Below are 112446 nucleotides of genomic sequence, written 5' to 3'. Positions count from 1 at the left end.
GGCTCGGCCTCGTGCTCGCCGGAACGAGCCACCTCGAGCTGTCGCTGAGCCGCCTCGCACTCGGGCGACCGCAGGTGGTGGTGCGCGCCCAGGAGCTCGCGTTCGACCTCGCCGAGGTGCGTGCGAGCATCGACCGGCTCGGCCTGGACGTCGACCCGGAGGCGGTGTTCGCGGAGACGCAGGGGTGGCCGATCGCGGTGCGCCTCGTTCAGCTCGCGGGCGTGCACCCCGACGAGACGCTGATGCGGAAGTACGTCAGCGACCACCTGCTCTCCTCCGTGCCCGAGGATCTCGCACAGTTCGCGCTGACGACCTCGGTGTGCGACGCGCTGACCCCCGAGCTCGCGGCCGCTGTCACCGGCCGCGAGGACAGTGCGGAACTGCTGGAGCGCTGCGTACGGCTGGGCCTGTTCATCGATCGCTACGACGTACCCGACGGCTCGCTGTTCCGTTGGCACAGCGTGTTCGCACGCCAATGCAGGGCGATCCTGGTCGCCGAGGACCCCGATCGGCACCGAGCTGCCTGCGCCGCTGCCGCCGCGAGTGTCGAGCATCGGGATCCGATCGGCGCGGCCCATTACCTGCGCAGGGCCGGCGACACGGCGGGAGCCGTGCGGATGATGATGGCGCACTGGCTCGAGCTCTTCATCGGCGAGCGGGTGCACGCGCTGAACGAGTGGTGTGCGTCGCTGCCCTCACCGTTCGACGACGACCCTCGCGTGCTCCTCATCAAGGCCTGCGCACAGGATCTCATCGGCGCGCGCGACGTGGCGCAGATCGCGTTCGCCCGTGCCGACGCACGCGCAGAGCTTCTCGACGACCGCGCGGAGTACGACTCGGTGCGCGCCATCGCGGCGCTGCAGTTGACCGACGATCGCGACGAGCTCGCCGACGCGACTGCCCGCGTGCACATCGACCTCGCGGCGGAGCCGGGTGCGGCGGGTCGTTCGCGCGCCGCCGCAACGTACCTGCTCGGGTTCGCCGAGCTGAGGCACCGCCGTGCACCAGACAGGGCGGTCCAGCTGCTCACATGCGCGGCCGTCGAGGCCGACGCCGTGGGCGATCGCAGGATCGCCGATCGCGCCAGGGGGCAGCTCGCCTTCGCGCATGCCTGGACGGGCGACCTGCGTCGTGCTCGGTCGGTCCTCGCCAAGCACACGGGCACTGCCGACGACGAGGCCTGGACGGCCTACGCCGGTGCCGTCGCCGGCGTCGCCACGACGAAGGGCTCGCTCGCCTATTGGGGCGGCGACTTCGACGCCGGCATGACCGAGTTCGCGAAGGCGATCAGGGAGGGCAGCGCCCCCATCTCCTTCTCTGGCGTCGCCCGGATGATGATGGCGTACACGGCCGCGGCGTCCCGCGATTCGCAGGCATGCCAGCGCGCGGCGCGCGAACTGCAGGCGATCCCGCAGCGGATGATACAGGGCGTGGACTGGTCGGTGTTCCGGCACACGGCCGTCGCGGCGCTGCACGAGGCGGCGGGCAATCGGGCGCAGGCGCTCAAGATCGTCGACCGCTACGCGCGGGCCGAGGACCTGCCGCTCGCGATGGTGCTCCTGTCGGGCATCGCCGTTCGCGCCGGGAACTTCCCACTGGCGAGCGGCATGCTGGCGCGCCAGGAGCGTTACATGGGCATCTCGTACGTGAGCGCCGCCCGCCTATCGGTCGATGCGCAGCTGCACTGGCAACGAGGCAAGGAGCAGCAGGCGCACGATCTCGTGGAGCAGGCGCTCGACGTCGCGGCGCCCGAGGAGATCCGGCGCGTGTTCTCCGGCGCGGGGGTCCCGATGCGGCAGCTCCTGGCCGAACACCTCGCATGGGGCACGCGCCACGAATCGTTCACCTCCGAGTGCCTCGCGCCGCGCCGCGCATCCGGACCGTTCGACTCGCTCTCGGAGCGCGAGGGCGCCGTGTTCTCGCAACTGCGCACGACCAAGACGATGCAGGAGATCGCCGACGCGCTCGGCGTCTCGATCAACACCGTGAAGACGCATCAGCGGTCGATCTACCGCAAGCTCGGCGTCGCCAATCGCAGAGACGCGGTACGCCGGTTCTCGTGAACCGGCGTACCGCGCGAATCGGCGAGGAACTGGCCTGCGTCAGGCGTCACTTCCGAGCTCGACGGCGGTGTTGACCGCCGTTGCCGGGATGCGGACCGTGCTGACGAGCCTGCTGCCGCCTTCCGCGAGCTGTGCGGCGAGCGCACTCGCCCACGTCAGCTCGAGCGCGACGACGGCCCCGGCCGTTCCGGCCGGAACCGCCTTCGTCAGCTCGCGCAGGTCCTCTTCGGCCGCCAGCCCGTGGGCGAGCGGCGCGAGGTCGGCGAGGCTGAACTCGTCCAGGTCGATCTCGGTGACGCTCAGTGCGCCCGACTCCGACTTGGCGAACAGGACGAAGTCGAGCAGGCGGACGATTCCCGCGTCCACCTGCTCGACGAGCGCGTGGAGCAGCGAGGGCGACGGCGTCGCCCCTTCGAACGTCACGACGTTCAGCTCCACCGGGCCGTAACCGCGGCCCGACGCGAAGGCCCCCACCCCCAGCGCCTTCGGTCAGCCGGCGAGCGCGCGCGCCTTCAGCTGCTCGAACTCGGCCTGCGAGATCGAACCGCTGGCGAGCAGCTGCGACGCCTTCTCGATCTGCGTGGCGGGGTCGGTGTGCGCGACGTGGCGGATGTACTCGTCGGCCTGCTTCTTGCTCTCGGCATAGGCGGCGGCGCTGCGCTCACCCATGCCGTTGCCGCGAGCGATCAGGTACACGAGTGCCGTGAGGAAGGGGATGAAGATCAGGAAGATCACCCAGACCGCCTTGGCCCAGCCCTTCAGCGCCTTGTCACGGAAGATGTCCCCGAGGATCGAGAACAGCGCCATGAGGTAAGCCACGAAGATGGTGAACCAGAACATCCACCCGATGACCGACCAGAAAGTTTCCCAAAACGACATTGCTGTGTTCCCTTCGTTCGCGAATGTCTCTCCGGACAGCATGACCCCGGCCGAATCGACCGCGCGTCACTCCTCATCCGCAGGGGGTGAGTCGCCCCGCGCGAGCCGCTTCTTCTCGGCGATCGCGTAGGCGTCCTGCACGGCCGCGAGCACGCCCCCGGAATCGTCGACGATCGCCCCTTTCAGGCGATCCGCCACCCCGCTGCGATCGAGGTGCGTGCGTAGTTCGGCGGGCACGCCGGCGAGCACGACCTCGATGCCCGCCTCGTGCCAACGGGCGATGAGCTTGTCGAGCGACTCGAGGAAGGTCGTCGACGGGATCCCGGCGGAACCGCGCAGCGACACAACGAGACCGGCGTCGTGCGTGTTCCGCGTGAGCGGCCACTCCTCCTGGAGCCTGTTCACCTCGGCGAAGAATCCCGTGCCCGCGTAGTGCAGGACGGTCGTCCTGCCGCTCGGGAGTTCTTCAGGGGACGCCTCCATCGTGAAGTCGCCGTCGCCGGTCGGCACGAGCTCGAGAATGCGACCGCGCCGCGCGACCTGCACAGCGAACAGCACGATCGAGAGAGCGGCTCCGATGAAGATCGCCTGCTGCAGCGGAAGCTCGGTCGTCGCGGCGAACGTCACGACCATAGCCGCAGCCGACAGCCAGGACGTCCGGACGACGAGCCGGATGTCGTGCCAGCGGCCCATGATCAGCTCGCCGCCGATGACGAGCAGCAGCCCGCCGATCACGGGCATCGGGATGAAGCCGGCGATGGGCCCGACCGCGACGACGATGAGCATGAGCCACACGCCGCTGAAGATGCCCGCCCAGCGCGTGTTCGCGCCGCTGCTGGTCGCGACGCCCGTGCGCGAGAGCGAGCCGCCGACGGGCAGCGCGCCGAAGAAGCCGCCGGCGACGTTCGCGGCGCCCTGCGCGACGAAGTCCTTCGAGATGTCGGTGCGCGTGCCGTCGGGATTCGGCACGGCCGCGCCGATACCGGATGCCTGGGCGAGCGCGACGAGCGCGATCGCGAAGGAGCCGGCGACGAGGACAGGCAGCGACCCGAGGTCCGGCAGCGTGAAGGGCGGCAGGGAGCGCGGGATCGCGGCGATGTCGGCGACCGTCTCGACGGCGATGCCCGTGAGCGCGACGACGATCGTGACGAGCACGAGGCTCAGCAGCGTCGCGGCCCTGCGCAGCGGCTTGAACAGCATCATCACGGCCCAGGCGCCGACGGTGCCGAGCGCGACGAGCAGCGTCGCCGGATCCCATTCCGCGATGTGCGCGAACGACTCGATGAACTTGCCGATGGTGTTGTGCGCATCCGGTTCGTAGCCCGTGGCGTCCTTCAGCACGCCCGCAACGATCTGGACGGCGATGCCGGCCGTGAACCCCGTCATCACCGCCGTCGACACGAACGACATCACGGCGCCCATGCGCAGTAGGCCGAGCAGCGCCATCCACGCGCCCGTCAGCACCGTCATGGTCGCGATCGCGCCGAGATCCCCGGGGTCGAGCCCCGCGTCGGAGAGCACGCTGTTCGCGGTCAGGACGATGGCGCTCGTGAGGGTCGTCACCATCAGCACGGTGCGGGAGAAGAGCGACCCGATGACGGTGGGAACGGCGCCCGACCAGAGCCCGAGAGGGGCGGCGAAACCGCCGACGGTGGCATACGCCATGCCCTCGGGGATCGAGAACAGGCCCGTCACGAGCCCCGCGATCGCGTCGCGGACCGTCGGCCTGCCGAATCGCGGCTTGCCCGCGCGCCCGCCCCTGCCGGAGTTCATGCGCCGCCCCGCGCCTGCTCCGGCCCACGGCGAGTGCGCGACCCCGGCCCGGGTGCGTGCGCGAACGCGATCAGTGGGGCGATCATGCGGCCATGCTGGCACGTCGGTGAGGGGCGCGCCGCGGACGGCACCCGGAACGGGTGAGGCTCGCGGTGCCCGGATGCGCGGATGTGGTTCCGTGGGAGCCGTGGGGAACTCAGCTTCAGCGACGCCGACGACGAATGAGCTCCTGCGCGCCGTTCCCTTCGCGCTCGTGATCGGCGTGATCTGCGCCGTCACGCTGATGGCCCTGTCCTGGGTCGCCGAGCGGCTGCAGGTCGTGATCTGGGAGGTGCTGCCTGCGGCGTGGGGCCTCGAGACCCCGGATGGCGTCCCCTGGTGGTGGACGATCGGCATCCTGACGCTGACGGGCCTGCTCGTCGGCGCGACGGTGAGGTGGGCGCCCGGCCACGCGGGCCACGACCCCGCGACGACGGGGATGATCGCCCCTCCCCTGCCGCCGCGCGCCCTGCCGGGGCTCGCTCTCGCACTCGCACTGGGCCTGGCGGGCGGCGTGAGCCTCGGCCCAGAGAACCCCATCATCGCGCTCAACGTCGCGCTCGCCGTCTGGCTCCTCTCGAGCAGGGGCCGGCCGGAAGCCGAACCGAACGTCCCCGTCGTGCTCGCGACGTCCGGAACGATCGGAGCGCTCTTCGCGACGCCCGTGGCCGCCGCGATCCTCATCACCGAGGCCTTCGCGGAGCGCGGCGCGGACGGCCGCCGGCTGTTCGACCGCCTCTTCCTCCCCCTCGTCTCTGCCGGCGCCGGCTCCGTCACGATGTACGCGGTAGGGGCGCCGACCTTCGCCGTCGAGCTCGAGCCCTATGCCGATCCGTCGGCGTGGGACCTGCTGGCGGCGCCCGCCGTCGCGATCGTCGCGGTGCTGCTGGTCTCCCTCGGCGCGTACGCGCTGCCGCACGTGCATCGCGCGTTCCACGCGATCGGCAGCCCCGTGCTCGCGCTCGGCCTCGGCGGCCTCGTGCTCGGCGTGCTCGGCGTGCTGGGAGGGCCGCTCACCCTCTTCAAGGGCCTCGAGGAGATGAAGGAGCTCACGGCGTCGGCGGACGACCTGGCGTGGAGCCAGCTCCTCGTCGTCGGGGTCGTGAAGATCGCGGCGCTCCTCGTCGCGACCGCCGCCGGCTTCCGCGGTGGTCGCATCTTCCCCGCCGTGTTCATCGGCGTCGCGCTGGGGCTCGCCGCCGCGCAGCTGGTCCCCACCGTCCATCCGGCGGTCGCCGTTGCCGGCGGCGTCCTCGGCGCCGTCATCGCCGTCGACCGCGACGGCTGGATCGCGCTGTTCATGGCGGCGGTCGTCGTCGGGGACGTGGGCCTGCTCCCGCTGCTCTGCCTCTCCCTCGCCCCGCTGTGGCTCGTCGCCCGTGTGCTCCCCGAGATGCAGGCAGCCCCGCCCGCCGACGGTCGCCCGGAGTTCGCGGCCCTCGCCGGTCGCCGCTGAGCGGCGCCCGCGCTCCCGAGAACGGTTCTGATTCGCCGTCCCATCAGGGTTGTTCCGGCCCGACCGCGAACCCGGCGGCGATAGCCTCGAGGGGGCGGAGGGAGCCGAACGGATGGGCGCAGGGCACGATCACGGGTCGGTCGGTGACAGCCGGGCGCGGCTGTGGGTCGCGTTCGGGCTGACGTTCGCGGTGTTCTGCGCGCAGGTCGTCGGCACCGTGGTCACCGGCAGCATCGCGCTGCTGACCGACACCGCTCACATGCTCACCGACGCGGCGGGCCTCGCGATGGCCCTCATCGCCGCGACGCTCGTGCGCCGGCCGCCGAGCCCGAAGCGCACCTGGGGCTTCCGGCGGGCCGAGGTCATCGCCGCGTTCCTGCAGGCCTCCCTGCTGCTGGTCGTCGGCGCCTACAGCGCCGTCGAGGGCATCCGGAGGCTCGTCGACCCGCCGGACGTCCCCGGGCCCGAGCTGCTCGTCTTCGGTGCGGTCGGCCTCGCCGCGAACGTCGCGGCGATCGCGGTGCTGGCATCGGGGCGCCGCGCGAGCCTGAACATGCGCGCCGCGTTCCTCGAGGTGATGAACGACGCCCTCGGATCGCTCGCGGTGATCGTCGCGGCCGTCGTCATCGCGACGACCGGATTCCTGCGCGCCGACCCGATCGCGGGTCTCGTGATCGCGGCTCTGATCGCGCCCCGCGCCATCAAGCTGATCCGCGAGAGCGTCGCGGTTCTGATGGAGTTCACGCCGGCCGAGCTCGACCTCGACGACGTCCGCAGGCACATCCGGGGGCTCGACCACGTGCTCGACGTGCACGACCTGCACGCGTCGACGGTCGGCACCGGCATGCCGACGCTCACGGGCCACATCGTCGTGCGCGACGAGTGCTTCACCGACGGGCACGCCGCCGAGCTGCTCGACGAGGTGAAGGCGTGCGTCGCCGAGCACTTCGACGTGCGCGTCGACCATGCCACCTTCCAGATCGAGACGGAGCGCACCCGGGCAGCGGAGTCGTCGACGCACCATTGACCGGCTCCGCGCGACGCGACCGCGGAGCCGCGGCGCGGCGCGGTTGCGGGGCGGGTCAGGCCGAAGACGGGCGCGGTGCGGCCGCCGGGGTCACTCGGCGATCGTCAGCTCGCCGCCGGCCGCGTCGGAGGTCGCGGAGTACGAGTGGTAGGCGTCGCTGAGCGAGTACGTCACCACGATGTCGGCGATGTACTCCATGTGGTCCTCGCTGTCCGGGTCGTCCAGATACGTCCGGCTCACGGTGATCGAATCGCCGTCGCCGAGGCCGTCGATTCCGAGCTGGTCGGCAGCGCTCTCCGCCGTCGGCGCGAGGGCGTCCCACGCGACATCGGCGAGCGGGAACTGCTCGCGGGCGTCCTCCGGCTGCACGGCGGCAACGCCGTACTTCTCGAGCACGCCGCCGCGGTACCACCAGTCGTCGGCCTCGACGGCTCCGTCCGACACGGGGACCGTGAACCAGATCGTGTCGGCCATGATGCGGGCGTCGAAGACCTCGTCGGCCCCCGTCTGCGCGTCGAGCTGCTCCAGCGCATCGGCGATGATCTCGCCGTCGCGATAATCCGGATGCGGCTGACCGGCCATCAGCGCGTCGAACGTCTGGGCGACCGCGGTGCGGAACGGGAACATGACGGCCACCGCCGCGACCACGAGCGCGACCAGGTACAGCGGCACCCGCATCCAGCGCGTCGCCGGATCCATGCTGATGAGCGGCTTCCGGCGCGTGCCGTCGGCCTTCAGCTGGCCGGGCCCCGGGTTGCGCACCGGCAGGGCATCGGTGCTCCGCGGGAACGCAGCGCGGTCGAGGAGGCGGGCGTCGACGCCGTCGATCGGCGCGACATCCGGTTCGCCGTCGGCGAGGATCGCGACGGCGAACTCGACCCCCGGCTGGAACCGCGGCATCTCGGTCGCGGCCAGCAGCATCCGGCTGCGCGTGCGGTAGGCCGAGCCGCGCACCGGCGCGACGACGAGGTCGACGTCGCAGACACGGCGCTCGTTGATCGTCGTCCCGGTGCCCGTGATCGCCTCGACGCGGGCCCTGCCGACCCGTTGGGCGCTCTTCGCCGCGGTGATCAGGGCCGGGTCGGCGGTCTGGATCGTGCGCGTCGTGCGGCCGATGCTGATGAACGTGCCCGACAGGATCGTGACCATCAGACCGACGGGAAGCGTCCAAACCCCGGCGCCGGGAGGCCCGACGTACATCACCGCCGCCCCGCCTGCGAGGATTCCGAGACCGATGAAGAACGCGAAGCGGAGCACCAGATGATGCTATGCCACGGCATATCGGAAACCGCACCCGGCGGCGGCCTCAGCTCCGCGCGTGCCCAGCGAGCGGGCGTATGCTTGCCGCGTGAGTTTCCGAGAGCTGTACTCCCAGCGCCAGGAGGTCGTCGGCGAAGCACTCGCCGACGGTGAATGACCGCGCCGCTCCCGCCGTGCGCGCATCCGCGCGCGGCGGTTCCGACGACCCCTGAACTCGACTCACCTCCGAAACGGAGCGCGGTGCGCGCCGCTGTGCGTTCGCGCGCTCCCGAAAGGCTCTGCCATGCTTCCTCTGACCGAATCCTCGATCCGCTCGTCCTTCGTCAACGCTTCCCGCAAAGAGGTGAAGGACATGTCCGTCCCCGACGGCCTCGACGAGTACGGCGATGCCGCCTGGGATGCGCTCGACTTCCTGGGCTGGCGCGATGCCAAGTTCGCGCGCCGCGCCTACGTCGTTCTCCCGCGCATCGAGGGCGAGCCCGTGGGCGTCGCCCTGCGGCAGGCCGAAGGCTCGCCGCGCTCGCGCGCCATGTGCAACTGGTGCCGCGATGTGCGGCTGCCGAACGAGGTCGTCTTCTGGAGCGCCAAGCGCACGGGGGCGGCCGGCCGGCGCGGCGGCACGATCGGCATCCTGATCTGCCAGGACTTCCAGTGCTGCCGCAACGTGCGCAACGACCCGCCCAAGCCCTACGACGGCTATGACATGGCCGCCGCGCGCGAGCGCCGCATCGACGACCTGCGCATGCGGGTCGACGATTTCGCAGCCGACCTGCTCGGCGAGCGCTGAGCCAGCGTCTGACGATCCTCGGCGCCGCTCGGCAGCCGAGAATCGTCGGACACGACCGAGCTCGCCGCGGTCATGCCCCGGCGTAGAGTCAGGGCATGACCGCGGCGAGCGCACGAGCACATGGCTGACCGGCCGGACGACGCCCCGCGCGTCGTCGCGGACGCGGGCGCCCTCGCCTCGCGAGTCGGGCATCCGGATGAGATCGGTGCGGTCTGGAGCATCGCCGAGCCCGAGCGCGACCTCGACGCGAACGTCATCGCGCTGCCGCCGGGCGAGGCGATCGGCTCGCATCGGGGCCCCGCGCTCGACGTGCTCGTGCACGTGATCGCGGGGTCGGGCACCCTCGCGACGGCGCGCGGCGACATCGACCTGGCCCCGGGCCTGGTCGTCTGGCTCCCCCGCTTCTCGCGCCGCGGCTTCCGCGCGGGCGACGACGGCCTGCGTTACCTCACGGTGCACCAGCGCAAGTCCCCCGGCAGCTCGCCCATTCCGACTGTCGGGGTTCTCCCCGGCCCTAGGCATTCCCCGGCAGAATCCGCCTAGGCTCGCGGATTCTTCCTACGCTCGCGACATGATCCCGCTAGCGCGGCCACTCGGGGTCGGCCCACGGGGCGCCGGGGCGGTACAGCTCGCCTGGCCTGGCCATGCCCTGCCGCTCGCCGAGCAGGTCGCCGAACGCGAGCCAGTCGCCCGCGTCGCTGCGCATCTGCTCAGCGATCATCCGGGTGTCGTTGCGCGCCATCGCCTCGGTGATCCGGCCGGATGCGACGCCCTCGCGGATGCACCAGGCGAGCTCGACCGCGGCGAGCGCGCGGGCCTGCGGCGTCGGCGCGGTCGCGAAGTCGCTCTCGCGCGCGGATCGCGCCGACTGCCACGCCGCGGCTCCGCGCGGGCCGGGCGCCTCGTGCGCGTGCGGGCCGAGATCCCACCGGGTCGGGTCGATCCCCTCCTCGTACGCCGCCCGCGGCGCGGCGAAGCCGAGCAGCCACCGCTCCTCGGCTCCGAGAGCGCTCGGCTCGGCGGGCGGCTCCGGCGGGATGTACGGGTTCACCGGCGCATATCCGCGACCACCGCGATCGGGGTCGCGGCGCTTCCGACGCCTGTCCCACCAGAGGATGAGGAGGCACAGCACCAGAACGCCCAGCGCGACGAGGAAGGGCACGAGCGGGAAGTCGCCGCCCGTCCGCGGGATCCAGACCATGGTCAGCCGTCGCGCTCGGCGAGCTCACGCCGCCGAAGGGCCTCGTTGATGCGCCAGGACCAGTCGGGCTCGCCCTCGTCGCCGTACTCCTCCGGATCGAGCGCGCGCACGCCCAGATCCCACCAGGCGTCGACGAACAGCATGCGCGGTTCCGGGAGTTCCATGCCCCACGGCACGCGCGCCCACGGGCTCTCCGCTGACATCAGCGTCCGCTGCCTGTGGATGTCGTGCGCGTCGGTCTCGCGCTCGCCGTCACCGCCCTGCGAGTTCCAGTACCAGCGGCCGAGCCGGAACGACTCGCCCAGTTCCTCCCATGAGCCGTAGTGCTCGCGCAGCTCCGCCGCGGGCATGAGCAGGATGTCGGCGGCCTCCGCCTGGGAGAGATACCCGGCCGTCGCGCCGGAGCGGGCGAGCATGGCGAAGCGGACGTAATCCCACGCGAGGAAGTCGACCGACCGGATGCCGCGATCGTCGGCCCGTACGCGTCGCATCCGCCACAGGGCTTCGGCCGCGTCGTCCGAGTGCTCAGCGATGGGGCGGAGCCCCGCCTCGATCGAGTCCATCTCCGCACCGCTCGCCCCGCCCCACTGGGCGATCTCGGCCCCGAACCGCTCCCGGTGCCCCGACAGCAGCAGGTCGTACAGCGTCTGCAGCATGCTGCCGCGGTCGATCACGCCCCACGCCTCCGCGAGGATCTCGCGCTCCTCGGCCGCGTCGCGGAACCGGAGCCGGTCCTGTTCGGCGTGACGGCACAGGGCGAAGGGCGCGCCCAGCGCAATGCCCCAGTCGACGGGCCGCGACCCGAACGACGCGGCGTCGGCCGACCACACGATGCGATGGTGCTCGGCGAGCGACTGCGTCTGCGTCGCCTGATACTCGTGGCGCGCCTTCGCGATCCGGCGTCGGCCGCGGATGACGGTGACCAGGATGACGATCGCGAAGACGGCCGCGAGGGCGACCCACAGCACGTCTTCGGACAGCCCGGTCAATGCGCTCAGCTCAGCCACGTCGGTCCCTCCCCAGGGGTGATGCCGAAATTCTACGGGGAGCGCGCGTCGCCGTGCGCGTGGCCCGCGAGGAAGACGTCGAGCGCGCGGGCGACGTGGCGGCGCTGCTCCACCGGCGACGGGGCAGCATCTTCGCCGAGGAGCATCGCAGCGTTGACGGGCTCGCCCATGACCAACCAGTTCAACTGGGTCGCCGCGGCGGCCGGCTCGGGGACACGGAGCAGCCCGTTCGCGTCGAGCTCTCGCAGGATGCCCGCCAGCACGTCTATCGCGTGGCCGGGCCCGTTCTCGTACAGAGCTGCCGCCAGCTCGGGGAAGCGCCCCTGCTCCCCGATCACGAGGCGCCGCAGGCTGAGCAGCCCCGGCGCGAGCACGGTCGCGAGCTGTGTCTCCATCCGCTCCGTGAGCAGCGCCCGCACATCCGTCCGATCGTCGATGCGCGGCCGCTCGGCGTGCACGCGCGCCCCGGCCGCCGCCGTCTGCGTCGTCACGAGTTCCAGGAACAGCGCGCGCTTGCTGCCGAAGTGCCGGTACAGAGTCTGCTTCGCCACCTCCGATTCGGCCGCGATCGAGTCCATGGTCACGGCCTCGTAACCCTCGGCGAGGAACTGGCGTTCGGCCGCCGCGAGGATCGCTTCGCGCTTCCGCCGCGAACTCGGGCGCAGCGCATCATGCTCGCCACTCATCCGGATCCTTCCCTTGCCGAAATCATACCCATGGGTCTACTATCCGAGTAGTAAGACTCACCGGTCTCGAATCTGGCGTCCGGATGGGCACGCAGCCAACAGGAACGAGGCACCATGGCCGACAGCACGCAGCCGCTCGAGTTCGACGCGACGCTCCGAAAAGTGCCGGAGGTCGGCGGGTGGACGGTGTTCGATGTGCCTGACTCCGTCGCCTGGTTCGGTACGGGGAACCCCGTGAAGGTCGTGGGCAAGATCGACGACGCCGACGTGGCGATCACCCTGATGCCCACGGGTCAGGGCGGCCACATGGGCCCCGTGAAGGCGGCAACCCGCAAGGCGATCGGCAAGCAGGCAGACGACACCGTTCGCGTGAGCATCCGGGCGGCGTGATGAACGTCGTCGAGACGGTCGCGGGCGACCGCGTCGCGTTCGATCGGTACGGGCCCGTCGGCGCACCCGCCGTACTGTTCATCAGCGGCGCGGGTCCGACGCGGGCCGACGACGAGACGACGACGCGCACGGCGCAGCTGCTCGGCGAGCGCGGAGTGCAGGCGAGCGTGCACGATCGGGTCGGCCGCGGCGACTCGGCCACCGACGGGCCGATCGGCCTCGAGCGCGAGCTCGCCGCGATCGAGGCCATCTCCCGGGAGCTCGGCGGGCCCGTGACGCTGGTGGGCCACTCATCCGGATGCGCGATCGCGATGCGCGCCGCCTCCCACGTCGAGCGCCTCGCCGGCCTCGTGCTCTGGGAAGCGCCCATCGGCCTGTTCGACGGAGGCGCACCCGCGTGGTGGGGCACCGTCGCCGCGCACATCGCCGCCGGTCGCCTGGAGGACGCGGTCGCCGCCTACATGGTCGGGATGCCGCCGGAATGGCTCGAGCAGCTGCGCCGATCGCCCGACTACCCCGAGCTCGTCCTCAGTTGGATCCCGGACGGCGAAGCGCTGGCCCGCGTCGAGCGCGACGGGCTCGCTACGACTCTGCGCGACACGGATGCACCGGTGCTCGCGCTCGTCGGCACCGAGACGTTCCCCGGCATGAGCGAGACGGCGGCGGACATCGCGACAGCGGCGCCCCATGGCTCCCACGAGGAGCTCGCCGGCGCGTGGCATGAGTGGGATGCCGAAGCGATGGCCACCAGGCTGGCGCGGTTCGTCGGCTGCGGGTCGCTCGAGCGATAGCGGGCGTCATGGTCGTACCTCGGACTTTCCGGGAAGACCGATCATTGCTTGGCAAGATTTGCCAAGCAACGTACTCTCAAAGGATGACGACCATGAACGTGTCTCTTCCGGCCGAGCTCAAGCACTTCGTCGAATCGCAGGTCGGCGAAGGCGGATACGGCACGAGCAGCGAGTTCGTCCGCGATCTCATCCGGCGCGAACGGGCACGCATCCAGTTGCGTGAGCGCATCGTCGCCGGCATGGAGTCCGGCCCCGGCTCTGAGCTCGATGCGGGGTATTTCGAGCGCCTGCGCGCGCGGATCACGGACGAAGCGTGACGGCGCGTCGTGTCGTCACGACCAGACGCGCCGACGACGACATCGACGAAGCAGCCAAGCGATATCAGCTCGACGGTGGTATCGACGACGCGATGCGATACATCGAGGCACTCGAAGACGTCGTGCGGTTGATCTCCGAGTTCGCGTCAATCGGCTCGACACGATTCGCAACCGAGCTCGGAATCGATGACCTGCGCGCGCAAGCGCTGAACCGCTTCCCCTACCTCGTGTTCTACACCGATGATGCGGACGCCGTTCGGGTGCACCGGGTGCTGCACGAGAAGAGGGATGTCCCGGCCGAGCTGCGCAGCTGAGAACCACCTGGCGACTGTCGAGGCGAGTGACCGGACGCCCCGTCGGCGGTGGAGCGGGCCGCATCGGCCGGCGGTGACGGCACCGACGGCGTCAGTCGAACACGCTCCAGAACGCGTCGAACGCCCGTTCCGCCGCGGGAGTTCCGATCCCGACCTGGAAGCCGAGGGCGGCGGCACGGCCGGTCGCGGGGTCGGCGTAGCCGATCGTGCCGAGGCCGCCCGCCCAGCCGATGAGGCCGTTCGGCCTCACCTCGACGTGCAGGCCCCAGCCGGCCCCTTCGACCAGGAAGTCGCCGGCCACGGCGCGCTGCGCTTCCATGAGTGCGTCGGTCGTGAGCAGCCGCGCCGACGCCGGGCCGAGGAGCGCCGGGCCGACGCCGACGAGCGAGCCGAGGAACGTCGCATGATCCGGGATCGCCGAGACGATGCCGTTCGCGAGCGAGCACGTCTGCGGCGGCACCGTGCCGGCGCCTTCCGGCACGGGGTACGGCTCGAGCCGGGTGCCCGTACCGTCGTACACCGTCGCCATCCGATCGGCGACGCCGACGAACCCGGTGTCGGCGAGGCCGATCGGCGCGCAGACCTCGTCCGCGAGCACGCTCTCGATGGGAGCGCCGGCAGCGCGGGCCAGCAGCACCCCGAGCACCTCGCTCGACTGGTGGTATCGCCAGAGCCGCCCCGGCTGGTTCGCGAGCGGAAGCGAGCCGAGCCGAGCGACGTATTCGCTCGCGGGCATATTCGGCGGCCACGGCCCCGGCAGCACGCCCCGCTCCGCATACGCCGCGGCGAGCGCACACTCCTCGTCGATCCATCCGAAGCCGGGCGTCATGGCGAGCAGGTCGCGGACGGTGATCGCGCGCTCGGCCGGCTCGGTGTCGTCGAGAGCCGCCGTCGGTTCCCGCAGCACGCGCGGCTCTGCGAACTCGGGCAGCCAGCGATCGATCGGGTCGTCGAGCGCGAGCACGCCCCGCTCGGCGAAGCGCAGCGCGATCACGCCGGCGTACGGCTTGCTGCACGACGTCTGGAAGAACAGGGTGCCGGTCGTCATGGCGGGGCCGTCGAGCGCCCGCCGACCGCCGGCCCGCGATTCGAGGCCGTCCGCATCCGCGGCCGAAGCGACCCACCCGGCGATCGCGCGCTCCCCCACGAGCGCATCGAGAGCGTCCGCCAACCGGTCCAATCCCGCCGCCATCGCCATACGGCCATGCTCACACGATCGATCCGGATGCGCGAGAGGATGGGCGCAACGATGAACTACCGCGAGACAGCGCTCCGGCACCATCCGTACCGCCTACGCCCTGGCGCCGCCCCGGCGAGCGTGCTCGCGCCTCGCACGACGTTAAAACGCCGCCGCGGGCTGCGGGGGCCGCACACCCGCCGCCCGCTCGATGGTGTGGTCGAGCCGCGCATCGATGTTCGCCACCATGCGCACAACGAGTGCTTGCAGCTGATCGAAGTCCTCGTCGCTCCAGTCGTCGAAGATGACCTCGTACGCCCGGCTCGACACGCTGAGGATCCGTCGAGCCGCGTCTCTCCCGACTGCCGTCAGCGCGATCCGGCTCTGGCGCCCGTCGTCGGGATCAGGCATACGGCCGACGAGACCCGCGTCCTCGAGACGCCGGACGATCTTGCTCACGTTGGACCGCCCTGTACCGATCGCATCGGCCATATCCGTCGGACGCGCCGACGTGCGGTAGATCAGCTGGTTCACCAGGAGGAACGCGGGCATGTCGCCTGGCAGCGGAAAATCGCTCTGCTCGAGGATCGATTCCCTGACAGCCGTGGAGTTCATCGCCGTGACGAGTGCCTGGAGCGCAACAGAGAAGTCGGCGCCCCTACCGTGGAGCAACGGCGCAGAGCTGGCTTCGACGTCGCTCGGCTCAAGGCTCGCGTGCGGTCTCCTGGCCATGCATCAAGTATGCACACAGCTCGACACGACCTCATTTATTGTCTTGAGGACAATAGTTGGGTACAGTTCCCGAAGCGCATTCGTCTTTCGAGTGCTCATCTCGTCAGAGTGGTGGCGCTGTGTTCCACCGTCTTCAAAGGAGAAGCCCATGTCTCAGATCAGCTCAGCTCACAAGGTACGTCCGTGGTGGACGGCCGTGGTCTCCGGCATGGCGTCGTACATCGACGCGGCAGCGATCGTCAGCTTCGGCACAGCCATGGTCCTGTTCCAGGAAGCGCTCGGGATCACGCCGACCACTGTCGGCATGGCGTCCGGCTGCCTCACGCTCGGCATCGCCTTCGGCGCGCTCATCGGCGGACGCCTGGGCGATCGGTTCGGACGTCGCCCCATCTTCACGATCACGATGGTGCTCATCGTCGGCGCGGCTCTGGCGCTGACGTTCGCCGAATCCGCACCCGTGATCATCGGCGCGGCGCTCGTGCTGGGCTTCGCCACGGGCGCGGATCTCCCCGTGTCGCTGTCCACGATCTCCGAAGCGGCTTCCGACGACAATCGCGGTCGACTGCTCGGGTTCACACAGGTCCTGTGGTCCGCGGGGGTCATCGCATCCATGCTCCTCGGCGGCGGCATGGCGAGCCTCGGCCGCATGGGCGCGCAGATCCTATTCCTGCACATTGCAGGCGTCGCAATACTCGTGCTGATCGGTCGCCTGACCGTTCCCGAATCGAGCACCTGGCTCGCGGCACGCGACGAGCGCCGCCACGGCGTGATGACTGTTCGCGCGGACCGCACTTCCGTGCTCGACCTGCTCAGGGGCTCGTATCGTGCACCGTTCCTCGGGCTTCTCGGCTTCTACTCACTCACGAACATGGTCGCCAACACCGGCGGCCAGTTCGGTTCCTACATCCTCGTGAACGCTGGCGGCGTCGACCTGCAGACGGCGACGCTGATCGGCCTCCCCTTCATCCCGCTCGGCATCGTGGCCGCTCTGTGGTTCATGAAGATCGCAGACTCACCGAAGCGATTCACATACTTCACGGTCGGAGCGTTCAGCTGGGTCGCCGCCCAGCTCGTCTACGTGTTCTTCGGCATCAGCCTCGTCACCGCGATCGTCGCGGGGCTGATCGGGATCGTCGGCACCGCCTTCGCGTCGGAGGGGATCATGAAGATCTGGGCGCAGGAGCAGTTCCCCACACTGCTCCGCACGACCGCGCAGGGCGCGATCATCGCCGTAGCCCGCCTCTTCGCTGCACTGCTCGCCACGGTCACGCCTCTGCTCGTCGCCTACAGCCCGACGATCCTGTACCTCGTCCTGGCCGTGGCCGCCGGAATCGGCTGCCTCATCGGCTGGGCCGTGTTTCGCACCCGCGACCAGCACCACGAATTCGACACCGAGACCCAGAGCGAGAGCAGCACGAACGCATGACCACCACGCCGACATCATCGACGAACGGATCCATCGAACAGATCACGGGTCGGTTCATCGCGGCACCCGCCGGCCTCGGCAGCGGCGCGCCGTACTTCCGCCGCGAGTTCTCGGTAGCGGAAGGCCTCGTTCGAGCCACGCTCTCGTCGACCGCACTCGGCGTCCTCGAGCCCTCGCTCAACGGCAATCGGGTGGGCGATGAGGTTCTCGCGCCCGGATGGACCTCCTATCGCCACCGCGTGATGGTGACGACAACCGACGTGACAGACCTCATGCGCCGAGGCTCGAACGCAATCGGGGCGGTCGTCGGCGAAGGCTGGGCCGTCGGACGCCTCGGCTGGGAGAATCAGCGCGAACTCTACGCCGACCGCCCCGCCCTCTTCCTCCGCCTCGAGCTCGACTACGGAAACCGGGTCGAAGTCATCGGCACTGACGAGCAGTTCCGTGTCGGCACGGGCGCCGTGCTCGCCCACAGCATCTATGACGGCGAGACGTACGATGCGAGACGCGAACCGCTCGGATGGAGCGAGCCCGGCTTCGACGATTCCGCATGGCTCCCGGCGCAATCGTTCGAGTGGGATCTGAACACGCTTCAACGGCAGACCGCGCCTCCGATCCGACGGATCGAGGAGTTGGTGCCCGTCGAGATCCGTCCCTCCTCGTCCGGCGGCGCGATCGTGGACTTCGGCCAGAACATCTCCGGTTGGGTGCGCCTCACCGTCACAGGTGATGCCGGACAGGAACTCACGATCCGACACGCCGAGATCCTCACACCGGACGGCGAGCTGGAGACGGAGACGAACCGCACGGCAGCGGCCACCGACCGATACATCCTCCGGGGCGGCGAGGCCGAGACGTGGGAGCCGCGGTTCACGTTCCACGGCTTCCGGTACGCGCACATCGACGGGTGGCCCGGCGAGCTCGCGCCCGAGTCGCTCCGTGCCGTCGTCGTCCACTCCGACATGCGCCGCACCGGCTGGTTCGACACATCGCACCCGCTCGTCTCGCAGTTGCACAAGAACGTCGTCTGGTCAATGCGCGACAACTTCGTCGGGGTGCCGACCGACTGCCCGCAGCGCGACGAGCGCCTCGGCTGGACGGGCGATATCAACGCTTTCGCCCCCACAGCGTCATACCTCTACGACGTCCGCGGGGTCCTCGGCTCATGGTTGCAGGATCTGCGAGCGGAGCAGACGGAGAAGGGCACTGTCCCGTGGGTCGTTCCGGATGCGCTTTCGCAGCCGTCGTCGCCGACCGCGCTCTGGAGCGACGTCGCGATCAGCCTGCCGTGGGCCCTGTACCAGGAATACGGCGACCTCGACGTCCTGCGCGACGCCTACGCCTCAATGACGGCGCTCACCCGCCAGATCGCGGGCCTGCTCGACGACGCCGGGCTATGGAGCAGCGGCTTCCAGTTCGGCGACTGGCTCGACCCCGACGCGCCCGCAAGCAATCCCGCCGCTGCGAAGACGGACGCGCATCTCGTCGCGTCCGCGTTCCTCTGCAGGACCACACGCGAGATGGCGGATACCTCACGCCTGCTCGGCCATGACGCAGACGCGACGGAGTTCGCAGCGCTCGCCGACCGCGTACGCCGCGCATTCCGCCACGAGTACGTGACCGGGTCCGGTCGGCTCGTCACCGAGTCGGCGACGGCCTACGCTCTCGCGATCACGTTCGGCCTCCTGGAGCCGGATCAGCGCGAGAAGGCAGGCGCCCGCCTCGCGAGCATCGTCGCGAAGCGCGGGTTCCGCATCTCGACGGGATTCGCCGGAACGCCGCTCGTGACGGATGCCCTGAGCAGCACCGGGCACATCGACAGCGCCTATCGTCTGCTCCTCGAAGAGGAATGCCCCTCGTTCCTGTACCCCGTGACGATGGGAGCCACCACGATCTGGGAGCGCTGGGACTCCGTCCTGCCGGACGGCACCGTCAACGCAACGGGAATGACCTCCCTCAACCACTACGCGCTCGGCGCCGTTGCGGATTGGCTGCACCGGGTCGTCGGCGGGCTCGAGCGGACCGGGCCGGGGTACCGACGCGTCCGCGTCGCACCGCAGCCCGGCGGCGGGCTCACTTGGGCGCGCACGGCGCACGACACTGTCCGGGGGCGGATCGAGGTGTCATGGGCGATCGAGGACGGCGAATTCTCACTCGACGTCGTCGTGCCGGCCGGGATCGACGCCGACATCACGCTGCCATTCGGCAGCGGCAACCCGGCAATCACAGTAGGCGAAGGGGCTCACTCCTGGCGCTGCCCTGCTCCCGCTGGGTACGGCGCTGATGCACGGCTCACAATGGATTCCCCCATCCGGGACCTCGCTCAGGATGATCGTCTCTGGCAAGCCGCATCGGACGTCCTTCAGCGCTACTTTCCGGGTCTCCCGCTGGATCCGTCGGCGCCCGAAGCCGCCGCACTGTCGTTGAACGGCATGCTGCAACTCGTGCCGGGCGCTTCGGACGACCTCGAGCGGGATCTGATCGGAGCGCTGGCCACACCCTCGGAATGAGCGCGCGGGAGTGACGCAGCGGCAGGGTTGCGGCGTTCCCTTGGGTCAGAGCTCACGTGACGAACCCGCCGGATGCGCGAGAGGATGGGCGCATGCCGACCCTCGACAGCGACGCCGTCCTCTGGGCGGGTGACCCGACCGAGCGCCCGCTCGTCGTCCTCCTGCACGGATACGGCTCAGACGAGCGCGACCTCTTCGCGCTGCGCGAGCACCTGCCCGCGGCGTTCGCGTACGCGTCGGTGCGGGCGCCGCTCAGCCCGCCCTTCCCGATGGGCGGGCACTCCTGGTACCCGATCCACGACCTCTCCTCGCGCGACCCGACCGCCGTCACCGAGGGCGCCGCGGCGCTCCTGGCGTGGCTGGCGTCCGTCGGCGCCGAGCGGGTCGGGCTGATCGGCTTCTCGCAGGGCGGAGCGGTCGCGCTGCAGGCGCTCCGGACGGAGCCCGCGCGCATCGGCTTCGTCGCGAACCTGTCGGGGTACGCCGCGGGCGGCTCCGCTCCGGGCGACGCCGCCCTGCGCGAGAGCCGCCCTCCGGTGTTCTGGGGCCGCGGCACCGACGACACCGTCATCCCGGCCTCCGCAATCGAGCACACGCTCGAATGGCTCCCGGCCCACAGCTCGCTCAGCGGCGCCGCCTACCCCGGCCTCGCCCACGCCGTCTCGGCGCAGGAGCTCGACGACCTGAACCGCTTCCTCGAGCGGCAGATCCCGGGCTGATCCAGACCCCGTGCGAATGACGGAAGGACCCGATCGATCGGTCGAGTCCTTCTGTCGTCGGCGCACGGCGGCCGGGTCAGTGCCCGTCGCCGAGGCCGCCGGAGAGGCGCCGGTGGAGGTCGCCGGTCGCGTCGTCGATGCCCTCGATCACCGCGTACTTGCCGTGCTGGGAGTACTTGGTCGTGATGGCGTCGAGCGCGGCGACGGTCGAGGCGTCCCACACGTGCGACTGCGACATGTCGATGACGACGCGCTCCGGGTCGTCCGCGTACTCGAACTGCGTGGTGAGGTCGTTGCTCGACGCGAAGAACAGCTCGCCGACGACGGTGTAGCGCGCCGTCGGAACGCTCGCGTCCTCGTCCTCCGTCCGGGTGACGCTGACGAAGTGCGCCACGCGGCGCGCGAACAGCACCATCGCGGTGAGCGTACCGAGCACGACGCCGATCGCGAGGTTGTCGGTCCACACCGTCGCGATGACCGTGATGACCATGACCGCGGTCTCGCTCTTCGGCATCGTCTTCAGCGTCCGCAGCCGGATCGAGTGCCAGTCGAAGGTCATGATCGACACGACGATCATGACGGCGACGAGCGCGGCCATCGGGATGATCGCGAGCACGTCGCCGAGGACGACCACCAGGATCAGCAGGAACACACCGGCGAGGAAGGTGGAAATGCGGGTGCGGGCGCCCGACGCCTTCACGTTGATCATCGTCTGGCCGATCATGGCGCAGCCGCCCATACCGCCGAACAGGCCTGAGAGCACGTTCGCGATGCCCTGGCCCACGGCCTCGCGGGGCTTGCGGGAGTGCGTGTCGGTGATCTCGTCGACGAGCTTCGCCGTCATCAGCGACTCGAGCAGGCCGACGACCGCGACGCCGAGCGCATAGGGCGCGATGATCTGCAGCGTCTCGAAGCTGAGCGGGACATCCGGGATGAACAGCGCCGGGAAGCTGTCGGGCAGCTCGCCCTGGTCGCCCACCGTCGGCACGTTGAGGTGGAAGAACACGACGATCGCGGTCACCACGACGATCGCGATGAGCGGCGCGGGGATGACCTTGGTCAGCTTCGGCACCAGGAAGATGATGACGAGGCCGACGGCCACGAGCGGGTACACCAGCCACGGCACCCCGAGCCACTCCCAGCCGTGGGTGTCGAGGCCGAGCTGCGGAAGCTGGGCCAGGAAGATGAGGATCGCCAGCGCGTTGACGAAGCCCACCATGACGGAGCGCGGGATGAAGCGCATCAGCTTGGCGACGCCGAGCGATCCGAGCAGGACCTGCAGGAGGCCGCCGAGCATGACGGTCGCGATCAGGTAGTCGATCCCGTGCTCGCGCACGAGCGGGGCGACGACGAGCGCGATCGCTCCGGTCGCGGCCGTGATCATGGCGGGCCGGCCGCCGACGAACGCGATGGCGACCGCCATGATGAACGACGAGAACAGCCCGACCTGCGGGTCGACGCCCGCGATGATCGAGAATGCGATCGCCTCGGGGATGAGCGCGATCGCGACGACCAGGCCGGCGAGCGTCTCGCGCGTGAGCAGCCGAGGGCTCTTCAGCGCCTGCAGCACCGTGGGTTCGATGCGATACCGGGAGGCGGGATCCTTCGTGGGCGTGACCGCAGTCATGCGACTCCTTGCACTGGTGTCAGGGGAACAGGATTACTCCGAGCGCACCGTTGCGCAGATCGTCGACACAGGTCGACGCGGAAGAATAGGGGAAAGGGGAGGCGTTCGAGTGAACGCCGGCAAGCCTACCGTAACGTAAGGGTAGGGTTCAAACCTGCCCCGACCTTCCCGCCACCGAGGAGCACCGATGACGAACACCGCCGTGATGCACATCGGCGAGCTCGCGGAGCGCACGGGCCTCTCCCTGCGCACCATCCGCCACTACGACGAGGTCGGCCTCGTCAAGCCGTCGGGGCGCTCGGAGGGCGGGTTCCGCGAGTACGACGCGAGCGACCTCAGCCGCCTGATGCTCATCCGCCGGATGAAGCCGCTCGGGTACAGCCTGGAGCAGATGGCCGATCTGCTGCGCGTCATCGATGCGCGCGAAGCGGGCGACACCTCCCCCGAATCGGAGGAGGCGCTCCGACAGTTCCGCGAGGACGCGCACGAGCGCCGCACCAAGCTCGCCACCCAGCTGGCGATGGCCGACGAATTCCTCGGAGAGCTCGCCGCCCGCTGAGGCGGCCCCACGCTCGCGCACGATCGGCGCTGCGCAACGACGAGCCGCCGCGGCGGCGAGGGGACGAGGCGCGCCCGGCCCACGCGTCAGCGGTGCCGAACCCGGCCCCTGGCCCGGACCGCGAGGAGCGCACAGCCGACAACGGCGAGACCGCCGACGAGAGTGGGCCATCCGATCCGCTCGCCCAGCAACAGGCTGGCCCACAGGATGCTCATCACGGGCTGGGTGAGCTGCACCTGGCTGACCCGAGCCATCGGGCCGATGGCCAGGCCGCGGTACCAGGCGAAGAACCCCAGGAACATGCTCACCACGGCGAGATAGGCGAACGCCGCCCACTCGATCGGCGCGGCCGTCGGGGGATGCTGCGCGACCGAGATCATCATCAACACGATCATCAGCGGCGAGGCGAGCACGAGCGCCCACGAGATCGTCTGCCACGAGCCCAGCTCTCGCGAAAGCAGCCCGCCCTCGGCGTAGCCGATCGCGCAGGCGGCGACGGCCGCGAACAGCAGTGCATCGGAGAAGCGCAGACCGTCGAAGCCCCCACCCTCGATCACCGCGAACCCGACGGCCGCGACGGCGCCGACGGCCGCCGCGATCCAGAACGCGCGGGCCGGGCGTTCGCCGGTGCGCAGCACCGCGGCCACGGCGGTGGCGGCGGGCAGCAGCGCGATCACGACCGCCCCGTGGCTCGCCGATGCGGTCTCGAGCGCGAACGAGGTCAGCAGGGGGAAGCCGGCGACCACGCCGGCGGCGACCACGGCGACGCCGACCCATTGCCGACCGCGCGGGAACGGCTGGCGGGCGAGGAGCAGCGCGACCGCGGCCAGCAGCGCGGCGACCGCAGCTCGCCCGGCTCCGACGAACAGCGGCGACATGTGACCGCTCTCGACCGTGACTCGCGTGAGCGGCACTGTGAACGAGAAGGCGAGGACACCGAGCAGGCCCCACCAGAGGCCGATGCGAGATCTCAGTAGCGGCGTCGCAACGCCCAGAGTAGCGGTATCGTTCTGTCTCATGAACGAGAGTAGCAGTGACCGGATCGTCGCCGCACTCCGCGAGTGGGTCGCGTCCGCTCCCGCAGGTGCCCGACTTCCTTCGACCCGGTCACTCGTCGCGCAGTTCGAGGCAAGCCCCGTCACCGTGCAGAAGGCACTCAAGGCGCTCATCGACCAGGGCGCGATCGAGTCGCGCCCTGGTGTAGGCACTTTCGTCCGCGCGGCCCGCACCGCGCGGCCGAACGACTACGGGTGGCAGACCGCCGCCCTCGGGTCCCCGCAGCAGCACCTTCCCGCGGCATCCGTCGCGCTTCGAGCTGCCTCGAACGACGTGATCGCGCTGCACTCCGGCTACCCCGACAAGGAGCTGCTCCCCGAGCGCCTCGTGCGGGCCGCGTTCGCGCGGGCAGCGCGCAGCGAAGCCGCGCTGAACCGCCCGCCCGCCGCGGGGATGCCCGAGCTGCGGTCGTGGTTCGCGGCCGAGCTCGCGAATGCGACCCCCACCGGGCTGGCGGCGCCCACCGCGAGTGACGTGGTGATCGTGCCCGGAAGCCAGAGCGGCCTCGGCAGCCTGTTCCGCTCGCTCGTCGGCGCAGGGCGCCCTCTGCTCATCGAGTCGCCGACCTACTGGGGCGCGACGCTCGCCGCCGCGCAGGTCGGCGTTCAGCTCGTGCCGATCCCCAGCGGCCCGAACGGCCCCGACCCCGCTGACGTCGAGCGCGCGTTCGCCCAGACAGGCGCACGCGCGTTCTACGCGCAGCCGAACTTCGCGAACCCGAACGGGGCGCAGTGGGCGCCCGAGCTCGCGGACGCCGTGCTGCGCATCGTGAGGGAGAACGGGGCCTTTCTCATCGAAGACGACTGGGCGCACGACTTCGGCATCACGACCGATCCGGCACCGCTCGCCGCCCGCGACGACGGCGGACACGTCGTGTACATCCGGTCGCTCACGAAGAGCGTCGCGCCGTCTGTGCGCGTGGCCGGGCTGATCGCTCGCGGGCCCGCCCGCGAGCGCATCCTCGCGGACGCGCAGGCGCACGCCATGTACGTCAGCGGGGTGCTCCAGACCGTCGCGCTCGATGTCGTAACGCAGCCCGCTTGGCGAACGCACCTGCGATCGCTGCGCGGGCAGCTCGCGTCCCGCCGCGATCTGCTCGTCGACGCCATCGAAGAGCACGCTCCGACGACGCACCTCGAGTCGATCCCCAGCGGCGGGCTGAACCTCTGGCTCCGGCTCCCCGACGACACGGATGTCGCGCAGCTCGTGCGCGACTGCGAGGCGGAGGGCGTCAGGGTCGCCGCCGGCGACGACTGGTTCCCGGCGGAGCCGCCAGGGCGCTACCTCCGACTGAACTACTCCGGTGCCGACCCCGGCGCGTTCCCCGACGGCGCGCGCGTCATCGGCAAGCTGCTCGCGGGTTGACGCACGCGATGGCCCTGCGCCGTTCGAGGATGCACCCCCCGTCCGACAGGGCGCTCGCTACGCTCGGAGCATCCGCTTCGCACGGGAGGACGCACATGTCGGCCGTCATCGAGCTCGCAGGGCTCAGCAAGCAGTTCGGGAAGGTCAGGGCGCTCGACGGCCTGAACCTCGAGCTCGACGAGGGCGAGGTGCTGGGATTCCTAGGGCCGAATGGAGCGGGCAAGTCGACGACGATCCGGATCGTGCTCGGGCTGCTGAAGCGCACATCCGGAACCGCCCGGCTGTTCGGCCGGGACCCCTGGCGGCACGCCGTCGCGCTGCACTCGCGGCTGGCGTACGTGCCCGGCGAGGTCGAGCTGTGGCCCCGCCTGACGGGCGGGCAGTGCATCGACCTGCTGGCCTCGTCCGGGCCGCCGCTCGACGAGGAGCGGCTCGCCCAGCTGACCGAACGGTTCGACTTCAATCCGTCCAAGCGCGTGCGGGACGCGTCGAAGGGCAACAAGCAGAAGATCGCCCTGATCGCGGCCTTCGCCTCGCGCGCCGACCTGCTCATCCTCGACGAGCCGACGTCGGGCCTCGACCCCCTCATGGAGCAGGTGTTCCGCGAATGCGTGGCCGAGCGCGCCGCCGCCGGCACGTCGGTGCTGCTGTCGAGCCACATCCTCAGCGAGGTCGACGCGCTGTGCGAGCGCGTCACGATCATCCGGCACGGCCGCGTCGTGCAGTCAGGCAGCGTCGCGGAACTGCGGCGGATGTCGCGCACGACCGTGCATGCCGTGACGGACGCCCCGGCGCCGCCCCTCGACGACCCGGCGATCAGCGGCCTGACGGTGGCGCCGGCCGGCGACGGCAGCGAGCTGGAGTTCTCCGTCGACCCCGCGGCGCTCGACCGGGTGCTGCCGGGCATCCTCGCGCTCGGCGTCTCGGCGCTGACGGTGCGGCCGCCCAGCCTCGACGAGCTCTTCCTCGACGCCTACGAGGGCGCGCGATGACGAGCGGGGGCACGGGCTTCGGTGCGATCATCCGGATGCAGATCCGCACCGGATGGCTCGCGGCGGCGATCTGGATCGCGGCGCTGGGAGGCGGGTACGCGGCCACCGTCGCCGCCGTGAACGACCTCTACGACACCCCGGAGAAGCTCGCCGGCTACGAGGTGCTCACGGAGGACCCCGCGATGTCGGCGATCAACGGCACGGCGTACGGCGCCGACACGCTCGGCGGGGTCGCGGCGAACGAGTACGGGTTCGTGATCGCGCTGGCCGTGCCCCTGATGGGGCTGCTGCTCGTCAATCGGCACACGAGGGCGCAGGAGGAGCGAGGGCTGCTCGAGCTGCTGCGCTCCCGCAGGGTGGGCGCCAGGGCGCCCTGGTCGGCCGCCGTGCTCCTGACCGCGGCCGACCTGGCCGTCCTCGGGGCGATCCTGGCGGCGACGCTGATCGGCTTCGGCGAACCCGTCGACGCCGCCCTCGTCTACGGCGCAGGGGTCGCGCTCCTCGGCATCGTGTTCGCCGGCGTCGCGGCCTTCGTCGGGCAGCTCGTGCGCAGGGCATCGACCGTCACGGGCATCGGCATCGTGCTGCTCGGCGCGGCCTATGCGACGCGGGCGATCGGCGACGTGCGCGACACGGGGTGGAAGTGGCTGTCGCCCCTCGCGTGGCAGCAGGAGCCGCGACCGTTCACCGACGAGCTGCGGCTGTGGCCGCTGGGGCTGTCGCTGCTGGTCGCCGCCCTCCTGATCGGTGCGGGTCTCGTGCTCGCGGGCCGCCGAGACCTGGGGGCCGCCCTGTTCGGCTCCCGCCGAGGCCCCGTGCGCGCGGGTCGGATGCTGCGCACGACGCTCGGCGTCGCCGTGCAGGACGCCGCGGGATCCGGCGCGGCGTGGGTCGCCGGGACGTTCGCGGTCGCCGCGGTCTTCGGCGCCTTCACGGAGGACATCGCCGACGTGCTCGCGGGGAACCCCGACCTCGCCGGCTTCCTGGGCGGCGGCGACTCGGCCGAGCAGGCGTACCTGGCGTTCTGCCTCATCACGGCCGTGGTCATGGCGCTCGGATGCCTCGGGCAGGGGATCTCGAGGCTGCGCGCGGAGGAGACCGGGGGCAGGCTCGAGCCGACGCTCGCGCGGCAGGTGTCGCGAACCGGGTGGCTCGCCGCACACGCCGGCGTCGCGACCGCCGTCGCCGCGGTGGCCGTGATCGCGGGCGGCCTGGGCCTGTCGTGGACGGGCGGATCCGCCGGCGAAGGCCTGGTGTTCGCATCGACGGCGTACCTGCCGGTCGTGCTCGTCGTGGCCGCGTTCGGGGTCGCGCTGTTCGGGCTGCTGCCGAGGGCCGGCGTCGCGCTCTGGGCGGTGTTCGGCTACATCCTCCTGGTCGCGTTCCTCGGCGACGTGCTGTCACTGCCCGATTGGGCGATGAGCATCTCCCCGATGAGCGCCATCGGCCAGGTGCCTGTCGACGACGTGTCAGCGGCGGCCGAATGGACGCTCGTCGCCGTCGCCGCCGTGCTCGCCGCGGCGGGCTTCATCGGCTTCCGGAAGCGCGACATCCCGCGGTAAGCCGTCATCGCGCAGCGCAGGGCTGGCGGGGCCCCGCGTACCCCAGCAGGAACGGTCGAAGTCGCAACGCTCACGGCGTCCATGCGATTCGAACGCGTCGGAGCACCAAGCGGACGCCTCTGCGGACGCATCGGGAGCGACGGAAGGGGCGGTGCGCCGCACGCGATCTCTCCGAGGTGGGTGCCTCCGGCCGCGGCATTCGGCATACTTGCCACATGGAAAGTACAGGCGACACGGCAACCCTGGCGAACAGGCGGCTCCAAGAGCTCGCGCGGTTGGAGCGCAGCGCGAGTGAGCGCGCGCCGTCCCGCGCGTACTGGTGGCTGATGCTGTGGTCGGCGATTCTGATCTCGGTCTATGTCGCCGTCTTCCTCGCTACGTTCGGGGATTCCACGACCGAGGACGTCTCCGAACGATCCGGCGGCTATTCGGCGACCTGGGTGATGATGACGCCCGTGATCGCTTTCAGCGCTCTCCACAGCGGGGCGCGCGAGCGCTTCCGCATCCGCACCAGACCTTCGACCCTGTATTGGTGTCTCTACGGCCTCGCAGCGGCCGGCTTCATCGCGGCGGGCGTACTGGACATCGCGGGCATCGCATACCCGCGATGGCTGAACATGCTCGTCCCCGTTGTGCTCCTTCTCACGATGGCGGCATCGCCGGTTCGTCATCTCGTGACGTCCTCGCCCCGCTCCCCCGCTTCGTGGGGCGATTCGCCTCTCAGCGGAGCCGCCCGCCTCATGACCGTTCTCCTCGGAGCGGCGATCGGCCTGCTGCTCGCGAGTTCTGCGATCACGCTCGCCGCCGCCGTCTCCGGCGCCATCGCCATGGTGTTCTTGATCGTCGTCCTCGCCAGCTGGCGCTCCTCGTACGGGCTCCCTCGGGCGGGCTACCAGTGGCACCTCATCCACTGGGTGTCGTTCGGAACGAGCTCCGCGATCGTGTTCGTCTGCGTGCTCCTGACGACGTTCACCACCTGGTTCGGCACCGGGCACAACGCGGCGGCCGGCGCGCTCGTCTTCCTCGTCATGGGCGTCGCGGCATTCCTCCCCCGACGCAGTGACCAGCGAGAGCGCTGATGGCGCATCCTCGGCACGAGCTCGACGCCGCCTTCCAGACCCCGATGCGGCTCTCGGTGATGGCCGCTCTCGGGCGACGCACGGAGATCGACTTCAGCACCCTCCGCGATACGCTCGAGGCCGACGACTCGTCGCTCAGCAAAGCCGTCTCCCACCTGGAGAAGGCGGGTTACGTGAGAACGACCAAGGGGTACGTCGGCAATCGGCCCAGAACATGGATCCAGGCCACAGCCAAGGGCGAGCGCGCCTTCGCACGGCATCTCTCCGCGCTGCGCTCGATCGCCGCCGGGATGATCCCTGGGTGAGTGCTCTCCGCGACGTCCACTGACATTCCCGGTCCGCCGCGGATTTGTGTCGTTGTCGGCGTTTGCTCCGCCATTCGCCGACAACGACACAAATCCGGGTCGCAGGCTGAATCACAAACGCGAACGGCCCCTGCCCGGAGAGATCCGGATCAGGGGCCGTTCATTCGTGTGCGCGAGGGGGGACTTGAACCCCCACGTCCGTAAGGACACTGGCACCTGAAGCCAGCGCGTCTACCAATTCCGCCACTCGCGCGAGCCGAGCATTCCTGCTCGATCTCAACCTGAAGATCCTAACACGGCACCAGGTGTGCGCACGAATCAGGCCAGCACGTCGCCCGGTCCGGCGCGTCGCGGGCTCCGACCGCGGGTTCGTCGGGTGCCGAACCGCGGCAGGATCGGCCGGGCACGGCAGAACCGAGCCGGCTACGCCGCGGCTCGGAGGATCTGCCGCGGGCCGGAGCCCCCGTCGCCGGCCGTTCGCTTCCGCGCGCCTGACTTCCGCGCCTCTTCAGGCTCTCGGCACCGCGTCTGGCTACGATGGGCCACACACGAACGGACGGAGAACCCGCGTGGGACTACTGGACAGCTTTGAGAAGGGCCTCGAGCGCGCCGTCAACGGCGCGTTCGCGAAGACCTTCCGCAGCGGCGTTCAGCCCGTCGAGATCGCGTCCGCCCTGCGCGGGGAGCTCGACCGAGAGGCCGCCGTCGTCAGCCGCGACCGCATCCTCGCGCCGAACGACTTCACGGTGCTGCTGCACCCATCCGACTCCGATCAGATGGCGCGCATCGGGCCGAGCCTCAGCACCGAGCTGAACGAGGTCGTCGCGAAGCATGCCGCCAAGCAGGGCTACAGCTTCGCGGGTGCCGTGCGCATCCGCATCCGCCCCGACGACGAGGTGTCGGCCGGCACGATCCGGATCGAATCCGCGGCCGCCGAGGGCGCGCAGGTGTCGTGGCAGGCCGTCGTCAGCATCAACGGTCGCGAGCACACGCTCACGGCCGCACGCACCGTCATCGGTCGCGGCAGCGACGCCGACATCACGATCGCCGACACCGGCACGAGCCGCAAGCACGTCGAGATCCTGTGGGACGGCACCTCCGCGATGGTGCGCGACCTCGGCTCGACGAACGGCTCGAAGCTCGACGGTGCGCCCGTCAAGAAGGCGCCGCTCGCCTCCGGCTCCGTCATCCGGATCGGCAGAACCGATATCGTCTTCCGTGTGGTGCCGCGCGCCGCGGCCCCGCGCCGCGGCCCCCAGGACGCGGCGACCCAGATCTTCGACGCGGAGGACCCCCGCCGATGAGCGAACTCACCCTGCTGCTGCTCCGGGGCGGCTTCCTCCTCGTGATGTGGCTGTTCGTGCTCGCCGTGGTGTTCTCGCTGCGCGCCGACCTGTTCGGCTCCAGGGCGCGAAAGCTGCCGGAGCCCTCCCGGTCGAAGGCGCCGGCCGCCGCTCCCGCGGCCACCCCGGCGCCCGCGACGCCGCCGCGCCCGACCCCGCACGTCGCGGCGACCGGCCCCGCGACGACGTCGTCGGTGAGCCGCATCGTCATCACCTCGGGGCCGAAGGCGGGGCTCGAGGTCCCGCTGGGAGCCGAGCCCCTCACGATCGGGCGCTCGAGCGAGGCCGGCCTCGTCATCCGCGACGACTACACCTCCGGTCACCACGCCCGCCTCGTGCTGTGGGGCGACCAGTGGATGATCCAGGACCTCGACTCGACGAACGGCACGATGCTCGACGGCGAGAAGGTCTCGCCGTCGCAGCCAGCGGCCGTGCAGATCGGCACGCCGATCAAGGTCGGCGCGACGACGTTCGAGCTGAGGAAGTAACCCTCGCCCATGGTCTTCGAGGGCTCGAGCGCCGCGATCTCCCACACCGGGAAGGTCCGGTCGAACAACCAGGATTCCGGCTACGCCGGGTCGAACCTGTTCGTCGTCGCCGACGGCATGGGCGGCCACGCGGGCGGTGACGTCGCCTCGAGCGTCGCCGTGCACAAACTCGAACCTCTCGACCACGCCTACGAGTCACCGCAGGACGCGGAGAACACGCTGCGCGACACCGTCAGCTCGACGGCGCTCGACCTCATCGAGATCGCCAAGCGGCGACCCGAGCTCGCCGGCCTCGGCACCACCGTCAGCGCGATCGCGATGGTCGACGACTACGCCGTCATCGCGCACATCGGCGACTCGCGCATCTACCTCTGGCGCGACGGCGCGCTCGCGCAGGTCACGACCGACCACAGCTTCGTGCAGCGCCTCGTCGACTCCGGCCGCATCACCCCGGAGGAGGCGCGCTACCACCCGCGCCGCTCGGTGCTGATGCGCGTCCTCGGCGACATGGACGCGCACCCCGAGGTCGACACGATCATCATGCCGACCCAGCAGGGCGACCGCTTCATCCTGTGCTCCGACGGCCTCTCCGGCGTCGTCGACGAACCGCACCTGAAGCGAGCGCTCCGCCGCGACGAGACGCCCGGCCGCACGGCCGACGGCCTGCTGAAGCAGGCGCTCGACGGCGGCGCCCCCGACAACGTCACGATCGTCATCGTCGACGTCGGCGGCCGCCACCCCGTGCTCAGCGGGGCACCCGCCATCGTCGGGTCGGCCTCGAACCCGCAGGGCATCAACCTTCCCGCCGCGAAGCGCCCCCTCGGCACCGGATGGCTGCACCCGCGCAACCAGGCGGCGAACGAGCCGAGCCACTTCGAACCGGACACCGAGTACCTCGAAGAGCTGATCGCCGAGGACAAGCGCCGCGCGAAGCGCCGCCGCATCGTCGGCATCAGCACCGTCGTGCTGATCGTCGCGCTCGTCGTCGCGGCGTTCTGGGGCTTCACGAAATGGACCCAGACGCGCTACTTCGTCGGGGCCGACGAGGACAGCGTCGTGATCTACCAGGGCATCCAGGCCAACGCCGGCCCGATCTCGTTCGCGTCGGTGTACGACGACACCGACATCCCGCTGGACGACCTGACCCCGGCGAACCTGCGGCTCGTCGAGCAGACCATCTCGGCGCGCTCCCTCGAGCAGGCCGAGGAGATCGTCGGGCGGCTGGAGCAGAACCTCCCGGCGGACGACGAGACGGTCGAGCCGGAGCCCGACGAGACCGAGCAGTCGACCGACGGGGAGCCGACGCCGGAGGATTCCGATCCGCCCGCCGACGCACCGGATGACGGGGGTGACAGCTGATGACCACGGACGTCACCGCAGACACCGCGGTGCTCAAGGCGCTGCGCCGCGTGCGCAGGCCCGCGCCCCGGCGCAACCGCGAGCTGCTCCTGCTGCTGTTCGCGATCGGCCTGTCGCTCGTCGCCATGGCGCTCGTGCAGTTCGGCGCGATCGGGCACCTGGAGCAGACGGAGCTCGTCTATTCGGGTCTCCTCGCGCTCCTCGCGCTCGTGCTGCACGTCATGCTGCGCATCAAGGCGCCCAACGCCGACCCGCTGCTGCTGCCGATCGGCTATCTGCTCACGGGCCTCGGAACGGCCGAGATCTACCGCATCAGCCTCTCGGAGGCGCCGGGTACCGACCCCGGCGCGGGCACGAGCCAGATCATCTTCACCGCGATCTCGCTCGTCCTCGCCATCGCCCTCGTCTGGTTCCTGTCGAACTACCGCATCCTGTTCCGCTACACCTACGTCTTCGGCTTCGCGGGCATCGTCCTGCTCCTGCTGCCGTTCATCCCGTTCCTCAACGGCGGCGGAAACGCGAAGGTGTGGATCTCGATCGCGGGCTTCAGCTTCCAGCCGGGCGAGATCGCCAAGATCTGCCTCGCGATCTTCTTCGCCGGTTACCTCGTGCGCACGCGCGAGAGCCTCGCCACGACGGGCAAGCGCGTGCTGGGCTTCACGTTCCCGCGGGCCCGCGAGCTCGGCCCCGTGCTCGTCATCTGGCTCATCTCGCTCGGCATCATCGTCATCCAGCGCGACCTCGGCACCGGCATCCTGATCTTCGGCATGTTCGTCGCGACGCTGTACGTCGCGACCGGCAAGACCGGGTGGATGCTGATCGGTGTGTTCCTCGCGGTGGGCGGCGCGATCGTCGCCTCGCGCTTCATGGAGTACGTCGGTTGGCGCTTCGACAACTGGCTGCACGCCTTCGACCCCGAGATCTACAGCCGCGACGGCGGCAGCTACCAACTGGTGCAGGGCATCTTCGGCCTCGCCCACGGCGGCTTCTTCGGCACGGGCCTCGGCCAGGGCCGGCCGTGGATCACACCCGTCTCGCAGAGCGACTACATCATCCCGTCGCTCGGCGAGGAGCTCGGCCTCGTCGGCCTATTCGCCATCCTCGCCCTCTACCTCGTGCTCATCGGTCGAGGGCTCCGGATCGGTGTCGCAGGGCAGGACGACTTCGGCAAGCTGCTGGCGACGGCGCTGTCGTTCACGCTCGCCCTGCAGGTGTTCATCATGGTCGGCGGCGTCACCCGCGTGCTCCCGCTGACGGGCCTGACGACGCCGTTCCTGGCGGCGGGCGGCTCGTCCCTGCTCGCGAACTGGATCATCATCGCACTGCTCCTGCGCATCAGCGATGCCGTGCGCCAACAGCCGAGGGCGGTGATCGGATGACCAAGGAACTGCGCCGGCTCACGACCATCGTGATCCTGATGTTCATCACGCTGTTCGTCTCGACGAGCGTGATCCAGGTGGTCAGCGCCGATGAGCTGAACGCGAACCCCGAGAACACCCGCACCCTCTACGACAGCTTCGAGGTGCAGCGGGGCTCGATCATCGCGGGCGGCCAGGAGATCGCGACCTCGGTGCCGAGCGACGACATCTACGCGTGGCAGCGCCAGTACCCCGACTCCGAGATGTGGGCGGCCGCGACCGGCTACCTGAACCCGGTGCTGCGTTCGGCCACCGGCCTGGAAGCGGCCATGAGCCAGGAGCTCTCCGGCACGGGGTCCTCCGCGTTCTTCTCGCGGATGGAGCGGATCTTCACGGGTCAGGATCCGCAGGGCTCGTCGGTGCGGACGAGCCTCGATCCGGATGCCCAGAAGGCGGCGTACGACGCCATGACCGAGGCCGGGTACACGGGCGGCGTCGTCGCGATCGAGCCCGACACGGGGCGCATCCTCGCGATGGTCTCGACGCCCGATTACGACGCCAACGCGCTCGCGACGCACGACGCCGACGCGACGAACGCCGCCTACGACCAGCTGCTCGCCGACGAGTCCAAGCCGCTGTCGAACCGCGCCATCGCGGGCGACCTGAACCCGCCGGGGTCGACCTTCAAGCTCGTGACGGTCTCGGCCGCCCTGTCGTCGGGCGAGTTCACGCCGGAATCGAAGCTGCCCGACGTCGCCAGCTACACGCTGCCCGGCACCTCCACGCCGATCAGCAACGCCGGCGGCGGCAAGTGCGCCGGCGGCAAGGAGGTCACGATCGCGGATGCCCTGCGGCTGAGCTGCAACATCCCGATGGCGGAGCTCGCGGTGGAGCTCGGCGACCAGGCGCTCCGCGAGGAGGCCCAGAAGTACGGCTTCAACACGAGCTTCGAGACGCCGCTGCCGTCGACCGCGTCGAACTACCCCGTCGACGAACTCGACGACGCGCAGACCGCGCTGAGCGGCTTCGGCCAGGGCCAGGTCACGGCGACGCCGCTGCAGATCGCGATGGTGTCGGCGGGAATCGCCAACGGCGGCGACGTGATGAATCCGACGATGGTCGACGAGGTCGTCGGCCCGGATCTATCGGCCCAGCTCACGACGCAGCCCTCGGTCTTCGACCAGGCGCTCAGCGGCGACGATGCGGCTACGATGACCGATCTCATGGTGAACAACGTGAACGACGGGGTCGCCGGGAATGCAAGAATAGACGGGGTCGACGTCGGCGGGAAGACGGGCACCGCAGAGAACGGCGACGGCGAGCCGTACAGCCTGTGGTTCACCGGGTTCGCGCCCGCCGACGACCCGCAGGTAGCCGTCGCTGTGGTCGTCGAAGACGGCGGCGGCCAAGGACAATCGGGTTCCGGAGATACGATCGCGGCGCCCATCGCAAAACGGGTCATGGAGGCGGTGCTGGGCAGATGAGGCCATCACAGGGTGTGACGTTCGGCGGACGCTACGAACTGAGCTCGCGTGTCGCGATCGGCGGCATGGGCGAGGTCTGGGAGGCGACCGACCACGTCATCGGGCGCACGGTCGCGATCAAGATCCTCAAAGACGAGTACATGGGCGACCCCGGCTTCCTCGAGCGCTTCCGCGCCGAGGCCCGGCACGCCGCGCTCGTCAACCACGAGGGCATCGCCAGCGTGTTCGACTACGGCGAGGAGGACGGCTCCGCGTTCCTCGTCATGGAGCTCGTGCCGGGCGAGGCCCTGTCGACGATCCTCGAGCGCGAGAACGCGATCGACCCGAACCGCACGCTCGACATCATCGCGCAGACCGCCTCGGCGCTCCAGGCCGCCCACGCCGCGGGCCTCGTGCACCGCGACATCAAGCCGGGCAACCTGCTGATCACCCCCGACGGCCGCGTCAAGATCACCGACTTCGGCATCGCCCGCATCGCCGACCAGGTGCCGCTGACGGCGACCGGCCAGGTCATGGGCACCGTGCAGTACCTCTCGCCGGAGCAGGCCTCCGGCCACCCGGCGAGCCCCGCGACCGACATCTACTCGCTCGGCATCGTCGCGTACGAGTCCGTCGCGGGCAAGCGCCCCTTCACGGGAGAGTCGCAGGTCGCGATCGCGATGGCGCAGATCAACGACGCGCCGCCGCCGCTCTCGGCCGAGGTCCCGAAGCCGGTCCAGAACCTCATCATGGCGATGATCGCGAAGAAGCCGGAGGACCGCCCGACCTCGGCCGCCGCGGTCTCGCGCGCCTGCAACGCCCTCATCCGCGGCGACATCTCGGCCGCGGCCGCGGCCGTGCCCGCCATCGCCGATTCCTCGGCCCTCGCCGACGACAGCTTCACGCAGCTCCTCGACACCGACGACGCCGCGACGCAGATGCTGCCGGCGACGAACCCCCTCCCGACCTCCGACGAGGATGCGGCGGAGGCCGAGGAGGCGGGCGAGAAGAAGAAGAAGCGCAGCCCGTGGACGTGGCCGCTCATCGCGCTCATCGTCCTGCTCGTGATCGCCGTCGGCGGCACGCTGTGGTCTCTGTTGTCCGACGACAGCACCCCGACGCCGCACGCGACGCTCAAAACGGAGTCGCCGTCGCCGGAGCCCGAGCCCGACGGCGTCGACATCGACGCGCTCGGCCTCGTCGGAATGACGTGCGACGAGGCCCTCGCTGCCGTCGCGGAGAACGAGGACGCCGACATCCAGCTCAGCTGCGAGACAGGCGACGCGGCGCCGAGCGCCGACGACGTCGACAAGATCTACGAACTGTCGGTGCGCGGCACGGTCGAGCCCGGCTCCTCCGTCACGGCGCGGGTGTACGGCCAGCTCGCCGCTCTCGGGACCCCCGAGGATCCGACGTTCGGCGGAGAGCTGACGGCGGGCGAGCAGGGCGAGGTCCGCTGGGCCGCCTTCTCGTGCCCAGGCAGCGAAGTCAGCAGCTACCGCGTGACGCTGCAGGGCGGCGTGTTCGCCGAATCGTCCACGTCGGGCGACTTCGACGCCGGTACGACGAGCGCGCCCTTCACCGTCAATCAGAACGTCGATTCCGTCACCGCTCGGTACGTCGTGACGTGCGCAGACAACCGCACCGCCGAGTCCGGCGAAGCACAGGCGGACGTGACCCCGGCGGAGGAGCCGGAGCCCGACACCGACGGCGGTACGGACGGCACCACCGACAGCAACGTCGGCGACAACAGCGATGGCGGCGGGAACGGCAACGGAACCGACGGCAACGGCAGCGACGGGGGCACGGACGGCGTGCAGGGCACGCAGGACGGCACGAACGGCGACGGCACGGACGGCGAAGGCACCGGCGGCGACGCCACGGGCGACGACACGTCGACCGACAGCGGAAACCAGGGCTGAGCAGCATACGGCGCGAGGGGTGCGGATGTCCGAGGACGTCCGCACCCGTCGCGCATTACCGTTCCGTTACGCGCCACACTGCCCCTTCACAGGCCCGACGGCCCGCCTCGGCTAATCTGAGGAACGGTCATGAGTCTTCAGGGGGGTCCTGTGTCGTCTGAGCCGCGCATCCTCGCCGGCCGTTATCGGGTCGAGGGACTGATCGGCGAGGGCGGGATGACGCGTGTGCACCGCGGCACGGACGAGAAGCTCGGCCGCACCATCGCGATCAAACTGCTGAAGCAGGAGTACGCGCGCGACACCGTCTTCCGCAATCGCTTCCGCCTCGAGGCCCAGTCCGCCTCGCGCATGGCGCACCCCTCGATCGCGCGCGTCTACGACACCGGCGAGGTGGTCGAGAAGGTCGGCTCCCGCGACGTCACGACGCCGTTCATCGTCATGGAGCACGTCGAGGGCACGCGCCTGAGCGACAAGCTCGAGTACGGTCCCGTCGCGCCGCAGGAAGCCGTGCAGTACCTCGACGGGGTGCTCGATGCGCTCGCGTACGCGCACCGAGCCGGCGTGATCCACCGCGACCTGAAACCCGCCAACATCATGATCACCGACTCGGGCGTCAAGGTGCTCGACTTCGGCATCGCGCGCGCCGTCGCCGAGCACGCCTCGACGGTGGCCGAGGCCGCGGATGTCCTCGGCAGCGCCGACTACTTCTCGCCCGAGCAGGCCAAGGGCGAGCCCATCGACGCCCGCACCGACATCTACTCCGCCGGCATCGTGCTCTACGAGCTGCTCGCCGGCCGACCGCCGTTCCACGGCGACTCCGCCGTCGCGGTGGCGTACCAGCACGTCGCCGAGACGCCGACCGTCCCGAGCAGCATCAACTCCGAGTCGCCGGGCGGCCTCGACGCCGTCGTACTGCGCGCGCTCGCGAAGGACCCGTTCCAGCGCTTCCCCGACGCGACGACGTTCCGCGAGGAGCTCGACGCCGCCGCCACGGGGCGAGAGCCGTCGCGCCGGCAGATCTCGTCGCTCACCGACGCCCTGTACGGCCCCAACCCGCGCCAGGCGCTGGAGACGCAGCGCTCCCTTCGCCAGCTGTCGAGCGACACCACGATGGTCCGCACGCAGCAGGGCCCGCCCGTCGCGTGGATCTGGGCGGCCGTCGCCTTCATCGGCGTGATCGTGCTGTCGCTGCTGATCTGGGTCGTCACGCTGCAGCCGTTCTCGGCGGAGCCGACGAACGCCGTCGTCGTTCCGGATGTCATCGCGTCCGACCACGAGCAGGCGATCGAGGAGCTCCAGGGGCTGAGCCTGCTCGTCGCCGAGGTCGACGAGGCGAGCCGCGACGTGCCGGAGGGGCGGGTCATCCGGACCGACCCCGCTGTCGGGACCTCGATGAGCCCCGGCGGCAGCATCACGGTCGTGGTGTCGGAGGGCTTCGAGGGCGTCGAGGTGCCGGAGCTCGTCGGCGAGTCGCAGAAGGACGCCGCGGAGGCCCTGGATGAGGCTGGCCTCGGCGTCGGGATCGTGACCCCGCGGAACGACCCCGAGGCGGAGAAGGGCGTCGTGCTCTCCGCCAGCGCCGACGCGGGCGAAGAGGTCATGGCCGGAAGCGACGTGAACCTCGTCGTCGCGACGGGCGAGGTCGCGATCAGCGACTACACCGGGTTCACGGTTGCCGCGGCGGTCGAAGACCTCGAGGCGCTCGGCCTCACGGTCGAGACGGCGGAGGACGGCGAGTGCGAGGCGACGGACCCCGCCACCGTCTCCGACCAGTCGCTCGACGCGGGCGACGTCGAGGTCGGCTCGTCGATCGAGCTGACGACCTGCAGCGGCTGAGCGCGGGCACCCGCCGCAGGGCGCTGTGCGCTACCGCAGAGCGACGGCGGCGTCGATGACGCCGTCGTCCGGCACGAAATTCGTGGCGACCCACGGGAACACGTAGAAGAACAGCCCGTAGAGGGCCGCCGCGATCAGCACGAGCACGATCAGCAGCTTCACCGGCCACGGGCCGGGAAGGATGCGCCAGAGACCTGCGTACATCAGCTCACGCCCTCCGTCAGGGAATCCGGTTCGCCGTCCGCGCGCTCCTGGAACGACTCGAGCACACCGTAGGCCACGATGCGCTCCGCGAGGGAGTACATCGGCGAGCACGCCGTCAGCGTGATGTATCGGCCGCCGGCGGGAACGTCCGGCTTCTGCGGCACGTCGAGCAGCACGTCGGTCTGATCCGGCGTGACGTACTCGAGAGTGCGGAACCGGTAGGTGTACCAGCCGTCCTGCGTCTCGACGACGATCGCGTCGCCGACCTGCAGCTCCGCGATCTGGTTGAACGGCTTGCCGAACGTCGTGCGGTGGCCGGCGAGGGCGAAGTTGCCGACCTCTCCGGGCATCTCCGTGTCGCTGTAGTGGCCGATGCCGATCGGGTCGAGCGTGATCGGCTTCGTGATACCGCCCGCCATCGGCATGACGTAGTCGTCTCCCCAGCGGGGCACCCGCATGACGCCGAATCGCTCGCCGTCCACCGGCACGTCCATGTGCGGCGGCTCCCAGTCAGCCGGGATGTCGCCCTCCGCGATCGGGTCGGGCTCGTCGCTCGGCTCGGTCGGCTCCTGCTCGGCCTGCTCCGCCCATTCCTGCGAGAGCGCGGCGCCCTGCTCGTTTCGCTCGGCGCCGTAGATCATGTCGCCGATCCACAACTGCCAGGCCACGAACAGCAGCAGCACGACGCCCGCCGTGATGAACAGCTCACCGATGACGCCGAGCACCGTGGTGCGCGGCCGACGAGGCCTGCGCCCGTGGGCCGCGCGGGGCTTCGCGGGCGAGGCGGAAGTCATGGGGCCAGTCTAGGGACGCGGGCGGGCCTGAAGCGCACCGGAACCTGGGAGGCCGCTCAGTACGCGATAGCCTGGGGTCGACGGCGAGAGAGAGGCGCACCTGGCGTGAACAAGCGGATCCTGCTGGTCAACGGCCCCAACCTGAACCTGCTCGGTGTGCGGGAGCCCTCCACATACGGCACCGACACCCTCGACGACGTCGTCGCGCTCGCCGAGCGCACGGCGGCGGAGCGGGGCTTCGACGTGCGTCACGTGCAGAGCAATCACGAGGGCGTGCTGCTCGACGCGATCCACGCGGCGCGCCTCGAGTGCGACGCCGTCGTGATCAACCCCGGTGCGTTCACGCACACCTCCGTCGCCCTCCGCGATGCGCTCACGGGCATCGCCCTGCCGTTCGCCGAGGTGCACCTATCGAACGTGCACGCGCGCGAAGAGTTCCGACACCGCTCCTACCTCTCCGACGTCGCGTCGTTCGTGATCGTCGGCGCGGGCATCCGCGGCTACGAGTTCGCCGTCAGCCGCGTGATCGACCTCGTCGCGCCCTAGGCCGCCGCCCCGCCGGGCGCGCCCTGCCCGCCGGGCGGGGCGTCACAGCACGCTCACGGCCGGCGCCGGTTACGCGCACAGGGCGGGCTGGATACGCTCATCACATGAGCCGTCTGAACCCCGCTCGCAAGGTGATCGCGGGCGTCAAGCGCATCGTGGTGAACGACCCCGACAAACGCGCGATGACGCAGTCGATACCGATCATCGACGACGCGCTCGCTCAGCGCATCATCGACCTCGCCATGCGCGTCGCCGCGCTGATGCTCTCGGTCGGCTCCTCGTCGAAGGCGGTCGCCGAGGCGACCCTGCGCATCACCCGCGCATACGGCCTCAAGAAGGCCCACGTCGACGTCACGTTCACGTCGGTGACGGTCTCCGACCACCGCGATGGCGCGGGCCAGCCGATCACCCTCATGCAGGTGGTGCAGGCCGTCGGCGCCGACCATCAGAAGCTGCAGCGGCTGCAGGCCCTCGTCGCCGACATCGAGCAGGGCATGGAGCTGCACGACGCCATCGCCGAGTTCCACCGCATCCGGCGCAAGCCGTTCCTGTACCGCAACTCGATCGTCGTCGTCGTCTCCGCCCTGCTGTCTGTCTCGGTCGCCGTGATGTACCGCGCGACGTGGATCGAGCTGCTCGTCGTCGCCCTGAGCGCCCTCGGCGCGTCGCTGACGCTCTACCTGCTGGGCCGGATCCACGTGCCGGTGTTCTTCTCCCAGATCGGCGCCGCGATCGTGCTCACGGCGGTCGCCGCCGCCGCCGCGCTGCTGGCCCGGATGGGCATCGAGCCGTTCACCGACCTGCGCGCGGCGGTCATCATGTCGTCGGGCATCATCCTGATGCTCTCCGGCGTCGCTGTCGTCGGCGCGGCACAGGACGCGATCGACGGCTTCTCGCTGACGGCGACGGGCCGGATCCTCGACCTCACCCTGCTCACCTTCGGGCTCGTGATCGGCATCGTCGCCGGGCTCGAGTTCTCGCATGCGTTCGGCGCCGGGCTGCCGCTCCCGGATGAGGTGATCGCGTTCGGCCCGTGGCCCTTCCACCTCGCGGGGTCGATGATGATCGCGGCGGCGGTCGCCGTGGTGAACGGCGGCGGCGCGCGCATCGTCGTCGTCAGCGCCGGGCTCGGCGGGCTCGCGTGGCTCGGCTACGTCGGCATCGTCGAGGCCGGCCTCGAGGTCGCGACGGCGTCGTTCGGCGGCGCCATGATCGCCAGCTTCGTCGGCGGGGTGCTCGCGCCGCGCCTCCACGTTCCCGCCGTGGCCGTGACCACGGCCGCGATCATCCCCCTGGTGCCGGGCTCGCTGGTCTTCCGCGGGCTGCTCGGCATCGTGCAGGCCGAGGCCGACAGCGGCGATCTGATCACGGCCGTCAACACCCTCATCGGCGCGGCGCTGATCGGCGTCGGCCTCGCCGCCGGGGCGACACTGGGCGTATTCCTCGCCTCGCCCATCCGGGCGCGGTTCTCGACCCACAAGTACGCATTCCGGCCGGCCTCGCGCCTCTCGTCGGGCGCCGGAACGGCCCCGCTGCAGGTGATGGCCCCGGAACCCAGGGAGATCCCGACCGAACCCCTGCCCGACCCCGTCGCCGAGGCGCCGCACCGCGGCGAGGAGCCGCCGCCCATCACGCGTCCGTTCAACCTCTCCGACCTCGACGACGCGCGCTGAGCCGTGCGCCCGCCTACAGCGGATCGGTGATGTCGGCGACCGTCGCGCCGAGTGCGGCGATCAGAGCGTCGCCGTCGACGTAGAGCGCCTTGCCGTGTGCTCCGGCTCCCATCGACACCTCGCGGCCCTGCATGCGCTCATCGGCATATACGGGCCAGGCGGTCGTCGAGCCGAGGGGGACGATCGTGCCCCGCTCATACCCCGTCGCGGCCAGCGCGAGCTCGGCCTCGGGCAGGCGGAGCTTGTTCACCCCGATGAGGCCGCGCAGCTTGCCCCACGAGATCGAGCGGTCACCGGGCACGAGTGCGAAGTAGTAGCGGTCGCCGCGGCCCTTCACGACGAGCGACTTCACGATATCGGCCGGCGTGATGCCGCGCAGCCTGGCGGCCTCCTCGAGCGAGCCCGCGCGCGGCGAGTCCTCGATCCGGATGCTCAGCCCGAGCGCTTCGGCGGCATCGCGGACGCGGTGCGAGTGGTCGGTCATCAGTGCTCCGTTCTGCGGCGGCCGGGCGCGACGAACCCCGGCGGGGCGAACAAGCCCGCCGGGGTTCGTACGAGATCAGGCGTCGGGAGCCGACAGCGGGTCGTCGGCGACCCAGAGCTCGTCGTCGGCGCGAAGGGTCTGCCACGCGACGAAGGCGATGCCGACGGCGGCGCCGATGCCGAGGATGACGGCGAGCACGGGGCCCGCCTTGCGCTTCTTCTTCGGCGGCTCGACGACCTGGCGGCCTGCGGCCTGCCGGGCGGCGTCCCACGCGCCGGCGGCGCGGCCGACGATCGAGCCGACGGCCGGAACCACGCGGTTCTCGACGGCGCGCTTCGACGCCGCGTAGCCGCGGTCGGCGTAGGGGCGGGCGCGCTCGACGTACGGCGAGAGGTACGCGTCGTACTTCTCATGGGCGGCGGGAACCAGCTGCTCGCGCCCGAAGCGCTTCGCCTGCGTGCCCGCGACGCGCGCCAGGGCAGCGGCCTCGCCAGCAACGACCTGCTGCTTGTCCCACAGCTCCGCTGCCGACTTCTGGAGCTTGCGGAGCTCCTTCTTCTGCTTCTTGCTCGGGCTGAGGCTCACAGTGCCCTCCCTGATCGCTGACGGTACCGGTCGAGTCTCATCCTGCCACGTGTTCCGTTATCGGGACGAGACCGTGACGCATATTCTCGGCGATCCATAGAGAACGTCCCGGTTGCGCCCGACGCTTCTCCGAGCCGCCCGAGAGCTGAGACCTGGAAGAATGTGCCCATGGCTCTCCACACCGCAGTTGCAACTCTTCACACCAACCACGGCGACATCGTCGTCAACCTCTTCGGCGGCCACGCCCCCAAGACCGTCCAGAACTTCGTCGGCCTCGCCGACGGTTCGCAGGAATGGACCGACCCGCGCACGGGCGAGAAGGGCGAGGGCCCCCTGTACCAGGACGTCATCTTCCACCGCATCATCCCCGGTTTCATGATCCAGGGCGGCGACCCGCTCGGCCAGGGCATCGGCGGCCCCGGCTACAACTTCGACGACGAGATCCACCCGGAGCTCGGCTTCACCGAGCCCTACGTCCTCGCGATGGCGAACGCCGGCAAGCGCCCGGATGCCTTCGGCAAGCTGAGCGGCACGAACGGCTCGCAGTTCTTCATCACGACCGACCCGACGCCGTGGCTGATGGGCAAGCACACCGTGTTCGGCGCCGTCGCCGACGACGACTCGAAGCGCGTCGTCGACGCGATCGCCGGCGTCGCCACCGGCGCGCAGGACCGTCCGGTCGAGGACGTCGTCATCAGCTCGATCGACGTCGTCGCGGCGTAACGACACCACTGCTGCTCTCACGTGACATCCGGAGACTTCGCGTCGAACCGCGACAACTTCTGCTATCGGCACCCGAAGCGCCAGAGCTTCGTGCTGTGCCAGAGGTGCGCGCGCACGATCTGCGGTGAGTGCCAGACCGTCGCGTCGGTCGGGTTCATCTGCCCGGAGTGCATCAAGGAGCAGCGCAAGAACCGCACCCCCGCCGTCAAGCGCGCGCAGCGCCGCTGGCGGCGGGGCGGCGGTGCCTCGGGCGGCGTCGCCGCCGCCACGGGCTCGACGCCCGGCATGATGTGGATCTTCATCCTCACGGCCGTCGTGTTCCTGCTCGACTGGGCGGGCGGGGCGCTCGGCTTCTCGCTGAACCGATACCTGATGTTCTTCGCGCCAGACATCTACCCGGCGATGCCGTTCAGCGCGGCGCCCGAGCTCGGGCCCTTCCAGCCATGGCGCATCCTCACGGTCGCACTCACGCACTCCGGCTTCTTCCACGTGCTGCTGAACATGCTCGCGCTGTGGATGATCGGGCGACAGCTCGAACCGCTCCTGGGGACGGGCCGGTTCGTCGCGAGCTACCTCCTCAGCGTCGCCGGCGGCTCCCTCGCCGTCACGCTGCTGGCGTTCCAGACCCCCGTCGTCGGCGCATCCGGTGCGATCTTCGGCATGTTCGGCTGCCTGCTCGTGATCGGGCGGCACCTCGGTGCCAACATGATCGGGCTGATGATCGTGCTCGGCATCAACCTCGTGCTGGGCTTCCTGCCCGGTATGAACGTGTCGTGGCAGTCGCACGTCGGCGGGCTCATCGTCGGCGCGCTGTGCGGCTTCGTCTTCACCCGCACGCGCCGCCGCGAGCAGCGCACGAAGCAGAAGCTCCTGCTGGGCGCCGTCGGCCTCGCCCTGCTCGTCGGCTTCTGCCTCCCGCCCCTCTGGGGCTACATCCTCATCTGACGCGCGCCCGCACCCCGGCGGCCCGGCATCTCCCCGCGAGGAGCCGGGCCGCCGTCGTTCCCCTATGCCGCGACCGGGGCCAGCGACGCTTCTCCACAGGGCTGTGGAGAGCGTCTCGCCCGCCCTGGCGCCGATGTCGGCACCGCGCGGGGCGCGAAGCGGCCGCGCTCTCCACCATCCGTGCACAGGATCACGCGGTTCTCCACGGGTCCGTGCACCGCTCGTCCACCGATATCCAGGGGTTTTCCCCGGAGTTATCCACAGGTCTGTCCCCATGTGGGGAGAATCACACGGCTGTTATTCACCGCTGGGGAAACCCCTGTGGATGAATCACACCGGTGTAGTTCGCGCCGCGGAGGGTACGGAAAAGCCCCGCTCGACCGAGCGGGGCTCATCCGGATCACGCGGGCGTCAGCGCCAGCGGGTGGTCATCAGGAAGCCGATGAACGCGATGCCGAAGCCGATCAGCAGGTTCCACGCGCCGATGTCGGGGATCGGGTACTGGTTGCCCGAGAGGTAGAAGACGATGATCCACACCAGGCCCAGGAGCATGAAGCCGACCATGATCGGCTTGAACCATACGGGGTTGGGGCCGCCGGCGGGGCGCTCTGAGGTCTCGTCGGTGTCGCGTGCCATGCGCCCAGTTTAGGGCACGCCGCCCGCGGCGCACGCCCGCCCGGTCACCAGGTTCCGGCGTCGAGGAACCGCTCCAGCCGAGCGCGGTGCGGGGCGAGGTTGAACCCCTGGGCGGCGACCCACCCGTCGTCGTAGTAGGTGTCGGCGTAGCGCTCACCGCTGTCGCAGATCAGCGTGACGACGCTGCCCCGCTCGCCGCGCTCCCGCATGCCGGCGATGAGCTCGAAGGCGCCCACGAGGTTCGTCCCCGTCGAGCCGCCGGCCCAGTGCCTGGTGCGCTCGCGCAGCATCCGGATGGCCGCGATCGACGCGGCATCGGGCACCCGGATCATGTGGTCGATGACGCTGGGGATGAACGACGGCTCCATCCGGGGCCGCCCGATGCCCTCGATCCGGCTCGGCATGCCCGTGGCGTAGTCGGCGGCGCCCGTCTCCCAGCCGCCGTAGAACGCCGAGTTCTCCGGGTCGACGACCGCGATGCGCGTCGCGTGGCGGCGATAGCGCACGTAGCGGCCGAAGGTCGCCGACGTGCCGCCGGTGCCGGCGCCGACGACGACCCAGGCGGGCACCGGATGCCGCTCCAGCGAGAGCTGGGCGAAAACGCTCTCGGCGATGTTGTTGTGGCCGCGCCAGTCGGTCGCCCGCTCGGCGTACGTGAACTGGTCGAGGTAGTGCCCGCCGCACTCCCGGGCCAGGCGCTCGGCCTCCGGGTACATGTCGGCGGGCCGGTCGACGTACTGGCAGCGCCCGCCGTAGAACTCGATCAGCTGGATCTTCTCGGGGCTCGTCGAGCGGGGCACGACCGTGACGAACTCGAGCCCGAGCATCCGGGCGAAGTACGCCTCGCTGACGGCGGTCGACCCGCTCGAGGCCTCCGTCAGCGTCGTGCCCTCGCCGATGCGTCCGTTCACGAGGCCGTACATGATGAGCGAGCGGGCGAGGCGGTGCTTCAGCGACCCCGTCGGGTGCACCGACTCGTCCTTGAGGTAGAGGTCGATGCCCCACTCGGCCGGCAGGGGGAAGGTGTGCAGGTGCGTGTCGGCGCTGCGGTTGGCATCGGCCTCCAGCAGCCGCACGGCCTCGTCCGCCCAGGCGCTTCGCGTTCCCATGCGTCGAGCGTATCCGTTCGCATGTCTTCAGCAGGGGCGGTCTAGGCTCGTCACGGGTCGGGGAGCCACGCCGTGTTCACCGACCCGTCACCACGGCGGGCGACAATCACTCGCCGGCACATCAGGCGAGGGGGTGCGCGATGGACGAGGAGTTCGACGAACTCATCGAGCGGATGAACGAGGCGCTCCGAGAACGCTCGCTCACGATGATCCGCGACACCCTCACCGAGCAGGACCCGCACGACGTGGCGCGCCTGCTCGAGCGCGAGGACCCCGACGACCGCGCCATCATCTACCGGATGCTGTCGCGCTCGCGCGCGCTCGAGGTGTTCGAGCTGCTCGAGCCCGAGATGCGCGGCGAGCTGATCCAGGGCCTGCAGACGAGCGACGTGGCCCGCGTGTTCGAGGAGATCGACCCGGATGACCGCGCGCAGCTGCTCGACGAGCTGCCCGCGACGGTCGCGACCTCGCTCATGAAGGGGCTGTCGCCGGCCGAGCGCGCCCTGACGGCGCCCATGCTCGGGTTCGACGCCGACAGCATCGGCCGCTACATGAGCACGGAGTACGTGCGGCTGAACGACACCATGACGCTCGGCGACGCGCTCACGCACGTGCGGCACCGCGGGGCCGGCGCGGAGACGATCTATCAGCTGCCCGTCACGAGCCCCCACCGCACGCTGCTGGGCGTGATCAGCCTCCGCCGCCTCGTCATGGGCGACCCGCACGCCCTGGTCAAGGACCACATGCGCGACCCCGTGTACGTGCACGCGACGGACGACGCCGAGGTCGCGGCCCGCGAGCTCATCGACGCGCAGCTGCTGGCGGCGCCCGTGCTCGACGGGGAGGACCGCCTGCTCGGCCTCCTCACGAGCGACGACGCGCACGCCATCATCGAGCGCAGCGAAGACAGGCGCAACGCCCGCCAGGGCGGCGCCGAGCCGCTGCGCCGGCCGTACCTCGCGTCGCCGGTATGGGGCCTCGTGCGCTCGCGCGTCGTCTGGCTGCTCGTCCTGGCCGTATCCGCCGTGCTCACGGTGCAGGTGCTCAACTTCTTCCAGGCGACGCTCGATCAGGTCGTCACGCTCGCCCTGTTCGTGCCGCTCCTGACCGGCACCGCCGGGAACACGGGCTCGCAGGCGGCGGTCACCGTCACGCGCGCCCTCGCCCTCGGCGAGGTGAGACCGAGGGACATCCTGCTCGTGATGTGGCGCGAGGTGCGCGTGGGGGCCATGCTCGGCGGCCTGCTCGGCACCCTCGGCCTCATCGCATCCGGGCTCGTCTTCGGCTGGCAGTTCGGCGAGGTGATCGGCTTCACGCTGCTGTGCGTGTGCACGCTCGCTGCGACGGTCGGCGGTGCGATGCCGCTGATCGCGCGCGCCGTGAAGGCCGACCCCGCCGTCTTCTCGACGCCGTTCATCGCGACGTTCTGCGACGCCACGAGCCTCATCATCTACTTCCTGATGGCGACCTGGCTGCTCGGCCTCTGATTCCGGATGCCGCGGCATCCGGAGCGCTCATGCCCCGGTGATGAGGTCCCAGCTGATCTTCGCGATCAGCGCGGCGATCACGACGATGAAGACGACGCGCACGAAGCGGGACCCCTTCGACACCGCCATGCGCGCGCCGATGTAGCTGCCGATGAGGTTCGCGACGCCCATCGCGAGGCCGAGGCCCCAGATCACATAGCCGGCGGGGATGAAGAACATCAGCGCGCCCGCGTTGGTGCAGAGGTTCGCGATCTTCGCGAACGCGGATGCCGGCATGAAGCCGTAGCCGAGCACGCTGACGAACAGGATCACGAAGAACGAGCCGGTGCCGGGGCCGAGCGCGCCGTCGTAGAGGCCGACGGAGAGCCCGATCGCCGTCGCGGCGGCGACGTGCCGCCAACCGTGCCAGCGCTGCACCGTGTGCACGCCCATCTTCGGCTTCAGCACCGTGAACGCACCGACGCCGATCAGCACGACGAGGATGATCGGGTCGAATGCCTCTGCGGGGATGTACGAGGCGACGAGGGCCCCGCCGAGGGCTCCGATGAGGGCGGCGACCGCCGTCGGCACGGCCGTGGCCGCGTCGGGCTTCACCCGCCTCACGTAGGTGGTGGTCGACACCGCGGTGCCCATGATGCTGGCGACCTTGTTGGTCGCGAGCGCCTGCATCGGCGTCACGCCCGGCGCGAGCATCAGCACGGGGAGCTGGATCAGCCCGCCGCCTCCGACGACCGCGTCCACCCACCCCGCACCCAGCGCCGCGACGAGGAGGAGCACCAGGGTCAGGATGTCGAGATCGAGCACCAGTGGAGTCTAGGACGAGGCGCCGGAGCCGGCGCCTCGTCCGGCGGTCGGCGCGGCGAGTCCTCCAGCGCCGGAATCGCAGCCGCGACCCGTACCGGCGTCCGCCCCGCGCGGGTAGTCTCGATAAGACACCCCGGCCGATCGAAGAGGAGCCGACGATGCCGATCCTTGACTCCGAGCACCCCGTCGTCGCGGCGCCCATGGCGGGCGGCCCGTCGACCATCGCACTCGCCCGCGCGGCCGTCTCCGCCGGCGCGTTCCCATTCCTCGCCGGCGGTTACCAGAGCCCGGATGCCCTGGCCGCGCAGGTCGCCGAGGCGCGCGGCATCGGCGGCGCCTTCGGGGTCAACCTCTTCGCGGCCGAGCCGACCGACGTCGACGAGACCGCGTTCGAGGCTTTCGTCGACGAGATCTCGGGCGAAGCCAGGGAGTACGAGATCGTGCTCAGCCCCGAACCGATCGGCGATGACGATCACCTCGACGAGAAGGTGGCGCTGCTCACCGACGACCCCGTGCCCGTCGTGTCGTTCACCTTCGGGCTCCCCGGTGCCTCCGCCATCCGGGCCCTGCAGGCGGCCGGGTCCGTCGTACTGGCGACCGTGACGACGACCGAGGAGGCCCGCCGTGCCGTCGACTCCGGCGTGAACGGCCTCGTCGTGCAGGGCCCGGCCGCCGGCGGGCACAGCGCGACGTTCGACCCCGCGCGCGACCCCCGCCCCATCGAGACAGCGGAGCTCGTGCGCCGGGTGCGCCACGAGCTGGATGCGCCCGTGATCGCGGCGGGCGGCGTCGACGGCCCGCGCGCGGTGTCGGAGCTGATCGCTGCCGGCGCCGAGTCGGTGCAGGTCGGCACGGCGCTGCTGCGCACCGACGAGGCCGGGACCTCGGCCGCCCACCGCGCGGCGCTCGCCGACCCCGCCTTCACGGAGACCACCGTGACGCGCGTCTTCACGGGCCGCCCGGCGCGCGCCCTGCGGAACGGGTTCATCGACCGGCACCAGCACGCGCAGATCGACGCGTACCCTGCCGTGCATCACCTCACCCGCGCGCTGCGCAGGGCGGCGGCGGAGGCCGGGGACACCGATCGCCTGCACCTCTGGGCGGGCACGGGGTGGCGCGCGGCGCGCACCGGGCCAGCGGCCGACGTGCTCCGCTGGCTCGCCGACGCGTAGCTCCACGTCACATTTCGCACGACTTTCCCGCGCTCGGGTGGGCAGATCTGCCCATCGCACGTGGGACCAACCGGGATTCCCCGGCGGAATTACGCGGTTGTCATTCCCCTTCATCGACCGAGATCACGGCCAACGATCGGCTGAACCACCGCCCGACCAGGCGATTCATGGCTACCCGGGCAGACATGGGGAGCATTTTCAGATGCATTCACATGCATTCTTCTCGGGCTCCCCGCGTACCTGCCCATGCGATGTGGGCAGTTGGGCGATTCACAACGAATTGATATCGTGCTCGGGATTGTCCTTGTTCATGCACACCGACACACAGGAATCAGATACGTGAAATCTCACAACCGTACGTGGCTCAAGGCCGCGGCGGCGACGGTCGGCGCTGGCGCGCTGGCATTCGGTGGCGCGGTCCTTCCGGCCGCAGCCGACGAGTCGCCGGAAAAGAAGACAGCCAACATCGTCGATCTCGAGGGCGAGAAGTACGAGCTCGCCGCCGAGCGCCTCGGTATGACCGTCAACGAGGTCAAGGAGTCCGACGAGCTCGTCGTCTCCGACGGCGGCTTCGTGTTCCTCAAGGACCTCGCGAAGGACCACGAGAACCACGACGACCACGACCACAGCGAAGAGCTCGCGGAGGGGACCAACCTCCCGAAGGCTCCCGAGGGCGGCGCGCCGATCCCCGGCAACCCGACCGAGGGCTCGCGCCCGGGTGCCCCGGTCACGGTGTACCTCGACTTCGACGGCGAGACCCTCGAAGGCACGAACTGGAACGACCACTCCGGCAGCGAGACGCTCGACTTCGCCCCGCTGAAGGCGGACGACGCTGCGTTCCAGGAGCAGGTGTGGAAGGGCGTCGCGGAGGACTACGCGCCCTTCAACGTCAACGTGACGACGACGCGGCCGAGCGACGACGCACTGTACAAGACGAGTGAGGACGACAACGAGTACGCCTCGCACGTCATCATCACCAGCTCGTACTCCGAGACCCTCCCCGACGCCGCCAACACCTCGGGCCTCGCTTGGGTCGGCGGCACCGGCTCCGACTACCTGACCGGCGCACTCGTCTTCCCGACCGGCGCTTCGGAGACGGGCGACCCGGCCGACGCCGCGGCGAAGGATGTCGCGTTCACGGCCACGCACGAGTCCGGCCACAACTTCGGCCTCTCGCACCACGGCTTCGACGCCGAGGAGTACTACGTTCCCGAGGGCGGCCTCTGGGGCCCGATCATGGGCGCTCCCTACAACAACCCGATCTCGCAGTGGTCGGACGGCAGCTACGCCGGCGCGAGCAACCCCGAGCAGGACGACCTCGCCGTCATCAGCGACCGTTCGGCGGCCGAGTACCTCCTCCTCAGCGTCACGACGCAGGACGGCGAGCCCTACGACGGCAACGTCTGCTACGAGGGCGACGCCGACCCGAGCAACCCCAAGCCGGGTGACGTGTTCTACGAGGTCGACGCGGACGGCAACTGCACCGACCGTGAGCTCGTGCTGACGTTCACCTTCACGGACCGCGCTGACCGCGCCGCCGACCAGGTGGGCAACACGGCCGCCGACGCCGCGGAGCTCGACAACTCGGCCACGGCGTTCAGCCAGCCGGGCGTCATCGAGACGGGCGACGACGTCGACGTCTACAGCTTCACGACGATCGGTGGCCCGGTCACGCTGAACGCCGACGCCGCGGACGAGCAGGCGAACCTCGACGTCGAGCTGACGCTGACCGACGCCGACGGCAACGAGGTCGCCGCGAGCAACCCCGACGCCGCGGTGGAGTCGACCGAGGTCGCATCGGGCCTCGACGCCTCGATCACCGAGCCGGCCCTTGCGCCCGGCACCTACTACGTCTCGGTCGAGGGCGCCGGCTTCGGCGACCCGAGCACCGCGACGGCAGCGGATGCGGGCGGCTACAGCGCCTACGGCAGCCTCGGCAACTACACCCTCTCGGGTGAGGCCGCTCCGTTCGTCTTCGAGGACCTGGTCATCACGTCCCCCGAGGACGGGGCTGAGGTCACCGGCGGCGAGAACTTCGACGTCACCGGCACCGGCGAGCCCGGCGCCGACATCGCCCTCTCGGTCGGCGGCGACGTCGTCGCAGAGACGACGGTCGACGCGGAGGGCAACTGGACGGCGCAGGTCCCGGCCAACCAGTACGGCGAGACCGAGGTCACGGCCGCTCAGACGCTCGACGGCATCAAGGCCGGCACCGCGACCGTCACGGTCGTCGCCCCGGTCGACGCCCCGGTGATCACGTCGCCGGAGAACGAGAGCACGACTGAGGACACCACGCCCACCATCTCGGGCACCGGCATCGCCGGCGCCGAGGTCGAGCTGTCGATCGTGCTGCCTGACGGCGACGCGATCTCGGCGACCGTCACGGTCGACGCTGACGGCAACTGGGAGTACACCCCGGAGAGCGCCTGGGAGGCCGGCACCTACGGCGTCGCCGCAGCCCAGACGATCAACGGCACGATGTCCGACGTCTCCAACGCCGTCCAGTTCGCGATCGAGGTCGAGGACTCGACCGACGACAGCGGCACGGACGGCACGGACGGCACCTCCGACGGTGACACCGACGGCTCGACGGACGACAGCGGCACCGACGGCTCGTCGGACGACAGCTCGACCGACGACGCCGGCACCGACGGCTCGACGGACGACAGCTCGACCGACGGCGGCACGACCGACGGCGACGACAGCGGTACGGACGAAGACACCACCACGGGCACCGAGCTCGCGGTCACGGGTGCCGAGATCGAGACCGCCCCGATCGTGATGCTGGCCCTCGGCCTGCTCGTGGTCGGCGCCGGCACGGCAGCCTTCGCCATCCGCCAGCGCAAGCTGTCGGCGAAGGAGTGATCCGATCGTCGGCCGTGTGAGCGGCTGACGATCAGTGGGGGCGGGAAGCGCGCAAGCGCTCCCCGCCCCCACTCGTGTATTCGCGGGCTTCCGCGAGTACTATGAAGAGCCCATCCGGCACCCCTCCGGGAGCGCCGGGCGACCGAAGGGACACCGACATGTCCGAGAAGGCCGAGAACACGAACCGCGGCATGATCGCGACGCTCGTCGTCGTCGCGATCGCGGCCGTCGCCGTCATCATCTTCGCCGTCACGCAGCTGGGCGGCGCGGGGAACGACGACGTCTCCGCCCCCGCGGGGACGGAGACGAGCGCGCCGGCCGATGACGACGGAGCGGAAGGCACCGACGAGGCCGGCGACGCGTCAGAGGAGACGGGCGACGATATGAAGACGATCAAGACGACCACGTATCTGCCCGAGTCGCTGGGCGGGCAGGAGGCGATCGACGCGCTCGGCGACGACCTCGCCGCCGTCGCGGAGCTCAACAACAAGACGCCGGAGGAGCTCGAGGAGTTCCTCCTCAAGAACCCCAGCGCGAAGATCTCGCCCAACGGCACGATCCTCATCCCGTAGGCCCCACCCCGCGGCGAGAAGATGCCGCCAACTGCTCCTCCCGAAGCCCAGGAAGAGCAGTTGGCGGCATTTTTACGTGGGGGCCCAGGCCCACGCGCGGGCGGCGGTGCAGAGCGCGCTACAACGCCCCGGTGGCGCCTCTCCCCCCAGACAGGCGCTCAACCGGGGCGTTGGTCTGTGGGGCTACTCCTCGCCTTCGCCGGCGGGCAGCTGGTCGACCAGCACGTCGAAGTTGACGTCGCTGCCGTCGGCCGACGTCACGGTGATCGTCGCGTCGACCGTCGTGCCGTCGACGGTGATCTCGCACGTCATCTCGGCGCCCTCCTCACCGGGGAGGTCCTCAGGGCAGCTGACACCATCCGGCGCGTTGCCCGTCTCGCCCTCGATCACCTGCGAGATCTGGGCCTCGACGTCGGCGGCGGGGACGGCGCTCGCGGCGCAGCCCGCGAACAGCGGCGCCGCGAACAGGGCGGCTGCCGCCGCGATCGTCGCCCGCTTGGTGCGGATGCTGGCGGTACTCATGTGCGGCCTCCCGGTCGTGCTGTGAATATGAGTCAAGCACAGCGCATACAAAGATTCCAGGGAGCGGTGCCTCCGCGGAATGCCGCGGCCCGCACACCGGATGGGATGTGCGGGCCGCGACGCCGGCGGGCCGCGACGCCGGCGGGTCGTCAGTGTTCGACGGCCTTCTCCGCCCCGTGACCGGTCAGCGAGCGCACGTCCATCTCGGCCGCCAGCCTCGGGTCCTCCTTCTTCGGGCCGATGAGCGAGCCGAGCCAGCCGAGCAGGAAGCCGGCGGGGATCGAGATGATGCCGGGGTTCGACAGCGGGAACACCGCGATGTCGATCGTCGGGAACACGCTCGTCTCGGTGCCGGAGAACACCGGCGACAGCACGATCAGGATGATCGCGATGCCGAGGCCGCCGTACATGCTCAGGACGGCACCCGTGGTCGTGAACCGGCGCCAGAACAGCGAGTACAGGATCGTCGGGAGGTTCGCCGACGCGGCGACCGCGAACGCGAGCGCCACGAGGAACGCCACGTTCTGGCCCTGCACGCCGATCCCGCCGATGATGGCGAGCGCGCCGACGACGAGGGTCGTGATGCGCGCGACCTTCACCTCGCCGTTGCCCGTGACCTTGCCCTTCTTGATCACGTTCGCGTAGATGTCGTGCGCGAACGACGCCGAGGCGGTGATCGTCAGGCCGGCCACGACCGCGAGGATGGTCGCAAAGGCGACAGCCGAGATGAAGCCCATCAGCAGCGGGCCGCCCAGCGCGTTGGCCAGAAGCGGTGCCGCCGAGTTCACGCCGCCCGGCGCCCCGAGGATCTGCTCGGGGCCGACGAGGGCGCCGGCGCCGTAGCCGAGCACGAGGCTGAGCAGGTAGAACAGCCCGATGAGCCAGATCGCCCACACGACCGAGCGGCGGGCCTCCTTCGCCGTCGGCACCGTGTAGAAGCGCATCAGCACGTGCGGCAGGCCCGCCGTGCCGAGCACCAGCGCGAGGGCCAGCGAGAGGAAGTCGAGCGGGTTCGAGTACTTCAGGCCCGGCCCGAGGATGTCGTCCCCGTGCTCGGAGGCCGCGACGGCCGACTCCAGCAGCTGGTTCAGGCTGAAGCCGTTCATCGCCAGCACCCAGATCGCCATGACGAGCGCGCCGCCGATGAGCAGGAACGCCTTCACGATCTGCACCCAGGTCGTGCCCTTCATGCCGCCGATCAGCACGTACAGCACCATCACGATGCCGACGACGGCGATCACGAGCGACTGGCCGAGCTTTCCGTCGATGCCCATCAGCAGCGACACGAGGCCGCCGGCGCCCGCCATCTGCGCGAGCAGGTAGAAGAAGCACACCGCCAGCGTCGTGATCGCGGCGGCCATCCGGACCGGCGTCTGCTTCAGGCGGAACGAGAGCACGTCGGCCATCGTGAACTTGCCGGTGTTGCGCATCAGTTCGGCGACGAGCAGCAGCGCGACGAGCCAGGCGACCAGGAACCCGATCGAGTACAGGAACCCGTCGTAGCCGTTGACCGCGATCGCGCCGACGATTCCGAGGAACGACGCCGCCGAGAGGTAGTCGCCCGAGATGGCGAACCCGTTCTGCGGGCCGGAGAACGACCGACCGCCCGCGTAGTAGTCGGCGGCCGAGGAGTTGTTCCGGCTGGCCCGGATGACGATGAACATCGTCACCGCGACGAACAGCGCGAAGATCGACATGTTCAGGATCGGATTGGTCTCGATCTCCGCGACCGCCGCGCGGACGACCGATCCGGCCGAGGCGAACCATTCGCTCATGCGCCTGCCTCCTTCTTCTCGAGCTCGGCGCGGATGTCCGCGGCAACGGGGTCGAGCTTGCGGTTCGCGAACGAGACGTACGCCATCGTGATCACGAACGTCGTCACGAACTGGGCGAGGCCGAACAGCAGGCCGACCGTGATGTCGCCCCAGACCTTCTGCGCCATGAACTCGGGCGCCCAGCCGGCCAGCAGCACGTAGGCGAAGTACCAGACCAGGAACACGACCGCCATGGGGAAGACGAACGAGCGATGCCTGCGCTTCAGGCCGCGGAACTCCGCAGAGTTCTCCACTTCGATGTAGTCGACGGCACCCGTCTGGGTTCCGCCCGGAGCTTGCTCCGTCATGAGGCCTCCTCGCCGCATGTGATGGATCGGGCGCGTCGATCGACGCGCAACCGTCGGGCGCTCCTTCGCGCCCAGTGATACGTTTTGACGGTACGAACCGGACCGACCATGGTGATACCCCCTGAAGTCGGTACCACCCGGAACGAGCACGCAAGGGAGCGATCCGTGACGGAATCACGGCTGCTGACGGGCGCCGTCGCCGAGTTCGCGCGCCGCACCAGGTTCCCCGTCGTCTTCGGCGGCCTGATGGACCGCGAGGGCCTCACGCGGGTCACGGCGTTCCACGGCAACCGCACCGACGCGCTGCGCGGGCTCTCCGTGGCGCGCGACCGCGGTTTGGGCGGCAGGGCCGTCACCGAGCTGCGCCCGCGCATGGCGGGCGACTACGCGTCGGCGCGCCAGATCACGCACGACTACGACTCGTACATCCTGGGCGAGGGCATCGGCACCCTGATCGCCGTGCCCGTCGTCGTCGACCGCGTGCCCCGCGGCGTGCTGTACGGCGGCGTGCACGGCAACTGGAGCATCGGAGGGGTCTCGGCCGAACCCGCGGTGCGCGTGGCCGAGGAGTTCGCCAGGAAGCTCGCGGAGAACGACGAGCGCGGGCGCCGCGAGGCCGAGGCTGCCGCGCAGCCCAGCCTCTCGCCCGCGCAGCAGGAGGAGCTGCGCTCGACCTACACCGAGCTGCGCCTGATCGGGGCCGAGCTCGACGACGGGGCCCTCCGCGAGCGCCTGGCCGACATCGAACGCCGGCTGGCCGCGCTCTCGGCCGGCATGCCCGCGGCCTCGGCGGCGGGCGACGGCGACGCCGGCGGGGCCGATGCACCCGCCGTGCGCCTCTCCCCCCGCGAGACCGACGTACTCGCCTGCGCGGCACTCGGGTCGACGAACGCGGGCATCGCCGAGCAGCTCGGCCTGCGCGAGAGCACCGTCAAGGCGTACCTCGGCGCCGCGATGTCGAAGCTCGACGCCGCGACCCGCCACGCCGCCGTCGCCGCCGCCCGGCGCCGCGGCCTGCTGCCCTGAGGCCCCGCCAGCGCCGCTGCGCCTCGCGCGCCCGCTCAGATCCAGCCGCGCTTGGCGGCCAGGACCCCCGCCTGGAACCGGCTCGCCGCGCCGAGCTCGCCGACGAGGTCCGCGATCCGGCGCCTCACGGTCCGCTCCGAGAGGCCGAGGTGGCGCGCGACCGCTTCGTCCTTCAGGCCCGCGGCCAGCAGCCGGAGCATCTCGGCGTCCTCCCGCTCGACGGGCTCATCTGCGGCGGGGGCGGAGAAGAAGGGCGAGCTCAGGCGCCAGGTGAGTTCGAACAGGTCGATCAGGGCGTCGCAGAGGCGGGAGGGCCACACCAGCACCGCCGTCGTGCGCGTCGTCTCCTCGCGCGCCGTCATCGGCACGACGGCGACCCTGCGATCGATCAGCATCATCTTCAGCGGCACCTTGGCCGTGACGCGCGACTCCTCCCCGAGCGCGGTCAGGTGCCGGATGGCCTCGACACGGCCAGGGGCCTCGAACACGGACGACGAGTAGATGGCGCGCACCCTGACGCCGCGCGACAGCAGCGACTCCTCGATCTCGTTCTCCGAATGACGCGGGTCGCTCACGTACGGCGGCTCCTCGAACGCGAGGACCTCGTGCTCGGCGGCCCTCATCAGGGCATCGAGCCGCTCCGTGATGGTCGTCGGCCCGTCGAGCACTTCGACGAGCCGGCCCGGTTCCGTCTTGAGCAGCCGCTCGACGTACTCCGCGGCGAAGGTGCCGATCGCGGCCGACGTGCGCTCGAGCTCGCTCTGCCGTGCCCGGATGAGCGCCGGCAGCCCCGCACGCGGGTCGACGGGGGCGTAGCGCGCCGGCTTGCCCTCGTGCCTCACCGCGAGCCCCGCAGCGGTGAGCGCGTCGGCCGCCGAGCGGGCGGACGCGGGCGAGAGCTCCGCTTCATCCGCGAGCTCCGACGAGCTCAGGTCGGCGTGGCGCAGGAGCGCGCGATACGCGGCCTCCTCCGCCTCGGCGAGGCCGACGGCTTCGAGCATCCGGAACTCCACCCCACGACTCTGCTCCACTGGGCCGACCTGAACCGGCCATTGTCCGGATCCTGACCGGTACGGGGCCATCCTATTCGCGCGTCCGATCCGCGGGGCCGCGGTCGGCCGACAGGAGCCCGACGCCGCCGAAGCGGTGCCGGGCTCCGAGGACGCGCGGGCGCCTCAGCGCCGCTCGACGAGGATGCTCGTGTTCTGCGCCGTGCGGATGAGGGCGACGGCCGCCTCGAGCAGCACACGGTAGATCACCAGGGCGATGAACGGGCCGATCCACCCGAACAGGATCGCGAGCACCCCGACGATCGGGTCCACCGTGAAGCCCGCGGTGATCGCTGTCAGCCACCCCAGGATCGCGAGGACGATCAGGATGATGAAGATGACCTTCGCGAACTTCAGCGTCACGTAGTTGCGGAACGAGACGTCGAAGAGGGCCTTGAAGAAACCCGGGTCGCCGTTCGCGCCCTGCCCCTGCGGATAGCCGCCGTACGGCTGCTGGCCCGGCTGAGGCGCCGGAGGCTGCTGCCACGCGGCACCGGGCTGCGGCGGGTGCGCTCCCGGCTGGGGCGCAGGGCCACCGGGCTGCGGAGCCTGACCCCCTGGCTGCTGCGGCCGGTCGCCGTTCTGGTTGTCGTTGCTCATGGCTTCCTCTCTCTCGTTCGCGACGCCGCGGGCGGCATCGCCGTCACGGTACCAACACCGCGGCCGTGCGCGACAGACCCCGCGCACGGGGCTCACCCCTGGTGCGCGAGCCCCGGATGCCCGCTCCGCACGGGCCGCCGGCGCCCGGCGATTCCGGGGCGATTCAGCCGCAATCGCGTCGGATCGTCGGATTGTAAACATTTTGACACGCAGAGTGATCCGACATACGGTGCAGGGAACGAGCCGCGGCGTGCGCGGCATCCGGAAACGGAAGGAAAGGCCCTTCGTGACCATCAGCAAGCGCTTCACCACGACCGCGGCGATCGCGGGCTCCCTCGCTCTCGTCGGCGGGCTCGCCGGCTGCGGCAGTGATTCCGGGGGCGGCGAGGGCGGCGAAGAGGGCGGCATCGCCGACTCGTACACCGTCGTCACCGACACGGCATTCGTGCCGTTCGAGTTCCAGGAGGAAGAGGGCGGCGAGTACGTCGGCTTCGACATCGACATCATCTACGAGATCGCCGACCGCGTCGGCTTCGAGGTCGAGCACGAGAACACCAACTTCGACGGCATCATCCCCGGCCTGCAGACGGGCACCTTCGACATCGCGATCGCCGGCATGACGATCACGGAAGAGCGCGCCGAGGCCGTCGACTTCACCAGCCCGTACTACAAGTCGGGTCTGCGCGTCGGCGTGCCGATCGACAACGACACCATCCAGGGCGTCGACGACCTCGAAGGCCTCACGGTGGCCACCCGACTCGGTTCGACGAGCGCCGACTATATCCAGAACAACATCGAGGGCGCGACGGCGAACACGTACGAGCAGCTCGACCAGGCGTACCTCTCGGTCGAGGGCGGCGGCTCAGACGCCGTGCTCTACGACGCCCCGAACGTCGAGTACTACATCCTGACGGCCGGCCAGGACAGCATGAAGGCCGTCGGCGAGCTGATCGAGGCGCAGGACTACGGCATCGCCGTCGCCAAGGGCAACGACGAACTCGTCACCGCGATGAACGAGGCGCTCGCCGAGATGATCGACGACGGCACCTACGCCGAGATCTTCGCCGAGTGGTTCGGCGAGGAGCCCGAGTGGCTCGAGGACCTCGCCGCCGACCAGGTGGGCTGACCGGGTGCCCCATGACACCCCCTGCCGCCGGATGACGGAGCGGCCCGCATGAACATCATCACCGACTTCCGCTGGGGCAGCGTCATCGAGTTCCTGCCCCAGCTCGGCGTCGGCCTGCTGTACACGCTGCTGGTCTCGGTCGTCGGCCTGCTGATCGGCTTCGCGCTCGGCGCGCTCTTCGGTCTGTGGCGCCTGAGCCGCTTCCGCGTCCTCCGCGGCATCGCGGTCGTCTACATCGAGGTCATCCGGGGCACGCCCCTGCTCGTGCAGGCGATCTGGCTGTTCTTCGCCCTGCCGCTGCTCGTCGGCTTCACGCTGCCGTCGCTCGTCGCGGGCATCATCGTGATCGGCATCAACTCGGGCGCGTACATCGCCGAGATCGTGCGCGGCGCCGTGCAGTCGGTCGACAAGGGCCAGATGGAAGCGGGCCGCTCGCTCGGCATGAGCCACCACACGACGATGCTCCAGGTGATCTGGCCGCAGGCGTTCAAGCGGATGATCCCGCCGCTCGGCAACCAGTTCATCATCAGCCTCAAAGACACCTCGCTGCTGTCGGTCATCCTGGTGCCCGAGCTGCTGTACCAGGGCCGCGCGATCGTCTCGACCTACTACAACGCGGTCGAGATCTACACCACGGTCGCGGCGTTCTACCTCGCGATCACCCTCACACTGTCGCTCGTCCTGCGGCGAATCGAGAAGCGGATGGAGGCACGGTCATGATCATCTCCGTCTCCGGGCTGCGGAAGTCCTTCGGCGACAACGAAGTGCTCACGGGAATCGACCTCACGGTCGCCGAGGGCGAGGTCGTCTGCGTGATCGGCCCATCCGGGTCGGGCAAGAGCACGCTGCTGCGCTGCCTGAACCGCCTGGAGGACATCACGTCGGGCACCGTCGTGGTCGACGGCTACGACCTGACCGACAAGACCATCAAGATCGACGACGTCCGCGCCGAGATCGGCATGGTGTTCCAGCAGTTCAACCTGTTCCCGCACAAGACGGTGCTCGAGAACATCTGCCTCGCGCCGACCAAGGTGCGCGGGCTCTCGGCCGACGCCGCCCGCGATCGCGCCAGGGCCCTGCTGGAGAAGGTCGGGCTCTCGGGGAAGGAGAACGAGTACCCTCGGCGCCTCTCCGGCGGCCAGCAGCAGCGGGTGGCGATCGCCAGGGCTCTCGCCATGGAGCCCCGCATCATGCTGTTCGACGAGCCGACGAGCGCACTCGACCCCGAGCTGGTCGGCGAGGTTCTCGCCGTGATGAAGGACCTCGCGATCGAGGGCATGACGATGGTCGTCGTGACGCACGAGATGGGCTTCGCCCGCGAGGTCGCCGACCGCGTCATCTTCATGGACGGCGGCGCGGTCGTCGAGGAGGGCGCCCCCGAGCAGGTGTTCGGGGCACCGCGGCACAAGCGCACGAAGGGCTTCCTCGACAAGGTGCTGTAGCCCGGGCGCGCGTCGTCGCAATGGCTCTGGGCAGAAGCCCCGAGATGAGGCCGAACACGCCTAGCCTCGGTGATCGTGCCTGCGCTCGGCGCTCCTGTCGCACCCGATCCCCGTGCCGGACGACGATTCCTACGGGCGTCAGTCGGCCGAGCCCACCGCTTCGGCGGGGATCTCGTGCGGCCGATAGCCCGGCAGCCGCGACGCTGGCAGCGCGGCGAGCGCGCTGATGCCCGCGAGTATCAGGAAGCCGAGCTTCAGGGTGCGCAGCCGCTCCTGCTCGTTCAGTTCTACGGCCGCCTCGACCTGAGCCTCGTCGGCATCGGTGCCCTCGAGCAGTTGGCGCAGATCGTCGTTGCTGATGAAGTTGACGTTGTCGAGGTCGACCTGTTGCACCAGCTCGTCCGGGAGCTCCGGATGCTCCGCCGCGGCGTTCGTGATGCCGAAGCCGAGAGCCGTCACGAGGACGGCGCCCATGACGGCAGTCCCGACGGCCGATGCGAGGTTCTGGGTCGTGCCCCGGATCGACCCGACGTCGCCCGCGAGTTCCTTCGGCGCCGCGGTGACGAGCACGTTGAAGACGAGAGTGACGAGCGCCCCCTGGCCGATCCCGAAGACGATGAGCCCCAGGATGGTCGGCAGGGTCTCCCAGTTATTCGTGACGACGAGCGACAGCCAGAGCAGTGCGATCGTCGTCAGACCGAACGCCGTAAGGGCGATCACGCGAGGCGAGAACCGCGTGTAGAAGCGCACGATGAGCGTGGCCGTGACGAACACCGTGAGGTTGAACGGGAGCATCGCCAACGACGTATCGAACGGCGTGCGCCCCTGCACGACCTGGATGTAGGTCGGCACCGTGAAGTTCACGGCCGCCTCCATCGCCACGATGATGAACATCGCGTACACGGCAGCCCGCTCGGTCGGGTGCTTCAGCACGCTCAGGTCGACGAGCGGCACCTTGCCCTGCTTCGTGCGGCGCTTGGTCCAGATGAAGAAGGCCTGACCGAGCACCACGCCGAGGACGACGAACACGGGCGCCGGGGAGACTCCGGCGACTGCGAACGGTGCGGAAGGCTCGGCCCAGATGATGCCCCAGCCGTTGAGGTTGTTGAAACCGAGGGTGAGGAAGATGATCGCCGCGCCGATCAGCACCGAGGCGACGAGATCGATCCTGATCTCCGGGTTCCCCCTGTCCCGGCGGAGCCAGAAGCTGAACACGAAGACGAGCACGGCGAGGCCGAGCGTCACGAAGAAGATCGGCCGCCAACCGACGAAGGTGCCGAGCGCACCGCCGATGAGGAACGCGGTCATGCCCGAGAACGCGCGGGCGGACCCGAGGGATCCGACCGCGGTCGCCTGCTGCGCCCCCGAGTAGTTCTCGGCGATCAGGGCGACCAGAGCGGGAACGATGATCGCAGCAGCCGCGCCAGCGAGCACTTGGCCGAGAATCGCGAAGGTGACGGTCGGTCCGATGAGCATCAGAACGGATGAACCCGCGAATACGACCACCACGACCCGGAAGAGGATCACCCAGCCGATCCGCTGTCCGAGCTTTGCGCCCGTCATCACGAGGGCCGCAACGGCGAGGCCGTAGACGACGATCGTCGAACTCGCGACAGTCGGCGGCACGCCGAAGTCCTCGACCATGCCGCCCAGCGAGATCGGCAGCGCCGCGACGTTGAACGACATCAGCACCTGAGCGCAGAAGAAGCAGATCAGCGGCATCCACGACCGGCGGTCCGTCATATCTGCCTCAGGCGTCCGCTGCAGTGACTTCGACATCTCGACCCCCATCGGTGTACAGATATTCCGTCTGCACTCGGCAGAAACGTACCACCGGCGCGCGGCCCGCGACATCCCCGGCGCCGAGAGACCGAGATCAGTCTCCGGGTCGCAGGCACCGGATATCGAGGCGCGGGTCGTGTGCGCGGGCTTCGGAGACGAAGGCCGCGAGCAATCGCTCGGCCGCATAAGCCGTCCAGGTCACCCCGCGCAGATCGAGAAGGAGCGCAGTCGCGCCCGTCGCCTCGAGGCGCTCGACAGCCCGACTGATGAGCCGCTCGACGGCGACGAAGTCGAACTCGCCCCGGAGGCCGAGTGTCACGACGCCGCCGTCGAATGACTCGTCCATCGGCACGATCGGCACGGTGGGGTGGCCGAACGAGTGCAACCGGAACTCGTCGGACAGCTTCTGCAGAAGCGCGACGCCGCGGCTGCTGTTTCCCACCGAGTCGAGCGGCGGGCTGAACACCCCGACGCCGTACTCCCCGGGGCTGACCGCGACGATGCCGCCCCCGACGCCCGACTTGGCGGGCAGCCCGACGCGCATCAGCCATTCGCCCGAACGGTCGTACATGCCGCAGCTCGACATCAGCGAGAGCGTATGCCGGGCCACTCGGGCCTCGACGACCTCGACGCCTGTGAGCGGATTGACGCCGTTGTTCGCGATGGTCGCGGCCATCACGGCGAGGTCGCGGGCGTCGACCGCCAACGCGCACTGGCGGAAGTAGGGTTCAACGGCGTCGTCGACATCCGCGCGCAGTGCACCCGATGAACGGGCGAGCAGGGCGAGTGCCCGATTCCGATCGCCCGTCTCCGACTCCGATCGGTACACGACGTCATCCGGCTCGAGCGTCCGCCCGGCGAACGCCGACAGGCCCGCGCAGATGCGCTGGAACCGCTCGTCGCCGTCCGACGCCCCGATGAGCGAGGTCGTCACGATAGCCCCGGCATTGATCATCGGGTTGAACGGGCGTCCCTTTGCGTCGAAGCTGATCGCGTTGAACGCCTGTCCGCTCGGCTCCACGCCGACGTGCTCCAGAACCGCGTCGGTTCCATGCTCCGCGAGCGCGAGGGCGTACACGAAGGGCTTCGAGATCGACTGGATCGTGAATCGCGTCTTCAGGTCGCCCGCCCCGTATTGACGGCCCATGATGCTGGTCGCCGAGACCGCGAACCGGTCCGGATCGACAGCCGCCAGCTCGGGAATGTAGTCAGCGACGTCGCCGGAGTGCTCGCCCGCCGCCACTTCGGCGATCAACCGTTCGAGTGCGCGATCGACCGGGCTGATGCGCGTTGCGCGGGACTCGTCCGAGGTGTTCGCCGTCATCGCCTTCGTTCCTTCGCCGGTCAGTCGCCGACGAATCCGAAGCGTCAGCGGGTGCGGCAGCGCCGCATGTATCGCGAGCATACGCGGGGTGCTGCGGCTAGGCGTCTCCGGTGTCCGACCCGACCGCCCGAGGCGATCCCGGCATAGGCTGAGGGCGAGGAGGACACATGCCGACACCGCCTTCACCGGCCCGTTCCCACCGCCGCGCGCCGCGCACCCTCCGCATCGACCGGACGGCCGCGTGATCCGGCGCATCGGGCGGCGCGAGTTCGACTTCTCGCGCCAGGTCGCGGTGATGGCGGTCGTCAACCGCACGCCCGACTCGTTCTTCGACCAGGGCGCCACCTTCGCGCTCGACCGCGCCGTCGAGGCCGCCGTGCGCGCCGCGGAACTCGGGGCGGACTGGATCGACATCGGCGGAGTGCCGTTCGGCCGCGGGCCGGACGTCTCGGTCGAGGAGGAGATCGCGCGCGTCACCCCCGTGATCGAGCGGGTCGCCGCGACCAGTGACGTCGTCATCTCTGTCGACACCAACCGGGCGGACGTCGCGCGCGCCGCGATCGCCGCAGGGGCCGCGGTGGTCAACGACACCAGCGGGCTCGGCGACCCCGACATGGCGAGCGCGATCGCCTCGAGCGACGCGCACATCGTGATCACGCACAGCGTCGGACCGCCGCGGGTCGAGAAACCCGCGGCGCGCTTCGGCGACGTCGTGGGCGAGGTCCGCGAGTTCCTCGTCGAGCGCACCGAGCGCGCGATCGCGGCGGGCGTGCCGCGGGACCGGATCATCATCGACCCGGGCCACGACCTCGACAAGAACACGCTGCACTCGCTCGAGCTCACCAGGCGCCTGGGCGAGATCGCCGACATCGGCCTGCCCCTGCTCGTCGCCGTCTCGAACAAGGACTTCGTCGGCGAGGCGATCGACCGCGAGAAGGAGCAGCGGTTGGCGGGCTCGCTCGCCGCCATGACGAGCTGCCTCGAACGAGGCGCCCGCATCGTGCGGATGCACGACGTCGAGGCGTCGGTCGATGCCGCCCGCATGTTCGAAGCGACCATGGGCTGGCGGGAACCCGCGCGGCTCGAGCACAACACCCACCCCACGAGGAACGTATGACGGCGCGCATCGACAGGCTGTGGCCCGACCAGGCCGACGACCTGAACGACGACGACCTGCTCGACGACTACGCGTTCCCGCCGCACGGGCCGTGGCTCCGGATGAACTTCGTCACGAGCCTCGACGGCGCCGCGACGAGGGAGGGCCGCTCCGGCGGCCTCGGCGATGACGCCGACCGCCGCGTCTTCGAGCTCCTGCGCCGACCGGCCCACGCCGTGCTCGTCGCCGCGGGAACCGTGCGCACCGAGGGCTACGCCGCCATGCGCGTGGACCAGGGGGCGAGCGCCTGGCGCATGGACCGCGGTCTCAGCGCCCACCCGGTGTTCGCCCTCGTCACCCGCAGTCTGGACCTCGACCCGGCGTCGCCCGTGTTCGCCGACGCCCCCGTGCGGCCGATCGTCTACACGTGCGAGCGCGGGCCCGCCGAGCGCCGCGCCGCGCTCGCGCGGGTCGCCGACGTCGTCGCCTGCGGCGAGGACGAGGTCGACCTGCCGGCGGTGAAGGCGGACCTCGCGGGTCGCGGGCTCACGCGCGTCCACTCCGAGGGCGGACCTTCGCTGTTCGGCGCGATGCTCGCACAGGGCGCCGTCGACGAGCTGTGCCTGACCCTCGCCCCCACGCTCGAGAGCGGCGACGGCCCGCGCATCGCGTCATCCGGCCGCGCTTCCCCGACGGACATGCGCCTGGTCGGCGCACTCCGCGCGGGCGACGAGCTGCTGCTGCGGTACCGGCGCCGCTGACGGGCGCTCAACCCGGCGCATCACCGCTCAAGTGCCGCTTCCTGCGGGTTGCGCCGGGCGCGGGTTCTCGCGGTGTGCGCAACACCTGATGATGGGTGGGTGGATGCTGAGATGAAGTTCTCGCGGGCGGAGCTGCTGGGCCGCGATCACGGCAGCGCGAGGAAGTCGCGCAGCCAGCTGTCGACGTCGTGCATCGTGGCTGCGTCCACCGCCCCGGCCTCACCGACGAGGCGGTCGCGCGTGATGGTGCGCGGCAGTTCCGTCATCGCGAACGTCGGCTGCTCCAGCGCAAGGTGCCTGCCGCGCAGGAGGACGTGATTCGGCCACCCGCGATCGACGGTCGTGGCGGGCAGCACGATCGCGAGCGTGTCCGCCTGCTCGAGGTACAGATCGCTCGCGACGACGAGCGCCGGTCGCCGCCCCGCCTGCTCCCGGCCGCGAACGGGGTCGAACTCCGCCCAGACGACGTCGCCCCGTCGGAGATCAGTCACCGGGCGAACCGTCGTCGAGCGTCACGTCCCACGACCGGAACTCGTCCCAGTAGGCCGCGTCCGCCCCACGGAACGCCCGCCCGAACGCCTCCATGCGCTGACGTCGCTCATGCCCGTCGAGCAGACGCTCGATCAGGCTCGCCGCCGTGAGCCCGCGCTGCTGTGCGTCACGGTTGATCCGGTCGCGCAGCTCCTCGCTCACCTTGATCGTGGTCGCCATGGTCTGATTCTACCGGAGGGGATACCGTTCGGTATACCCGCATGCGCTCAACCGAAGCTGCCCGTCTCGGGCTCTCCGGGCAGCGGAGCGTAGCGCAGGCCGAGGGTGCCGCCGTCGCCCGCGATGACGGGATCGAGCAGGCGAAGGTGCGCGGGCTGCGCGCCGTCCGGGAACAGCTTCTTCCCCTCCCCCAGCACGATCGGGTACACCCAGAGGTGCAGCTCGTCGAAGAGCTGATCGGCGAGGAGCGTCTGCGCCAGGTCGGCGCTGCCGATCACATGCACGTCGCGATGCCGCTCCCTGAGCGCCGCGACTTCGGCGGCGAGATCGACGCCCACCCGCTTCGACCCGCTCCAGTCGAGCTCGAGGTGAGGGTTGCGGGAGGCGACGTACTTCGGCACGCGGTTGAAGAGCTGCCCGATCTCGCCCTCGGGGCCTGTCGTGTGCTCGGGCCAGTAGCCCGCGAAGATGTCGTACGTGCGCCGGCCGAGCAGCAGGGCGTCGAGCGTCGACATGCCCGCCATGACGCTCTCGCCCACGGCGTCGCTCGGGTGGCCGGCCTGCCAGCCGCCGAAGCGAAAGCCCCCGCTGGTGTCCTCGTCGGGCCCGCCCGGCGCCTGCACGACGCCGTCGAGCGTGATGAACAGGTCGATGATGATGCGTCCGCTCACGATGGCTCCCTGATCCGGTCGGCCCGTGCCGCGCAGCCCCGCCCGATGGCCGACACTCACACACTCGCAAGCATCGGCGGGTGCGTCAATGGCCCCCGTGAAGGTGCGGGCGAACGGTGCGGCGCTGGACGAGGACCGGTCGGGCGCCCGCCCGGCCGGCACCTGGCTCGGCAGGCGCGCTACACGAGGCCGAGCTCGGTAAACGCGTTCGAGACGCCGTCGTCGAGCACGGCCGTCGTGACGCGGCCAGCACGGGCCTGCACCTCAGGGTCGGCGTTGCCCATCGCGATGGGCGTGCCCACGACATCGAACATCTCCACGTCGTTCCAACTGTCGCCGATGCCGATCGCGTCGGCCGCGTCGAGGCCGAGCACCGCGAGCAGCTCGAGGATCGCCGCCCCCTTGTTCATGCCCAGCAGTGCGATCTCGCCGTTCGAGCCGCCGGGCATCGGCATGGATCCCGGGATCACGTGGAAGCGGTCGCCGAGCTCGGACTGCGCGCGGTCGAGGCTGTCGGAGGTCTCGCTGATGAACGTCGTCTTGGCGACGGCGTCGAGGTCGGCATCGGCGACCGGCGGGTAGTGGAAGTCCGGCGCGGGTCGCGAGATGCCGTCCTCGCCCGCGCGGTGCCCCTGCAGCGTCTTGACGAACTCGCCGAAGACGCGGCCGATGCCCTCGCTCGCGAAGACCGTCTCGTGGGTCTGCAGGAAGTAGTGGATGCCGTGCCGCGTGAAGTACTCGACGAGCCGGTCGGTGTCGGCGCGCGGCATCGGGTGCGAGATGATCAGCTCGTCGCCGCGCGTGATGAACGCACCGCCGTTGGTGATCGCTCCGTCGAAGCCGATCGCTTTCACATCCGGATGGATGTCGCCCTCGGCGCGACCGGTGCAGAGGTAGACGAGGTGCCCGTTCTCACGCGCCGCGCGCACCGCCGTCACCGTGGAAGGGGCGATCCGACTCCCGTGCTCGAGGATCGTGCCGTCGACGTCGAGGAAGGCGATGCGCTGAGCGGTCATGCCCCCACGCTATCGACCCCGGATGTGTCCGAGCAGACAGGTGTGCGCGGCACCGTCCGCTGGCACACTGGCCGTATCGGAGAGGAGCGCCGTGCTGGATCTCGCGCACCCGTTCACGGGTCGATGGCTGACGCAGAACAGCCCGTCGAACCGCGTGCCGAGCCACGGGACGGCGCGGTTCGCGAGCGCACAGGCGGTCGACTTCGTGCCGATCGATGCCGCGGGCCGCAGCGCGCGGGTCACCGCGGCAACGTGGTTCCGGACCGAGCCGCCCGAACGATTCGTGGGGTTCGGGCGCCCCATCCTCGCGCCCGTCGCCGGCACGATCGTCGCGGTGCACGACGGTGAGCCGGACCACGACGCGCATCGTGGGTTCCCGTCCGTCGGATACATGCTGACGCAGAACCGCCGGGCATCCCGCGGCTGGCCGCACCTGGCGGGCAACCACGTCATGATCGAGACACCGGATGCCGTCGTCGCGCTGTGCCACCTCCAGCGCGGCAGCATCGCCGCCGGGGTCGGCACGCGCGTCGAGACCGGCCGGCAGCTTGCGCTCTGCGGCAACTCGGGCAACAGTACGGAACCCCACCTCCACCTCCAAGCGATGAGCGGCCCGGACCCCGCCGCCGCCGAAGCGATCCCGTTCACCCTCAACGGCCGCGCGCTGCCGCGGAACGCGCAGGTCGTAGACACGGAGGAGTCATGACCCCGTCTGACGTTTCCATCGAGTTCGCGAGCGCGCAGCACGCCGACGTGCTCGCGCGGCTGCAGATCGAGTTCGGCGACGAGTTCGACGAGCCCGAGCCGCCGTTCGACGTCCTGCTGCCGCGCTTCCGGCGCTTCCTCGCCGATCCGGCCGCGTTCGCGCTGCTGGCGATCTCGCGCGGCGAACCCGTGGGGTACGCCGTTGTGGCACTGCGGCCCGCGATCTACAACGAGGGCGGCCGCGTCGCGACGCTCGACGAGCTCTACGTGCGCCCTGCCCGACGCTCGCAGGGCATCGGCGCGGAGCTGCTGGCCGTCGCTATCGCCGAGTCCCGACGCCGCGACGCGGGCGAGATGCACATCAACGTGGACTCGCCGGATGTCGGCGCGCGCCGCTTCTACGAACGGCACGGCTTCCGCAGCACCCTGCCGGGAACCGATGATCCGGTGCTCTGGTACTTCGCGGAGTGGGACTGACAGGCAGGTCAGCGCGGCCGGTGCCGACGCACCGTACACCGGAATCGCACCGTTGCGTCGGCACGACGGCGCAGGGCTGAGCCGCGCGAGGTCGGAGGCGTCCCATCACTCCCGGCGCGCGCGGATCGCGACCGGGGTGATCCCCCACCCCAGAACCGCGGCGGCGGCGAGCGTGCCCCCGGCGATCCATCCGGCGGGCTCCCCGACGACGACGTCGAAGACGAACCCCACGACTCCGGCCAGGAGGAGGGAGACGATCGCGAGGGCCACGATCAGGCAGACGTGCCCCGCCGTCACGATCGCCGCTTTCTCCCCCAGTCGGAACAGCATGCGGTGCGCGGCGACGGGCGCAAGTGCGATGACGGCGCTGAGACCGCTCAGCCCGATCAGCGCAAGATAAACGGCCTTCTGGCCGGGTTCGAGATCGGCGAACGCCGGCTGGAACGCGAGGGCGAGCAGGAAACCGGTCAGGATCTGCGTACCGGTCTGCAGCACGCGCAACTCCTGGAGCAGCTCGAGCCAATTGCGATCGGCGCGCTCGTCGGGTGTCTCCCGCCGGCGCGGATGCTCCCCCGGTTCGGGCTCCTCCGCCATGTTCCGACCGTACCGCTCACCTCGCGGCCTGTCTCGGCTCAGGCTGATCTGGAAGATTGGTCGCATGACGCGCGCCCAGAGCATCCTCGACTCGATCGCGCGGGCGATCGACGATGTCGGGTTCGCCGCCCACGGACTGCACGTACGGGCGGGGGCCGAGACGGCGTCGCACCGATGGACGCCCGAGACCCGCGAAGAGATCCACTCGCTCGCGAAGGGCGTCGCCGTGCTCGCCGCGGGCATCGCGCGGGACGAGGGCGTGCTCGACCCGGATGAGCCGGTCACGCGGATCCTGACCGATGCACCCGTCGGGCTCGGCGCGGACGCCGTCACGAGCAGGCACCTGCTCACCATGACGAGCGGCGTGGACTTCCCGTGGTCCCCCACGATGTTCGCCGACCACGACGACGTCGCGCACGCCTTCCTCGGCAGGCCGAGACGCGGGCATATGTTCCAATATGCGAATGCGAGTACGTATGTCGCGATGCGCGCGCTCCACGCGCGGGTCGGGGACGTCGTCGAGTGGCTCCGGCCTCGGCTCTTCGAACCGCTGGGCATCGATGGCGTCGTGTGGGAGCGCTGCCCGCGCGGGTATGTGCGCGGCGGCGACGGCATCGCCCTCACGACCTCGGAGATCGCCCGGATCGGGCGCCTCATCCGGGACCGCGGGGCGTGCGGCGGCCGGCGCATCGTGGCGGCGGATTGGGTCGACGGGATGCACGCCGACTGGATCGCGACGGGAGACGGGCCGGGCTACGACGGCTACGCGATGGGCGGCTGGCGCGGCCCCGGTGGCGCGTGGCGCCTGCACGGCTCCGGCGGGCAGCTGCTGCTGTTCGTCGACGACGACACCGTGATCACCCTCACGGGAGACGACCACTTCCGGGCCGACGCGGTCGCCGCGCGCGCCGTCGAGGCGGCGGGCTGAGCGCGTGCTCGCTGAGGATCACTCCGCGCGAGCGGCACCATAGAGCGCTTGATCCACCACCCGGGGAACCAGCTCCTCATCGAAGGGCACCCGGAGGACGAGCAACCGGTGGTAGCAGGCGCCCCAGAGCTGGTCGACGATCACGTCGAGGTCGGCGTCCCCGCGCAGCTGCCCCACGAGCTGCGCGGCGCGGAGCCGCTCGCGCGCGAGCTCGCGCCGCGGGCGCGCGTACTGCTCCGACCAGGCCGCAGCGACATCCGGATCGAGCTGCGCGGCGCCGATCAGTTCGGAGACGGGGCCGGCCACGCCCTCATCGGTCAGCCACCGCACGAACGACGTCAGCTGCGAGACGAGGTCGGCCCGGATGTCGCCCGTGTCCGCGAACTCCAGCACCCTCGAGGTCTGCGCGAAGTACGCCTCGGCCGCCATCGCCCCCGGCGATGGCCACCACTTGTACAGCGTGACCTTGCTCGACCCGGCTTCCTTGGCGATGCGGTCGAAGGTCACGGCCCGCAGGCCCTCGCTCAGGAAGACGCGACCGGCCGCGGCGAGGACGCCCGCGCGGACTTCGGCCGCCGGCCGGCGGCCCCTCCCGCGCCGTGCCGTCGTGGATTCTTCGATCATCGGCTCTCCCCTCGTCCACGACTATATGTGAACCCCTTGTACATTTACGCGTTCGCAACTAATGTACATCGTGTTCACATACGAGCGGAGGGACGGACATGGCCAGCACCATCGAACGCGTCGCGATCGTGACCGGGGGTTCCGGCGGCATCGGCAGGGCGAGCGCCCTCCGCCTGGCCGCCGACGGGATGGCGGTCGTCGTGCACTACAACGGCAACAGGGAGCGCGCCGACGAGACCGTTGCCGCCATCATCGACTCCGGCGGGCACGCGGTCGCGGCCGGCGGCGACGTGTCGGAGGAGGAGACCGCGGAGGCGCTGTTCGACGCGGCCGAGCGGGAGTTCGGCGGATCGGACGTGCTCGTCCATACGGCGGGGATCATGCCGCTGTCGCCGATCGCAGATCTCGATCTGGAGGTGTTCGACCGCGTCCAGCGCGTGAACGTGCGCGGCACCTTCGCCGTCGACAAGATCGCCGCCCGGCGCATCCGGCCCGGCGGCGCCATCATCAACTTCTCCACCTCGATCACGCGGCTGCAGACCCCGGCCTATGGCGCGTACGCGGCGTCGAAGGCCGCGGTCGAGGCGATCTCGCTGATCCTGGCGCGCGAGCTGCGCGGCCGCGACGTGACGGTCAACACCGTCGCCCCCGGCCCCACCGCCACCCCGCTGTTCCTGGACGGCAAGAGCCCGGAGCTGATCGAGCGCATCGCGGGCAGCAACCCGTTCGAGCGGCTGGGCACGCCGGACGACGTCGCCGAGACGGTGGCGTTCCTGGCCGGACCCGCCCGCTGGGTGAACGGGCAGACCCTCTTCGTCAACGGCGGCGCCGCGTAGCGGGCGCCGCGCACCCGCAAGGAGCATGATGCGAGCCCTCCCCTCGCCGACAGCAGGGCCGAACCGAAAGCGCACCGCCCGCGCGTCGGGCGGGATCACCAGGTCGGCAGCCCTCGGGTTGCTGGCCGTCGGCCTCGCCCTGGCCGGTTGCGCGATCTCGTCGTCGGATCCCTCGGGCCCGGCGACGACTCCGCCCACATCCGCCGAGCCGCTTCTCGCGCCCGATGCCGTGGCGACGCTGGGCGAGCCGGAGGAGCTGACGGCCGGCCTGGAGGCGCCGTGGGGCCTGACGTTCCTCCCCGACGGGACCGCGCTGGTCTCGGAGCGCATCAGCGGCCGCATCCTGCGCGTGCCTTCCGACGGCGGAGAGGCCCAGACGATCGGCATCGTGCCGGATGTGGACGTCACCTCCGAAGGCGGCCTGCTCGGCATCGCCGCCTCCCCCGACTTCGATGCGGACCGCACGGTCTACGCCTCCGTCTCGGGAGCGGACGAGAACCGGATCGTCGCCCTCACGATCGCCGACGACTTCGGCTCCCTGACGGTCGATCGGACGCTGCTCGACGGCATCCGGACCGCCGACCGCCACCACGGCGGGCGCCTCGCGATCGGCCCGGACGGGCACCTGTGGATCGGAACGGGAGACGCCTTCGAACCGGAGAATGCCGCGGACGACGCCTCCCTCAACGGGAAGGTCCTGCGCATCGCCACCGATGGCTCGATCCCCGCGGACAACCCCGGCGACTCGCCCATCTACTCCGGCGGGCACCGCAACGTCCAGGGCATCGCCTTCGGCCCGGACGGCACGGCGTACGCCTCCGAGCTCGGGCATCGCACCTGGGACGAGGTCAACGTCCTGCGCCCCGGCGAGGACTACGGCTGGCCCGAGACCGAGGGCATCGCCGGCGACACCGGCGTGGCGCCGATCGCGACGATCCACCCCGACGACGCCAGCCCCTCCGGCACGGCCTACGCCTCGGGGTCGCTGTGGATCGGGGCCCTGGGAGGGCAGCGTCTCTGGCAGCTCCCCGTCGACGGCGGCGCCGCCGCGGCAGAGCCGGTCGAGCACCTGGTCGGCACCTACGGCCGCATCCGCACCGTCGAGGTCGCGCCCGACGGGACCCTGTGGCTTGTCACCTCGAACACGGATGGAGCGACCTGGGGCGGCACGGAGGCCCGCCCCGGCGACGACCGCATCCTCCGCGTGGAGGTGGAGGCGCCGGCGCCGTGAGGCGGGCCTGGCATGGGCCTCGCCAGGTCCGACCAGCCGTCGTGGCGTCGGCAGCGGACCGATCCGATGATGTCCTCGTGGTCGCTTCCGCCAGCATCGACCAGGCGCAGCTCACATCTGACGATGTCCCGTGGGAGCGTCATGAGCTGACAACCACTTCCGAGCCGGCGAGGTCGCCGCGCTCACCGTCGAAGCCGCGACCTGAGCCGAAGCGCGGCTTCTGCTGACCTACCGCGCATCCGGCGACGAGACAGCCTCGGTTGCCGCGGTCGCGTCGTCGGCGAATGCCCGATACGCCGACGTCACCTCCCCGAGATAGCGATCGATCAGCTCTCGGTCCCTGGGCGGGATCTTGGCCGTGACATCGACGATCGATCGCACCAACGGGTCGAGCAGTTCGCGCACGCGATCGGTCGCGAACTTCGTCGGTTCCAACCGGAATCGGCGCCTGTCCCTTTCATCCCTGACTCTGTGGATGTACCCGGACTCGACCAATCGGTCGACGATCTCCGTCGCGGACGAGCGCGTGACCGCCAGCCGCGCTGCGAGCTCCCCCGGGCCCACAGCGCGGCTGGCAAGCGCGATGTGTTCGATCGCCGCGGCGTCCGTGACGCTCAGTTCCAATCGCTGCGCTACGGCGGAGGTCGCCCGGCCGATCGCGTCCTGGAGATTGCGGAATTGGGCGATCGAGGGCGCGTCATTCGTCGCTGCGGCTTCTCCCATCACCTCATCGTAAGGGGGAGATAGTAAGGTTGCCGTACTATTCCTTCACACCAGCGGAGCACATCCATGCCATCTCGCGTCGACCCGCCTCGGCGCTCTGCCCGGAGTGTCACCCCTGACGCGCCATCGGCAGCGCTCGACAGAGTGCGGCGTCCGCGGAGCCGTGCGAGGCGGGTGCTCCTCGTCGTACTGCTCGCGCTTCTCGCGATCCTCGCCGTGGCTGTGTCTGCCTTTCTCATCTGGACGCAGAAGACCTACGCCGCGGAACCGGAGGGAATCAGTGCGGTCGAAAGTGATCCGCGCGTTCACCTCGACGTGCAAGGCGACCTCACGGTGCTCGGGCCGTCTGCGGCGAGCAATGGCACGGGGCTCATCTTCTTCCCCGGAGCGAAAGTCGAGCCTGACGCATACGCGGCCAGCTTCACGGAGCTCGCGGCCAATGGGACCACGGTCATCATCGCCCAGCCCTCGCTCAATCTAGCTCTCCTCGAGCGCCGTTCGCTCGAGGAACTCGCATCCGCCGCACCCGACGTCGAATCATGGTCCGTGGGCGGCCACAGCATGGGCGGCGTCCGAGCCTGCATGTACGCCGAGTCAGACGAGGTCGACGCGCTATTGCTTCTGGCGTCCTACTGCTCGGGCGTCGATCTCAGCGAACACACGGACCTGGCCGTGCTGTCGGTCTTCGGTTCGGATGACGGGCTCATTCGAACCGAAGCCGTGGAGGAGTCGAAGGACATCCTGCCCTCAGACGCGGAATCAGTGACGCTCGAGGGCGTCTCGCACGCGCAATTCGGCGACTACGGGCCGCAGGGTGGCGACGGGACGCCGCACCTCTCGGACGACGAAGCCCGCCAGCACATCGAAGAGGCGCTCGCAGAGTTCTTCCAGCCGACGGATCGGTGAGCAAGAAAGGCGAACTGGCCGATCGAGACCTTTGCGCGCACAGCACCACGGTCGGTCGCTGGTCCCCGGCACGGATCGGCGAACCGTCAGTCGGTGGTTCGCATTGTTGTGGAGCCTAGGAGATTCGAACTCCTGACATCCTGCTTGCAAAGCAGGCGCTCTACCAACTGAGCTAAGGCCCCGTAACGGGTGTGAAGTTGAGTGGTGGGGCTACCAGGACTTGAACCTGGGACCTCTTCATTATCAGTGAAGCGCTCTAACCGCCTGAGCTATAGCCCCGTTTCGGGTGCCGACCGGGTCTCGCCCGATCAACCTTGAAGAGTTTACCCGATCGTCGCGCACCGTGCGAATCGAGCCGGATCCCGGCCGTGTCGCATCCTCGCTGCCAGGGGCATGCCCGCCGGGAACGCGAGAGCGCCCCCTCCCGAAGGAGGGGGCGCTCTCGTGAGGAACCGATCAGTTCGAGGTGAAGCCGACCAGCAGCCCGCCCGAGACCTTCACGGCCAGGTTGTAGATGCCGGCGAGCACGGCGCCGAGCACCGTCACGACGATCAGGTTGAGGATCGCGAGCACTCCCGCGAACGCCATCACCTGCGGCAGGCCCACGAACGACGAGATCTGGATGTCGGCGAAGCCCACGATGAACTCGTCGAGCTGAGCGATGATGCCCATCGTGTCGATCACCAGGTAGATCAGGAAGAACGACACGACCGTCACGACGGCCACGACGATCGCGGCGAGGAACGACAGCTTGATGGCTGACCAGAAGTCGATGTACACCAGGCGCAGGCGCACCTGCTTCGATCGGGGCTTGCGCGAGCTCTTCTGCGCGAGCTTGTCGGCTACGGTACTCATTCGTCGGTGCTCTCTCCGGTCGTGTCTGCGGGGGTCTCCGCGGCTTCGTCAGCCGGCTCCTCTTCCGCCTCATCATCCCCCAGGCCGCGCTCGCTGTTGCGGGCGATTCCCAGGATCTTGTCGTTCTTGTCGGGCCGTGCGAACAGCACTCCCATGGTGTCGCGGCCCTTGTCGGGCACTTCGGCGACGGCCGAGCGTACCACCTTGCCCTTGGCGAGGACCACGAGAACCTCGTCCGTCTCCTCCACGACCAGACCACCCGCGAGGAGGCCTCGGTCATCGTTCATCTTGAGCGCCTTGATGCCGATGCCGCCGCGGCCCTGGAGCCGGTACTCGTCGATATCGGTGCGCTTGGCATAGCCGCCGTCAGTGACGGTGAAGACGAAGGTGCCCGTGCGCGCCACCGACGCGGACAGCAGCGCGTCGCCCTCGCGGAACGAGATGCCCTTGACGCCGCTGGTCGCGCGGCCGAGGGGCCGGATGGACTCGTCGCTCGCGTCGAAGCGGAGCGACATGCCCTTCTCCGTGATGAGCAGGATGTGGTCGTCGCCGTTCACCGTCAGCGCATCGACGAGCTCGTCGCCCTCGCGCAGGTTGATCGCGATGATGCCGCCCTGGCGGTTCGAGTCGTACTCGCTGAGGCGCGTCTTCTTGACGAGGCCGTTGCGCGTCGCGAGCACGAGGTACTCGGTGTCGTCGTAGCCGCGCAGTTCGATGACCTCGGCGATCTGCTCATCCGGCTGCATCGCGAGCAGGTTCGCGACGTGCAGGCCCTTGGCGTCGCGGCCGGCCTCCGGCAGCTCGTACGCCTTCACGCGGTACACGCGGCCCGTGTTCGTGAAGAACAGGATCCAGTGGTGCGTCGTCGTCACGAAGAAGTGCTCGACGACGTCATCCGCCTTGAGCTGTGCCCCGCGCACGCCCTTGCCGCCGCGGTGCTGCGAGCGGTAGTTGTCGCTGCGGGTGCGCTTGACGTAGCCCTCGCGGGTGATCGTGACGACCACCTCTTCCTCGGCGATCAGGTCTTCGATCGAGACGTCGCCGTCGAAGCCGTGCAGGATCTGCGTGCGCCGCTCGTCGCCGAACTTGTCGGCGACAGCCGTCAGCTCGGTCTTGACGATGTCGCGCTGGCGCGCCTCGTCGGCGATGATGTCCTTGAAGTCGGCGATCTTCGCCTCGAGCTCCTCGGCCTCGTCGATGATCTTCTGCCGCTCCAGCGCCGCGAGGCGGCGCAGCTGCATCGACAGGATCGCATCGGCCTGGATGTCGTCGATGTCGAGCAGGCCCTTCAGGCCATCGCGCGCCTCGTCGACGGTCGGCGAGCGCCGGATGAGCGCGATCACCTCGTCGAGCGCATCGAGCGCCTTGAGGTATCCGCGCAGGATGTGCATCCGCTCCTCCGCCTTGCGCAGGCGGAACTGCGTGCGGCGGACGATGACCTCGAGCTGGTGCGTGATCCACAGCGAGATGAAGCGGTCGAGCGGCAGCGTGCGCGGCACGCCGTCGACGATCGCGAGCATGTTCGCCGAGAAGTTCGTCTGCAGGTCGGTGTGCTTGTACAGGTTGTTCAGCACGACCTTCGCGACCGCGTCGCGCTTGAGCACGATGACGAGGCGCTGGCCCGTGCGGCCCGAGGTCTCGTCGCGGATGTCGGCGATGCCCTGCACGCGGCCCTCGCGGGCGAGCTCGCTGATCCGGACCGCGAGGTTGTCGGGGTTGACCTGGTACGGCAGCTCCGTGACGACGAGGCAGGTGCGGCCCTGGACCTCTTCGACGTTGACGACGGCGCGCATCGGGATCGAGCCGCGGCCCGTCCGGTACGCGTCCTGGATGCCCTTCGTGCCCAGGATCTGCGCCTTGGTCGGGAAGTCCGGGCCGGGGATTCGCTGCATCAGGCCGCCGAGCAGCTCCTCGCGCGGGAGCTCCGGGTGGTCGAGCGCCCACAGCGCGCCGTCGGCGACCTCCCTCAGGTTGTGCGGCGGGATGTTCGTCGCCATGCCGACCGCGATGCCGACCGAGCCGTTCACGAGGAGGTTCGGGATGCGGGCGGGCAGAACCTTGGGCTCCTGCGTGCGGCCGTCGTAGTTGGGCTCGAAATCGACGGTGTCTTCCTCGATGTCGCGCACCATCTCGAGCGCGAGCGGGGCCATCTTCGTCTCGGTGTACCGAGGTGCCGCGGCCCCCTGGTTGCCCGGCGTGCCGAAGTTCCCCTGCCCGAGGGCCATCGGGTACCGCATCGACCACGGCTGCACGAGGCGCACGAGGGTGTCGTAGATCGCCGTGTCGCCGTGCGGGTGGTACTGGCCCATCACGTCGCCGACGACGCGCGCGCACTTCGAGAACGACTTGTCGGGTCGGTAGCCGCCGTCGTACATCGCGTAGATCACGCGGCGGTGCACGGGCTTCAGGCCGTCGCGCACATCCGGCAGGGCGCGGCCGATGATGACGCTCATCGCGTAGTCGAGATAGCTGCGCTGCATCTCCGACTGCAGATCGACGTGGTCGATCCGGCCGTGGTTGTGGCCGGCGTTCGGGTCGGGCCGCTGCTCGTCGGTGTTCTGGTCGTTGTCGCTCATAGTGTGAGAACTCTCTTCGCGTATCCGCCGTCGATCAGATGTCGAGGAAGCGGACGTCCTTGGCGTTGCGCTGGATGAAGGTGCGGCGCGACTCGACGTCGTCGCCCATCAGGACCGAGAAGATCTCGTCGGCGCCAGCCGCATCCTCGATGGTCACCTGGCGCAGCGTGCGCGTCTCCGGATTCATCGTGGTCTCCCAGAGCTCTTCGGCGTTCATCTCGCCGAGGCCCTTGTAGCGCTGAATGCCGCCCTCGCTGCCCTTCGGCAGGCGCCAACCGCGCTCGATGCCCGCCTTCGTGAACGCTTCGCGCTCCGCGTCGGAGTACACGTACTCGTGGTCGGCGTTCGTCCACTTCAGGCGGTAGAGCGGCGGCATCGCGAGGAACACATAGCCGGCCTCGATCAGCCCGCGCATGTAGCGGAACAGCAGCGTGAGCAGCAGCGTCGTGATGTGCTGGCCGTCGACATCGGCATCCGTCATCAGCACGATCTTGTGATAGCGCGCCTTCTCGATGTCGAACTCCGGCCCGATCCCGGGGCCGAAGGCCTGGATCATCGCCTGGATCTCCTTGTTGCCGAGCGCCTTGTCGAGGCGGGCGCGCTCGACGTTCAGCACCTTGCCGCGCAGCGACAGGATCGCCTGCGTGAGCGGGTTGCGCCCGTCGACGGCGGAGCCGCCGGCCGAGTCGCCCTCGACGAGGAAGATCTCGCTGATCGACGGATCCTTGCTCGTGCAGTCCTTGAGCTTGTCCGGCATCGCCGCCGACTCGAACACGCTCTTGCGGCGGGCGGTCTCGCGGGCCTTGCGCGCCGCCATCCGGGCGGAGGCCGCGTCGATCGCCTTGCGGATGACGTTCTTGGCCTGCTGCGGGTTGCGCTCGAACCAGTCGGAGATCTCCTCGTTCACGATGCGCTGCACGAAGGTCTTCGCCTCGGTGTTGCCGAGCTTCGTCTTGGTCTGCCCCTCGAACTGCGGTTCGGAGAGCTTCACCGAGATGACGGCGGTCAGGCCCTCGCGCACGTCGTCACCCGTGAGGTTCTCGTCCTTCTCCTTGAGGAGGTTGTTCGCGCGGGCGTAGCGGTTCACGAGCGACGTCAGCGCCGCGCGGAAGCCCTCCTCGTGCGTGCCGCCCTCGTGGGTGTTGATCGTGTTGGCGTAGGTGTGGACGTTCTCGCTGTACGCCGTCGTCCACTGCATCGCCGCCTCGAGCGCGATGTGCCGGTCGGTGTCCTCCGACTCGAAGTGGATGATGTCCTCGTGCACGCGCTCGGACTTCTTCGCCGTGTTGATGTAGTCGACGTAGTCCATGAGGCCGTTCTCGTAGTGGAACACGTCGTGCCGCTGCTGCGCCTCGGGTGCGCCCTCTGCGGTTTCGACCTCCTCCACTGACTCCGCGCGCTCGTCGAAGAGCTCGATGCGCAGGCCCTTGTTGAGGAACGCCATCTGCTGGAAGCGCGTGCGCAGCACCTCGTACTCGAACTCGACCGTCTCGGTGAAGATCTCTGCGTCGGGCCAGAACGTGATAGTGGTGCCCGTCTCGTCCGTCGCCTCGCCGCGCTGGATCGACGACTCGGGGGCGCCGCCGTGCGAGAACGCCTGCCGCCACACGTAGCCGTCGCGCTTCACGACGGCCTCGAGCCGCGTCGACAGGGCGTTCACGACCGAAGAACCGACGCCGTGCAGGCCGCCCGAGACGGCGTATCCGCCGCCGCCGAACTTTCCGCCCGCGTGCAGGACCGTCAGCACGACCTCGAGGGTCGACTTTCCCTCGGTCTTGTGGTCGGCGACGGGGATGCCGCGGCCGTTGTCCTCGCATCGGACCCCGCCGTCGGGCAGGATCGTCACGGTGATCGTGTCGCAGTAGCCCGCGAGCGCCTCGTCGACCGAGTTGTCGACGATCTCGTAGACCAGATGGTGCAGGCCGCGCGGACCGGTCGAGCCGATGTACATACCGGGGCGCTTGCGGACGGCCTCGAGGCCCTCGAGCACCTGGATGTTGTCGGCGCCGTATTCCCCGGTGCCCGCGGGCGCCTTCTGTACGGCGTCACCCCCGGCGGCGGTTTCGGGCTCGCTGGCAGGGGTGTCGCTCGTCATGGAATGGTGCTCCGATCTCGGTCTGAACCACCTGCCATCCTACCGTGACAACGGCCGTCAACGGGCACAGACGGGCCCGGGAACGCCCAGAAACACCGTTCTACAGGCCCCGGATCGTTCGCGGGGCCGTTATCGCGTCCACAGGCCCCCTGGGCGTCGCCGGTCGCGGCGAGGTCTACCCATAGGTGTCGCGGGGCCCGCGGCCGGGCACCGCGCGGGGTCCGCGCTTCCACGTCGGCGCATCCGGGCCGACGAAGCGCACCGACTCGACTCCGGCCTCGGGGTAGCGCCGCTCGATCTGCGTCAGGATGTGCGCGCGCATGAACTGCAGGTTCTTCGCCCACGCCGTGGAGTCGCACTTCACCGTCAGAGTGCCGTTCGTGAGCGAGGTCGGGCTCGAATGCTGAGCGGTCTCCGCGCCCGCGACGTCCTCCCAGCGCCTGACGAGGTCCTCCTTGGCGAGCTGCCCCGTCCATCCGGACTGCTGCGCCAGCTTGTCGAGCGCGGCACCGAGCGGCGACGGGTCGCGGCCGTTCATGAACGGCTGGTTCGCGTCGTCCTCCGGGTCGCGCCGCCGCTTCTTGCGGCGCTTGGCGTACTTCGACGGCTCGAGGCCGCGCAGCCGCAGGTAGGTCGCGAGAGTCTCCGGCAGATCGGGGGTCTCAGCCATCGGCCTGCTCCGGATGCGCGGTGTCGAAGGGGTGGTCGGCGAGCGGCCCCAGCACGCGGCCGTGATCGATCCGGATGGCGCTGCCGCGCAGGGGCTCCGGCACATCGCCCGCGACGGCGGCCGTGACGATCACCTGCTCGTAGTCGGAGACGACCCCGGCCAGGCGAGAACGGCGATCGGCATCGAGCTCTGCGAACACGTCGTCGAGGATCAGGATCGGGTCGCCGCCCGGAGACTCCCGCCGCAGGAGTTCCGCGGCCGCGAGGCGCAGGGCGAGCGACACCGACCAGCTCTCGCCGTGCGAGGCGTACCCCTTCACGGGCAGGCCGCGCACGCGGAGCAGGAGGTCGTCACGGTGCGGACCGACGAGGCTGAGGCCGCGTTCGAGCTCGGCGGCGCGCTTCTGTGCGAGGGCCGAGCGGAACTGCGCCGCGGTCGGTCCTTCGCCGCCGCCGTCGGCGTCGTCGCCCTCCTCCGGATCCGCCCCGTGGATCGTGAGCGTCCACGACAGCTCCGGGCGGTGGTCGGCCCCGGCGACGCCCTCGTACGCAGCGGTCAGCGGGCCCTGCAGGTCGTGCGCGAGCGCCGTGCGCGCATCAATGATCTCGCTGCCGAGCGCGACGAGCTTGTCGTCCCAGACGTCGAGGGTCGGGAGCGCATCCGCTTTCATCCCCCGAGCTCGAGCCGACTTCAGCAGCGTCGTGCGCTGCCGCAGCGTGCGGTCGTAGTCCCCGAGCACGGCCGCCATCCGCGGCGTCCGCTGGATCAGGAGCTGGTCGGCGAACTTCCGCCGCTCCGACGGATTCCCCCGCACGATCTGGAGGTCTTCCGGGGCGAAGAGCACGACCTGCGCGTACCGCGGCAGCTCGCCCGGCTTCACGGGCGCCCCGCCGATGCGCGCCTTGTTCGAGCCCTGCTTGCTGATCTGGAGGTCGAGCATCACCGTCCGCGCACCGTGCCGCAGGCGAGCCCGCACGAACGCGGCGCTCTCGCCCTCGCGGACCAGCGGAGCGTCGGCGGAGACGCGATGCGAGCCGAGCGTCGCCAGGTACGCGATCGCCTCGGCGAGATTCGTCTTGCCCTGGCCGTTGCGGCCGACGAGGACGTTCGCGCCGGGGCCCAGCTCCAGCTCGGCTTCCGCATAGTTGCGGAAGTCCTTGAGGCTGAGGTGCTCGACGATCACTTCAGAACCCTAACGAAGACGACCGACAACGAGATCACGACGGATGCGCCGCCATCCGGCCCGAACGACCGCTTGCCCCGCTCAGCGCAGCAGGAGGTTCGGCTGCAGCAGGTACTTGAACGTGTCGCTGGCCGCTTCGTCGACGGAGGTCTGGGCCGTGACCAGGATCGGGCTGAGCTTGTTCGCGTTGTCCGACGACGTGAACGTCACCCGCACGAACGGGCTCTTCACGGCGCCGAGCGCCTCGAGCAGGTACTGCGGGTTGAGGCCGATCGTCACGTCCTCGCCCTGCAGGTGAGCGTCGACCGTCTCGGACGCGCGGGCCTGGTCGCCGCCGGAGGCGTCCATCGTCACCGACTGGTCGGCGAAGGTGAAGCGCAGCGGGGCCGATCGGTCGAGGACGAGCGAGACGCGGCGCACGGCCTCGGCGAAGTCGGCCGTGTTGATGACCGCGTAGTGATCGGTCGAGTCCGGGAACAGTCGGCGCACCGGCGGGAAGTTGCCCTTGATCAGCAGCGATGTGACGGTGCGGTTGCCGGCGGAGAAGGCGATGATCTCTCGGTCGCCTGAGCCCGAGAAGGCGACCGAGATGTTCTCGCCCTGCGTGAAGGTCTTGCCGACCTCCTGGAGCGTGCGCGCCGGGACGAGCGCCGCCTGGTCGTGCTCCCCGCCGTCCCAGTCGATGTCGCGCAGCGCGACGCGGTAGCGGTCGGTTGCGACGAGGCTGAGCTGCTGGCCCTTGACCTCGAGCTGCACGCCGGTGAGCACCGGGGTCACGTCGTCGCGGGAAGCCGCGAAGCCGACCTGCGAGATCGCGGTCGTGAAGTCCTCGCCCGGCACCAGGCCCGATTCACCCGTCACCTCGGGGATGGCCGGGTATTCCTCGACGGGCATGGAAGCGAGGGCGAAGCTGGCGGAACCGCACGTGAGCGAGACCCCGCCGTCCTCCTCTGTGGCGATCTGGATCGGCGCATTGGGGAGACGGCTCGCGATGTCACTGAGGAGCCGGCCGTGGACGAGGATGGTGCCCGGTTCGTCGATCGTCGCGTGGATGTTCGTACGGGCCGAAGCCTCGTAGTCGAATGCGGAGAGCGAGAGCTCGCCCTCTGCTGTCGCTTCGATCAGCACGCCGGCAAGGATCGGCTGCGGGTTCCGCTGGGGCAGAAGCTTGACGACGAACGAGACAGCGTCGCTGAAGACGTCGCGGTTCACGTGGAACTTCACTGGGGTTTCCCTTCGCTCCCACGCTCGGGGTCGCCGGTCCTCGGCCTGCGTGGGAATCCCATGCTAGTGCGAACGGCGGATTCGTGTGATTCGACGCCGGATCGGCACGGTCATCGAATCGACCCCCTGAATGGATGAAGTGATCTGTCGTAGTAGTAGCCGGTGTGGATACTGTGGATAACTCTGTGGAGGCCCGGCGGGAGTAGGAAACTACATCCGTGTGATCTGTGGAGCGGCTGCGGACGGACCGTGAACGGATCCGAGCCCGTGATTCCGGATGTCACAGCGCGTTCCACATCGGCTCAGCGTGTCGCTCACAGGCCGAATCGCGTGTTTCCACAGTTATCCACAGGATATCCACACTGGGGAGAGCGATTTATAGGCCCGTCGGCCGCGTGGTGTCAAGCATCGATCGACGCATATGGACCTATGCCCGGCGAGGCACGAGCCCGCAGAACGCCGTGGAGAGCCCGTTTCGGCCGTTTCGCGGACTCTCCACAGCGCCGGGGTGCGCCGAACGGCGCCCTCGGACGCCGCTGAAGGTTGTGGAGAGTTCGGAGAACGCCGGAATCGGCCCCTGAGACGGCCTGAGAGGTTCGAAAGCGCGGTGGGGGGGGTCGGGTTGCCCGCAGGGCGTCGCGCCGGGGCGGCGCCGCGCCCACCGGGGCGCCCGGCGCCGCCCCGGCGCGTTGATGACGCACATCGGCCATGCTCGCTGCGGCACCGGGTTCAGCAACGCACCCACGGCGCGGCAGCTGGGCCTGCTAGCGGCGCGACAGCTGCGTCGTGATCTCGGAGACCTGGTTGTAGATGCTCCGGCGCTCCTTCATGAGGCCCGTGATCTTGCGGCACGCGTACATCACGGTGGTGTGGTCGCGGCCGCCGAAGAGCTGACCGATCTTCGGCAGCGAGAGCTCGGTGCGCTCGCGGCACAGGTACATCGCGATCTGCCTTGCCTGCGCGACGGACTGCGACCGGGACGTGCCGTGCAGATCGTCGACCGTGAGCTTGAAGTAGTCGGCGGTGACGTTGATGATGTCCGTCGGCGAGACGACATTCGCCTCCGCCTGGTCGACGATGTCACGCAGCACCGTTTGTGCGAGCGCGACGTCGACCTCCGATCGGTTCAGGTTCGCGAACGCCGTGACGCGGATGAGCGCGCCCTCGAGCTCCCGGATGTTGGTGGAGACGTTCTTCGCGATGTACTCCACGACCTCGTCCGGGACGGACAGCCGCTCGGCCTGCGCCTTTTTGCGCAGGATGGCGATGCGGGTCTCGAGGTCGGGCGCTTGCACGTCGGTGATGAGGCCCCACTCGAAGCGGCTGCGCATCCGGTCCTCGAAGCCCGTGAGGAGGCGGGGCGCGACGTCGCTCGTGATGACGACCTGCTTGTCGTGGTCGTGCAGGGTGTTGAAGGTGTGGAAGAACGCCTCCTGCGTCTCGGCGCGCCCCTGCAGGAACTGGATGTCGTCGATCAGGAGGATGTCGACCTCGCGGTAGCGCGCATTGAACTGCGCGCCGCGGTTGTTCGCGATCGAGTTGATGAAGTCGTTCGTGAACTCTTCGCTCGAGACGTAGCGGACCCGCATCCCCTCGAACATGCCGAGGGCGTAGTCGCCGATCGCGTGCAGCAGGTGGGTCTTGCCGAGCCCCGAGTCCCCGTAGATGAACAGCGGGTTGTACGCCTTCGCGGGCGCCTCGGCGACGGCGACGGCGGCCGCGTGGGCGAAGCGGTTGGACTGCCCGATCACGAAGTTGTCGAACGTGTATCGCGGGTTCAGCCGCGTCTCGACCCGGCTCGCGGTCGACGGCGCCTGACTGGAGGCGGGGGTCGGGTTCTCGGCGATCGGGCGCTGCGCCGGCTCCGCGGGTGCCGCGGCGTGCTCTGCCGGCTCGTCGTACGTATCGGTGATCTCGGGGTTCACGGCGACGCGGAAGGTGTGCACCTGCTCACCCACCCGCGCGAGCGCCTCCATGATGGGCGCGCGCATGCGCTTGTTGATCTGCGCGGCCGTCAGGTCGTTCGGAACCTCGACGTAGACGGTCCCGCCCATGACGCCCTGGGGGATGGCGAGGCTGAGGAAGCCGTGCATCTGCGGGGTGACCCGATCGTCGGTCTGCAGTTCGCCGAGCACCCGGCTCCAGACCGGAACGTCCGGCACCTCCTGCATGGTCATTCTTCCCCCGTGTTCATTCGTTCTCGCGGTCGCGGACGACCTGGGACGACGCACGACGGCGCCGTCCTCTGACAGGCGTCGCTGCGGCGGCCGGCCATTGCCGCCGACGTCGACTGCCTGTGGATAACTCGCCCTAGGCTAGTCAGCGAAGCGCGATCAAGCAAACCTTTTTCGCCCGCACGGCGGCGCGGGATTCCCGCGGTGGCGCGTGTTGCTCCGCGACGGAGCCGAGCCTGTGGAGATACTGTCAGGTTCACCGCCGCATTTGCCCTTCGGCACCCGTCCGGCGTAATCTATGGCGGTTGACTTATGCCCGTTTCGGGCACCCGTTCCGATGTCTCCGGCCGACACGTTTGACCCGGTGACGCCACCATCCGGAGAGAACTATGAGCAAGCGCACGTTCCAGCCCAACAACCGCCGCCGCGCCAAGAAGCACGGTTTCCGCGCCCGCATGCGCACGCGTGCCGGCCGCGCGATCCTCTCGGCTCGCCGCGGCAAGGGCCGCACCGAGCTCTCGGCGTAACCAGCAGCGCGCCGACGGCCGTGCTCGCGAAGGCGAATCGCCTCACCCGAGGGGCCGAGTATCGGCATGTCTCCCGTCGGGGAGTCCGCGGCGCCGGCCCGCACCTCGTGACGCACATCGTGCTCACGGGTGAGGAGCGCGAACCGCGATTCGGGTTCATCGTCACCAAGGCCGTCGGCAACGCCGTGGTGCGCAACACCGTCCGGCGCCGTCTGAAGGCCATCTGCGCCGAGGCGCTGCCCGACGTGCCGAAGGGCGCGGATGTCGTCATCCGCGCCCTTCCGTCGTCTTCCGGCGCGGCGTTCGCCGAGCTGCGCTCGCAGGTGCGCCGGGGCCTGAAGCGCCGCGGAGCCCTCGCGGCGAGGGAGCGGGAAACCGCATGAGCGTCCTCCCGTCGACCTCGTACGGCACCGCCTCGCTCGTGACCGGCGGGCTGCGCGCGCTTCCGCTGGTCCCTCGGAATCTCGGGCTGGCGCTCCTGGTCGGCTACCGTGCGACGATCTCCAAGATCTACGGCGATGTGTGCCGCTACTACCCGTCGTGCTCGGCATATGCCGTGGGCGCCGTTCAGCAGCACGGCCTCGTGAGAGGATCGCTGCAGGCGGGTGCGCGGATCGCGCGCTGCCACCCCTGGGCCGACGGCGGCGAGGACGACGTCCGGCCGAACCCGAACTTCCGCTACGATCTGACCCCCCGCGGCTTCGTCGTGCCGCGCCGAAAGGACTGACCCTTGGATTTCCTGGGCGCCATTCTCATTCCGATCCGCTTCGTGATCGAGATCATCCTCGTCGGCTGGCACTGGGTGTTCACGACGCTCGGCTTCCCCGCGACGAGCGGCCTGGCGTGGGTCCTGTCGATCGCGGGCGTCGTGATCGTCGTCAGGGCGGCGATCTTCCCGCTCACGGTCCGCCAGATCAAGAGCCAGCGGAAAATGATGGAGATTGCGCCCGAGATGCGCAAGATCCAGGACAAGTACCGCGGCAAGAAGGACCAGCTGTCCCGCGAGGCCATGAGCCGCGAGACCATGGCGCTGTACAAGAAGCACGGCACCTCCCCCGTCGGCGGCTGCCTGCCGATCCTGATCCAGATGCCGATCTTCCTGTCGCTGTTCTGGACGCTGCGCGACATCACGGTGTGGGACGAAGAGGGCATCGGCGGCTGGAGCGCGCGGGCCGACTGGTTCCCGCACATGTTCACGTACGACCTGGTGCACCAGTTCGACGAATCCATGCTCTTCGGTGTGGCGCCGCTGAGCATGACGCTCGTCGACCACTTCCAGAACCCGATCTCGACGTCGACCGCCGCGATCATCATGATGATCATTCTGGTCGCGCTCATGATCGCGTCGCAGTTCTTCACGCAGCTGCTGATCGTCTCGAAGAACCTCTCGGACGAGGCGAAGACCGGCCAGGCGTACCAGATGCAGCGCATCATGCTCTACATCATCCCGTTCGCGATGATCTTCTCGGGCGTATTCTTCCCGCTCGGCGTCGTGGTCTACTGGTTCTTCAACAACCTGTGGACGATGGGCCAGCAGTTCCTGGTCATCCGTGAGATGCCCTCCCCCGGCTCGCAGGCCTGGCGCGACCGCGTCGCCCGCCTCGAGAAGAAGGGCAAGACGCTCGACACCAAGGGCAAGGTCGTCACGATGGCCGAGTACGAGGCCGAGCAGGAGGAGCTCCTGCGCCAGGCCGAGGCGGAGCGCGCGAGCCGGCAGAAGCGCCAGCAGCCGATGAGCAAGCAGCGCGCGAAGAAGCAGGCGCAGAAGAACAAGGGCCAGCAGGGTTCTCAGGATGACTCCTGAGCGCACTCTCCGGATGAACGAGGCGGCAGCATGACCAGCAACGCACAGATCACTGACGGCGAACCGACGATCGAGGAGCTCGAGCGGGAGGGCGACATCGCGGCGGACTTCCTCGAGGGTCTGCTGGACATCGCAGACATCGAAGGCGACCTCGACCTCGACGTGCGGCAGGGCCGTGCATACGTCTCGGTGGAGTCGGACGATGCCTCCCTCAAGGCGGTGTCCGACCCGGAGACGGTCCAGGCTCTTCAGGAGCTCACGCGCCTCGCGGTGCAGAACCAGACGGGTCGCTTCTCGCGCCTGATCCTCGACATCGGCGGCTCCCGCGACGCCCGTCGTAAGGAGCTCGAGAAGCTCGTGGACGCGGCAGAGGCGAAGCTCGACAGCGGCTCGACGCAGGCGTCGCTGCCGTCGATGTCGTCGTACGAGCGCAAGCTGGTGCACGACATCGCGGCCGAGCGCGGTCTCGTGTCGGAGTCGTACGGCGAGGCGAATGCTCGCCACACCGTCCTCCGGCGCGCTTGATCTCCACATAATCCCTGATCAGAGGCATAAACGACGGCATCCGGATGCGGCGAGAGCGCACGACTCGCGCCACCGGACGCGGGAGGCTCCGACGATGAGCGAGAACGATGTGACAGAGCCAGTTGAGCCGGAACCCGCGGCCGCCGCGGCGCTCTTCGGCGATCGCATCGACCTCGCGCGCCGCTACGCGGAGGCGCTCGTCGCCCACGGGGAGCAACGAGGGCTGATCGGCCCGCAGGAGCTTCCCCGCCTCTGGACGCGCCACATCCTGAACTGCGCGATCGCGGCGCCGCTGTTTCCCGCGGGCGGGCGCGTCGGCGACGTCGGCTCGGGTGCCGGCCTTCCCGGCATCGTCCTCGCGATCGCACGGCCGGACGTCACATGGGAGCTCATCGAACCCATGGAGCGGAGGGTCGCCTGGCTCGATGAGCAGGTCGACGCCCTGGGGCTCGAGAACGTCACGGTGCATCGCGCACGCGCCGAGGAGGCCGCCGTCGAGGGCATGCTGGACGCGGTCACGGCGCGCGCCGTGTCGGCGCTGCGCACGCTCATCCCGTGGACGGCTCCCCTGGTGCGTGACGCGGGTGAGCTGATCCTGCTCAAGGGCCGCTCGGTCGACGCGGAGATCACCGCCGCCCAGAAGGTGCTGCGGAAGTACAAGGTCACCGATGCGCGCGTCGAGACCCTCGGTGAGGGTGTGCTCGACGAGGAGACGCGAGTGTTCCGCGCGCTGGTGCGCGCTTAGCCGTTCGAGCGCATCGCGTGTGCGCGGGCGATGCCGAGCTGACCCGCGTGGTCATCGTGGCTGGTCGCGGCCGCATCGCGTTTCACCCGGGCTGGTCGGCGTGTTCCGATTCACGTGAAACGGGAACGTCGGAGGCGAGAGACAGGACGAACACTTCGGTGCGCGTCTCCCTCGTGGCGGCCAGCTCGTCTAGGCCGGCCTCGTTCTCCCGCCAGTGGCTCCATAGCCGTTCACGTTCCGAGCCTGTTGTCACGTGGGTGACGACATCGCGTCGCACGCCGTCGGAGAGGGTGATCGCGGCGCGGGGCTCGGCGAGGAGGTTCAGCTGCCACGCCGTCGGCCCTTCCATCCACCCGTTCATCGCGAGCACGGAGAATCGGTGGTCGTCTTCGAGCAGGTAGGCCACGAGCGCTGTGCGCTCGAGGCTGCTGGTCCGGCCACGGGTGTGCAGCGCGAGCGTCCCCCAGCTGCGCTTCTCCCCCGGTGTCGTGAGCCCGCGACCCGGGCGGCCCTTCGCGTAGGTGCGATGGATGCGCCACGCGCTCCTGATGATGAACTGCGGCGGCACGTACGGCTTCTTCGACATGTCCGTTCCCTCTCGTTGCCTGTCAGCCCATTGTCCCGGTGCGCGTTCCGCGGCACATCGGCCGATCGGTGAACATTGGGCGGGCATCTCGCCCTTGTGTCGTCCGAATTGCCGAGGGCCAGGATCCACGATCGCGGGTGAGCCGGGGTGTTTCGGGCTCGGTTGGATGGACGTTTCACGTGAAACAGAGGCGTTCCGTCGCACCCGTGGCCGCGTCTCACCGGGAAGGTCGATACTCGACCGGGTGCTCGGCGCCGCCCGCGACGTCGCGCGCGGATCTGCGGAACGGTCGATTCCCTGTTCCACTGCGCGACCTGGAGGAGCGCTTTCGGCACGCGTTTCACGTGAAACGGTATCGCTCGTTTGATCCGGTGGCGACGCTTCACCGCGGAGGTCGACATCTGTTCGTGGGTTCACGGCGCCGCTCGGAGCCCCGCCTCCTCCTGTACGGAGCAGGTGCCGCCCGGTCTGGTGTCGTTCTCACCGCACGAGCCTTTCTGGAAGGTGTTTCGCGTGAATCGGAAGCGTTTGATCTCTCACGACGTCGTGCTTGGCAGGGCAGGACCGCACTCGAGAGGGTGCTCAGTGCGCGGGCGGGGCGGGGTCCGCGGAACGGCGGCGCCCTCGCCCGGTCGTGTTGCTCGACCCGCAGGAGCGTTTCAAGACGACGTTCCACGTGAAACGGCAGCGTTTGATCTGTCACGAAGCCCTGCTTGACAGGGCAGGATGGCCATTCGAGTGGGTGCTCAGTGCGCGGCCGGGGCGGACCTGCTGGGCGGTCGAGCCCTCGGTCGGTTGTGATGCTCAAACCGCGGGAGCGCCTCGGGGCGGCGTTTCACGTGAAACGGAAGCGTTCGGTCGCTCTCGAAGTCCTGCTTGACAGGGCAGGATGGCCATTCGAGTGGGTGCTCAGTGCGCGGCCGGAGCGGAGCTGCTGGGCGGTCGAGCCCTCGGTTGGTTGTGTCGCTCGACCTGGAGGACCGTTTCGTGCCGGCGTTCCACGTGAATCGGAAGTGTTCGGTCTCACTCGGGGTGCGGGGTGGGGAGCGCTTCACACGGCACGCGGCACTCGATCGTGCGTTCACCGGGCTGTTGGCGCCTCAGCGCGGCGACCCGTGGAACGCTCAGCCGGTTGTGTTGGGCGGCCTGCGGGAACGTTCTCGGAAGGCGTTCCCATGGAACGGAAGTGCTCGGTCAGGCCCGGGGCGGCGGCTCAGATGAAGAAGCCGTCACATTCGGTCGAATGCTGCGGGCGTCGTCCCTGTGCTCACCCGCTGACCTGCGGCGCTTTCGGCCCATTCTGTTGCGTGAACCGCAGCAGCGTGGTGCGCACGCGTTTCACGTGAAACGGGCGAGTCGCGCTTCAGATGGGTGTCCCGGCGAACGTACGGACGCAGCACGCCGACCGTGTTCTCGTCGTCGTCGAAGCAGGCCGGGGCAACTGGGTCAGTCGCGCGATGTGTGGGTTGACCACACAAGGCGCCCCTGTTTCACGTGAAACGGGGGCGTCAGGATGCGTGTAGCCGGTGCCTCGCGGCTGCTTGGTGTATCGCTCCGCCTCACCCGCGCGCACGCGTTGGCGTTGGGGTGGTGGCGACCATGAGCGGGAACTCCGCTCAACGAGCGCCGGCACTTCTGTGACGGGGATCGTTGGTGCCTTCGATCACCGTTTCACGTGAAACGGGATTCGGAAGGCGGGCGAGGGTCGCTGGGTGTTTCGATCGGGTGGCGGTGCTCAGAAGGGGTGCGCGGGTACCGGGGCGCCCTGAGGCAGAGGCGACCGCGCGTCTCATGCCGATACCGCGGGAACCACCGTGGCGTGCCCCATCGCCGGACCGTTTCACGTGCAACGCGGTGTTGTTGTGCTTCGGGATCCCTCGCGGACTGCGCGGGGGCGCCTGCGCCAAAGGCTGACGCGCACGCGCGGATCCGGATGCACGTCCTCGCGCGGGTGGGTGTGCTCGCAGTCGTGCCCGCCCCGGCTCGTCGCCGGGCCGATCGCGCCTCACGGGATGGCGCGCGCACGCCTCTCGGCGGTGGGTCTCGTGGGCACCCGCAGGGGGGGCGACGGCGCGGAGCGTGCCTGCGTGCCGCGTTTCACGTGAAACATGGGGCTGCGGGCATGCTCCGCAGTCACCCGGATCCGGGTGCGCCGCTCGACACGGTGTGTCCCGTGGGGAGACGCACGATATGACGGCACCGCGGGTTAGAGTTGAGGCATCACCCCGCCGGCGAACGAAAGAGTGTGTTTCACGTGAAACAGTCCGAGGCCGAGACCAGCTTCTCGCTCCCCGACGACACTCCCCTGGCACGCGAACTCGCGGACCTCAGCGCCCGCAAACGCCGATTGGCGGATGCGTCGGTGCGTTTCACGGGTCAGACGCGCGTGCTCACGGTGTCGAACCAGAAGGGCGGCGTCGGCAAGACGACGACGACCGTGAACATCGCAGCGGCGCTCGCGACGCTCGGCGGCAAGGTGCTCGTCATCGACCTCGACCCGCAGGGGAACGCGTCGACCGCGCTGGGCGTGCCGCACAGCGCGGACGAGAACAGCATCTACGACGTGCTGATCAACGACCTGCCCATCGCAGACGTCGTCCGCCAGAGCCCCGAGCACGAGAACCTGTACTGCGTTCCGAGCACCATCCACCTGGCCGGCGCAGAGATCGAGCTCGTGTCCCAGGTCGCGCGCGAGCATCGGCTGAAGACGGCCCTCGATGCGTTCCGCGACGCCCAGGACCGCGGTTTCGACTTCATCCTGATCGATTGCCCGCCATCCCTCGGGCTGCTCACGATCAACGCCTTCACGGCGACGGACGAGGTGCTCCTGCCGATCCAGGCCGAGTACTACGCGCTGGAGGGACTGAGCCAACTGCTCGGCAACATCCGGATGATCCAGAAGCACCTCAACCCGCGGATTCACGTGTCAACCATCCTCCTGACGATGTTCGACGTGCGCACCCGGCTCGCACAGCAGGTGGCCGACGAGGTGCGCAGCCACTTCCCGAACGAGACGCTCCGCGCGGTCATCCCGCGTTCCGTGCGCGTCTCCGAGGCGCCGAGCTTCGGCCAGACGGTCATCACGTATGACCCGGGCTCCGCCGGTGCGATTGCCTACAAGGAAGCCGCGGTCGAGATCGTGAACCGCGAGAACGAGAACGAAGGAGCAGCCTGATGGCGAAGCGCACGGGCCTGGGCCGAGGAATCGGTGCCCTCATCCCCACGGCCGAGCCGGCGGTGTCCCCGTCGACGGGGCGCCCCGTCGACGTCTTCTTCTCGAACGAGGGCAGGGCGTCGGAGGACGCCGAGCCCGGCACGACCGCGCGCGAGCCCCGGCCCGACGCCCTGGCCGCCGCGGAGAAGATGAAGACGTCGCGCGCCTCCGGCTCCCGCGCCGTCCGCTCGCGCGCGGGTTCGGCGAAGGCGAAGGACGGCGCCGACGGCTCCTCGGCGGCGCCCGGCACAAGGGCGACATCCGCGGCGAAGAAGGCCTCTGTGGCGAAGAAGTCCGCGCCCGCCGCGAAGAAGGCCTCCCCCGCGACGACGGCAGCCCCTGCGGCGGCCGATGAAGCCCCCGTCGAGTCACCGGTGGTGAAGGGCGGCCGCGGCGGCGGCAGTCGCAGCGCGATCGGCGCGGCCGTCGCTGGCGCAGAAGCGGCCGACGCCCAGGAGCTCGCGGTGCCGGAGACGGACGCGACCGACGGGGCGACGGAGCTCGTCGCGGTTCCGGGCGCGCGCCTGATCCAGGTCGACCCCCACGCGATCGTGCCGAACCCGCGCCAGCCGCGCCGCGAGTTCGACCCCGAGGCCCTGGCAGAGCTCGTGCACAGCGTGCGGGAGTTCGGCCTCCTGCAGCCCGTCGTCGTCCGCGAGCGCCCCGACGGCGAGTTCGAGCTCATCATGGGCGAGCGCCGCACGCGCGCCGCACGCGAGGCGGGGCTCGAGGCGATCCCGGCGATCGTGCGGGAGACGACCGACGACGAGCTGCTCCGCGACGCCCTCCTCGAGAACCTCCACCGCGCCGACCTCAATCCGCTGGAAGAGGCGTCCGCCTACCAGCAGCTGCTCGAGGACTTCGGCACGACGCAGGAGGAGCTCGCCCGCCGCCTGGGACGCTCGCGCCCGCAGATCAGCAACACCATCCGCCTGCTCCGCCTGCCGCTGTCGGTGCAGCAGAGGGTCGCCGCCGGCGTCCTCAGCGCAGGCCACGCGCGTGCCGTGCTGTCGCTCGGCACGGAGGACCAGATGCAGCGCCTCGCCGACAAGATCGTCAACGAGGATCTGTCGGTGCGGTCGGCAGAGGCCGCCGCCAAGGCGATCGCCGCGGCGGGCGAGGCGCCCGCGACGCCCACCCCGCAGCCGAAGGCAGGGGCCCGTCGCGCCTATCTGGACGACGTCGCGACGCGGCTCGGCGACCGGCTGAACACGCGGGTGAAGATCGGGCTCGGCGCTCGCAAGGGCCGGGTCACGATCGACTTCGCGACGATCCAGGATCTGAACCGCATCCTCTCGGAGATCGGCGAGCAGGGGTACCAGGACTGAGCATCGGCCGGCGGGACTGATTGGTATATCGGTTCCGCCGGCTGACGCGCCTTCAGCCGCTCCCCCGGCGCCCGGGCGTACGCTGGAGCGCGTGGACCCGCAGATCTCCCCCGATCGCCGCGCCAGCGTCGAACTGCTGCGCGCCGAGGCGACGGACGAGCGCGATGCGCTCATCCAGGAGCGCCTGCGCGCCGGAGAGGACCCGTGGGACTTCATGGAGGACCTCCCGACGGTCGACGAGCTCGTCGTCTTCACGCTGCGCGCCGAGCACATCGAGGCGGACGGCGGCCGCATGCCCTCGTCCGCTCGGAACCAGCGTCTGCTCCGGATGATCGCGAACGAGTACCCCGAGCTGACCCGCGCCGTGTGGCGGATCATCGGCCAGCACAACACCCACCGCCTCTGGGACGCCGTCGTTCGGCCCTGAGCGCGCCGCTCGCGTCGTTGTCGTCGTCGCTGGCCTGGGGGCCCGCTCCTCCTCCGCCTCGCGTGCGACGCACTCAGGACCGAACGAATCGCACCGCTGAGGTCCCCTCGTCGATGAGGCAGGCGTCGCAGCGGGCGCAGGCGCGCGGTACGGGGCGGCGAGCCGGTCCCAGGCGCACTGAGCGGCCCGCAACGGCGCGAGGAGACGCAGAACGGCCCCGGATTGCCCTGAAGGGCATCCGGGGCCGTTGAGAGGCCGCGAGGGGCTCGTCAGCCGATGAACTCGGCCAGGTCCTGCTCGAGGGCCGGCTTCGGCTTCGCGCCGATGATGGTCGTCGCGACCTCGCCGTCCTTGAAGACCTTCATCGCCGGGATCGACGTGATCTGGTACTGCATGGCCAGATCCGGGTTCTCGTCGACGTTGAGCTTCACGATCGTGATCTTGTCGGGGTTCTCGGCCTGGATCTGGTCGAGAACGGGCGAGACCATGCGGCACGGACCGCACCACTCTGCCCAGAAGTCGACGAGCACAGGCCCGTCGGCCTTGAGGACGTCCTGCTCGAACGTGGCCGTGCTGGTGGCCTTGGCGGTCATATCTGTCTCCCTTGATCGAGGGTGTGTCTGGTGGAGGGAACGCCCGGATGCCCCGGACAATTCCTCACGCTGCTGCGAGCTCGGCCTCTGCGGCCTTCTCCGCGTCGGCGAGGCCGGCCAAGTAGTGCTCGGCGTCGAGGGCCGCGACGGTTCCCGAGCCGGCGGCCGTGACGGCCTGGCGGTAGGTCGGGTCGATGACGTCACCGGCGGCGAAGACGCCGGCGACGGAGGTGCGGGAGGAACGGCCGTCCACGCGCACGACACCGTCGGAGGTCAGCTCCAGCTTGTTGTGCACGAGGTGGACACGCGGGTCGGAACCGACCGCGACGAACAGGCCGTCGAGCGGGAGCTCGCGCGTCTCGCCCGAGACGGTGTCGCGCAGGACGGCACCCGTCAGGCCCGAGGCGCCCTGCATCTCGACGACCTCGGAGTTCCAGACGAACTCGATCTTGTCGTTCGCGAACGCGCGGTCCTGCAGGGCCTTGGAGGCGCGCAGCTCCTCGCGGCGGTGCACGACGTACACCTTGGAAGCGAACTTGGTCAGGAAGGTGGCCTCCTCGAGCGCGGAGTCGCCGCCGCCGACGACCGCGACCGTCTTGTCGCGGAAGAAGAAGCCGTCGCAGGTGGCGCACCACGAGACGCCGTGGCCCGAGAGCGTCTCCTCACCGGGGACGCCGAGCTTGCGGTACGCGGAGCCGGTCGCGAAGATCACCGTCTTCGCCTCCTCGACTCCCCCGTTGCCGAGGTGCACCCGCTTGACGGGGCCGTCGAGCTCGAGCTCCGTCGTGTCGTCGTAGACGATCTCGGCGCCGAAGCGCTCGGCCTGCTGCTGCATCTTGGCCATCAGATCCGGGCCCATGATCGCGTCGGGGAAACCCGGGAAGTTCTCCACCTCCGTGGTCTGCATCAGATCGCCGCCGACCTCGACGGAACTGGCGACGACGAGCGGCTTCAGGTTCGCCCGAGCCGCGTAGATCGCGGCGGTGAAACCCGCGGGCCCTGAGCCGATGATGATGAGTTCTCGCACGGTGATGCCTCCCTTTTCCTGCGTCAACACATCGTATCCGCGATGCATTCCGCGCCGGCCGTGCGTGACCACCCGTTCATCTGGGCGTACGCATCCGGATGCCGCGCGACGGCGGCCGCACGCGGCATCCGGATGCCCGGGGGCGCTCGCGCGGGCTCAGCGCTTGACGAAGCGGCGGACCATGTCGGTGCCGACCTTCAGCTCCGGGGCGCGGAGCAGTGCGAGCAGTGCGACGTAGACCACGAGCGCGATGAGCCCGATGACGCACGTTCCGATCGTGCCGAGGAGCTTGTTCTCGAGCATCCAGCTGTTCTCGCCGCCCATGAGGAGGTAACAGCCCCATGCGATGAGGCCGGCGGGGACCGCCGCGACGGCGAAGCGCGCCAGGGAGCCGAGCGCCTTCGCCATTCCGAACGACCCGATCCTGCGCCGCAGCAGCAGGGAGGCGATCACGGCCTGGATCGTGCTCGCGATCGCCTGGCCGAGCGCGATGCCGGCCGCGAGGAACTCGAGGGGGAGCACGGCGGCCGCGATGTAAGCGGTCACGACGACGAGGACGGCCTGCACGGTCGTGAAGACGAACGGCGTGCGGGTGTCGTTGTACGCGTAGAAGGTGCGCTGCACGACGAACAGGATGGACAGCGGCACGAGGCAGACGAGGAACGCGATCAGCACGATGGCGGCCTGGTGCGCCTCCTCGCCGCTGTTCGTGAAGATGCGCGAGACGGGCGTCGCGGCGGCCGCGAGCGCGGCCGTTCCGAACACCAGGAAGACGCCGAGGGTGCGGATGGCGGTGCCGATATCGGAGCGGACCTCGTCGTCGCGCCCGGCCGCGGCGTGGCCCGAGAGCTGCGTGAAGTACGGGGTGCCGATCGCGAGCACGATCGTCGAGTACGGGACCATGAAGATCAGCCACGCGTTCTGCATCGCGAACACGGCGGGCCCCTCGCCCGACGCGTCCGAGAGCACCTGTGCCTGGAGGAGCCCGGCGAGCTGCGTGACGGCCATCATCAGGAAGGTCCAGCCGGCGAGCTTTCCGATGTTCCGCAGGCCGACGCCGCGCCAGCGGAAGTCGGGGCGCAGGTGCAGCCCCGTCCTGCGCCAGAACACGAACAGCACGAGGGCCTGGACGGCGATGCCGGCCGTCGCCGTGCCGCCGAGGCCCGCGATCATGCCGGGCGTCCACACCTCGATCTGGGTGAGGTCGCTGCCGAAGAGCGCGATCATGGCGCCGAAGCCCGCGATCGAGACGACGTTGTTGACGACGGGCGCCCACGCGAACGGGCCGAAGATGCCGCGTGCGTTCAGGGTCTCGCCGACGAGCGCGTACAGGCCGTAGAACAGGATCTGCGGCAGGCACCAGTATGCGAACGCGGTCGTCAGCGCCAGCTGGTCCGGCGTGAACTGCGGTGCGTACAGCCACGACAGCAGGGGAGCCGCGACCATCGCGATCGCCGTCGCGACGAGCAGCACGACGGTCGCGAGCGTGAACAGCTTGGAGATGAAGCTGCGCCCGCCGTCCGCGTCCCTCTGCGATACCCGCACGATCTGCGGCACGATGACGGCTGTGAGGATGCCCGTCGAGATGACGGTGTAGATGTTGTTCGGCAGCTGATTGGCCGTGCCGAAGGCGTCGCCGACGCGCGAGCCCACCGAGCCGATGAGCGTGACGAGCACGATCGTGCGCAGGAGGCCCGTCAGCCGGGAGGCGAGCGTTCCCGCCGCGATCAGCGCGCTCGACCTACCGATGCTTGCCATTGATGTCCTTCTCGTCCTCTGTGTCGTCGCGCTCGGCGGCGGGGGCGTCCGGCGTTCCGGAGCTCTCCGGTGCCGCCGCGCTCTCTGCTCGGCCGGCCGCGCCATCCGGGGCCCCGTCGTCCGACCCCGCATCCGCCGCGCCCTCGGCCGCCTCCCGCTGGCGCTTGCGGCGCCTCCGGACGGTGCGGATCGTGCCGGCGACGACGAGCAGCGCGATCAGCGCGACCAGGCCGGTGACGCCGTAGCGCTCCCAGTCGGCGCGGACGGTGACGTCGATCGTCTCCTCCGAACCGAGCTCGGCGCCGGAGGGGCTCTCGAGCGAGATGCGGATGCTGACGTCGCCGGAGCCGAGGGTAGCCTTCACCGGCAGCGGCACGCGGGTGTTGCTCGACGCCTGCGCCTCGACCTCCGTGGAGGTCGCCATCTTCAGCCGGATGTCGTCGGGGTAGCTGTGCAGCGTGACGGTCGCCGGGTACGGCAGGTCGTTGCGGACCCACACGGGCAGCGGTGCATCGCTCGACAGGAGCGTCACATCGCTGGGAGGGACGATGCCGACGGCGTTCTCGAGCTCGGTGAGCGACGCGAGGTGGGCGTCGTAGGACGAGAGCCAGGCATCCGGATGCGCCGACCACGACGTCGAGAGGAGCTGCAGCTGCTCGGCATTCGTGCGGCCCAGCAGGAGCTGCGGATCGTTCAGGGTGCTCGCGACGTCGCCGAGCGCGTCGTCCTCCTCGGCGATCTCAGCGATCGTGCCGCTGCGGAGGGGCTCGCCGTCGTCGCGCAGGTCCGCCGGATGCGCGTTGCTCCTGATCAGCGAGGACAGGGAAGTGCCTGCGAGTGAATCGACGGCGGCGACGGCGTCTCCGACGCCGTCCGCCGGTCGGTCGGCCGGGTGCGCTTCGTCGCCCTCCGCCCGTACGATGCCGCCGGCGCGCTCGAGCGCGACCAGCAGATTCGCCCCGTTGACGGCGTCGGAGGCGAGCCAGAGGCGCGCGACGGTCTCTTCGAGTGCATCCGACCGCGCGGCGGAACCCGTCGTCTCGGCAGCCTCGGTGAGGGCGTTCGAGAGGCGGGAGTCGTAGACGAGCGCGTCGCCGGCGTTCGCCTCGGCGGTGCCGCGCCCCTGCACGGCGCTCGACGGCATCAGCGCGCGCCCTCCCCAGTCGGAGACGGCGGCAACGGTGTCGGCACCGGCGATGCGGGGGTCGGGCCAGTACAGATCGTCGACGGCGTCGCCGATGTCGAGCAGTTCCTCGAGCGAGAGGTCGACGGGGTCCGTTCCCGGCGTGGCGGTGGGCTTCGGCTCGTCGCCCGCGTCGCCGATCCCCGCATCCGAGACATCGCCCGCGCCCGCGATGTAGGGCGCGAGGCTCGTCGGGGAGAGCGGCTCCTCGAGGCCCTCCGCGATCTGGGTTGCGACGTCGGCGTCGCCGAACTGCAGGGCGAAGCGCTCGTTCGGCATGGCGATCAGCTGATCGAGCCACGAGGTCGCGCTCGTCGGCGCGGCCGCCCCGAGCACGCGGATCGCGGCGGGGATCGCCGGGTCGACCGCGAGGACGGCCGAGGTGCCCTCGGCGCCGTCGAGGAGGGCGGTGAGCGTGCCGTCGGGCGCCGTCAGGTTCGCGAGCTGCTCCCCCGTGAGGAGGCCGCGGGACGACGCGGGGGCCGTCAGAGGCACGACCGTCGTGATGTCGGGGGTGTCTTCGGCGACCGTCGCGACCGCGCGGTCGGCCAGATCGGACGAGCCCGTATCCGGCTCGAAGCGGGCGATGATCGGGTACGGACCATCCTCATCGTCGATCTCGACCGTCAGCTCCGCCGTCGTGCTGCTGCCGCGGGAGACCTCGTCGGTCTCGACCGAACCGAGCTCGATCATCCGGGGCTCGTCGTCGCCGGAGAGCCAGTCGGACAGCTCGCCGCCGCCGGCGAGCGGGTCGGCGGCGCGTTCGAGCACGATGCGTCCCGCCGGGATCGGGTCTTCGACGGCGGCGGCCAGCGGGTTGCCGTCCGAGGGGAACCCGAGCTCGATGGTCGCCGTGAACTCGCCGTCGACGACTCCGAAATCGGGCAGCGTGAGCTCGAGCGTCGGTTCCGCGGCCGCGGCGTCGTCCGTCTGCGTGCGGACATCCGGGGCGGTCGCGGCGCGGGCTCCGGCATCCGGGCCCTGCGCCGCGGCGCCGACGGCGCCCGGCACGGTTCCCGCGCGCTGAGGGGCGGCGCCGGCCGCCGGTGCCCCGGCGAACACCGCGAGCGCGACCAGCGCCGCGGGGAGCGCGGCGAGGGTTCGCCGACTGCGCGCGGTCGTGCTGATTCGGCGACGGATCGGAAGCATGCCGTTGTCATCCTACGAACCGGGCCTGCGTGTTCCGTGATGCGCCGCGGCGGGTGGGGGAACCCGCCGTGCCGGGCCGCACGCTGACTCGGCACGCAGTGCGCAGTCCTTCCTCCGCGGCCGGGCGGGAGGTCTGCCGTGCTCGCGCGGGGTCGGCAGCCGGTGGTGGCCGGGTCGACTGCGCTGTGTTCGGTGCTGGCGCGGCAGAATGGGCGCGTGAGACCGAATGCAGACCCCGCGCTCGTCGAGGCGCTCCGGCAGGACCTCCGCGCCGCCCGCTTCCGCTCCGAGTCGCTGCGCGCGGCGTGGGGCGTGGAGGCCGACGACGCCATCGGGCGGAGTCTGCGCGGCCCCGCCCTGCGGGCGATCGCCGGCCGCACCGACGCCCAGGCGGTGCTCGCACGGCTGCTGATCTTCGGCGTCGCGCAGCCGGTCGCCGACGTCGACGCGGCGCTGCCGTCGCTCGGTTCGCACGGCCTCGTCGAGCTCGGTCTCGCCTCGGCCGACAGAGGCTCGGTGAGCCCCCGGGCGGTCGTCCGACCCCAGTCCTTCCACGACGACCGCGGCCCCGGCGAGTGGTGGGTCGCGAGCGACCTCGACGAGATCGCCCTCGGCGGCGGCGCGCTCGCCGAGGACCACGTGCTCGGCGTCGGCGGCGCCTCCCTCACCCTCGCGGGCCTGCAGCTGCCGACGCCCGCGCGGCGCGTGCTCGACCTGGGCACCGGATGCGGCATCCAGGCCATGCGCGCCAGGCGGTACGCCGACGAGGTCGTCGCGACCGACCTGTCGGCCCGCGCTCTCGACTACGCGCGCATGAACCTGCTGATCGATGCGACGGACGGCGTCGAGCTGCGCGAGGGCTCGCTCTTCGGGCCGGTGGCGGGCGAGACGTTCGACCGCATCGTGTCGAACCCGCCGTTCGTCATCACGCCGCGCGCCGCCGGGGTTCCCGAGTACGAGTACCGCGACGGCGGGCTGGTGGGCGACACGCTCGTCGAGCAGGTGTTCGCCGGCGTCGGTGCGCACCTCGAGCCGGGCGGCGTCGCGCAGATGCTCGGCAACTGGGAGACGCGGGGCGGCGTCTCCGGCCTCGACCGCGTGCGGGCCTGGGTCGACGCCTCCCCCGTGCCCCTGGACGCCTGGGTCGTCGAGCGCGAGGAGCTCGACCCCATCCGGTACGCCGAGACGTGGATCCGCGACGGCGGCACCGTGCCCGGCAGCCCCGAGTTCGACGCGCTGCAGGGCGCGTGGCTCGACGACTTCGCGGCCCGCGGCGTCAGCGCCGTCGGCTTCGGCTACGTGCTGCTGCGCCGCGCGGCGGGGCCGGAGCCGACCCTGCGCCGCTTCGAGCGGCTGACCCAGCCGATCCCGTCGGAGGGCGCCCTCGGCTCACACCTCGCGGCGGTGCTGGCCGAGCACGATCGGGCGTCGGGGCTCGACGACGACGCGCTCGCCGCCGCCCGGTTCCGAGTCTCCCCCGACGTCACCGAGGCCAGGCACCACACGCCGGGCGAGGACGCGCCGAGCGTCATCGAGCTGCGCCAGGGCGGCGGGTTCGGCCGCAGCGTGCAGGCCGACCCCGCGCTCGCGGGCCTCGTGGGCGCGTGCGACGGGGAACTGGATGCCGGCACGATCATCGACGCGATCGCGCAGCTGCTCGAGGCCGATGCCGCGGCGCTGCGCGCCGCCCAGCTGCCGGCCATCCGGGAGCTCCTGCTCGACGGGTTCCTCGCCTTCGCGTGAGCGGCGATGCCCCGGTGGCGAGCACCGCGGGAGCCCCGCACGTGGCCGCCGGCCCGGGACGCCGCGGACACGTCGCGCCGCGGCGGGAGCGGCGGGATCCTGCCGGGGCCCATCGACGCGGATCCCGACGCCGCCCGGCGCGTCAGGGGAACCCGGATGCGCGCCCGATAGCCTGGAGGGCATGCTCAACATGGCCGCCGGGCTCGCCCGCCTCGGGGAACTCGCCGCCCATCCCGTCGTCGCGACGCTCGCGCGCGCGTTCGACGACGCCGGCTTCTCGCTCGCCGTCGTCGGGGGGCCGGTGCGCGACGCCCTGCTCGAGCGCGCGACTCACGACCTCGACTTCACGACGGATGCGCGGCCCGACGACATCCTGAGGATCGTCACGCCCGTCTCGTCCGCGCAGTGGGACATCGGGCGCGAGTTCGGCACGATCGGCGCGCGCGTGCGCGGCGAGCAGGTCGAGATCACGACCTACCGCGCCGACAGCTACGACCACGCCACCCGCAAGCCGACCGTCGAGTTCGGCGACACCCTCGAGGCCGACCTCACCCGGCGCGATTTCACCGTCAATGCGATGGCGCTGCGCGTTCCCGAGACCAAGCTCGTCGACCCGACAGGCGGCGTCGAGGACATGGTCGCCGGCGTGCTGCGCACCCCCATCGACCCCGACATCAGCTTCGGTGACGATCCGCTCCGGATGCTGCGGGCCGCCCGCTTCTCGTCGCAGCTGGGCTTCGCGCTCGCCGAGCCCACCCGCGAGGCGATGGCGCGCCTGCGCGAGAGCCTGGCGATCGTGAGCCCCGAGCGGATCCAGGGCGAGCTCATCCGACTGCTGCAGACGCTCGACCCGGCCCCCGGCATCCGGGAGCTCGTCGACTCGGGGCTGATGGACGAGTTCCTGCCCGAGATCGGTGGGCTGCGCCTCGAGGTCGACGAGCACCACCACCACAAGGACGTCTACGAGCACTCCCTCACGGTGCTCCGGCAGGCGATCGACCTGGAGCGCGCCCGTACGCCGGAGGCGGAGCCGGATGTCGCGCTGCGGCTGGCGGCGCTGCTGCACGACATCGGCAAGCCCCGCACCCGCAAGCTCGAGCCGGGCGGCGCCGTGACGTTCCACCACCACGACGTTGTCGGGGCCCGGATGGCGCGCAAGCGCATGCAGGCGCTGCGGTTCAGCGGCGACATGATCTCGTCCGTGACGACGCTCATCGAGCTGCACCTGCGCTTCTTCGGCTACTCGGAGGGCGCCTGGACCGACTCGGCCGTGCGGCGCTACGTGCGCGACGCCGGCGACGAGCTCGAGCGCCTGCACATCCTCACCCGCGCCGACGTGACGACCCGCAACCGCCGCAAGGCGGCGCGGCTGAAGGCGGCGTACGACGACATCGAGGACCGCATCGCGGTGCTCCGCGAGCAGGAGGAGCTCGACGCCATCCGGCCGGAGCTCGACGGCAACCGCATCCAGCAGGTGCTCGGCATCGCGCCGGGCCCCGCCGTCGGCAGGGCCTACAAGTTCCTGCTCGACCTGCGCCTCGACGAGGGCGCGCTCGGCGAGGAGGAGGCCGAGCGCCGCCTCCTCGCGTGGTGGGCCGAGCAGGGCTGAGGCGGCGGGAACGTCGCTCTCGGCGCGCTCTTCTCGGCGCCGTCTGCCGTATGGTGCCTTCAGCGCGCTGAAGCGGAGCGTTGCGCGGCGGGCGGGGACGTCTGACGGCACCGGGCTCATCGATGCACCGTGCGGGCACCGGAACCCCGACACCCGATCACCCTGTGTTCGTCGATCCCGGTATCGGCCGCTCGGGTCATCCGGCCGCCTGCCCGGGGGTTAACCTCCGTTCTGCCTGATAGCGCCGCGTGCTGGCGGACATCCCAGGCGCTCCCGGGTAGCGTCGGGTCTCGTGCAGAACACAAGCCACGGCCGACCGCTCACCATCGTGATCGGCTGCGACACGTTCGCCCCCGACATCAACGGGGCGGCGCGCTTCGCCGAGCGACTGGCGGCCGGCCTCGTCGAGCGCGGCCACGACGTGCACGTCGTCGCACCGAACACGACGCACCGTGCGTCGGCGCCCGCGACCGAGGTCATCGAGGGCCAGCCCATGACGGTGCACCGCCTGCCGTCGTGGAAGATGCCCGTGCACGAGTGGCTGCGGTTCGTGTGGCCGTGGCGCGCGAAGCATCACGCGCGGCGCGTGCTCGGCGAGGTGCACCCGGATGTCGTGCACATCCAGTCGCACATCGTCGTCGGGCGCGGGCTCAGCAGGATCGCGCGGCGGCGGGGCATCCCGATCGTCGCGACGAACCACGTCATGCCCGAGAACATCGTCGACTCGGCGCGCCTGCCGAAAGCCCTCAGCCGCAAGGTGATCGACGTCGCCTGGGCGGATGCGAAGCGCACGTTCGACCTGACGAGCGCCGTGACGACGCCGACCCGCCGCGCGGCCGACTTCCTCGAGTCGATGGTCGACGTCTCGGGGGTCATCCCCGTCAGCTGCGGCATCGACAAGCGCAGCTACACGCCAGACCTGACGCCGCGTGAGGACGCCCGCATCGTGTTCGTCGGCCGCATCACGGCCGAGAAGCAGGTCGATGTGATCATCCGGGCGCTCGCGGCGCTCGACCCGTCGCTCGGGGCGACGCTCGAGCTCGTCGGCGACGGCGACCAGCGGCCGGGGCTCGAGAAGCTCGCCGACGAGCTCGGCGTGCGCGACCGCGTGACGTTCCGCGGGCACGTCACCGACGAGGAGCTCCGGGAGTCGCTCACGCGGGCGAGCGTGTTCGCGATCGCGTCGATCGCCGAGCTGCAGTCGATCGCGACCATGGAGGCGATGGCATCCGGGCTGCCGGTCGTGGCGGCCGACGCCGTCGCGCTCCCCCACCTCGTGAACCCCGGCGAGAACGGCTACCTCTTCCCGCCCGGCGACGTCGACGCGCTCGCGGCGCGCCTGACCGACGTCCTGAGCCAAGCGCCGGATGAGCGCAGGGCGATGCAGCAGGCCTCCCTCGACATGGTCGACGTGCACGACATCAACAAGACGCTCGACACCTTCGAGGCCCTGTACCGGGGCGAACCCCTGCCGTAACCCCCGCGCCCGGGCTATCTCTTCATTTCTGGCACATCTCCGGGCGTCCACACCACCGGAGATGTGCCAGAAATGAAGAGTTGTCAGGGGCTTCGGGTGGGGCGGTAGCGTCGGGTGGGGAGAACGGGGGCCGGATGCACGTCGTGATGTTCGCCGACCAGCACGTCGAGACGATGGGCGGGGCGCAGGTGTCCACGCGCCTGCAGCGCCGGTACCTCGAGCTGGCCGGGCACACCGTCACGATCGTCGCGCCGCGGCGGCACGGGCCGCGCGCCGCTGCGAACGCTGCCGATCCCGCGTACGCCGACCTGCCGTCGATCCCGATCACACCCGACCGCGAGTACTCCCTCACCTGGCCGGGCAGCGCGGCCGATCGCGCCGTCGACCGCGCCATGGCGGGGCGCCCTCCTGTCGACGTCGTGCACGTGCAGGCCGACTTCTGGGGCGCGTTCCTCGGGCACCGCTTCGCACGCAGGCACGGCCTGCCGCTCGTGCACACGATGCACAACCGGGTCGAGGAGGGCATCCGGGCGACGGCGCCGCTCCCCGGCCTCGTGATGCGCGCGCTGAACGCGTGGCGCCGCGCGGCGCTCCCAGGGTCGGGCGGCGGCTCCGACGGTTGGGCCTACCTGCGCGGCCTCGCCTCGGGCGCCGACGCCGTGACCGCCCCATCCGGCCACTTCGCGCGGCGCCTGGAGCGCCACGGGGTGTTCTCGCCCGTCGACGCGCTGTGGAACGGCGCCGACGACGAGGTGCTCGAGATCGTGCGCGCGGCGGCTCCGGCGGAGCGGCCGGCCGGCCCGCCGCGCTTCGTCTGGATCGGGCGAATGAGCCCCGAGAAGCGCCTGCTGCCCTTCCTCGAGGCCGTCGCGCTCGCCGATGCGGACATCCGGGTCGAGGTGATCGGCGGCGGGGCGCAGCGGGCGAGGGCCGAGCGCCTGGTCGCGCGCCTCGGCCTCGGCGACCTCGTCGTGTTCTCCGGCGGCCTCCCCTACCGTGCGTCCCTCGAGCGGATCGCTCGCGCCGACGCGCTCGTGCAGACATCGATCGGATTCGAGACGCAGGGGATGACGCCGTTCGAGGCGGCCGCGCTCGGCACTCCGAGCGTCGTGAGCGACCCCGACATCGCCGCAGAGGTCGGCTCGGGTGTGTGGCACGTCGGCGACGGCCCGCGGCCCGACCCCTCGCCGGCTGCGCTCGCCGAGGCGCTGCGCACAGCGGCGGCCGACATCCGGGCGGGCGCCGCACCGACCCCGGATGAGGAGGTCGGCCGCCGCTTCCGCCAGTCGGCCCGCACGCCAGAGATGATCGCGGTGTACGAGCGCGTCCGCTCCGGCCGCTCCTGACCTCCGGCGCCGGGCTCACCCGCTTCGGCCGGGCCACCGCTCCGGTGTCGGATCCCGCGCCATGCGCGGCGCCTGCGGCGCGTTCCCTGCGACCGGGACGGAGGCCGGGAGCCGGCGCGGGTGCCTCAGATGAAGGAGTACGCGAGGGGCGTGAGGAGCGTGTTGAACGCGATGCTCAGCAGGATCGCGGCGTTGGCGCCGATGCCGATGCCCGTCAGGACGCGTTTTGTGCCCGTCAGGGCGACGCAGCTCAGGATCAGCCCGAGGAGGGCGAGGGTTCCGACGACGCCGATGTTCGCGAGCGCGATCACGGACGAGTAGACCGCAACGTCCATGGATCCGGTCTGGAACGCGGCGGCGATTCCCGCCGAGACGAAGGGCCCGGCGAGCAGCGCGAGCACGGCCAGGACGAGGCCCGACCACGCGAGCCCCGCGCGGGTGCCGCGCGGGCGGGGCACGGCTGCCATCTGATGCGACGGCGTCTGCGGATGGCCGGGGAGCGGCTGCCGCGGGGCCGACCCGTCGGCAGAGCTCATGCCGCCCTGGGCATACGGCTGCTGCTGCGGCTGATCCGGCTGCTGGTCGTTCGACATGCTCCCAGGCTACTGGGAACGGTCGGCGCCGCGCGCGATTGGGGTTGCATCGCTATGTACTAACCAGTACGTTATGAATCGACCCCGTTCGTGGACCGACAAGGATGTCCCATGACCGACAATGCCGCACCGGCGCGCGCCCCCTGGTGGCGCACGCTGGTCCGCGTGATCACGGCGATCGAGATGACGATCGCGATCGCGTGCCTCATCACGATCGCCGCACTCGTCTTCTTCCAGGCGCTGCAGCGCTATCTGCCCATCGAGCAGATCGCCTGGACGGGCGAGGTCTCGCAGTTCTGCCTCGTCTGGCTGACCTTCGCGGTCGCGGGCGTGCTGATCACGACGCGGGGCCACATCGCGCTCGAGGTCATCGACGGCTTCCGCGGCCGGACGCTCGTGCGCATCGTGCAGACGATCGCGATGCTGCTGTCGGCGCTGTTCGCCGTGCTGCTGGTGGTCGAGGCGATCGAACTGATCGGTACGCAGGGCATCATCAAGTCGCCCGTTCTGCGCCTCCCGATGTCGCTCGTCTACATCCCGATCCTGGTCGGGGTGGCCTCGACGGCCGTCCGATCGCTGATCCAGGCCGCGCAGATCGCGATCACCGGCCCGATCCTGCCCGACGTCGAGGACGATGCGGAGGTCGTCGCATGATGCTCGCCCTGCTCGGCATCGCGATCGCGGTGCTCCTGGTCATCCGGGTTCCTGTCGCGCTGGCGTTCCTCGGTCCGTCCGTGGTCTACATGTGGGCGAACGGGCAGTCGGTCGGAAACGCGCTGCGCGAGGTGTTCAACGCCGCCAACAGCTTCCCGATGCTCGCCGTCCCCCTGTTCGTCCTGCTGGGGGCGCTCGCGAACCACGCCGGCATCGCCGACCGCCTGTTCCGCTTCGCGCTCGCGCTGCTGGCCCGCGTGCGCGGCTCGCTCGGCTACGTCGCGATCGGCACGAGCGTCGGCTTCAGCTGGATGAGCGGGTCGGCCGTCGCCGACGCCGCCGCCCTGGGCAAGGTGCAGATCCCGCAGATGATCCGCGCGGGCTACGGCCGCCGCTTCGCGACGGGCGTCTCCGCGTCGTCCTCCCTGATCGCACCCGTGATGCCGCCCTCGATCCCCGCCGTGATCTACGCCGGTCTCGCGGCGGTGTCGACGGGGGCCCTGTTCGCTGCGTCGGTCATCCCCGCGCTGCTGATGGCCGCCGGGCTGATCGTCGTCGTGGCGGTCCTCGTCGCCAGGAACCCGAAGGTGACCCGAGACGAGTTCGACCGCCGCGAGGTCCTCGCGTCGGCGAAGGGCGTGATCCTGCCGCTCGTGACGCCCGTCATCATCCTGGGAGGCATCCTCGGCGGCGTCTTCACGCCGACGGAGGCGGCCGCGGTCTCGGCCGTGTACATCCTGATCGTCGGCGTCGTGCAGCGCTCGCTGTCGTGGCGTTCGCTGCTGGCGGCGCTCAAGGAGACGGCGCTCACGACGGGCGCCATCATGCTCATCGTCGCGACCGCGTCGCTGCTCGGCTACATCCTCGCCCGCGAGCGCCTGCCGCAGCTGATGACAGACGCGATGCTGTCGATCAGCGACGACCCGACGATCTTCCTGCTGTTGGTCGTCCTCATCTGCCTCATCCTCGGCACCGTGATCGACGCGACCGCCGTTCTCGTCCTGATCGTGCCCATTCTGATCCCGATCGCGAACACCTACGGCGTCGACCCGATCGTGCTCGGCGTCGTCGCGATCATCTCCCTCATGATCGGCCTGCTGACGCCGCCGGTCGGCACCGTCCTGTTCGTGACGTCGACCGTGTCGAGGACGCGCATCGGCGAGGTCTTCCGCGGCACGCTGCCGTTCATCGTGCCGCTGGTCGTCGTCGTTCTGCTGGCGGTGCTCTTCCCCGCCGCCGTGATGTGGCTGCCGGGGGTGATGGGCCTGTGAGCGCGCTCGTGCATTCCACGGCACCGCTGCTGCCCGGCGCGCCCCGCACCGTCCTGCTCGGTCTGATCGGCCACGGAGTGCGCCCGTCGCTGACGCCCCGGCTGCACGAGCTCGAGGGAGCGAGGCACGGCATCGGCTGCGTGTACCGGCCGATCGAGATCGCCTCCGACGCGGTCGATCTGGATGAGCTCGGCCGAGTGCTCGGCGCGGCGCGCGCTCTCGGCTTCGACGGCCTGAACGTGACCCACCCGGCGAAACAGGCGATCATCCCGCTGCTCGACGGGCTCGCGCCGAGCGCCGAACGGATCGGCGCCGTGAACACGGTGCAGTTCACCCCGGACGGCCTCGTCGGTCACAACACCGACGTGACGGGCTTCGGCGCAGCGTTCGACCAGGCCTTCGGCGCCGGCCCGCATGGGCGCGTCGTGCAGTTCGGGGCGGGAGGGGCCGGCTATGCGGTCGCGGCCGCACTGGCGGAGCGCGACGTCGCGGAGCTCGTGATCGTCGACCCCGTCCTCGAACGGGCGACCGCCCTCGCCGAGCGGCTCGGCGGCTCGGTCGGCGGCGTGCGCGCCGCCGAACCGGATGAGGCGGGGCTGCTCGACGATGCGGAGGGAGCGGTGAACGCGACACCTTTCGGGATGGCGGGTCTGCCGGGCAAGGCCTTCGACCCCGATCGGCTGCCGATGGGCGCGTGGGTCGCCGACATCGTGTACCGGCCGACCGAGACGGCGCTGCTGGCGGCGGCGCGCCGGCGCGGACTCGGCACCATGAACGGCCTCGGCATGGCGGCGGGACAGGCGATCGACGCCTTCGAGATCTTCACCGGGCTGACAGCGGATCGGGCCGCCATGATCCGGGACATCGACGCGCTGGCGGCGGCAGAAGCCGTCGGCGGGCAACGGAACACCACCGAGGAGAGGAACAGCAACCATGAACGTTAGGACTAAGCGAGCAGCGTGGGTCGCTCTGGTCGGCGCGGCGGGGATCGCGCTGGCCGGGTGCGGAAGCGGCGGCGACGGCGGAGGGGGCGGCGGCGAGGTCACGATCGACCTCGCCACGAGCTACAACGAGGACCAGCCGCAGCACACCTGCGGTGTCGACACGATCGTCGACACGGTCGAGCAGGCCGATGTGGGCCTGTCGATCGAGGTGTTCCCGTCGAGCCAGCTCGGCGGCGACGCCGACCGCATCGCGGCCGTCGCCTCGGGCGACATCGATATGGACCTGCAGGGCGCGTCGGCCCTCGGCGCCGTGCACGAACCCGTGTCGGTCCTCGACGCGGCCTACGCGTTCGACGGGCCGGAGCACCTCGCCGCCTTCGCCGCCAGCGAGGAGGGGCAGCAGGTGTTCGCCGATTTCGAGGCGGCGAGCGGCATCCGCACCCTCGGCGTCTGGTCGGCGGGCGCCCGCCACTTCACGTCGAACGATCCGATCTCCGCACCCGCCGATCTCGAGGGCAAGCGCATCCGGTTCCCCGGTTCGCCGCAGTACCTCCTGAACGCGGATGCGCTCGGTGCGCAGGCGACGGAGGTCGCCTATGAGGAGGTCTACCTGGCGCTGCAACAGGGCACGGTCGACGGCCAGGAGAACCCGATCACCAACATCGACTCGCTGAACCTGCAGGAGGTGCAGGACTACATCAGCCTGACGGCGCACCAGCTGAACACCAACCTCGTCATCATCGGCGACGTGTGGAACGACCTCAGCGACGAGCAGCAGGCGGCCCTGCAGGACGGCGTCGACAAGGCGGTCGAGGGCGTCACTCAGTGCGTCGCCGACGAGGAGGCCGCCAAGATCCAGGAGTGGAAGGACGCCGGAGAGTGGGAGGTCAACGAGGACGTCGACATCGAGGCCTTCCGCGACCAGGCCGTGGGCTGGTTCGAGGAGAACCTCACGGGCGACCAGCTCGCCGTGTTCGAGGCGATCCGCGCGACCGCGGAGTAGCGGCGGCTGAGCATCCCCGTGCAGCGGTCGGGGATGCTCAGCCGGGGCAGGGCCTCCGGCGGGGCGGGCGGGGCGAATGCCCGCTCCGCCGGAGCACGCTTCTGCCGCGGCGCACGCGATCCGTACGATATGAGGGACGCCGCGGTCGAACGTCGGCGGCCGGACGACCGAGGGACACCATGACCACCAGCGCACAACGGCCGCGCATCCGCGACGCGGAGCGGACGCGGCGCGAGCTCCTCGACGTCGCGGCGGAGGTCTTCGCCGAGCACGGCTATTCGGGGGCCCGCGTCGACGAGATCGCCGACCGCACCCGCACGACGAAGCGGATGATCTACTACTACTTCGGCGGCAAGGAGCAGCTGTACTCCGCCGTTCTGGAGCGCGCGTACCGCGGCATCCGCGAGGAGGAATCGCGCATCGA

Annotated in this window: 108 protein-coding genes and 3 tRNA genes (2 of these 111 only partly in view); 63 read left to right on the top strand and 48 right to left on the bottom strand. The window is 70.2% G+C overall.

Annotated features, from left to right (window positions below):
• On the top strand, nt 1-2063 hold the 3' portion of the coding sequence (locus C0010_RS09175; RefSeq protein WP_158685408.1) for a LuxR C-terminal-related transcriptional regulator. 397 nt of this gene lie to the left of the window's left edge; only the last 2063 of its 2460 coding nucleotides appear in the window; the start codon falls outside the window, past its left edge; its stop codon occupies nt 2061-2063.
• A gap of 39 nt (nt 2064-2102) precedes the next feature.
• Here the strand turns inward: C0010_RS09175 and C0010_RS09170 are convergent, their stop codons facing one another.
• The 3 genes from C0010_RS09170 to C0010_RS09160 form a co-directional block, all read right to left on the bottom strand.
• The gene (locus tag C0010_RS09170; RefSeq protein ID WP_105566772.1) at nt 2103-2537 is read right to left on the bottom strand and encodes a DUF6325 family protein; all 435 of its coding nucleotides are present in this window, start codon (nt 2535-2537) and stop codon (nt 2103-2105) included.
• Between the two features lie 15 nt (nt 2538-2552).
• Entirely contained in the window at nt 2553-2942 is a 390-nt protein-coding gene (locus tag C0010_RS09165) for an SHOCT domain-containing protein (RefSeq protein ID WP_105566771.1), read from the bottom strand.
• Nucleotides 2943-3008: 66 nt separating this feature from the next.
• On the bottom strand, nt 3009-4715 hold the full coding sequence (locus C0010_RS09160) for a SulP family inorganic anion transporter (RefSeq protein WP_105566770.1): 1707 nt from the start codon (nt 4713-4715) through the stop codon (nt 3009-3011).
• A gap of 187 nt (nt 4716-4902) precedes the next feature.
• Here C0010_RS09160 and C0010_RS09155 point away from each other — a divergent pair, with 187 nt between their 5' ends.
• Entirely contained in the window at nt 4903-6210 is a 1308-nt protein-coding gene (locus C0010_RS09155) for an ion channel protein (protein ID WP_198410827.1), read from the top strand.
• 112 nt (nt 6211-6322) lie between these two features.
• A complete protein-coding gene (locus C0010_RS09150) occupies nt 6323-7237 on the top strand; it encodes a cation diffusion facilitator family transporter (RefSeq protein WP_105566768.1) in 915 nt (304 codons plus the stop codon).
• Between the two features lie 90 nt (nt 7238-7327).
• Here C0010_RS09150 and C0010_RS09145 read toward each other — a convergent pair whose 3' ends face one another.
• Nucleotides 7328-8494: a hypothetical protein gene (locus C0010_RS09145; protein ID WP_105566767.1), complete on the bottom strand. Its 1167-nt coding sequence runs from the start codon at nt 8492-8494 to the stop codon at nt 7328-7330.
• 286 nt (nt 8495-8780) lie between these two features.
• Here C0010_RS09145 and C0010_RS09140 point away from each other — a divergent pair, with 286 nt between their 5' ends.
• A complete protein-coding gene (locus C0010_RS09140) occupies nt 8781-9284 on the top strand; it encodes an FBP domain-containing protein (protein ID WP_105566766.1) in 504 nt (167 codons plus the stop codon).
• Nucleotides 9285-9404: 120 nt separating this feature from the next.
• On the top strand, nt 9405-9827 hold the full coding sequence (locus tag C0010_RS09135) for a cupin domain-containing protein (protein WP_105566765.1): 423 nt from the start codon (nt 9405-9407) through the stop codon (nt 9825-9827).
• 37 nt (nt 9828-9864) lie between these two features.
• Here C0010_RS09135 and C0010_RS09130 read toward each other — a convergent pair whose 3' ends face one another.
• From C0010_RS09130 to C0010_RS09120, 3 genes are read right to left on the bottom strand one after another with little or no spacing between them, the layout of a single operon-like run.
• The gene (locus C0010_RS09130; RefSeq protein ID WP_105566764.1) at nt 9865-10485 is read right to left on the bottom strand and encodes a hypothetical protein; all 621 of its coding nucleotides are present in this window, start codon (nt 10483-10485) and stop codon (nt 9865-9867) included.
• A gap of 2 nt (nt 10486-10487) precedes the next feature.
• The gene (locus C0010_RS09125; RefSeq protein WP_105566763.1) at nt 10488-11492 is read right to left on the bottom strand and encodes a DUF1266 domain-containing protein; all 1005 of its coding nucleotides are present in this window, start codon (nt 11490-11492) and stop codon (nt 10488-10490) included.
• Nucleotides 11493-11524: 32 nt separating this feature from the next.
• Entirely contained in the window at nt 11525-12178 is a 654-nt protein-coding gene (locus C0010_RS09120) for a TetR/AcrR family transcriptional regulator (RefSeq protein WP_105566762.1), read from the bottom strand.
• A 114-nt stretch (nt 12179-12292) separates the two neighbouring features.
• Here C0010_RS09120 and C0010_RS09115 point away from each other — a divergent pair, with 114 nt between their 5' ends.
• The 4 genes from C0010_RS09115 to C0010_RS09100 all read left to right on the top strand — a co-directional run bounded on the left by C0010_RS09115 (nt 12293) and on the right by C0010_RS09100 (nt 13990).
• Nucleotides 12293-12568, top strand: coding sequence for a DUF1905 domain-containing protein (locus C0010_RS09115; RefSeq protein WP_105566761.1), 276 nt, complete (start codon nt 12293-12295; stop codon nt 12566-12568).
• On the top strand, nt 12568-13359 hold the full coding sequence (locus tag C0010_RS09110) for an alpha/beta fold hydrolase (RefSeq protein ID WP_105609295.1): 792 nt from the start codon (nt 12568-12570) through the stop codon (nt 13357-13359). The genes C0010_RS09115 and C0010_RS09110 overlap by 1 nt, the downstream gene beginning before the upstream one ends.
• Before the next feature lie 83 nt (nt 13360-13442).
• A complete protein-coding gene (locus C0010_RS09105) occupies nt 13443-13676 on the top strand; it encodes a type II toxin-antitoxin system ParD family antitoxin (RefSeq protein ID WP_105566759.1) in 234 nt (77 codons plus the stop codon).
• Nucleotides 13673-13990, top strand: a complete 318-nt coding sequence (locus tag C0010_RS09100) for a type II toxin-antitoxin system RelE/ParE family toxin (protein WP_105566758.1) — start codon at nt 13673-13675, stop codon at nt 13988-13990. The genes C0010_RS09105 and C0010_RS09100 overlap by 4 nt, the downstream gene beginning before the upstream one ends.
• A 91-nt stretch (nt 13991-14081) precedes the next feature.
• On the opposite strand, the gene C0010_RS09095 is transcribed toward C0010_RS09100, so the two are convergent.
• A complete protein-coding gene (locus C0010_RS09095) occupies nt 14082-15188 on the bottom strand; it encodes a serine hydrolase domain-containing protein (RefSeq protein WP_158685406.1) in 1107 nt (368 codons plus the stop codon).
• 141 nt (nt 15189-15329) lie between these two features.
• Entirely contained in the window at nt 15330-15899 is a 570-nt protein-coding gene (locus C0010_RS09090) for a MarR family winged helix-turn-helix transcriptional regulator (RefSeq protein WP_105566756.1), read from the bottom strand.
• 148 nt (nt 15900-16047) lie between these two features.
• On the opposite strand from C0010_RS09090, the gene C0010_RS09085 reads away from it, so the two are divergent.
• The 3 genes from C0010_RS09085 to C0010_RS09075 all read left to right on the top strand — a co-directional run bounded on the left by C0010_RS09085 (nt 16048) and on the right by C0010_RS09075 (nt 20554).
• A complete protein-coding gene (locus C0010_RS09085; RefSeq protein WP_105566755.1) occupies nt 16048-17325 on the top strand; it encodes an MFS transporter in 1278 nt (425 codons plus the stop codon).
• Nucleotides 17322-19835, top strand: a complete 2514-nt coding sequence (locus C0010_RS09080) for a glycoside hydrolase family 78 protein (RefSeq protein WP_105566754.1) — start codon at nt 17322-17324, stop codon at nt 19833-19835. The genes C0010_RS09085 and C0010_RS09080 overlap by 4 nt, the downstream gene beginning before the upstream one ends.
• 92 nt (nt 19836-19927) lie before the next feature.
• Nucleotides 19928-20554, top strand: coding sequence for an alpha/beta hydrolase (locus C0010_RS09075; RefSeq protein ID WP_105566753.1), 627 nt, complete (start codon nt 19928-19930; stop codon nt 20552-20554).
• A gap of 76 nt (nt 20555-20630) precedes the next feature.
• Here C0010_RS09075 and C0010_RS09070 read toward each other — a convergent pair whose 3' ends face one another.
• Nucleotides 20631-22181, bottom strand: coding sequence for a SulP family inorganic anion transporter (locus C0010_RS09070; protein WP_105566752.1), 1551 nt, complete (start codon nt 22179-22181; stop codon nt 20631-20633).
• A 187-nt stretch (nt 22182-22368) separates the two neighbouring features.
• On the opposite strand from C0010_RS09070, the gene C0010_RS09065 reads away from it, so the two are divergent.
• On the top strand, nt 22369-22740 hold the full coding sequence (locus tag C0010_RS09065) for a MerR family transcriptional regulator (protein ID WP_105566751.1): 372 nt from the start codon (nt 22369-22371) through the stop codon (nt 22738-22740).
• A gap of 86 nt (nt 22741-22826) precedes the next feature.
• On the opposite strand, the gene C0010_RS09060 is transcribed toward C0010_RS09065, so the two are convergent.
• Nucleotides 22827-23759, bottom strand: coding sequence for a DMT family transporter (locus C0010_RS09060; RefSeq protein WP_105566750.1), 933 nt, complete (start codon nt 23757-23759; stop codon nt 22827-22829).
• On the opposite strand from C0010_RS09060, the gene C0010_RS09055 reads away from it, so the two are divergent.
• The 5 genes from C0010_RS09055 to C0010_RS09035 all read left to right on the top strand — a co-directional run bounded on the left by C0010_RS09055 (nt 23758) and on the right by C0010_RS09035 (nt 29099).
• Nucleotides 23758-25161: an aminotransferase-like domain-containing protein gene (locus tag C0010_RS09055; RefSeq protein ID WP_105566749.1), complete on the top strand. Its 1404-nt coding sequence runs from the start codon at nt 23758-23760 to the stop codon at nt 25159-25161. The genes C0010_RS09060 and C0010_RS09055 overlap by 2 nt on opposite strands.
• A gap of 95 nt (nt 25162-25256) precedes the next feature.
• Nucleotides 25257-26153, top strand: a complete 897-nt coding sequence (locus C0010_RS09050; protein ID WP_105566748.1) for an ABC transporter ATP-binding protein — start codon at nt 25257-25259, stop codon at nt 26151-26153.
• Nucleotides 26150-27715 carry an ABC transporter permease gene (locus C0010_RS09045; RefSeq protein WP_105566747.1) on the top strand — a complete coding sequence of 522 codons (1566 nt, stop codon included), beginning with the start codon at nt 26150-26152 and terminating at the stop codon, nt 27713-27715. Before C0010_RS09050 ends, C0010_RS09045 begins: the two co-directional genes overlap by 4 nt.
• 215 nt (nt 27716-27930) lie before the next feature.
• Entirely contained in the window at nt 27931-28794 is an 864-nt protein-coding gene (locus tag C0010_RS09040) for a hypothetical protein (protein ID WP_158685404.1), read from the top strand.
• Nucleotides 28794-29099 (top strand): transcriptional regulator, encoded by a 306-nt coding sequence (locus tag C0010_RS09035; protein WP_105566745.1) that lies wholly within the window; start codon nt 28794-28796, stop codon nt 29097-29099. Before C0010_RS09040 ends, C0010_RS09035 begins: the two co-directional genes overlap by 1 nt.
• 169 nt (nt 29100-29268) lie before the next feature.
• Here the strand turns inward: C0010_RS09035 and C0010_RS09030 are convergent.
• Nucleotides 29269-29352, bottom strand: a tRNA-Leu gene (locus tag C0010_RS09030).
• Between the two features lie 316 nt (nt 29353-29668).
• On the opposite strand from C0010_RS09030, the gene C0010_RS09025 reads away from it, so the two are divergent.
• The 7 genes from C0010_RS09025 to pknB all read left to right on the top strand — a co-directional run bounded on the left by C0010_RS09025 (nt 29669) and on the right by pknB (nt 38868).
• A complete protein-coding gene (locus C0010_RS09025) occupies nt 29669-30403 on the top strand; it encodes an FhaA domain-containing protein (protein ID WP_105566744.1) in 735 nt (244 codons plus the stop codon).
• Entirely contained in the window at nt 30400-30930 is a 531-nt protein-coding gene (locus tag C0010_RS09020) for an FHA domain-containing protein FhaB/FipA (protein ID WP_105566743.1), read from the top strand. The genes C0010_RS09025 and C0010_RS09020 overlap by 4 nt, the downstream gene beginning before the upstream one ends.
• A gap of 9 nt (nt 30931-30939) precedes the next feature.
• On the top strand, nt 30940-32289 hold the full coding sequence (locus C0010_RS09015; protein ID WP_105566742.1) for a PP2C family protein-serine/threonine phosphatase: 1350 nt from the start codon (nt 30940-30942) through the stop codon (nt 32287-32289).
• Entirely contained in the window at nt 32289-33668 is a 1380-nt protein-coding gene (locus tag C0010_RS09010; RefSeq protein WP_105566741.1) for an FtsW/RodA/SpoVE family cell cycle protein, read from the top strand. Before C0010_RS09015 ends, C0010_RS09010 begins: the two co-directional genes overlap by 1 nt.
• Nucleotides 33665-35131, top strand: coding sequence for a peptidoglycan D,D-transpeptidase FtsI family protein (locus C0010_RS09005; protein ID WP_105566740.1), 1467 nt, complete (start codon nt 33665-33667; stop codon nt 35129-35131). The genes C0010_RS09010 and C0010_RS09005 overlap by 4 nt, the downstream gene beginning before the upstream one ends.
• Nucleotides 35128-37032, top strand: a complete 1905-nt coding sequence (locus tag C0010_RS09000) for a protein kinase domain-containing protein (RefSeq protein ID WP_105566739.1) — start codon at nt 35128-35130, stop codon at nt 37030-37032. The genes C0010_RS09005 and C0010_RS09000 overlap by 4 nt, the downstream gene beginning before the upstream one ends.
• A gap of 129 nt (nt 37033-37161) precedes the next feature.
• Complete coding sequence (gene pknB / locus C0010_RS08995) at nt 37162-38868, top strand: Stk1 family PASTA domain-containing Ser/Thr kinase (protein WP_174150284.1); 1707 nt, start codon at nt 37162-37164, stop codon at nt 38866-38868.
• 30 nt (nt 38869-38898) lie between these two features.
• On the opposite strand, the gene C0010_RS15140 is transcribed toward pknB, so the two are convergent.
• Nucleotides 38899-39072, bottom strand: a complete 174-nt coding sequence (locus C0010_RS15140) for a hypothetical protein (RefSeq protein WP_174150282.1) — start codon at nt 39070-39072, stop codon at nt 38899-38901.
• Nucleotides 39072-39866: a class E sortase gene (locus C0010_RS08990; protein WP_105566737.1), complete on the bottom strand. Its 795-nt coding sequence runs from the start codon at nt 39864-39866 to the stop codon at nt 39072-39074. The genes C0010_RS15140 and C0010_RS08990 overlap by 1 nt, the downstream gene beginning before the upstream one ends.
• A 105-nt stretch (nt 39867-39971) precedes the next feature.
• On the opposite strand from C0010_RS08990, the gene aroQ reads away from it, so the two are divergent.
• On the top strand, nt 39972-40412 hold the full coding sequence (gene aroQ / locus C0010_RS08985) for a type II 3-dehydroquinate dehydratase (protein ID WP_105566736.1): 441 nt from the start codon (nt 39972-39974) through the stop codon (nt 40410-40412).
• 104 nt (nt 40413-40516) lie between these two features.
• A complete protein-coding gene (locus C0010_RS08980; protein WP_105566735.1) occupies nt 40517-42085 on the top strand; it encodes a threonine/serine exporter family protein in 1569 nt (522 codons plus the stop codon).
• Between the two features lie 13 nt (nt 42086-42098).
• Here the strand turns inward: C0010_RS08980 and C0010_RS08975 are convergent, their stop codons facing one another.
• Nucleotides 42099-42569, bottom strand: a complete 471-nt coding sequence (locus tag C0010_RS08975; protein WP_105566734.1) for an aminoacyl-tRNA deacylase — start codon at nt 42567-42569, stop codon at nt 42099-42101.
• A gap of 75 nt (nt 42570-42644) precedes the next feature.
• Nucleotides 42645-43154: a DNA helicase gene (locus C0010_RS08970; RefSeq protein ID WP_105566733.1), complete on the bottom strand. Its 510-nt coding sequence runs from the start codon at nt 43152-43154 to the stop codon at nt 42645-42647.
• Nucleotides 43155-43322: 168 nt separating this feature from the next.
• Between C0010_RS08970 and C0010_RS08965 the strand changes: the two genes are divergently transcribed.
• Nucleotides 43323-43877, top strand: a complete 555-nt coding sequence (locus C0010_RS08965; RefSeq protein ID WP_105566732.1) for a peptidylprolyl isomerase — start codon at nt 43323-43325, stop codon at nt 43875-43877.
• A 21-nt stretch (nt 43878-43898) separates the two neighbouring features.
• Nucleotides 43899-44822: a rhomboid family intramembrane serine protease gene (locus C0010_RS08960; protein WP_105566731.1), complete on the top strand. Its 924-nt coding sequence runs from the start codon at nt 43899-43901 to the stop codon at nt 44820-44822.
• Nucleotides 44823-45233: 411 nt separating this feature from the next.
• On the opposite strand, the gene C0010_RS08955 is transcribed toward C0010_RS08960, so the two are convergent.
• Together C0010_RS08955 and cds1 are read right to left on the bottom strand one after the other, a co-directional pair.
• Nucleotides 45234-45458 carry a cell division protein CrgA gene (locus C0010_RS08955; RefSeq protein WP_105566730.1) on the bottom strand — a complete coding sequence of 75 codons (225 nt, stop codon included), beginning with the start codon at nt 45456-45458 and terminating at the stop codon, nt 45234-45236.
• 44 nt (nt 45459-45502) lie between these two features.
• Nucleotides 45503-46567, bottom strand: coding sequence for an L-cysteine desulfhydrase Cds1 (cds1, locus tag C0010_RS08950; RefSeq protein ID WP_105566729.1), 1065 nt, complete (start codon nt 46565-46567; stop codon nt 45503-45505).
• A 140-nt stretch (nt 46568-46707) separates the two neighbouring features.
• On the opposite strand from cds1, the gene mgtE reads away from it, so the two are divergent.
• On the top strand, nt 46708-48054 hold the full coding sequence (mgtE, locus tag C0010_RS08945) for a magnesium transporter (RefSeq protein WP_105566728.1): 1347 nt from the start codon (nt 46708-46710) through the stop codon (nt 48052-48054).
• A 27-nt stretch (nt 48055-48081) separates the two neighbouring features.
• Here the strand turns inward: mgtE and C0010_RS08940 are convergent, their stop codons facing one another.
• Complete coding sequence (locus C0010_RS08940; protein WP_105566727.1) at nt 48082-48858, bottom strand: TSUP family transporter; 777 nt, start codon at nt 48856-48858, stop codon at nt 48082-48084.
• Between the two features lie 158 nt (nt 48859-49016).
• On the opposite strand from C0010_RS08940, the gene C0010_RS08935 reads away from it, so the two are divergent.
• The 3 genes from C0010_RS08935 to C0010_RS08925 all read left to right on the top strand — a co-directional run bounded on the left by C0010_RS08935 (nt 49017) and on the right by C0010_RS08925 (nt 53467).
• Entirely contained in the window at nt 49017-50030 is a 1014-nt protein-coding gene (locus tag C0010_RS08935; RefSeq protein WP_105566726.1) for an NAD(P)H-dependent flavin oxidoreductase, read from the top strand.
• Nucleotides 50031-50369: 339 nt separating this feature from the next.
• Nucleotides 50370-52895 carry an Ig-like domain-containing protein gene (locus tag C0010_RS08930; RefSeq protein ID WP_105566725.1) on the top strand — a complete coding sequence of 842 codons (2526 nt, stop codon included), beginning with the start codon at nt 50370-50372 and terminating at the stop codon, nt 52893-52895.
• Between the two features lie 158 nt (nt 52896-53053).
• Nucleotides 53054-53467: a hypothetical protein gene (locus C0010_RS08925; RefSeq protein WP_105566724.1), complete on the top strand. Its 414-nt coding sequence runs from the start codon at nt 53054-53056 to the stop codon at nt 53465-53467.
• 183 nt (nt 53468-53650) lie between these two features.
• Here C0010_RS08925 and C0010_RS08920 read toward each other — a convergent pair whose 3' ends face one another.
• From C0010_RS08920 to C0010_RS08910, 3 genes are all read right to left on the bottom strand, one after another.
• Entirely contained in the window at nt 53651-53989 is a 339-nt protein-coding gene (locus tag C0010_RS08920; protein ID WP_105566723.1) for a DUF4333 domain-containing protein, read from the bottom strand.
• A gap of 149 nt (nt 53990-54138) precedes the next feature.
• Nucleotides 54139-55764, bottom strand: a complete 1626-nt coding sequence (locus C0010_RS08915) for a solute symporter family protein (protein WP_105566722.1) — start codon at nt 55762-55764, stop codon at nt 54139-54141.
• Nucleotides 55761-56111, bottom strand: a complete 351-nt coding sequence (locus C0010_RS08910; RefSeq protein WP_105566721.1) for a DUF485 domain-containing protein — start codon at nt 56109-56111, stop codon at nt 55761-55763. The genes C0010_RS08915 and C0010_RS08910 overlap by 4 nt, the downstream gene beginning before the upstream one ends.
• Before the next feature lie 165 nt (nt 56112-56276).
• Between C0010_RS08910 and C0010_RS08905 the strand changes: the two genes are divergently transcribed.
• A complete protein-coding gene (locus C0010_RS08905) occupies nt 56277-57137 on the top strand; it encodes a helix-turn-helix transcriptional regulator (protein ID WP_232531875.1) in 861 nt (286 codons plus the stop codon).
• Nucleotides 57138-57172: 35 nt separating this feature from the next.
• On the opposite strand, the gene C0010_RS08900 is transcribed toward C0010_RS08905, so the two are convergent.
• Entirely contained in the window at nt 57173-58150 is a 978-nt protein-coding gene (locus tag C0010_RS08900) for a helix-turn-helix transcriptional regulator (protein ID WP_158685402.1), read from the bottom strand.
• 162 nt (nt 58151-58312) lie between these two features.
• Nucleotides 58313-58786, bottom strand: coding sequence for a DUF4282 domain-containing protein (locus C0010_RS08895; protein WP_105566718.1), 474 nt, complete (start codon nt 58784-58786; stop codon nt 58313-58315).
• A 286-nt stretch (nt 58787-59072) separates the two neighbouring features.
• Here C0010_RS08895 and C0010_RS08890 point away from each other — a divergent pair, with 286 nt between their 5' ends.
• Genes C0010_RS08890 through C0010_RS08880 form a run of 3 tightly spaced genes read left to right on the top strand, consistent with a single transcriptional unit; the run spans nt 59073 to nt 61354 of the window.
• Nucleotides 59073-59912 carry a transporter substrate-binding domain-containing protein gene (locus tag C0010_RS08890; protein WP_198410826.1) on the top strand — a complete coding sequence of 280 codons (840 nt, stop codon included), beginning with the start codon at nt 59073-59075 and terminating at the stop codon, nt 59910-59912.
• Nucleotides 59913-59960: 48 nt separating this feature from the next.
• Nucleotides 59961-60632 (top strand): amino acid ABC transporter permease, encoded by a 672-nt coding sequence (locus C0010_RS08885; protein ID WP_105566716.1) that lies wholly within the window; start codon nt 59961-59963, stop codon nt 60630-60632.
• Nucleotides 60629-61354 carry an amino acid ABC transporter ATP-binding protein gene (locus tag C0010_RS08880; RefSeq protein ID WP_105566715.1) on the top strand — a complete coding sequence of 242 codons (726 nt, stop codon included), beginning with the start codon at nt 60629-60631 and terminating at the stop codon, nt 61352-61354. Before C0010_RS08885 ends, C0010_RS08880 begins: the two co-directional genes overlap by 4 nt.
• Nucleotides 61355-61492: 138 nt before the next feature.
• Here C0010_RS08880 and C0010_RS08875 read toward each other — a convergent pair whose 3' ends face one another.
• On the bottom strand, nt 61493-63133 hold the full coding sequence (locus tag C0010_RS08875) for an MFS transporter (protein ID WP_232531873.1): 1641 nt from the start codon (nt 63131-63133) through the stop codon (nt 61493-61495).
• A gap of 97 nt (nt 63134-63230) precedes the next feature.
• The gene (glsA, locus tag C0010_RS08870; protein WP_105566820.1) at nt 63231-64460 is read right to left on the bottom strand and encodes a glutaminase A; all 1230 of its coding nucleotides are present in this window, start codon (nt 64458-64460) and stop codon (nt 63231-63233) included.
• 241 nt (nt 64461-64701) lie between these two features.
• On the opposite strand from glsA, the gene folP reads away from it, so the two are divergent.
• The gene (gene folP / locus C0010_RS08865) at nt 64702-65577 is read left to right on the top strand and encodes a dihydropteroate synthase (protein ID WP_408631078.1); all 876 of its coding nucleotides are present in this window, start codon (nt 64702-64704) and stop codon (nt 65575-65577) included.
• Nucleotides 65574-66317 carry a pyrimidine reductase family protein gene (locus tag C0010_RS08860; RefSeq protein WP_105566714.1) on the top strand — a complete coding sequence of 248 codons (744 nt, stop codon included), beginning with the start codon at nt 65574-65576 and terminating at the stop codon, nt 66315-66317. Before folP ends, C0010_RS08860 begins: the two co-directional genes overlap by 4 nt.
• A gap of 146 nt (nt 66318-66463) precedes the next feature.
• Here the strand turns inward: C0010_RS08860 and C0010_RS08855 are convergent, their stop codons facing one another.
• The 4 genes from C0010_RS08855 to C0010_RS08840 form a co-directional block, all read right to left on the bottom strand.
• The gene (locus tag C0010_RS08855) at nt 66464-66808 is read right to left on the bottom strand and encodes a type II toxin-antitoxin system PemK/MazF family toxin (RefSeq protein WP_105566713.1); all 345 of its coding nucleotides are present in this window, start codon (nt 66806-66808) and stop codon (nt 66464-66466) included.
• Complete coding sequence (locus tag C0010_RS08850) at nt 66801-67028, bottom strand: toxin-antitoxin system protein (RefSeq protein WP_105566712.1); 228 nt, start codon at nt 67026-67028, stop codon at nt 66801-66803. Before C0010_RS08850 ends, C0010_RS08855 begins: the two co-directional genes overlap by 8 nt.
• Nucleotides 67029-67075: 47 nt before the next feature.
• Entirely contained in the window at nt 67076-67699 is a 624-nt protein-coding gene (locus C0010_RS08845; protein WP_105566711.1) for a dihydrofolate reductase family protein, read from the bottom strand.
• A gap of 179 nt (nt 67700-67878) precedes the next feature.
• Nucleotides 67879-68715, bottom strand: coding sequence for a Cof-type HAD-IIB family hydrolase (locus tag C0010_RS08840; RefSeq protein ID WP_105566710.1), 837 nt, complete (start codon nt 68713-68715; stop codon nt 67879-67881).
• 91 nt (nt 68716-68806) lie between these two features.
• On the opposite strand from C0010_RS08840, the gene C0010_RS08835 reads away from it, so the two are divergent.
• Nucleotides 68807-69421 (top strand): M23 family metallopeptidase, encoded by a 615-nt coding sequence (locus tag C0010_RS08835; RefSeq protein ID WP_232531870.1) that lies wholly within the window; start codon nt 68807-68809, stop codon nt 69419-69421.
• Nucleotides 69418-69897 (top strand): GNAT family N-acetyltransferase, encoded by a 480-nt coding sequence (locus tag C0010_RS08830; RefSeq protein WP_105566708.1) that lies wholly within the window; start codon nt 69418-69420, stop codon nt 69895-69897. The genes C0010_RS08835 and C0010_RS08830 overlap by 4 nt, the downstream gene beginning before the upstream one ends.
• Before the next feature lie 105 nt (nt 69898-70002).
• On the opposite strand, the gene C0010_RS08825 is transcribed toward C0010_RS08830, so the two are convergent.
• Nucleotides 70003-70491, bottom strand: a complete 489-nt coding sequence (locus C0010_RS08825; RefSeq protein WP_105566707.1) for a DUF6328 family protein — start codon at nt 70489-70491, stop codon at nt 70003-70005.
• Nucleotides 70492-70555: 64 nt separating this feature from the next.
• Here C0010_RS08825 and C0010_RS08820 point away from each other — a divergent pair, with 64 nt between their 5' ends.
• Nucleotides 70556-71419 (top strand): serine hydrolase domain-containing protein, encoded by an 864-nt coding sequence (locus tag C0010_RS08820; RefSeq protein WP_105566706.1) that lies wholly within the window; start codon nt 70556-70558, stop codon nt 71417-71419.
• Between the two features lie 18 nt (nt 71420-71437).
• Here the strand turns inward: C0010_RS08820 and C0010_RS08815 are convergent, their stop codons facing one another.
• Entirely contained in the window at nt 71438-72043 is a 606-nt protein-coding gene (locus tag C0010_RS08815) for a TetR/AcrR family transcriptional regulator (protein WP_105566705.1), read from the bottom strand.
• A 98-nt stretch (nt 72044-72141) separates the two neighbouring features.
• On the opposite strand from C0010_RS08815, the gene C0010_RS08810 reads away from it, so the two are divergent.
• On the top strand, nt 72142-72879 hold the full coding sequence (locus tag C0010_RS08810) for an SDR family oxidoreductase (RefSeq protein WP_105566704.1): 738 nt from the start codon (nt 72142-72144) through the stop codon (nt 72877-72879).
• Nucleotides 72880-72907: 28 nt separating this feature from the next.
• Complete coding sequence (locus C0010_RS08805) at nt 72908-74110, top strand: PQQ-dependent sugar dehydrogenase (RefSeq protein WP_105566818.1); 1203 nt, start codon at nt 72908-72910, stop codon at nt 74108-74110.
• A 228-nt stretch (nt 74111-74338) separates the two neighbouring features.
• Here C0010_RS08805 and C0010_RS08800 read toward each other — a convergent pair whose 3' ends face one another.
• Entirely contained in the window at nt 74339-74833 is a 495-nt protein-coding gene (locus C0010_RS08800) for a MarR family winged helix-turn-helix transcriptional regulator (protein WP_105566703.1), read from the bottom strand.
• Nucleotides 74834-75007: 174 nt separating this feature from the next.
• On the opposite strand from C0010_RS08800, the gene C0010_RS08795 reads away from it, so the two are divergent.
• Nucleotides 75008-75739, top strand: a complete 732-nt coding sequence (locus C0010_RS08795; protein WP_158685400.1) for an alpha/beta hydrolase — start codon at nt 75008-75010, stop codon at nt 75737-75739.
• 109 nt (nt 75740-75848) lie between these two features.
• On the opposite strand, the gene C0010_RS08790 is transcribed toward C0010_RS08795, so the two are convergent.
• From C0010_RS08790 to dnaA, 9 genes are all read right to left on the bottom strand, one after another.
• Nucleotides 75849-75921: transfer RNA gene (locus tag C0010_RS08790), tRNA-Ala, on the bottom strand.
• Nucleotides 75922-75941: 20 nt separating this feature from the next.
• Nucleotides 75942-76018, bottom strand: a tRNA-Ile gene (locus C0010_RS08785).
• A 177-nt stretch (nt 76019-76195) separates the two neighbouring features.
• Nucleotides 76196-76594, bottom strand: coding sequence for a DUF3566 domain-containing protein (locus tag C0010_RS08780; RefSeq protein ID WP_105566701.1), 399 nt, complete (start codon nt 76592-76594; stop codon nt 76196-76198).
• On the bottom strand, nt 76591-79170 hold the full coding sequence (gene gyrA / locus C0010_RS08775) for a DNA gyrase subunit A (RefSeq protein WP_105566700.1): 2580 nt from the start codon (nt 79168-79170) through the stop codon (nt 76591-76593). The genes C0010_RS08780 and gyrA overlap by 4 nt, the downstream gene beginning before the upstream one ends.
• A gap of 34 nt (nt 79171-79204) precedes the next feature.
• Nucleotides 79205-81265, bottom strand: coding sequence for a DNA topoisomerase (ATP-hydrolyzing) subunit B (gyrB, locus tag C0010_RS08770; protein WP_105566699.1), 2061 nt, complete (start codon nt 81263-81265; stop codon nt 79205-79207).
• 175 nt (nt 81266-81440) lie between these two features.
• Entirely contained in the window at nt 81441-81935 is a 495-nt protein-coding gene (locus tag C0010_RS08765; RefSeq protein ID WP_105566698.1) for a DciA family protein, read from the bottom strand.
• Nucleotides 81928-83118 carry a DNA replication/repair protein RecF gene (recF, locus tag C0010_RS08760; RefSeq protein WP_105566697.1) on the bottom strand — a complete coding sequence of 397 codons (1191 nt, stop codon included), beginning with the start codon at nt 83116-83118 and terminating at the stop codon, nt 81928-81930. Before recF ends, C0010_RS08765 begins: the two co-directional genes overlap by 8 nt.
• 81 nt (nt 83119-83199) lie before the next feature.
• The gene (gene dnaN / locus C0010_RS08755; RefSeq protein WP_105566696.1) at nt 83200-84342 is read right to left on the bottom strand and encodes a DNA polymerase III subunit beta; all 1143 of its coding nucleotides are present in this window, start codon (nt 84340-84342) and stop codon (nt 83200-83202) included.
• A 764-nt stretch (nt 84343-85106) separates the two neighbouring features.
• Nucleotides 85107-86519: a chromosomal replication initiator protein DnaA gene (dnaA, locus tag C0010_RS08750; protein ID WP_105566695.1), complete on the bottom strand. Its 1413-nt coding sequence runs from the start codon at nt 86517-86519 to the stop codon at nt 85107-85109.
• Nucleotides 86520-86905: 386 nt separating this feature from the next.
• On the opposite strand from dnaA, the gene rpmH reads away from it, so the two are divergent.
• The 6 genes from rpmH (at nt 86906) to rsmG (ending at nt 90117) form a co-directional block, all read left to right on the top strand.
• On the top strand, nt 86906-87043 hold the full coding sequence (gene rpmH, locus C0010_RS08745) for a 50S ribosomal protein L34 (RefSeq protein WP_036304730.1): 138 nt from the start codon (nt 86906-86908) through the stop codon (nt 87041-87043).
• A 20-nt stretch (nt 87044-87063) separates the two neighbouring features.
• Nucleotides 87064-87426, top strand: coding sequence for a ribonuclease P protein component (gene rnpA / locus C0010_RS08740; protein WP_105566694.1), 363 nt, complete (start codon nt 87064-87066; stop codon nt 87424-87426).
• On the top strand, nt 87423-87770 hold the full coding sequence (gene yidD, locus C0010_RS08735) for a membrane protein insertion efficiency factor YidD (protein WP_105566693.1): 348 nt from the start codon (nt 87423-87425) through the stop codon (nt 87768-87770). The genes rnpA and yidD overlap by 4 nt, the downstream gene beginning before the upstream one ends.
• Nucleotides 87771-87773: 3 nt before the next feature.
• On the top strand, nt 87774-88847 hold the full coding sequence (gene yidC, locus C0010_RS08730; RefSeq protein WP_105566692.1) for a membrane protein insertase YidC: 1074 nt from the start codon (nt 87774-87776) through the stop codon (nt 88845-88847).
• Nucleotides 88848-88877: 30 nt separating this feature from the next.
• Nucleotides 88878-89372 carry a Jag family protein gene (locus C0010_RS08725; protein ID WP_105566691.1) on the top strand — a complete coding sequence of 165 codons (495 nt, stop codon included), beginning with the start codon at nt 88878-88880 and terminating at the stop codon, nt 89370-89372.
• 94 nt (nt 89373-89466) lie between these two features.
• Nucleotides 89467-90117: a 16S rRNA (guanine(527)-N(7))-methyltransferase RsmG gene (rsmG, locus tag C0010_RS08720; protein WP_105566690.1), complete on the top strand. Its 651-nt coding sequence runs from the start codon at nt 89467-89469 to the stop codon at nt 90115-90117.
• An 82-nt stretch (nt 90118-90199) separates the two neighbouring features.
• On the opposite strand, the gene C0010_RS08715 is transcribed toward rsmG, so the two are convergent.
• Nucleotides 90200-90703 (bottom strand): nitroreductase/quinone reductase family protein, encoded by a 504-nt coding sequence (locus tag C0010_RS08715; RefSeq protein ID WP_158685398.1) that lies wholly within the window; start codon nt 90701-90703, stop codon nt 90200-90202.
• Nucleotides 90704-92957: 2254 nt separating this feature from the next.
• Between C0010_RS08715 and C0010_RS08710 the strand changes: the two genes are divergently transcribed.
• The 3 genes from C0010_RS08710 to C0010_RS08700 all read left to right on the top strand — a co-directional run bounded on the left by C0010_RS08710 (nt 92958) and on the right by C0010_RS08700 (nt 95672).
• Nucleotides 92958-93878 carry a ParA family protein gene (locus C0010_RS08710; protein ID WP_105566688.1) on the top strand — a complete coding sequence of 307 codons (921 nt, stop codon included), beginning with the start codon at nt 92958-92960 and terminating at the stop codon, nt 93876-93878.
• 188 nt (nt 93879-94066) lie between these two features.
• A complete protein-coding gene (locus C0010_RS08705; RefSeq protein WP_408631079.1) occupies nt 94067-95245 on the top strand; it encodes a ParB/RepB/Spo0J family partition protein in 1179 nt (392 codons plus the stop codon).
• A gap of 91 nt (nt 95246-95336) precedes the next feature.
• A complete protein-coding gene (locus tag C0010_RS08700) occupies nt 95337-95672 on the top strand; it encodes a tryptophan synthase subunit alpha (RefSeq protein ID WP_408631077.1) in 336 nt (111 codons plus the stop codon).
• 269 nt (nt 95673-95941) lie between these two features.
• Here the strand turns inward: C0010_RS08700 and trxA are convergent, their stop codons facing one another.
• The 4 genes from trxA to C0010_RS08680 all read right to left on the bottom strand — a co-directional run bounded on the left by trxA (nt 95942) and on the right by C0010_RS08680 (nt 101382).
• Nucleotides 95942-96265: a thioredoxin gene (trxA, locus tag C0010_RS08695; RefSeq protein WP_105566687.1), complete on the bottom strand. Its 324-nt coding sequence runs from the start codon at nt 96263-96265 to the stop codon at nt 95942-95944.
• A gap of 64 nt (nt 96266-96329) precedes the next feature.
• On the bottom strand, nt 96330-97292 hold the full coding sequence (gene trxB / locus C0010_RS08690; RefSeq protein ID WP_105566815.1) for a thioredoxin-disulfide reductase: 963 nt from the start codon (nt 97290-97292) through the stop codon (nt 96330-96332).
• A gap of 156 nt (nt 97293-97448) precedes the next feature.
• Complete coding sequence (gene murJ, locus C0010_RS08685; RefSeq protein WP_105566686.1) at nt 97449-99050, bottom strand: murein biosynthesis integral membrane protein MurJ; 1602 nt, start codon at nt 99048-99050, stop codon at nt 97449-97451.
• On the bottom strand, nt 99034-101382 hold the full coding sequence (locus C0010_RS08680; RefSeq protein WP_105566685.1) for a DUF6049 family protein: 2349 nt from the start codon (nt 101380-101382) through the stop codon (nt 99034-99036). The genes murJ and C0010_RS08680 overlap by 17 nt, the downstream gene beginning before the upstream one ends.
• 216 nt (nt 101383-101598) lie before the next feature.
• Between C0010_RS08680 and C0010_RS08675 the strand changes: the two genes are divergently transcribed.
• From C0010_RS08675 to C0010_RS08660, 4 genes are all read left to right on the top strand, one after another.
• The gene (locus C0010_RS08675; protein WP_105566684.1) at nt 101599-103125 is read left to right on the top strand and encodes a DUF7059 domain-containing protein; all 1527 of its coding nucleotides are present in this window, start codon (nt 101599-101601) and stop codon (nt 103123-103125) included.
• Nucleotides 103126-103306: 181 nt separating this feature from the next.
• Nucleotides 103307-104734, top strand: a complete 1428-nt coding sequence (locus tag C0010_RS08670; RefSeq protein ID WP_105566683.1) for a CCA tRNA nucleotidyltransferase — start codon at nt 103307-103309, stop codon at nt 104732-104734.
• A gap of 292 nt (nt 104735-105026) precedes the next feature.
• Nucleotides 105027-106211 (top strand): glycosyltransferase, encoded by a 1185-nt coding sequence (locus tag C0010_RS08665; protein WP_105566682.1) that lies wholly within the window; start codon nt 105027-105029, stop codon nt 106209-106211.
• A 134-nt stretch (nt 106212-106345) separates the two neighbouring features.
• A complete protein-coding gene (locus C0010_RS08660) occupies nt 106346-107557 on the top strand; it encodes a glycosyltransferase (protein WP_105566681.1) in 1212 nt (403 codons plus the stop codon).
• Between the two features lie 125 nt (nt 107558-107682).
• Here C0010_RS08660 and C0010_RS08655 read toward each other — a convergent pair whose 3' ends face one another.
• The gene (locus C0010_RS08655) at nt 107683-108150 is read right to left on the bottom strand and encodes a hypothetical protein (RefSeq protein ID WP_105566680.1); all 468 of its coding nucleotides are present in this window, start codon (nt 108148-108150) and stop codon (nt 107683-107685) included.
• A 111-nt stretch (nt 108151-108261) separates the two neighbouring features.
• On the opposite strand from C0010_RS08655, the gene C0010_RS08650 reads away from it, so the two are divergent.
• From C0010_RS08650 to C0010_RS08630, 5 genes are all read left to right on the top strand, one after another.
• On the top strand, nt 108262-108804 hold the full coding sequence (locus C0010_RS08650) for a TRAP transporter small permease (protein ID WP_105566679.1): 543 nt from the start codon (nt 108262-108264) through the stop codon (nt 108802-108804).
• Nucleotides 108801-110075: a TRAP transporter large permease gene (locus C0010_RS08645; RefSeq protein ID WP_105566678.1), complete on the top strand. Its 1275-nt coding sequence runs from the start codon at nt 108801-108803 to the stop codon at nt 110073-110075. Before C0010_RS08650 ends, C0010_RS08645 begins: the two co-directional genes overlap by 4 nt.
• The gene (locus tag C0010_RS08640) at nt 110072-111019 is read left to right on the top strand and encodes a shikimate dehydrogenase (protein ID WP_232531869.1); all 948 of its coding nucleotides are present in this window, start codon (nt 110072-110074) and stop codon (nt 111017-111019) included. Before C0010_RS08645 ends, C0010_RS08640 begins: the two co-directional genes overlap by 4 nt.
• Nucleotides 111009-112022 carry a DctP family TRAP transporter solute-binding subunit gene (locus tag C0010_RS08635; protein WP_105566677.1) on the top strand — a complete coding sequence of 338 codons (1014 nt, stop codon included), beginning with the start codon at nt 111009-111011 and terminating at the stop codon, nt 112020-112022. Before C0010_RS08640 ends, C0010_RS08635 begins: the two co-directional genes overlap by 11 nt.
• 179 nt (nt 112023-112201) lie before the next feature.
• Nucleotides 112202-112446 carry the beginning of a TetR/AcrR family transcriptional regulator gene (locus tag C0010_RS08630; protein ID WP_105566676.1) on the top strand. Its footprint extends 397 nt past the window's final position, so only the first 245 of its 642 coding nucleotides appear in the window; the start codon lies at nt 112202-112204; the stop codon falls past the right edge of the window.

Source organism: Microbacterium halophytorum (genome assembly GCF_002970975.1).
In the GTDB taxonomy this organism is placed as follows: domain Bacteria; phylum Actinomycetota; class Actinomycetes; order Actinomycetales; family Microbacteriaceae; genus Microbacterium; species Microbacterium halophytorum.
The sequence above is the reverse complement of the archived record's forward strand: the minus strand, read 5'-3'. Positions and strand labels throughout refer to the sequence as shown.

What these genes read in the sequence shown, in the direction of transcription:
- C0010_RS08660 (WP_105566681.1), top strand. Translation starts at nt 106,346, where the DNA reads ATGCACGTCGTGATGTTCGCCGACCAGCACGTCGAGACGATGGGCGGG.
- pknB (WP_174150284.1), top strand. Translation starts at nt 37,162, where the DNA reads ATGAGTCTTCAGGGGGGTCCTGTGTCGTCTGAGCCGCGCATCCTCGCC.
- cds1 (WP_105566729.1), bottom strand. Translation starts at nt 46,567, where the DNA reads ATGGGAACGCGAAGCGCCTGGGCGGACGAGGCCGTGCGGCTGCTGGAG.
- C0010_RS08780 (WP_105566701.1), bottom strand. Translation starts at nt 76,594, where the DNA reads ATGAGTACCGTAGCCGACAAGCTCGCGCAGAAGAGCTCGCGCAAGCCC.
- C0010_RS09035 (WP_105566745.1), top strand. Translation starts at nt 28,794, where the DNA reads ATGGCGCATCCTCGGCACGAGCTCGACGCCGCCTTCCAGACCCCGATG.
- C0010_RS08980 (WP_105566735.1), top strand. Translation starts at nt 40,517, where the DNA reads ATGAGCCGTCTGAACCCCGCTCGCAAGGTGATCGCGGGCGTCAAGCGC.
- C0010_RS08725 (WP_105566691.1), top strand. Translation starts at nt 88,878, where the DNA reads ATGACCAGCAACGCACAGATCACTGACGGCGAACCGACGATCGAGGAG.
- C0010_RS08820 (WP_105566706.1), top strand. Translation starts at nt 70,556, where the DNA reads ATGACGCGCGCCCAGAGCATCCTCGACTCGATCGCGCGGGCGATCGAC.
- C0010_RS08800 (WP_105566703.1), bottom strand. Translation starts at nt 74,833, where the DNA reads ATGGGAGAAGCCGCAGCGACGAATGACGCGCCCTCGATCGCCCAATTC.
- C0010_RS08935 (WP_105566726.1), top strand. Translation starts at nt 49,017, where the DNA reads ATGCCGATCCTTGACTCCGAGCACCCCGTCGTCGCGGCGCCCATGGCG.
- C0010_RS15140 (WP_174150282.1), bottom strand. Translation starts at nt 39,072, where the DNA reads ATGTACGCAGGTCTCTGGCGCATCCTTCCCGGCCCGTGGCCGGTGAAG.
- C0010_RS09140 (WP_105566766.1), top strand. Translation starts at nt 8,781, where the DNA reads ATGCTTCCTCTGACCGAATCCTCGATCCGCTCGTCCTTCGTCAACGCT.
- C0010_RS08990 (WP_105566737.1), bottom strand. Translation starts at nt 39,866, where the DNA reads ATGACTTCCGCCTCGCCCGCGAAGCCCCGCGCGGCCCACGGGCGCAGG.
- C0010_RS08650 (WP_105566679.1), top strand. Translation starts at nt 108,262, where the DNA reads ATGACCGACAATGCCGCACCGGCGCGCGCCCCCTGGTGGCGCACGCTG.
- C0010_RS08840 (WP_105566710.1), bottom strand. Translation starts at nt 68,715, where the DNA reads ATGACCGCTCAGCGCATCGCCTTCCTCGACGTCGACGGCACGATCCTC.
- C0010_RS08765 (WP_105566698.1), bottom strand. Translation starts at nt 81,935, where the DNA reads ATGGCTGAGACCCCCGATCTGCCGGAGACTCTCGCGACCTACCTGCGG.
- mgtE (WP_105566728.1), top strand. Translation starts at nt 46,708, where the DNA reads ATGGACGAGGAGTTCGACGAACTCATCGAGCGGATGAACGAGGCGCTC.
- C0010_RS09115 (WP_105566761.1), top strand. Translation starts at nt 12,293, where the DNA reads ATGGCCGACAGCACGCAGCCGCTCGAGTTCGACGCGACGCTCCGAAAA.
- C0010_RS09070 (WP_105566752.1), bottom strand. Translation starts at nt 22,181, where the DNA reads ATGACTGCGGTCACGCCCACGAAGGATCCCGCCTCCCGGTATCGCATC.
- gyrB (WP_105566699.1), bottom strand. Translation starts at nt 81,265, where the DNA reads ATGACGAGCGACACCCCTGCCAGCGAGCCCGAAACCGCCGCCGGGGGT.
- C0010_RS08680 (WP_105566685.1), bottom strand. Translation starts at nt 101,382, where the DNA reads ATGCTTCCGATCCGTCGCCGAATCAGCACGACCGCGCGCAGTCGGCGA.
- C0010_RS08895 (WP_105566718.1), bottom strand. Translation starts at nt 58,786, where the DNA reads ATGAGCAACGACAACCAGAACGGCGACCGGCCGCAGCAGCCAGGGGGT.
- C0010_RS08955 (WP_105566730.1), bottom strand. Translation starts at nt 45,458, where the DNA reads ATGGCACGCGACACCGACGAGACCTCAGAGCGCCCCGCCGGCGGCCCC.
- rpmH (WP_036304730.1), top strand. Translation starts at nt 86,906, where the DNA reads ATGAGCAAGCGCACGTTCCAGCCCAACAACCGCCGCCGCGCCAAGAAG.
- C0010_RS09080 (WP_105566754.1), top strand. Translation starts at nt 17,322, where the DNA reads ATGACCACCACGCCGACATCATCGACGAACGGATCCATCGAACAGATC.
- C0010_RS08705 (WP_408631079.1), top strand. Translation starts at nt 94,067, where the DNA reads ATGAAGACGTCGCGCGCCTCCGGCTCCCGCGCCGTCCGCTCGCGCGCG.
- gyrA (WP_105566700.1), bottom strand. Translation starts at nt 79,170, where the DNA reads ATGAGCGACAACGACCAGAACACCGACGAGCAGCGGCCCGACCCGAAC.
- C0010_RS09130 (WP_105566764.1), bottom strand. Translation starts at nt 10,485, where the DNA reads ATGGTCTGGATCCCGCGGACGGGCGGCGACTTCCCGCTCGTGCCCTTC.
- C0010_RS09085 (WP_105566755.1), top strand. Translation starts at nt 16,048, where the DNA reads ATGTCTCAGATCAGCTCAGCTCACAAGGTACGTCCGTGGTGGACGGCC.
- C0010_RS09075 (WP_105566753.1), top strand. Translation starts at nt 19,928, where the DNA reads ATGCCGACCCTCGACAGCGACGCCGTCCTCTGGGCGGGTGACCCGACC.
- C0010_RS08920 (WP_105566723.1), bottom strand. Translation starts at nt 53,989, where the DNA reads ATGAGTACCGCCAGCATCCGCACCAAGCGGGCGACGATCGCGGCGGCA.
- C0010_RS08830 (WP_105566708.1), top strand. Translation starts at nt 69,418, where the DNA reads ATGACCCCGTCTGACGTTTCCATCGAGTTCGCGAGCGCGCAGCACGCC.
- C0010_RS08815 (WP_105566705.1), bottom strand. Translation starts at nt 72,043, where the DNA reads ATGATCGAAGAATCCACGACGGCACGGCGCGGGAGGGGCCGCCGGCCG.
- C0010_RS09050 (WP_105566748.1), top strand. Translation starts at nt 25,257, where the DNA reads ATGTCGGCCGTCATCGAGCTCGCAGGGCTCAGCAAGCAGTTCGGGAAG.
- C0010_RS08825 (WP_105566707.1), bottom strand. Translation starts at nt 70,491, where the DNA reads ATGGCGGAGGAGCCCGAACCGGGGGAGCATCCGCGCCGGCGGGAGACA.
- C0010_RS08645 (WP_105566678.1), top strand. Translation starts at nt 108,801, where the DNA reads ATGATGCTCGCCCTGCTCGGCATCGCGATCGCGGTGCTCCTGGTCATC.
- C0010_RS08810 (WP_105566704.1), top strand. Translation starts at nt 72,142, where the DNA reads ATGGCCAGCACCATCGAACGCGTCGCGATCGTGACCGGGGGTTCCGGC.
- C0010_RS09065 (WP_105566751.1), top strand. Translation starts at nt 22,369, where the DNA reads ATGACGAACACCGCCGTGATGCACATCGGCGAGCTCGCGGAGCGCACG.
- C0010_RS08805 (WP_105566818.1), top strand. Translation starts at nt 72,908, where the DNA reads ATGCGAGCCCTCCCCTCGCCGACAGCAGGGCCGAACCGAAAGCGCACC.
- murJ (WP_105566686.1), bottom strand. Translation starts at nt 99,050, where the DNA reads ATGGCAAGCATCGGTAGGTCGAGCGCGCTGATCGCGGCGGGAACGCTC.
- C0010_RS08850 (WP_105566712.1), bottom strand. Translation starts at nt 67,028, where the DNA reads ATGGCGACCACGATCAAGGTGAGCGAGGAGCTGCGCGACCGGATCAAC.
- C0010_RS08875 (WP_232531873.1), bottom strand. Translation starts at nt 63,133, where the DNA reads ATGTCGAAGTCACTGCAGCGGACGCCTGAGGCAGATATGACGGACCGC.
- C0010_RS09000 (WP_105566739.1), top strand. Translation starts at nt 35,128, where the DNA reads ATGAGGCCATCACAGGGTGTGACGTTCGGCGGACGCTACGAACTGAGC.
- C0010_RS09055 (WP_105566749.1), top strand. Translation starts at nt 23,758, where the DNA reads ATGAACGAGAGTAGCAGTGACCGGATCGTCGCCGCACTCCGCGAGTGG.
- C0010_RS09090 (WP_105566756.1), bottom strand. Translation starts at nt 15,899, where the DNA reads ATGGCCAGGAGACCGCACGCGAGCCTTGAGCCGAGCGACGTCGAAGCC.
- C0010_RS09165 (WP_105566771.1), bottom strand. Translation starts at nt 2,942, where the DNA reads ATGTCGTTTTGGGAAACTTTCTGGTCGGTCATCGGGTGGATGTTCTGG.
- C0010_RS09150 (WP_105566768.1), top strand. Translation starts at nt 6,323, where the DNA reads ATGGGCGCAGGGCACGATCACGGGTCGGTCGGTGACAGCCGGGCGCGG.
- C0010_RS09110 (WP_105609295.1), top strand. Translation starts at nt 12,568, where the DNA reads ATGAACGTCGTCGAGACGGTCGCGGGCGACCGCGTCGCGTTCGATCGG.
- C0010_RS09015 (WP_105566742.1), top strand. Translation starts at nt 30,940, where the DNA reads ATGGTCTTCGAGGGCTCGAGCGCCGCGATCTCCCACACCGGGAAGGTC.
- C0010_RS08925 (WP_105566724.1), top strand. Translation starts at nt 53,054, where the DNA reads ATGTCCGAGAAGGCCGAGAACACGAACCGCGGCATGATCGCGACGCTC.
- C0010_RS08910 (WP_105566721.1), bottom strand. Translation starts at nt 56,111, where the DNA reads ATGACGGAGCAAGCTCCGGGCGGAACCCAGACGGGTGCCGTCGACTAC.
- C0010_RS08670 (WP_105566683.1), top strand. Translation starts at nt 103,307, where the DNA reads ATGCTCAACATGGCCGCCGGGCTCGCCCGCCTCGGGGAACTCGCCGCC.
- C0010_RS09135 (WP_105566765.1), top strand. Translation starts at nt 9,405, where the DNA reads ATGGCTGACCGGCCGGACGACGCCCCGCGCGTCGTCGCGGACGCGGGC.
- C0010_RS08965 (WP_105566732.1), top strand. Translation starts at nt 43,323, where the DNA reads ATGGCTCTCCACACCGCAGTTGCAACTCTTCACACCAACCACGGCGAC.
- C0010_RS08885 (WP_105566716.1), top strand. Translation starts at nt 59,961, where the DNA reads ATGAACATCATCACCGACTTCCGCTGGGGCAGCGTCATCGAGTTCCTG.
- C0010_RS09040 (WP_158685404.1), top strand. Translation starts at nt 27,931, where the DNA reads ATGGAAAGTACAGGCGACACGGCAACCCTGGCGAACAGGCGGCTCCAA.
- C0010_RS08975 (WP_105566734.1), bottom strand. Translation starts at nt 42,569, where the DNA reads ATGACCGACCACTCGCACCGCGTCCGCGATGCCGCCGAAGCGCTCGGG.
- C0010_RS08880 (WP_105566715.1), top strand. Translation starts at nt 60,629, where the DNA reads ATGATCATCTCCGTCTCCGGGCTGCGGAAGTCCTTCGGCGACAACGAA.
- C0010_RS08715 (WP_158685398.1), bottom strand. Translation starts at nt 90,703, where the DNA reads ATGTCGAAGAAGCCGTACGTGCCGCCGCAGTTCATCATCAGGAGCGCG.
- C0010_RS09060 (WP_105566750.1), bottom strand. Translation starts at nt 23,759, where the DNA reads ATGAGACAGAACGATACCGCTACTCTGGGCGTTGCGACGCCGCTACTG.
- glsA (WP_105566820.1), bottom strand. Translation starts at nt 64,460, where the DNA reads ATGACGGCGAACACCTCGGACGAGTCCCGCGCAACGCGCATCAGCCCG.
- dnaA (WP_105566695.1), bottom strand. Translation starts at nt 86,519, where the DNA reads ATGACCATGCAGGAGGTGCCGGACGTTCCGGTCTGGAGCCGGGTGCTC.
- C0010_RS08655 (WP_105566680.1), bottom strand. Translation starts at nt 108,150, where the DNA reads ATGTCGAACGACCAGCAGCCGGATCAGCCGCAGCAGCAGCCGTATGCC.
- C0010_RS09005 (WP_105566740.1), top strand. Translation starts at nt 33,665, where the DNA reads ATGACCAAGGAACTGCGCCGGCTCACGACCATCGTGATCCTGATGTTC.
- rsmG (WP_105566690.1), top strand. Translation starts at nt 89,467, where the DNA reads ATGAGCGAGAACGATGTGACAGAGCCAGTTGAGCCGGAACCCGCGGCC.
- C0010_RS09160 (WP_105566770.1), bottom strand. Translation starts at nt 4,715, where the DNA reads ATGAACTCCGGCAGGGGCGGGCGCGCGGGCAAGCCGCGATTCGGCAGG.
- C0010_RS09105 (WP_105566759.1), top strand. Translation starts at nt 13,443, where the DNA reads ATGACGACCATGAACGTGTCTCTTCCGGCCGAGCTCAAGCACTTCGTC.
- C0010_RS09010 (WP_105566741.1), top strand. Translation starts at nt 32,289, where the DNA reads ATGACCACGGACGTCACCGCAGACACCGCGGTGCTCAAGGCGCTGCGC.
- C0010_RS09120 (WP_105566762.1), bottom strand. Translation starts at nt 12,178, where the DNA reads ATGAGTGGCGAGCATGATGCGCTGCGCCCGAGTTCGCGGCGGAAGCGC.
- C0010_RS09045 (WP_105566747.1), top strand. Translation starts at nt 26,150, where the DNA reads ATGACGAGCGGGGGCACGGGCTTCGGTGCGATCATCCGGATGCAGATC.
- C0010_RS09095 (WP_158685406.1), bottom strand. Translation starts at nt 15,188, where the DNA reads ATGGCGATGGCGGCGGGATTGGACCGGTTGGCGGACGCTCTCGATGCG.
- trxA (WP_105566687.1), bottom strand. Translation starts at nt 96,265, where the DNA reads ATGACCGCCAAGGCCACCAGCACGGCCACGTTCGAGCAGGACGTCCTC.
- C0010_RS08635 (WP_105566677.1), top strand. Translation starts at nt 111,009, where the DNA reads ATGAACGTTAGGACTAAGCGAGCAGCGTGGGTCGCTCTGGTCGGCGCG.
- yidD (WP_105566693.1), top strand. Translation starts at nt 87,423, where the DNA reads ATGAGCGTCCTCCCGTCGACCTCGTACGGCACCGCCTCGCTCGTGACC.
- C0010_RS08860 (WP_105566714.1), top strand. Translation starts at nt 65,574, where the DNA reads ATGACGGCGCGCATCGACAGGCTGTGGCCCGACCAGGCCGACGACCTG.
- C0010_RS08915 (WP_105566722.1), bottom strand. Translation starts at nt 55,764, where the DNA reads ATGAGCGAATGGTTCGCCTCGGCCGGATCGGTCGTCCGCGCGGCGGTC.
- C0010_RS09020 (WP_105566743.1), top strand. Translation starts at nt 30,400, where the DNA reads ATGAGCGAACTCACCCTGCTGCTGCTCCGGGGCGGCTTCCTCCTCGTG.